We start from the raw sequence: 114,832 nt of genomic DNA, 5'->3' as shown, positions 1-114,832 counted from the left end.
AACACACTAAAACTGTGGGAGCTGGCAAGCCAGCTCCCACAGTTTTAGATCTTCAGTGCGTCTGAATCAGCGGTAGATATCTTCCCGCGTCCACGGCAATTCATGGCTGCCGTCGGCATGGGGTTTCACCGCCAATATCTGGTGCAAATTGATCCAGCCCCGCGCAAACGCATACGCGCAACCGGCCAGGTATAACCGCCAGATCCGCAGTGCCTGCTCCGGCACCATCTTCGCCGCCGCTTCGAGGTTGTCTTCCAGGCGCTCGCTCCAATGATCCAAGGTGCGCGCGTAGTGCAGGCGCAGGCTTTCGACGTCGACCACTTCCAGCCCGACTTCACTGATTTCGGCGGTCATCATCGCCAGGTGCGGCAGCTCGCCGTTGGGGAAGACATAACGCTCGATAAACTCTCCGGCGCCACGGCCCACGGGTCTGCCATCGGTGTGCTTGGCGGTAATGCCATGGTTCATCACCAGGCCGCCTTCGCGCACCGCGCCAAACAGCGTCTTGCAATACTCCGCCAGGTTGGCGTGGCCGACGTGCTCGAACATCCCCACGCTGACGACTTTGTCGAAACGACCGTCTTGCGGCAGGTCGCGATAGTCGAGCAGTTGCAGGTCGACCTGATCTTGCAGCCCTTCAGCTTTAACCCGCTCCCGAGCCAGCGCCAGCTGTTCCTTGCTCAGGGTAATGCCAAACACTTTGACCCCAAACTCACGCGCCGCAAACCGCGCCAGCCCGCCCCAACCACAGCCAACGTCGAGCAAATACTCACCCGGCTGCAGCCGCAATTTGCGGCACAGATGGCGAAATTTGTCTTGTTGGGCCTGGTCGATGGATTCGCTGCCGGTTTCAAAGTAACCGCAGGAATACGCCATGTCCTGGTCCAGCCATAGCTGGTAGAACTCGTTGGACAGGTCGTAATGGTAGGAAATAGCCGCTGCGTCAGTGGCTTTGTCGTGGATCGAGCGCACCGGACGATTCCCCTCGTCGTCGTCGATCAGGGCATGACTCAACTCGTCACATACCCGGATAACCTCGGAGATGGAGCCTTCCAGCTCCAACTTGCCCTCGACGAAGGCTTCGCCCAAAGCATCGAGCGTTGGATGGGTCAGCCTGGACACGACCGTGGGGTCCTTCACCACGATGGTCACACTGGGCTCGGGGCCCAAGTTGAATTCATGGCCGTCCCAGAGTCGAAGACGCAGCGGTAGCTGAAGATTCTGTAAGGCCGGTGGAAGTTGCGCGAGCATGAGTAGTCCCCCCCTTGTTTCAGACGTCTGGAGTGAGGGTAGACCATCCGAAGACAAAGTAGGAGGCTATCGATTTAATAGCCTTCTTCTATGGGGCTCGGCGCTCGAGCAACCCATCCTGGATCCACTGTTTCAGCCATGTCACTGCTTGCAGTGGTGCACCCTCTGCATAAGTGACTACCAGCGCTTCGCACAGTTCTGAAAAATTCCAGCCGGTGGTCACCATTCCCGCCAAGGCACAGGCTTCAGCGGGCTCCAGGCTGCGGTAATGGCACACGTTGTGGTGGCGCCATACCAGGCAAATCTGCGCCAGCTCCAGCGCATGACTGTCGGGAAACTCCGACTCATCCTTGCTCGCCCGCCAGATTGCCACGGTATTGAAGTGACAAAGCACCTGCTGCACCGACGACGCCAGGGTGACCTGCAACGCCGGCCACTCTTCGGGCGCCAGTTGCGCCATATCATCAAGGGCCAGCGGCTCACCCTGCGGCGCATCAAACGCCAGGGTAAACGCCCATTCCAACCGCGCCAGCTCAGCCAGCGGCACGCTCTGCTCAGCCACCAGATGCTCGACGATAAACGCCGGGAACCGCTCACCCAGCCAGCGCAGGCTGTAATGGGCGGACGGATAACGGCGCAAATAGGCTTGTGTGAGTGAGGCGAACTCATCATCGCCGAGCCAATACCAAACGGCACCGAAGTCATGGCGCAGCACCTCCTGCAAGCGCGACAGGTAGGCGTTGTGATAAATCGCCAGGCCCGTGTCCACATCCAGGGTCGGCCCGCCCAGCAAGGTAGCGGCGAAACCACTGTTGGCGGCTGAGTTTTCAGATAACAGGTGTTGCTCAAAGGCCAGCTGCCAATCGGTCAGGCGCATAACGATCTCCGGGCCAAGGCGGTCGCGCCCAATTCACGGGCCTTGCTCAACTCGGTGAGCAGTTCTTCGAACGGCGGGAAATGGTCATCGCGTTCCAGCAAGGTCGACACCGGCCCCAAGCGCTCAAGTGTCTGCTGATAAAGCGCCCAAACCGGGTCGCACACCGGATGGTCATGGGTATCGACCACATAGTCGCCGTAGTCCATATGCCCGGCCAGATGCAGCTGGCGGATACTGTCGGGCGGCAAACTACGGATAAAGGTCCAGGCATCAAAGCCGTGGTTGCGCGAGCTGACATACACGTTGTTCACGTCCAGCAGCAGCTGGCACCCGGTCAGATGAGCCAAGGCATTGAGGAATTCCCACTCGGTAAACTCATCGGCCTTGGAGCGCACATAGCTGGAGACGTTTTCCAGCACCAGTGGGCGTTGCAACACATCCTGCACTTGGCGCACGCGGCCGGCCACGTGGTAAAGGCTTTCTTCGGTGTAAGGCAGCGGCAGCAAGTCGTGCAACTGATGGGCACTGCCACGGCTCCAGCACAGGTGATCGGAGATCCACGCAGGCTGAATGCGCTCGGCAAGCTGTTTGATTTGTTTCAGGTAATCGGTATCGAGGGCATGCGGCCCGCCGATGGACAAGGACACACCGTGCATCACCAGGGGATAACGCTCGGCTATCGCGTCCAGGTAATACAAGGCTTTACCGCCCTGGACCAGATAATTCTCGGAGATCACTTCGAACCAATCCACGGCCGGCGATTGTTCAAGGATCTGCTGGTAGTACTCACTGCGTAAACCCAGGCCGTAACCCAGACTTGTAAGGGAAGCGGACATCACACACTCCTGGGCAAAGTGTCCGCAGCGGTGGGGGGCATCCGCTGCGGGAGCACTGAGTTGCCGGTTATTCGCCGACTTTGCCGCCAGCCTTGGTGCAAGCATCTGCACTGGCCATAGCCTTAAAGCCCTGACCTTTGCACGAACCTTGACCTTTGCAGGCGTGGTCCTTGGTTTTGCAATCGTTCTGGCCTTTGCACGCGTTGATGCCGTAGCAGTGCACAGCGGTGTCAGCGGCTTGAGCCTGAGTGACAACACCAGCAAACATGGTAGCGGCGGCCATTGCGAGGGCGGCACCAGCAGCAGCGGATTTGAAGTTCATTTTTGTATTCCTCATGATCGGTAGTGGAATCGGTCTGAACGGATTGTTCAGTCTCGACATACCACTAGAGTGAGGTCCCTCACCGGCGTTACAGCCGTGTGCAAATATTTCTGAAATTTATTCATCCAGCTTCAAAAGCGGCTCCTGGAAGCGCAGCAAACGCCCGGCATTGCCCAATACCAGCAGGGTGCTGAGGTTATGCAACACCGCCGCAATCATTGCCCCGGCAGCACCCAGCCAGCCAAACGCGGCGAACACCACGATGGCCAGCGTCCAGCCCAGGCCGATGATCACGTTGACCTGCAACGTGCGCCGGCACTGGCGGCTCAAGCGCACGCAGGTGCCGAGGCGGCGCAAATCGCTGCCGATCAGCACCACGTCCGCCGACGCCAGGGCGATGTCCGCACCGCCTGCGCCCATGGCCACACCCACCACGCCCGCCTTGAGTGCCAGGGAATCGTTGATCCCGTCACCCACGACCATAGGGCGGAAGCCACTGCTGATTTCTCCCAGCACGCGGTTGAGCTTATCTTCCGGCAAGGCCTGCGCCTCGACGTCACTGATGCCTACGTCGAGCGCCAGGCTGTCGGCCACGCTCTGGCGGTCGCCGGTCAGCAGCAGTTGGCGGCCCAGGCCGAGGTCGCGCAGCTCTTGCAGCGCCTGGCGTGCTTCCGGCTTCACGCTGTCCGCCAGCAACAGCCAGGCCAGGAATTGCCCATTCAACGCCAGCCCGGCAATCGGGCCGTCATGGTTCGGGACTGTCGTCGTGACAATACCCAACTGCTCGAACAACTCCGGTCGCCCCAGCGCCGCCTCGCCCTGCCCGGTTTGCGCCACGACGCCAAGCCCCTGGCGTTCGTGAATATCGGTCAGCACCAGCATCTGCTCTTGCGTGGCCAAACCGGCAAGCGCACGGCTGACCGGGTGACTGCTGGCCGAACCGAGGCTGGCGGCGAGATTCAACAACACCTGCCGATCCGGCGCCGTGGTTTCGATGGACTGCAAACGCAGCGTGCCGAAGGTCAGCGTGCCGGTCTTGTCGACCACCAACGAGGTCAAGTCCGCCAACTCCTCCAGAAACGCCGAGCTGCGAATCAAAATCCCATGGCGCGCGGCCACGGCAATCCCGGCAATCGCTGTGGCCGGCGCCGACAGCACCAAGGCACACGGGCACGCCGCCACCAGCACCGCCAACATCGCCTGGGCGTCATTGGTGACAAACCAGGTCACCGCCGCCAGCAGCAACACCAGCACCATATAGCTGCCGGCATAACGCTCCAGCAGCCGCGTGATGGGTGGCTTGGAGCGTTCAGCGTTCTGCATCAGCGCGATCACCTTGCCCAAGGTCGATTCATCGCCGGTGCGGGTCACTTGCAAGCGCAGTAACCCATCCAGGTTGATCGCACCGCCAAACACCTGCACACCGACGCTGGCTTCCAACGGCACCGACTCACCCGTGATGGGCGCCGTGTCCAGGCTCGCCTGGCCCGACAGCACCACACCGTCGGCAGGCACGCGATCACCGGCGCGCACTTCAACAATATCGCCGGTGTTCAGCGTGCCGTTATCCACTTCAATAATGCTGCCATCGGCCTGCACCAACCGCGCATGGCTGCGGGTCAGTTTGCCCAGGGCGTGAATCGCTTCCTGGGAGCCGATCACGCTGCGCTCTTCCAACACATGGCCGAAGATCATGATGATCGGCAACAGCGCGGCGGTCAGCAGATCACCCGTCGCCCAGGCACCCAGCATCGCCAGCGCGATCAACTGATCGGTGATGCCATGCAGGCTGGGGTAACGCAGGCTGTACCAGGCCGAGCGCATCACCGGCACGGCCACCAGCAAGGATGCAACGCCGAGCAGTAATTGGCTGACACCGGTCTGGTCCGGCGCAAGCCAGCGCCAGACCAGGCCAAGCACCAGTAATCCCAGGGCCAACATGGCCAGGGTCAATTGCCGGGCAGCACTGCGCTGCTCGGCAGAGGTCAACATGGGCGCGCTCATTGCTCGGCTCCCTGAATGATCAAGCGGGAGTCGTCTTTAGGGTCGACGGTGGTCACGGAACCTGCCTGGCCTAGAATCTTCGGCAAGCGCTCGCGATAAAGACGCAGCAACAAGCCCGGGTCTTTAACCTGCGCCAGGCTGGTAACAGTCGCGGTTTGCGCCTGGGCGTTGGCCAAGCGTTCGCTGGCCTGGGCGTGGGCAACCTGCACCAGCCGGTCGGCTTGCTGGTTGGCGGTCTGGGTGAGTTTTTCCGCGTCGGTGCGGGCATTGGCCACGGCTTTGTCAGCTTGCTGGCTGGCCGTCAGCACGGCGTTGAAGGCATTGACGGCCGGACCTGGCAGGCTCGATTGCACATCTACGCGGGTGACTTCGATCCCCAAGCCCAATCCCGTCGAGGCCAACTCGGCCAGACGTTTATTAATGCCCTGCACCAGATCACCGCGCAGCCGCTCACGGCGTTCGGCGGCGCCGTTGTCGGTGCCGATCAGTTCAGGGCGCGCCACCAGAATCGTGTCCAGGTCGCGCGCGGCGGTCAGTGCCACCGCGCTGCGCGTCACCAGCCGATCCAGGGCCGGCAGCACATGCTCGCCCTGCAACACAAAGGCGTAAGGTTCGGTGACCTTATAGAACACCCGCACATCCAGCTGCACCACACCGGCATCGCCCGTCAGCAGGTAACCGGAACCGGCCAGCGCGTCGCTCAGAGGCGTGGCAAAACTGGCCACGCGATCGGCCTGGGTCGCCGCCTCGGAGCGCAACAAGTTCTCCACTCGCCGCTCGATCACACGGTCCGCCGCCGGCAACAGCACCACTTGCTCGAAGGGCTGCGGCCACGCCAGTAACAGCCCGGCGTTCTGGATGCGGTCAAGCGCGCCGAAGTGCAACACCACAGCGCGGTTTTGCGGGTCGATCTGGCGCACATTCGAAAACGCCCAGGCCAATGCGGCCAGAACCGTCACCGCGTACAGCGCCAGGAAGGTCAGACGCCCGGCCTGGATCCACGGGCTGTCCGGGCCGTCACGCTCGGTCATGGCTGAACGTCCTTGGGCCCGTCTACCAGTGCACGGAACGGCGCAGCGTCGGTACGCAGGATGATCTTGGTGCCCGGCGTAACCACCGTGCCCAAGGTATCGAGCGAGCGCAGCAGGTTGTACAACTGCGGGTTGCCGGCGTAGGCACGCCCATAAATCTGCGCCGCCTCAACCCGCGACTGGGCTTCGATATCAGCAGCTTTCACCGTGGCATCGGCCTGCACGATGCGCGCATCCCGCTCGGCAGCGGAGCGAATCTGCGCCGCTTCACGCTTGCCCACGGCGGTGCGTTCAGTGGCGATGGTTTCGCGCTCGGCACGCATGCGGTCGACGGTGGCGGTCAAGGTGACGGAAGGCAACGTCAGGCGTTCGACACCCACTTGCGCCACGCGCACGCCATAGGTGGTGAGCAATTGTTGATCAATCTGCTGGCGCAGCTGGGCTTCAAAATCAGCGATGCGCACCTGGCTGGCGTCGGTGTTGATCAGGCTCGACAGGTCGAAGCTGGCCGCCGTGGTTTCCAGCGCCGAGCCGACGAAGGTGCGAATCTGCCGCGCCGCCTCATCCGGCTGGTTCTGCACCGCCCGCATAAAGCGCTGCACATTGTCGGCATCGCCCTGCACCTGCCACGCCACGTAGGCCTGCACGATGATGCGCAGGCCATCGCGGGTGCCCACATCCTGCAAACCGCTGGAAGTGGTGCGCAGGCGCAGGTCCACCGGGATCGCCGCTTCGAACGGCGCCGGCCAGCGCCAGCCCAGGCCCGGCTCCAGCAATACCCGCGCCGGGTTGCCGAAGCGGGTAATCACCGTGGCTTCACCGGAACGCACCTGCACCAGGCTCGCCGCCGCGACGGCAAACAGCACCAGCAACACCGCCCAGGCCATACGCCGCCAAGGGAATGGGCCAGAGGCCTGCTCATCACCATGGTGGTGATGATGGTGGCCGTGATGATGGTGATGACCGTGATCGTGAGAATGTGCGCTCAACAGACAGACTCCTTATTGAACGGCTTTACGCGGCGCCATCGGGTCGGCCGGCAAAGTAAAAGAACGCAGATCGATCGTCGGCGCGCCATCGGCGCCCAGGCGGTGATCCAGAATAAGCAGCTTGGCGTGGGCCAGGCCTTGGCTGAGTTGGCCCAGGTACTGTTCCAGCACAAAGGCACGACCCGCAGTGGCGTAGGCTTTTTGTTCGGCGGTAAAACGCAGGTCGGCCGCTTGGGCGCCCGCGTTTACTTCACGGGCAGTGGCCACCGCCTGATCGCGGGCAGTGCTGGCTTGCAACAACGCCTGGTTGGTTTGCTCGCTGGCAGCCCCGCGTTCGCGGGAGATCAGCGCCTGGGCGCCAATTTGTGCCGCCTGCACACCGTGATAAGCATTGGCAGCACCGGCCGGTGGATGGATTGCTTCCACCACCGTGGCGAGAATTTCCACGCCGCTGTCGAGTTTCTGCAGGTCGGCCTGCACGGCGCGGCCCACTTCATCGGCGAGGCTGGTGCGTTGCTCGCCGAGCAATTCGTCGAGGGTGCGCGACGCAAAATCATGCACAAGGATGCGGCTGGCGGTGCTGCGAATCAGCGTCGGTACATCCGCGCTGTTATAGGTGGCGGCCAGCGCAGCCTTGTCCGTCAGGCCGATGCGGTAGACGAAACGCACATCCATATTGACGATCTGGAAGCTCTGCTTGTCGCCGCTGCTGCTGGCGATCACTTGGGACTTGTCATTTACATGGCTGGCGTCCCACAAGCGGTTGGCGATTAGCGGCGCCGGGCCTTCCGCCGAGGCCAACTCCGGCGCGGCGGCCTCGCTGACGCTGGTTGCCAGCTCATGCACCACGCCGTTTTCCACGCTCAGCACGCGACCCAATGGCCACGGCAACCCGGCGTGCAAGCCAGGCCCGAAGACTTGCACGGGTTCGCCGAACCGCTCATAAATCCCACGGCCTTGCAGGGGCACTTCGTGCACGCCGGTCAACGCCCAGCCTACCGCCAGCACCACCAACAGCACCGGCAAAAATGCCCGGCGCATGTAGGTAAACGCCCAGATCTGGCGCAAGTCGATGCCGAAGCGGTTGTGCAATTCGTGCTGCAACGCCAGCAAGGGTTGGGGTGGCCAACGCAGCAGGCCCGCGATAAAGCTCTGCGCCATCAAGCGTGGTTCGAGGCGCGGCTGGCGCGGGCTGAACAGTGACAGCACGCCTCTTAGCAGAAACTCCAGCGCCACCAACGCGGGCAACAGCCCCGTCAACACCGCCAGGCGCAGCGGCCACACGGATTCGGCACCGGCAAACAGCAGGCAGATCGCACTGACCACCAGGCTGACAATCGCCACGCGGCTCAACTGCGCCAGCTGTGACGCTTCCGGCCATTGCGCAGCGGTTTCCTGGGCCAAGCGTCGCTCGAACACCAACAAGCCAAAGGCCAACGCCAGGGCCAGCGCCGCGCCGATGCTCGCCGATTGCCCCAGCGCGGCGGCGGGCAAGGCCAGGTTCCAGAATTCGATGATGCTGATCAGCGCCAGCAACGACCAACCGCACAGCCACAGCACCGGCGCGCCAACCTGTGACAGCACGCCGCTGCCAAACCGATTGAGCGCCCGTGCGAACGCGCCAACCTCTTCGCCGGACGCTTCGATCAGTTCAGCCGTGGGCGTTTCCAGCGCCTGGGCGCGCCAATCCGCCACCCACCACGCCGACTGCAACCCGGCCACCAGCACCAGCAAGGCCGACGCGCAGTTGATCAGCACCACCGGCCAGATCGACAGCGGCGCAAACAGCGCGACAAACAGCGCCAGCACCCAACCGGCCACGGCCAGGGCCGTCAGGCTGATGCCCGCCTGGCGCAATCGGCGGGCATGAAACAGCCCTTGTTGAAAACGCGGAAGGCCTTCAACCGAAGCGCCGTCAGCTTCCAGATCCACTTGCATCCACTTAACGTCCGCTTACATACAATTGGTTACGATATAACACGCAGCGTGAAATTTTTGTCCGAAAACAGCGTAAATCCCTTGCGGGAGCGGGCTTGCCCGAGATAGCGGTCTGCCAGTTTTTGAGGGCAGCCAATTTCTCCTGTGGCAAGCCTGCTCGCCACAACGGCTCACCTGCCACAGATTTCGTGTCAACCGGCTGTGTAGATACCTATGCCCATCGCAGGCAAGCCAGCTCCCACATTTATTCTGTGGTGCGCTCTGAATAGTGATTAAACCCCCAGAAACACAAGCCATCACTGGTGCAGGCACGGATTAATCGGCACACTCCAAACAGTTTTTCGCGGGCCCATGGACAAGGAAGCGTCATGATTTCGATCTACCAGCTCAAACCGCGTTTTCAGAACCTGCTGCGCCCTCTTGTGCAGCGCCTTTACGACAACGGCACCACCGCCAACCAGATCACCGTGCTGGCCGGCGTCGTTTCCTTGCTGGTCGGCCTGTTGATCGCCAGCTTTGCCCAACACCTCTGGCTGTTTGCACTGATCCCGCTGTGGATGATCCTGCGCATGGCCCTCAATGCCATCGACGGCATGCTCGCACGCGAATTCGGCCAGCAATCACGCCTGGGTGCGTACCTTAATGAACTGTGCGACGTGATCGCCGACAGCGCGTTGATCCTGCCCTTTGCGCTGATTCCCGGCGTGAGCCTGGCGCCGGTGCTGCTGGTGGCGTTGCTTGCCGTGTTCAGCGAATACGCCGGTGTACTGGGGCCGATGGTGGGGGCCTCACGCCGCTATGACGGGCCGATGGGCAAAAGTGATCGGGCGTTCGTACTCGGCGTGCTCGCCACTGGCGTGGCGCTGGGCTGGCTCGGCGCCGGTGGGGTCGACGCGGTGATGTGGCTGGTCGCTGCCCTGCTCGCCTACACCTTGGTCAACCGGGTGCGTCAGGGCCTCAAAGAACAACAAGAAACCTCACCGATTGCATAAGGATTTTTGCGATGCGCGAACAGCAAGAGCACACCTTCGGTACCCATGATGGCGTCGAGCTTTTTTATCGGCACTGGCCGGCCACTGCGCCTGAGGGCGACGCGCCGCGCAAGGCGATCCTGCTGTTCCATCGCGGCCATGAGCACTCGGGCCGTATTGCCCACCTGGTCGACGAGCTCGACCTGCCGCAATTCGATTTCTTCGCCTGGGACGCCCGTGGCCACGGCCAATCGCCGGGCGCGCGCGGTGACAGCCCAAGCTTCGCCACCAGCGCCCGCGACGTGCAGACCTTCTGCGAACACATCGGCGCCACTTACGGCATAGAAGAACAAAACGTCGCCGTCATCGCCCAAAGCGTCGGCGCGGTGATCGCGGCCACTTGGGTGCACGACTACGCGCCAAAAATCCGCGCGCTGGTGCTCGCCTCCCCGGCATTCAAGGTCAAGCTGTACGTGCCCTTCGCCCGGCCTGGGCTGGCGTTGATGCGCAAGTTTCGCGGCAACTTTTTCGTCAACAGCTACGTCAAGGCCAAGTTCCTCAGCCACGACCCGGAGCGCGTCGCGACCTACGACAGCGACCCGCTGATCACCAAGGCGATTTCGGTGAATGTGCTGCTGGGTTTGTACGAAGCCGCCGACCGGGTGGTCGCCGATGCCCAGGCGATCCAGGTGCCGACGCAATTGCTCATCTCCGGCTCCGACTTTGTGGTGCACCGCAAACCCCAGCAGCAATTTTTCGACCACCTGGGCAGCCTGAAAAAAGAGCTGCACATTTTGCCCGGCTTTTTCCACGACACCCTTGGCGAGCGCGACCGTGCCGTGGCCGTGAGCAGCGCCCGGCGCTTTATCCTGCAGAACTTCCAACACCCGCTGGACCGCGCCGCCCTGCTGGATGCCGACAAAATGGGCGCCACCTGCGCCGAGTCCGAAGCCCTCGCCGCGCCGCTGCCGCGTAACTCCCTGCGCGACCTGTACTGGCGCATGACCCGCGCCAGCATGGGCCTGGGCAAGAACCTGTCGGACGGGGTGAAACTGGGTTTCGACACCGGCTTCGACTCCGGCAGCACCCTGGACTACGTGTACCGCAACACGCCCACCGGCAAGGGCGGGCTGGGGCGGATGATCGACACCAATTACCTCAACTCCATCGGCTGGCGCGGCATTCGCCAGCGCAAGTTGAACGTCGAGGAACTGCTACGGCTGGCCATGGCCAGGTTGCGTGCCGATGATCGCGAAGTGCGCATTGTCGATATCGCCGCCGGCCACGGGCGCTACATTCTCGAAGCCTTGCAGGGCGTTTCACCGTTGCCGGAATCAATCCTGCTGCGCGACTATAGCGACATCAACGTGCGTGACGGCGGAGCGCTGATTCGCGAGAAAGGCCTGGGGGACATCGCGCAGTTCGTCAAAGGCGATGCGTTTGATCGTGCGGACCTGGCGGCGCTTGAGCCCAAGCCAACCTTGGCGGTGGTGTCCGGGCTGTATGAGCTGTTTGCCGATAACGGCATGGTCGGCAGGTCGCTGGCAGGTCTTGCCGAAGCGGTGGAGCCCGGCGGGTATCTGGTCTACACCGGCCAGCCATGGCACCCGCAACTGGAACTGATCGCCCGCGCGTTGACCAGCCATCGCCAGGGCCAGGCCTGGGTAATGCGCCGTCGCAGCCAGGCCGAAATGGATCAATTGGTCGAGGCGGCGGGCTTTCGCAAAATCACCCAACGTGTGGATGAGTGGGGCATTTTCACCGTGTCCCTGGCGCAGAAGATCTGAGCATGCGCGAACCCGGTTTATTGAAACCCGCCGTCCTGTGGCTGCTGTTGTTGGCGCCGCTGTTTTTCAGCACCTACGGCTTTGCCACCTGGGTCACCAGCCAGCGCAGCGATGTGGGCACGCTGGTGTTCGGCTGGGAAACCCATATGCCGTTCTGGGCCTGGACCATCGTGCCCTATTGGTCCATCGACCTGCTCTACGGGTTTTCGCTGCTACTGCCCACTACTCGCCATGAGCTCAAACAACACGCGTTGCGCCTGCTCAGTGCGCAAGTCATTGCCGTGAGCTGCTTTTTGATCTGGCCGCTGCGTTTCACCTTTGAACGGCCGGAGCTGGATGGTGTATTCGGCTGGCTGTTTGCGGTGCTGGCAGGCTTTGATAAACCCTTCAACCAGGCGCCGTCGCTGCATATCGCGTTGCTGGTGATTTTGTGGGTCATGTACCAGCGCCACACCCAAGGGTTCTGGCGTTGGCTGGTGCATGGCTGGTTCGCGTTAATCGGTATTTCGGTGTTGACCACTTATCAACATCACTTTATCGACTTACCCACAGGCGCCCTGGCGGGTTGGTTGTGTGTGTGGCTGTGGCCGGTGGAACATCCGAGCCCGCTGTTGAATGCACGGCTGACGCGGGACACAAAACGATGGCGACTGGGCATGCGCTACGGCCTTGGCGCTTTAGTGCTGGTGATCCTGGCCTGGGTGCTGCGTGGCGGGTGGTTGTGGCTGCTTTGGCCAGCGGTTTCCTTGGGTTTGATCAAGGCTAACTACTTTGTGCTCGGCGCGGCGGGCTTCCAGAAGCGCAAAGACGGTCGGCTCACGCCAGCGGCGCGCTGGCTGTATGCACCCTATCTGGCGGCAGCCTGGATAAATTCCAGGCTGTGGACACGTAAACATCCACAGCCCGACCAGATTGTGGATAACGTCTGGCTTGGTCGAATCCCTGCCACCGGCGAGCAAGGTTCCTTCACGGCCATCGTCGATCTATGCGCCGAATTGCCGATTAATCCACAGGGCCGCGCCTATGAATGCGTGCCTGTGCTCGACCTGATCGCGCCAACGCCCGCGCAATGCCAGCAAGCCGCTGAGGCCATTGAACGCCTGCGTTCAAACGGCCCGCTGTTGGTGTGCTGCGCCCTTGGCTACTCGCGCAGCGCCACCGCCGTCGCCGCGTGGTTGCTGCACAGTGGGCGCGCCGCAACAGTCGACGAGGCAGTGGCTATTATTCGTACAGCACGGGCCGAAGTGGTCCTGCATCCTGCTCACCGTAAAGCGTTGGAGGGTTTGCCCCATGCCCGCTGATATGGAACTCCAGGTCGTTGCCAGCCTGCTGCGACGTGGCCGTTCGCTGGATCAGTTATCCACAGGCCTGACCGTGGCGGGTGTGTTGTTCGGCCTTGCTCAGTTGCTGTTGGCCAGCGTTTCGACCCTGTGCCTGCTGCTCAGCCTGTGGATGATTATTCTCGGCCTGCTGCAAAAGTACTGGGCCTTGCGCGTGGCCTTCGACGCCGACCTGTTCGCCCTGCTGGCCCGCGACACCGAGCGCACGGCCGATCTCGACCAAGCCTTGCAGAGCCTCGGCCTGCAATCGCCCAAACGCGCGGGCCGGCCCTGGACCGAACGCCGTCGCGGCGCGCTCAAACTGCTGCGCAAACAAGCCTGGTTGCTGGCCGCGCAAGCGCTGCTGACCCTGGCCGTCATCCTCGCCAGCCCTTGGCTACCTTTCGCCGGATAAGGAATCCCCATGTTCGAACCCGTGGTCGCCACCCTGATTACCTCGATGGCCCGCACCGTTACCGGTGCCCGTAGCCTGTGGCTGGGGTGCGCGCCGGTGCCGGTGCAACGCATCTACTTCGCCAACCACAGCAGCCACGGTGATTTCGTCTTGCTATGGGCGTCGTTGCCGCAAAACCTGCGTAAATTCACGCGGCCGGTGGCCGGCAGTGATTACTGGAACCAAAGCGCACTGCGCCGCTACATCATCAACCGCGTGTTCAACGGCGTGTTGATCGACCGCGAGCGCAAAGACCCTGTGGATAACCCCTTGCAGCCGATGCTGGCCGCGTTGGAAGGCGGCGATTCGTTGATCATCTTTCCCGAAGGTACGCGCAACCTGGAGGACGGTTTGCTGCCGTTCAAAAGCGGCCTGTATCACCTGGCCAAAAGTTACCCACAGGCCGAATTGATTCCGGTGTGGATCGCCAACCTCAACCGGGTCATGCCCAAGGGCCGTGTACTGCCGCTGCCGTTGCTGTGTACCACCAGCTTCGGCGCGCCGCTGCAATTGGAAGAAGGCGAAGACAAAAACGCCTTCCTTGCCCGCACCCGCGACGCCCTGCTTGCCCTCGCTCCGGAGCATGTCTGACATGGATAGCCAAACCCTGATGTTGTTCGGCGGAATAGGCGCGATCCTGGTGCTCGCCTCGCTGATCGGCCTGATCCTCAAACTGCGCACCCGTGGCACACCGAATGCAGTGGTCGACAACCTCAACGCCCGCATCAATGCCTGGTGGGTAATGGTGGTGGTGATCGGTATCGCCTTCTGGCTCGGCACCGGCGCGGTGATCCTGCTGTTTTATGCAGTGTCGTTCTACGCCCTGCGCGAGTTTCTCCCCCTCCCGCCCCCCCGCCGCAGCGATTACCCGGCGCTGGTGGCGGCGTTCTACCTGGCGCTGCCGTTGCAATACCTGCTGATTTATGCGGACTGGTACGGGCTGTTCTCGATCTTTATCCCGGTGTACGTGTTCCTGCTGCTGCCGATCCTCGCCTCACTGGGTGGCGACAGCACGCACTTTCTGGAGCGTGCGTCGAAGGTGCAATGGGGCCTGATGATCGCGGTGTTCTGCGTGTCGTTCGTGCCCGCCTTACTGACGCTCGACATTCCCGGCTACGAAGGCCGCAACCTGTTGCTGATCGCTTACCTGGTGATCGTGGTGCAACTGTCGGACGTGCTGCAGTACGTGTGCGGCAAGCTGTTCGGCAAACACAAGATCGCGCCCAACCTGTCGCCGTCCAAAACCGTGGAAGGCTTTGTCGGCGGGATTCTGCTGTCGTCCCTGATCGGCGCGGCGCTGTGGTGGACCACGCCGTTCAACCCATGGCAATCATTCCTGATCGCGCTGCTGATCAACCTGCTGGGCTTCGCCGGCGGCATCGTGATGTCGGCGATCAAGCGCGACCGGGGCGTGAAGGATTGGGGGCACATGATCGAAGGCCACGGCGGGATGCTGGACCGCCTGGATTCGGTGTGCTTTGCCGCGCCGATTTTCTTCCACCTTGTGCGCTACTGGTGGACTTGAGACACGCACTCTCTCAAGCCCAACACAGATCAATTGTGGGAGCTGGCTTGCCTGCGATAGCGGAGTGTCAGCCAGCATCACTTTTGGGTGTGCCACCGCCATCGCAGCATAGGTATCTACACAACCGGTTAACACGAAGTCTGTGGCAGGTGGGCTGTTGTGGCGAGCAGGGCAAGCCTGCTCGCCACATGAGAAATTGGCGGCCTTCAAAAGTTGTGTAGATACCTATGGCCATCGCAGGCAAGCCAGCTCCTACAGGTGCTTTGTGGTGTATTGGAAGACCAAGCTAAGCCCGAAACCTTACTTCACGGGCAACCTTTCGATCGGTTTTGCGGTACGCCTCACCTTTGTGCAACACGCCTGAGCATGCTGACCACTTCACGTCATCTTTTGTATCAAAGACGCGTGTAAGATAGGCCGCACTTTGCCAGGGATGCTCACCATGTTCGATTCGTTGAAAGCGATCAGCCGCCGGATTATCGGCGCTTTACTGACTGTGGTGAGTGCCATCTTTGGCCAATGGCAGCCGCCAAACTGGCTGCGAGCCACGGGCCGTGGCGTGGGGAACCTGGGCCAGAAGGCCCGCGCCTATCCGCGTCAGGCGGGTGCCGGGATTTTGGGCCTGGTGCTGCTGGCCGCTGCTGGTTTTTACGGCTGGCACTGGTATTCGAATTTGCCGCAGCCCCACACCGTGGGCTATTCGCTGCATAAGCCGAACCTGACCGATTACACCCAGCAGCCTGCGGTTGTGGATAACTTGCAGGTGCGTTTTGCCGAGTCCGTGGCTCCGCTGGCGGCCATTGGCAAGCCGGTCACAGAAGGCATTACCCTTAAACCCGCTGTAGCCGGTGCCTGGCGTTGGTCCGACGACCGCACGTTAGTGTTCGTGCCGGAAAAAGACTGGCCTGTGGATGCCCATTACACGCTCGATCTGGCCAAGAAAAAGCTGCTGGCCGACGGCGTGCTGCTGAGCCAATACAGCAGCCAGTTCTCGACCCAACCGTTCCGCGCCACCCTGGCGCAAAACGAGCTGTACCAGGACCCGTCCAACCCGACGCTGAAACAGCTGGTGGCGACCTTCCACTTTTCCCACCCGGTGGATGAAGACAACCTGCGCAAGCGCGTCTCGGTGACGCTCGGTAAAGGCCTGGCCTACCGCGATGCCCAGTTGCCCAACCGCCCGGAAATCACCTTCGACGAGCTCAAGCTCAATGCTTACGTGCGCTCCGCCGCCCTGGCCACGCCACTGGAAAGCACGCCGGTCAGCGCCAAGCTCGATGAAGGCATCAAGGCCCGTGACGGCGGCAATGCCAGCGCCGCGCCACTGGTGGCGGAAGTCACCGTGCCCGGCCGTTATCGCCTGACGTTTACCGCTGCCGAAGTCAGCTTTGTCGACAACGAGCGCGGCGAACCGGAGCCGGTATTGATGTTCAGCAGCTCCAGCGCCGTGGCCGATGACACCATCGCCGGCAAGGTCCAGGCCTGGTTGCTGCCGGCCAAGGCCGAAGACGACACGCGCCCTTACACCAGCAACGATATCGATGACGCGATGCTGGCGCGCAGTACCAAGGTCAGCCTGACCCACGTGCCCAGCGTCGAGCCGCTGAACACCCTGCACGCCTTCAAGTTCAAGGCCCCGGCCGGTCGCGCGTTGTACGTGCGCGTGCCTGCCAACCTGGAAGCCATTGGTGGCTACCTGGCAAAAAACCCTACCGCCTCGCTGATCAGCATGCCGGCGTATCCGCGCACCTTGCAGTTCCTGTCGGACGGTGCGCTGCTGAGCCTCAACGGCGAAAAACGCCTGGGTTTCATGGCCCGTGGCGTGCCCGGCGCCCATGTGGAAATCGCCCGCCTGCTGCCCAACCAGTTGCAGCATTTGGTCGACCAAAGCAGCGGCAGCTTCGCCCGGCCGAATTTCGGCAATGAATACTTCGACCGCATGGTCGAGCGTCAGTCGCTGGATATTGCGCTGTCGTCCAATGACCCGGCGAAAACCGTCTACGACAACGTGGACCTGAGCCACTACCTCACCGCCAATGGCGGCCGTCGCGGCATTTTCGTGCTCAAGCTGAGCCCGCAGGATGACCCGGCCGAGCGCACGTTCGAGTACGAGCGCAACAGCACCAGCGACCTGCGTTTTATCGTGGTCACCGACCTTGGCATCATCGCCAAACGCTCCAGCGACGGCAGCCACGATGTGTTTGTGCAGTCCATCGGCAACGGCTCGCCGGTGGCTGATGCACAAGTCGACATCATGGGTCGCAACGGTTTGCCGGTCGCCAGCGGCCGCACCGACGCTGAAGGCCACGCGCATTTCGCCAAGCTGGATGAACTGCGCCGTGAGAAAACACCACTGATGTATGTAGTCACCCGCGGCAATGACCAGTCGTTCCTGCCGATTGCCCGTCAGTCCCAGCAGTTGGACTTTTCACGCTTCGATGTAGGTGGTTTGGAAGAAGACGGCGCGATTAATCGCCTCAGCGCGTATATGTTCACCGACCGTGGCCTGTACCGCCCGGGCGAGACCGCGCACCTGGGCATGATCGTGCGTAGCGGCGACTGGAAAGGCGCCTTGCAAGGCCTGCCGGTTGAACTGCAAATCACCGACCCACGCGGTCTGGAAGTGATTCGCCAGCCGCTGAAGCTGTCCACCAGCGGCTTTGAAACCTTTGATTTCCCCAGCAGTGAAGTCGCCCCCGCCGGGGATTACACCGCGACCTTGCAGCTGATCGGCCAGAAAAACACCCGCACCGACCTGGGCAGTGTCAGCTTCAAGGTTCGCGACTTTGAGCCAGACCGCATGAAGGTCAGCCTGAGCTTGCACGACACGCCGGTATTGGGCTGGATTCCGCCCGACCAAGTGGTGGCCAAAGTCACCGCGATGCACTTGTTCGGCGCGCCGGCAGCCGGCCGGCGTGTCACGGCGAAAATGTCCCTGAGCCCGACGCTCGCGGCCTTTGACCGTTACCCCGATTACCGCTTCCGCCTCAACGATTCCCTGGAAGAAGCCAGCACCGAAGACCTGGCCGAAACCACCGTCGACGACAACGGCCAGGCCGTGCTCGACCTCAACCTGCAACGCTTCGCCAGCAGCACCTATCGCCTGCAGGTGATGACCCAGGTATTCGAGGCCGAAGGTGGCCGCAACGTGGCGGCGCAAAGTGCGCTGCTGGTGTCGTCCGCGCCTTATCTGGTTGGTGTGAAAAGTCAGGATTCGCTGTCGTACGTCGCCAAGGACGCCCCGCGCCAGGTGCAATGGCTGGCCGTCGCGCCGGACCTCACGCCGATGGCCGTGGATGGCCTGACCAGTGAGGTGGTGGAACACCGTTACGTGTCGGTACTGGTGAAACAGTCCAACGGCACCTACAAATACGAGTCGCGCATCAAGAACATCAGCCAGCCGGCCTCACCGCTGACGATGACCAAGGACGGCGCCAAGCAGACCCTCAACACCGGCACGCCGGGTGATTTCACCCTGCAAGTCAAAGACGCCAATGGCCGTCTGCTCAACCAGATCGACTACAGCGTGGCCGGGCGCGGCAACACCTCGCGCTCGCTGGAGCGCAACGCCGAACTGCAATTGCGCCTGGATAAACGCAGCTATGCCACCGGCGATGAGATTGCGATCAGCATCCGCGCGCCGTACACCGGTGCCGGCTTGATCACCATTGAGCGTGACAAGGTTTACACCCAACAGTGGTTCAAGGCCGACAGCACCAACAGCGTGCAACATATCCGCGTGCCTGCAGGCCTTGAGGGCAATGCCTACGTCAACGTGCAGTTTGTGCGCGACATGGGTTCGCCAGAGGTTTATATGAGCCCGCTGTCCTACGGCGTGGTGCCGTTCAGCATCAACCTGGATGCGCGGCGCATGGCGCTCAAGGTTGAAGGCCCGGAGAAGATCGAGCCGGGGCAGACCCTGGATATCAAGGTCACTGCCGACCGCCCAGGCCGCGCAGTGGTTTACGCGGTGGACGAAGGCATCCTGCAAGTGGCGCGTTACCAGACGCCCGACCCGTTGGGCTTCTTCTTCCAGAAACGCGCACTGGAGGTTGGCACCAGTCAGATTCTTGACCTGATCCTGCCGGAATTCAGCCGCCTGCTCAGTGGGGCAGCGCCGGGTGGTGACACCGAAGGCGCGCTGGCCAACCACCTCAACCCGTTCAAGCGTAAACACCAGCCGCCCGTGGCCTGGTGGTCCGGGTTGGTTGACTTGCCCGCCGGTGAAACCGTGCTGCATTACCAGGTGCCGGACAGCTTCAACGGCAAGCTGCACCTGTTTGCGGTGGCAGTGGACAGTGACAGCGTGGGTGTCAGCGAGGCCAATACCGAAGTGCGCGGGCCGATTGTGATCACGCCGAACGTGCCGGCCTTTGTGGCGCCGGGGGATGTGTTCAATGTGAGCGCCGGGGTGTTCAGTAACCTCGACGCAGCAGCGGACGTGAAGTTTGAAGTGCAGACCAGCGACGGCCTCAACGTGCAGGGCGACAAAGGCAGCACCCTGTCGCTGCAACCGCGCAAGGAAGGCACTGCCGAGTTCAAGATCAAGGTCGGCGAAACTCTCGGCTCGGCGGATCTGCGGTTTGTCGCGGTACTGCCGAACGGCAAACGTATCCAGGTCGCAGAAACCACCTCGATCCGCCCACTGAGCGAGCATCGCGTGGCCTTGAGCCTGGGCCGTTTCGACAGCGCCAGCAAAGAGCTGAAACCGACCCGCGAACTGTTCAGCCAATTGCGCGATGTGCAACTGGGTGTGGCCGCGTCGCCGCTGGTGTGGGCCAACGGCCTCAAGCATTACCTGGATGACTACGGTTACGCCTGCACCGAGCAATTGGTGTCCAAGGCCATGCCGGCGTTGATCTGGGGCGGTACGGCGCCAGAAGCCGAGCAAGCCTTCAGCGGCGCGGTGCGCATGCTGCGCCAGCGCCAGAACTCGGCCGGTGGCTTTGGTTTGTGGGCCGCCAACCCGGATGTGGCGCCATATGCCAGCCTGTATGCCACCGACTTCCTGATCGAAGCCAAGGAACGCGGGCTGCCGGTGCCGGAAGACCTGCTGGCGCGTTCCAACGCCTACCTGACGGACTTGGCCAATGGCCCGAGCGAAGGTCTGTCGGAATTGCGCAACCGTGCCTACGCCAGTTACCTCTTGAGCCGTCAGGGAATTCTGGTGAGCGGCGCCTTGAGCGACATTCGCGAGCGCTACGAGAGCTACTTCAAAGACACCTGGCAGAACGACCTGGGCGCCGCTTACCTGGCGGCCAGTTACAAGCTGCTCAAGCAGGATCGTCAGGCCGATACCCTGTTCCGCAAAATCCCGTGGCGTTCGCTGGTGGATAAGTGGGAGAGCGATGGCCTGTATTACGACCCGCTGGTACACGACGCCGAGCACTTGCACCTGCTGGCACGCCACTTCCCCGAGTTGCTTGACGATGTACCGACGGCGCTTCTGGATAAACTCGGCAAGCGCCTGAACGAGCAGCGTTACAACTCGCTGTCGGCCGCCCTGCTGCTGCGCGCCCTGGACAATTATGGCCAGCGCGCCCAGAGCGACATGACCCTCAAGGCCACCGCCTGGCTGGGCGACAAGCAACAGCAACTGCTGGAGATGGCCGGCCAGCCACCGCGCGCTGCGGTGCCGGGTAAAACCCAGAAACTGGTGATGGAAAAAACCGACGGCCCGGCCGCTTTCTACATGCTTAGCGAAGCCGGTTTCGACAAGGGTGCCAAGCTCAAGCCGATCAACAATGGGCTGGAAATCATCCACGAATACCTCGACCTCAAAGGCGAGCCGGTGAGCAAAGTCGCGGTGGGCGACGAGTTCCTGGTGCGCCTGCGCCTGCGCGCCACCGACCGCGACCAAGTGCAGCAAGTGGCCGTGGTCGACTTGCTGCCAGGCGGCGTCGAGCCTGTGTATAACTTGCCGCCGGAGCCGGAAGCGGCCGCCAGCAACGAAGAAAGTGAAAGTGAAGGCGACGATTCCGAGTATGTGGAAACCGCCGACGGTGATGAAGCCGAAACCTGGCAAGCGCCGATCGGCGAGACCGAGCTGAGCAACTGGCAGCCGGACTACGTGGATGTGCGCGATGACCGGGTGGTGTTGTACGGCACCGCGCTGCGTGATGTCGGCACTTTCGTGTACCGCGTGCGCGCCACCAACGCAGGGACGTTCAATACGCCACCGGCCTACGCCGAAGGCATGTACGAAACCACCCTGCAAGGGCGCGGCAAAGTAGGCCAGCTTGAAATTACCAAGCCTTAAACGCCTGACGCCGCTGCTTGCAGCGGCGGTACTCTTTACAGGCACGCTGGCGGGGCTGCGATGGTGGCCCCATGCCCCGCTGGAACAGGCCGTCACCTCGTCCCGCGTGGTGTTGGCCGATGACGGCGCGTTGCTGCGCATGACCCTGGCAGAGGATGGGCAATATCGCCTGTGGCTGCCGCTTGCGCGCATGTCGCCGTCACTGGTCGAAGCCTTGTTGCTCAAGGAAGACCGCAATTTCTACTGGCACCCGGGCATCAACCCCCCGGCGTTGCTGCGCGCGGCCATGGCCACCTACAGCGGCGGCCAGCGCCAGGGCGGCTCAACCTTGAGCATGCAGCTGGCGCGGCGGCTGTGGGACCTCAACACCCGCCAAGTGCCGGGCAAATTGCAGCAGATGGCCCTGGCGCTGTGGCTGGAAGCGCGCTACAGCAAGCACGATATCCTTGAGGCTTACCTGAACCTGGCGCCCATGGGCGGCAATATCGAAGGCGCCGAAGCGGCCAGCCGGATTTACTTTGGCAAGTCGGCGGCGCAGTTGTCGTTGTCCGAAGCGCTGGCGCTGGCGGTGATCCCGCAGCAACCGGGGCGGCGCGCACGCTTCGGGCCGTCGCTGCAACATGCGCGGCTGCGCTTGATGGCCGACTGGCGCGAAACTTATCCACAGGACGCTCGTAACGACAGTTTGCTCGACTTGCCCCTGGAGGCGCGCAACCGCCAGCAGATCCCGTTTCTGGCGCCGCACTTGAGCGAACAGTTGCTGGCATCCCAGCCCGGCAACGAACTCAACACCACCCTCAACCTGCCTTTGCAGCAACTGCTCGAACGCCTGATCACCGGTTTTATTGCCGAGCGGCGCAGTACCGGTGTGGAAAACGCCACGGCGATCCTTGTGGACAGCCGCGACCAGAGCGTCAAGGCGCTGGTAGGTTCGGCGGATTACTTATCCACAAGCATCCACGGCCAGGTCAACGGCGTGTTGTCGCGGCGCTCGCCAGGGTCGACGCTCAAGCCGTTTTTGTATGGGCTGGCGCTGGATCAGGGGGTTATCCACCCCATGAGCATCCTCAAGGATTTGCCCAGTAACTTCGGCTACTTCCAGCCGGAAAATTTCGACGGCAGTTTTGTCGGGCCACTGACGGCGCGGGATGCGTTGATCCGTAGTCGCAATATTCCGGCGGTGTGGCTCGCCAGCCAGGTGCAGTCGCCCTCGCTGTATGGCTTGCTGCAACGCGCCGGTATCAAAGGCTTGCGTGGGGAAAGTCACTACGGCTTGGCCCTGGCTTTGGGCGGCGGCGAGATGACGCCGGAGGAACTGGCGCGCCTGTATGTGATGCTGGCGGGTGACGGGCATTTGCGGCCTTTGCGCTATGTGCAGGAACAGCCGCAAACCACTGGCGCGCAACTGCTCACGCCCCAAGCGGCGTTTATGGTGCGCGACATGCTGCGCCGCAACCCGCGCCCGGATGGCCTGCCCGGCCGCCACTGGCGCACCGCGTGGAAAACCGGCACATCGTGGGGCTTTCACGATGCCTGGAGCGCGGGCCTGGTGGGGCCGTATGTGCTGGTGGTGTGGGTGGGCAACTTTGATGGGCGGCCGAACCCGACGTTTATCGGCGCCAAAACCGCTGCGCCGCTGTTCTTCCGCATCGCCGACGCCCTGCCCCTGGCCTTGCCCAACGTGGTGATCAAGCCCGACAAGGCGCCCGCCGGGCTGGTGCGCATCGACGTGTGCGCGGCCTCCGGCGAGTTGCCCAACCGCTGGTGCCCGCAAACCCGCAAGACCTGGTACATCCCCGGCGTGTCGCCAATTCGCGTGTCCAATCTGCACCGCCCGGTGCTGATCGATACCCGCACCGGCAAGGCCGCGTGCCCGCCGTTTGACCCGCAATACACCCGCGAAGAAGTCTTCGAATTCTGGCCCAGCGACGTGCAGCGCCTGTACCGCGCCGCCGGCCTGCCCCGGCGCACGCCGCCCAACGTGATGAAAAATTGCCAGCCCAACCGCATCAGCGACCAAAGCGAAGCGCCGCAGATTCGCTCGCCGCTGACCCAGGTGAGCTACCAACTGCGCCTGTCCCAGCCGCAGGAAAGTATCCCGCTCAATGCCAACGCGGCCAGTGATGCGACCACGCTGTACTGGTTTGCCGACCAGACGCTGATCGGCCAGGGCCCGCCGCAAACCACGTTGAATTGGCGGCCGGGCAAGTCGGGCGAGTATCGGTTGCGGGTCAGCGATGATCAGGGCCGCAGTGCTAGCCGCGGGCTGAAAGTGGAGTTTGTGCCCTGATCACAGATCCCCTGTGGGAGCGGGCTTGCCCGCGATAGCGGTGGGTCAGCCAGTATTACTGTTGGCTGGGCTGACGTCTTCGCGGGCAAGCCCGCTCCCACAGGGATCTTTGCTGCTTTGAGGGTTGTGGTCTTGCCTCTTCAATCGCCCTGATCAGGCGTCTTCGTCGCCGAAGCTGGCTTTGCCCACGCGTTTGGCGTAATGGTTGTACGCCGCGCCGAGCTTTCTCTGCTCGAAGATCGAGAACACCAGGGTGCCCAGCAGGATCAGCATCCACACCAGAAACAGCTTCATCGTATCCACATGGGCAACGAACAGCAGCAGGGTCACAACGCCGCCAATCACCATGCCCAAGCCCATCCATGCTCCCAATACGCGCCCCACGGCCAGGCGAATACCTTTGGGCAGGACCAACCGCGTGGCCATCATGACGACGATAAGGGCCAGAAAGAAACCAAACGCGGCCATGAACGGAATCTGAAAGCCGTCCTCGCGGTATAGCCAGGCGAGTAGTTGATAGAACGGACCCCGTTCGGCCATCTGTGGATAAGTCTCGGGGCTGGGCAGATGCAGTTGAGCGAAATGCGCAGGGGTCATGGCCATGACGCCGACCCCGAGCAGCGCTATCACCGCGCCATAAAAACCACCGGCGCGCCATAAAGGCGCCAGCACTCGGCGGTTTTCCACATCCTCGGTCAATGCCACGCCAAACACCGCCTTCGGGTGTTTGCCCTGTGAGATTACCGTCAGGCCTTCACGCTCACCGGCGTCGCCAATCAGCATCACGTCCAGGTCCTGGACCAACAGGATTTCACCCTGGCGGCGGGAACTGCCCAGCAGTTCGTACTCGTCTGGCGATTTATTGCCAAACAGGTCGATCCCTTCGGCAATCACGCGGACCTCACCGCCGGCGTCCTGCAGCCGGAAGTCATGACAGCGCGCCTCGCCCAACACTCGGCTCCAACTCCAATCACCGTCCTTGTCTTTGGTCCCCTCTTCGACAATCAACACGTAACCCACGCACGGCTTGCCGTAGACCGGTGACAGCATGGTCTGGTCGGCAACCACCTTACCGCGCACTTCCACCAGGCCCATGGCCAGCGAACGAATCTGACTGGTGGCCAGGCGCTGCTCGGTTTTGTAGAAGCTGGGGCCAAAGCTGACCAGCAAACCGACCAGAATGCCCACGGGAAAAAACAGCGCGATCAGGATGTTTGGCGCGTAAACCATCAAGGCGATAAAGCCGGCGAGGAACACCAGCGCCAGCGCGGTTTTCCACTTCGGCTTTTTCACCACAACGCCTGCCTGGGTGGTTTTCATGCCCCCGGCACCTCAAGCTTCACGCCTTCGTAGCGGGTTTCTTCGGCGCTGATGGCCAACAACGGAATGCGCTGATAGCTGAGCATCCGCGCAAAAAACAGGTCGGGGAACACCGCAATGGCGATGTTGTAGAGGTTCACCGACTCATTGAAGAACTCACGCCGGTCAGCAATGCGCTCCTCCACGGCCGAGATAGCCTGTTGCAACTCGACCATGTTCGGCCCCGAAATCAGCGCCGGGTAACTCTCCGCCACCGCAATCACCGACTTGAGCGCCGCGTTGAGCTGGTTGGACGCATCGACCTTGGCGTTGAGGCTGCTGGCGTTCAGGTATTGAGTGCGCGCATCGCTCAGACGAGTGAACAGCGCGTTCTCATGGTTCATGGCAGTCTGCACCACGCGCATCAGGTCGGGGATCTGATCGGCCCGTTGCTTGAGCAGCACGTCGATGTTGGCGAAAGACTTATCCACATCGTTGCGCCGCATCACCAGGCCGTTGTAGACACCAACCATCCAGCCGACCAGGCCGACGACAATGATCAGCACGACGATACCGGCGATAAGCAGTTCTATGTTCATGGTGAAGGCGTTCCCTGGCTGAGTTATCCACAGGGAGGCATTCTAGGGGCAACTTGAGAGCGGCATACGGTATTGGTGCACAAAAACCACAAACGCCGATGATCGGTTATTCATGGGGCTTCCCCCTGTTCAAGGCGCATAAAAAACCCTCGATATCCGAGGGTTTTTTAGGTGACCACCAATCGAATCGTATTACTCCACCGTCACCGATTTCGCCAGGTTACGCGGCTGGTCAACGTCGGTGCCCTTGAGCACAGCCACGTAATACGACAGCAGCTGCAACGGGATGGTGTAGAGGATCGGCGACAGGGTGTCGTGGATGTGCGGCATGTTGATGACGTGGGTGCCTTCGGCGTTGGTCATGCCGGCTTTTTCATCGGCAAACACGATTAGCTGACCGCCACGCGCGCGTACTTCCTGCAGGTTGGATTTGAGCTTTTCCAGCAGTTCGTTGTTCGGCGCGACGGTGACCACTGGCATGTCGTCATCCACCAGGGCCAATGGGCCGTGTTTGAGCTCGCCGGCCGGGTAGGCTTCGGCGTGGATGTACGAGATTTCCTTGAGTTTGAGCGAGCCTTCCATCGCCACCGGGTATTGCGCGCCACGGCCGAGGAACAGGGTGTGGTTCTTGTCGGCGAACAGTTCGGCGACTTTTTCCACGGTGCTGTCCATGGCCAGGGCTTCGCCCAGACGGGTCGGCAGGCGGCGCAGTTCTTCGACCAATGTGGCTTCGACGCCTTCGGCGAGGGTGCCGCGCACCTGGCCCAGGCACAGGGTCAGCAGCAACAGGCCAACGAGTTGGGTGGTAAAGGCTTTGGTGGACGCCACGCCGATTTCGCGACCGGCCTGGGTCAGCAGGGTCAGGTCGGACTCGCGCACCAGTGAACTGATGCTGACGTTGCAGATCGCCAGGCTGCCAAGGAAGCCGAGTTCTTTGGCATTACGCAGCGCGGCCAGGGTGTCGGCCGTTTCTCCGGACTGGGAGATGGTCACGAACAGGGTGTCGGGCTGCACCACCACCTTGCGGTAGCGGAACTCGCTGGCGACTTCGACCTGGCACGGGATGCCGGCCAGTTCTTCGAGCCAGTAACGGGCAACCATACCGGCGTGGTAGCTGGTGCCGCAGGCGACGATCTGCACATTGCGCACTTTGGCGAACAGCTCGGCGGCTTGTGGGCCGAAGGCGTTGACCAGCACTTGGTTCTGGCTCAGGCGGCCTTCCAGGGTGCGCTGCACCACGGATGGTTGCTCGTGGATTTCCTTGAGCATGAAGTGGCGGAATTCGCCCTTGTCGGCAGCTTCGGCGCCGTCGCGGTATTGCACGGCTTCGCGCTCGACCGGCACGCCGTTGACGTCCCAGATCTGCACGCTTTCACGGCGAATGTCGGCAATATCGCCTTCTTCCAGGTACATGAAGCGGTCGGTGACCTGGCGCAGGGCCAGTTGGTCGGAGGCGAGGAAGTTTTCGCCCAGGCCCAGGCCAATCACCAACGGGCTGCCACTGCGCGCAGCCACCACGCGGTCGGGTTGGCTGGCGCAGACCACGGCCAGGCCGTAGGCGCCGTGCAGTTCCTTGACCGTAGCCTTGAGCGCGACGGTCAGGTCACCGAGGTCCTTGAGCTTGTGGTTGAGCAGGTGGGCGATGACTTCGGTGTCGGTGTCTGAGGTGAACTCGTAGCCCAAGCCCTTGAGCTGTTCGCGCAGCACTTCGTGGTTTTCGATGATGCCGTTGTGCACCACGGCCAGGTCGCCGGAAAAATGCGGGTGAGCGTTACGTTCGCACGGCGCACCGTGGGTGGCCCAACGGGTGTGGGCGATGCCAAGACGACCCACCAGCGGCTCGCCGAGCAAAGCTTGTTCCAGCTCGCTGACTTTGCCTGGGCGGCGCATGCGCTCGAGCTTGCCGGCGTTGGTAAATACGGCTACGCCAGCGCTGTCATAGCCGCGGTATTCCAGACGTTTGAGGCCCTCAAGCAGGATGGCGGTGACGTTGCGTTCAGCGACTGCGCCTACAATTCCACACATGGTGTATCTCCTAGATGATTGCCGCGCATATCAGCGTAATGCCGCGGGCTTGGATCTGGTCGCGGGCCTCAAGCGGCAGGCGATCATCGGTAATAAGGGTATGGATGCTGCTCCAAGGCAGTTCCAGGTTGGGAATCTTGCGGCCGATCTTGTCGGATTCCACCATCACCACCACTTCACGGGCGACCTCGGCCATGACACGGCTCAGGCCCAGCAGTTCGTTGAAGGTGGTGGTGCCACGTTCCAGGTCGATGCCGTCGGCGCCGATAAACAACTGATCAAAGTCGTAGGAGCGCAGCACTTGTTCGGCGACCTGGCCCTGGAACGAATCCGAATGCGGGTCCCAGGTGCCGCCGGTCATCAACAGCACCGGCTCATGTTCCAGCTCGCTCAGGGCACGGGCCACATGCAGGGAGTTGGTCATCACCACCAGGCCGGGCTGATGGCCCAACTCCGGGATCATGGCGGCGGTGGTGCTGCCGCTGTCGATAATGATGCGTGCATGTTCACGCAAGCGCATGACGGCTGCACGGGCGATGGCGCGCTTGTAAGCCGAGATGGGCTGCGCGGCGTCGCCGACCAGTTCCTGGGGCATGGTAATAGCGCCACCGTAGCGGCGCAGCAGCAGGCCATTGCTTTCGAGGGCGGCGAGGTCCTTGCGGATGGTCACTTCCGAGGTTTCGAAACGCTTGGCCAAGTCGTCCACGCTGACTTCGCCCAGTTCATTGAGCAGCGTCAGAATGTTATGGCGTCGTTGGGGTGTATTTCGTTTCGACATGGTAGTGATAAGTTTCGTTTCGAAAGATAACGAAGGCAATCAAAACCTATTGGCGAAAGATCGTCAAGCGGCAAGCTGTAATTTTTACGCTGATTTTTGTTAACACCACTCAACCAATATGGGAGCTGGCTTGCCTGCGATGGCAGAGTGTCAGGCGACATTCATGTTGAATGTAGGACCGCTATCGCAGGCAAGCCAGCTCCCACAGGAGATAGCATTAGCTGATGAGGTTGTGGATAACTCAGGTCTTTTTGATTTTGACCGGGCGTTTCCAGCCGTCGATATTGCGCTGGCGGGCCCGGGCCACAGCCAGTTGGGACTTATCCACATCCTGGTTGATGGTCGAACCCGCCGCTGTGTTGGAACCATCACCGATGGTGACCGGCGCAATCAGCGAGTTGTTGGAGCCGATAAACACGTCTTCACCAATGGTGGTCTGGTACTTGTTGGCGCCATCGTAGTTGCAGGTGATCGCACCGGCGCCGATGTTGCTGCGCGCGCCGATCACTGCATCACCGAGGTAGGCCAAGTGACCGGCCTTGGCGTCGTCGCCCATTTTCGCGTTCTTGAGTTCGACGAAGTTGCCGACGTGCGCACGGGCCCCCAACACACTGCCCGGACGAAGGCGCGCAAACGGACCGGCATCACTGCCCTCGCCCATCACGGCACCGTCCAGATGGCTGTTAGCCTTGACCACCACGCCTTTGCGCAACGTGCTGTCCTTGATCACGCAGTTCGGGCCAATCACCACGTCATCTTCAATGATTACGCGGCCTTCAAGGATTACGTTGATGTCGATCAGCACATCGCGGCCGACAGTGACCTCACCACGCACATCGAAGCGCGCCGGATCGCGCAGGGTTACGCCCTGGGCCATCAGGCGGCGACCTTCACGCAGTTGGTAGTGACGCTCCAGCTCGGCAAGCTGCTTGCGGTCGTTGGCGCCCTGCACTTCCATCGGGTCATGGGGCTGCTCGGTGGCGACCAGCAAGCCGTCATTGACGGCCATTTCGATGACGTCGGTGAGGTAGTACTCGCCCTGGGCGTTGTTGTTGGACAAACGGCTCATCCAGACCGCCAGCCTGTTGGCCGGTACGGCGAGAATGCCGGTGTTGCCTTCAGTTATCGCGCGTTGGGCTTCGCTGGCGTCTTTGTGTTCGACGATGGCGGCGACCTTGCCGCTCGCATCGCGCACGATGCGGCCGTAGCCGGTAGGGTCGTCGAGCTCAACGGTGAGCAGGCCCATCTGGCCAGGTACGACGTGCTTGAGCAGGCGTTGCAGGGTTTCGACTTCGATAAGCGGTACGTCGCCATAGAGGATCAGTACGGTGTCGGCGCTGATGAACGGCACAGCTTGCGCTGTCGCGTGGCCGGTGCCCAGTTGCTTGTCCTGCAACACGAAATTCAGGTCATCCGCGGCCAGGCGTTCACGTACCACGTCAGCGCCGTGGCCAATCACCACGTGAATGCGCTGTGGGTCCAGTTGCCGGGCGCTGTGGATAACATGACCAAGCATGGAATTACCCGCGACCGGGTGCAACACCTTGGGCAGGGCCGAACGCATGCGGGTGCCCTGGCCTGCGGCGAGAATGACGATTTCAAGAGACATGAATGGCTACCAATCCTGGGCGGTCCGGCTTCAGACCAGAGAAGTGTTTTGCTGAAAAAGAAAAAGGGTAGCCGAGGCTACCCTTTTTAATCAATCGCGCTTGAAGCATTGCGGCCAGGCCACTTACTTCTTGCGGATCTGCTGGAGCGTGCGCAGCTGAGCTGCAGCCTCGGCCAGACGTACAGCAGCAGCGCTGTAGTCGAAGTCCGCACCCTTTTCGTTCAGGGCCTTCTCGGCAGCCTTTACGGCTTCCTGAGCGGAGGCTTCATCCAGGTCGCCAGCACGTTGCACGGTGTCGGCAAGTACCTTGACCATGTTCGGCTGAACCTCGAGGAAACCGCCGGAGATGTAAAACACCTCACGTTCCCCGCCTTGCTTGGTCAGAGTGATCGGACCTGGCTTCAAGCTGGTGATCAACGGCGCGTGGCCCATGGCAATACCCAGGTCACCGAGTTCGCCGTGTGCAATCACCATTTCTACCAGACCGGAGAAGATTTCCCCTTCCGCGCTGACGATATCGCAATGGACTGTCATAGCCATCTGATTGCCTCAACCTGATGAGCGCCCGTTACCGGGCGCCGAGATTACAGTTTCTTGGCTTTCTCGATCGCTTCTTCGATGCCGCCGACCATGTAGAACGCTTGTTCTGGCAGGTGGTCGTAGTCACCGTTGAGGATGCCTTTGAAGCCAGCAATGGTGTCTTTCAGGGAAACGTATTTACCCGAAGCACCGGTGAAGACTTCAGCCACGAAGAACGGCTGCGACAAGAAACGCTGGATCTTACGAGCACGGTTTACCAACTGCTTGTCGGCTTCCGACAGCTCGTCCATACCCAGGATCGCAATGATGTCCTTCAGTTCTTTGTAACGCTGCAGCACGTACTGAACGCCGCGAGCGGTGTCGTAGTGCTCCTGGCCGATCACGTTCGGGTCCAGCTGGCGCGAAGTCGAGTCGAGTGGATCGACCGCCGGGTAGATACCCAGGGAAGCGATGTCACGGGACAGAACGACGGTGGCGTCCAAGTGGGCGAAGGTGGTCGCAGGCGACGGGTCAGTCAAGTCATCCGCAGGTACGTATACCGCTTGGATCGAGGTGATCGAACCTTCTTTGGTCGAAGTGATACGTTCTTGCAGAACGCCCATCTCTTCGGCCAGGGTCGGCTGGTAACCTACTGCGGAAGGCATACGGCCCAGCAGTGCGGATACTTCAGTACCGGCCAAGGTGTAACGGTAGATGTTGTCGACGAACAGCAGAACGTCGTTACCTTCGTCACGGAACTTCTCGGCCATGGTCAGGCCAGTCAGTGCTACGCGCAGACGGTTACCCGGCGGCTCGTTCATCTGACCGTAAACCAGTGCCACTTTGTCCAGAACGTTGGAGTCCTTCATCTCGTGGTAGAAGTCGTTACCCTCACGAGTACGCTCACCCACACCGGCGAACACGGAATAACCGCTGTGCTCGATGGCGATGTTACGGATCAGTTCCATCATGTTTACGGTTTTGCCTACACCGGCACCACCGAACAGACCGACTTTACCGCCTTTGGCGAACGGGCAAACCAGGTCGATAACCTTGATACCGGTTTCGAGCAGATCGTTGCCGCCAGCTTGTTCGGCGAACGAAGGTGCTGGACGGTGAATGCCCCAGCGCTCTTCGGTGTCGATCGGGCCAGCTTCGTCAATCGGGTTGCCCAGTACGTCCATGATCCGGCCCAGGGTCGCTTTACCGACCGGTACGGAGATGGCAGCGCCAGTGTCAAGCACACCCAGACCACGTTTCAGGCCTTCGGTGGAACCCATTGCAATGGTCCGTACCACGCCGTCGCCCAGCTGCTGCTGAACTTCCAGAGTGGTGCCGGCATCGCTTTGTACTTTCAAAGCGTTGTAGATGCTCGGTACGCTGTCGCGTGGGAATTCCACGTCGATAACGGCGCCGATGATTTGAACGATACGTCCGCTACTCATAGCTGGATCCTCTGAATATTTGAACCGTTAAACCGCGGCAGCGCCGCCGACGATTTCCGAGATCTCTTGGGTGATCGCAGCCTGACGCGCCTTGTTGTAGATCAGCTGCAAATCGCTGATCAGATCACCGGCGTTATCGGTAGCGTTTTTCATCGCGATCATCCGCGCCGCTTGTTCAGCTGCGTTGTTCTCGACCACCGCCTGGTACACCTGCGACTCCACGTAGCGCACCATCAAGCCGTCAAGCAGCTCTTTGGCGTCTGGTTCGTAGAGGTAGTCCCAGTGGTGCTTGAGTTCCTGATCCGGAGTCGCCACCAGTGGGATCAATTGCTCCACGGTTGGCTGCTGGGTCATGGTGTTGATGAACTTGTTGGATACCACGGACAGGCGGTCAATCCGGCCTTCCAGGTACGCATCCAGCATCACCTTCACACTGCCGATCAAATCATTGATCGACGGCTCTTCACCCAGGTGGCTGATAGCTGCAACGACGTTACCGCCGAAGTTGCGGAAAAAGGCCGCACCCTTGCTACCAACTACACACAGATCGATCTCGACGCCCTTTTCGCGGTTTACCGCCATGTCCTTGACCAGGGCCTTGAACAGGTTGGTATTCAGACCACCGCACAAACCACGGTCACTGCTCACTACCACATAACCCACACGCTTAACTTCGCGGTCGATCATGAACGGGTGGCGGTATTCCGGGTTGGCGTTAGCCAAATGCCCAATTACCTGGCGGATACGCTCCGCATAAGGACGGCTAGCAGCCATGCGCATTTGTGCCTTGCGCATTTTGCTGACCGCCACTTTTTCCATGGCGCTGGTAATCTTTTGCGTGCTTTTGATGCTCGCAATCTTACTGCGAATCTCTTTTGCGCCTGCCATGTAACACCTATCAGGTTAGCAAGCGGGAGCCTTGCGGCTCCCGCTGCGGCTTACCAGGTTTGGGTGGCCTTGAACTTCTCGATACCGGCTTTCATGCCAGCGTCGATTTCGTCATTGAAGTCACCCTTCACGTTGATCTTGGCCAACAAGTCGGCGTGATCGCGGTTGAAGTAAGCAATCAGCGCTTGTTCGAAGCTGCCGACCTTGGTGATTTCGACGTCAGTCAGGAACCCACGCTCAGCGGCATACAGCGACAACGCCATGTCAGCGATCGACATTGGGGCGTATTGCTTCTGCTTCATCAGCTCGGTAACGCGCTGACCATGCTCAAGTTGCTTACGGGTCGCTTCGTCCAGGTCAGAAGCGAACTGGGCGAATGCCGCCAGTTCACGGTACTGAGCCAGAGCGGTACGGATACCACCGGAGAGCTTCTTGATGATCTTGGTCTGAGCGGCACCACCCACACGGGATACCGAAACACCGGCGTTCACAGCAGGACGGATCCCGGAGTTGAACATGGCCGATTCCAGGAAGATCTGACCGTCGGTGATGGAAATCACGTTGGTCGGAACGAACGCGGAAACGTCGCCAGCCTGGGTTTCGATGATCGGCAGTGCGGTCAGGGAACCGGTTTTGCCGGTCACTGCGCCGTTGGTGAACTTCTCTACGTATTCTTCCGAAACGCGGGATGCGCGCTCCAGCAGACGGGAGTGGAGATAGAACACGTCGCCTGGGTAAGCTTCACGGCCTGGTGGACGGCGCAGCAGCAGGGAAATCTGGCGGTAAGCCACTGCTTGCTTGGACAGATCGTCATAAACGATCAGCGCGTCTTCACCGCGGTCGCGGAAGAATTCACCCATGGTGCAACCGGAGTACGGTGCCAGGAATTGCAGCGCAGGAGATTCCGAAGCACTGGCAGCCACGATGATCGTGTTGGCCAGAGCGCCGTTTTCTTCCAGCTTGCGAACCACGTTGGCGATGGTCGATTGCTTCTGACCAATGGCTACGTAGACGCAGAAAATGCCGCTGTCTTTCTGGTTGATGATCGCGTCGATCGCCAGAGCGGTTTTACCGATCTGACGGTCACCGATGATCAGCTCACGCTGGCCACGGCCGACCGGGATCATGGCATCGACAGCCTTGTAGCCAGTCTGTACAGGCTGGTCTACCGACTTACGCCAGATCACGCCTGGAGCAACTTTCTCGACCGCGTCGGTCTCGGTGTTGCCCAGTGGACCTTTACCGTCAACAGGGTTACCCAGTGCGTCGACTACGCGACCCAGCAGTTCCTTACCAACCGGAACTTCCAGGATGCGGCCTGTGCACTTGGCGCTCATGCCTTCAGCCAGACTGGTGTACGCGCCCAACACAACGGCACCTACGGAGTCTTGCTCCAGGTTGAGGGCCATACCGTAGACGCCGCCCGGAAACTCGATCATCTCGCCGTACATTACGTCGGCCAGACCGTGAATCCGCACGATGCCGTCAGATACGCTGACGACAGTGCCTTCGTTACGGGCTTGGGAGGTCACATCGAGCTTGTCGATGCGGCCCTTGATAATTTCACTTATTTCGGAAGGATTGAGTTGCTGCATTGCTCTGCTGCCCCTTCAAACTCAAGATTTCAATGCTTCGGCAAGTTTCGCGATTTTGCCGCGAATCGAGCCATCGATAACCAGGTCGCCGGCACGGATAACAACACCACCAATCAGGGATGCGTCCTCCGAAGCTTGCAGGCGCACTTCCCGATTGAGTCGTGCACTGAGAACCTTGGCGAGTTTGTCTTGCTGTTCTTGGTTCAATGCAAAAGCACTGGTCACTTCAACGTCTACCGATTTCTCTTCTTCGGCCTTGTACAGGTCGAAAAGAGCGGCGATCTCCGGCAAAAGCGGGAGACGGTCGTTTTCGGCAACGACGTGGATGAAGTTCTGTACCTTCACATCAAACTTGTCGCCGCACACTTCAATAAAAGTGGCGGCCTTGTCTGCGCTCGTCAGTCGCGGGGCCTTGAGCACGCGCTGCATGGTGTCGTCTTGCGACACTGCTGCAGCCAGGCCGAGCATGGCTGACCAAGAGGCCAGCTGCTGGTGGGCCTGGGCGTGCTCGAAGGCTGCCTTAGCGTAAGGTCGGGCCAACGTGGTCAATTCTGCCATGATCGCCCTCGCTTAGATTTCAGCAGCCAGTTTGTTAACCAGCTCCGCGTGCGCGTTTTGATCGATTGTGGCACCCAGGATCTTCTCAGCACCGCCGACGGCCAGAGCACCCAATTGGGCACGCAGCGCATCTTTGACACCGTTCAATTCCTGCTCGATCTCGGCCTGAGCCTGAACCTTCACACGGTCAGCGTCGATACGGGCTTTTTCAACAGCCTCTTCAACAATCTGATTACCGCGTTTCTTGGCTTGCTCAATGATTTCAGCTGCCTGTGCCTTAGCATCGCGCAGTTGATGGCCCGCTTTCTCTTGGGCCAACTCCAGGTCGCGAGCTGCACGGCTGGCAGCGTCCAGTCCATCCGCGATCTTCTTTTGACGTTCGTGCAAAGCTGCGATGACCGGAGGCCATACGAACTTCATGCAGAAAACGACAAAAATCAAGAACGCTAAGGACTGACCAATAATGGTTGCATTAATGTTCACGCCAATACCTCGCTCGTTCGTTGCACAACACACCAATCACTCGAAAAAACGAGTGATTAACCGGCGAGTTGACCAACGAAGGGGTTCGCGAAGGTGAAGAACAGAGCGATACCAACACCGATCATGGTCACGGCGTCGAGCAGACCGGCAACGATGAACATTTTAACTTGCAGCATTGGAACCATTTCTGGCTGACGCGCTGCGCCTTCCAGGAACTTGCCGCCCAGCAGGCCGAAACCAATGGCAGTACCCAGGGCGCCCAGGCCGATCAACAGTGCAACAGCGATAGCGGTTAGACCAACTACAGTTTCCATCTTTCCTCCCGACTTTTACGTCGTATGGTTTAGGTTTTTTAGATTTTAAAGCGGTAAAACAAATCGTTTCATAGCCCTGGTGGGCCACCTTCCCGTTTCACCGGGAAGGACATCAGACTAGTCGAGACTGGCCTTAATGGTTCTCTTCGTGCGCCATCGACAGGTAGACGATGGTCAGCATCATGAAGATGAAGGCCTGCAGGGTGATGATCAGGATGTGGAACACAGCCCACGCCCACTGCAGAACAATGCCCAGGCCGCTAAGCCAGAGCAGACCACTGCCGAACATCACAGCGATCAGAATGAACACCAGCTCGCCGGCATACATGTTGCCGAACAGTCGCAGAGCCAGGGAAATCGGCTTGGCGATCAGGGTGACGAATTCCAGCAGGAAGTTCACCGGGATCAGCAGGGCTTGAACAAAAATGTTCTTGCTGCCGAACGGGTGCAGGGTCAGTTCGCCGATGAAGCCGCCGATGCCCTTGATCTTGATGCTGTAGAAAATGATCAACGCGAATACCGACAAGGCCATGCCCAGGGTAGCGTTAGGGTCAGTGGTCGATACGGCACGGAATGGAATATGCGGATCGCCGCTGATCGCCATGGCGAGCTGAGGAATCCAGTCGACCGGGATCAGGTCGACGGCGTTCATCAGGAACACCCAGACGAAGATGGTCAGTGCCAGCGGTGCAATCACCGGGCTACGGCCATGGAAGCTGTCTTTCACGCTGCCATCGACGAATTCGACCAATACTTCAACGAAGTTCTGCAAAGCACCTGGCTGACCGGAAGTCGCCTTTTTTGCCGCCATGCGGAAAATCAGGACGAAGATCAGACCCAATGCGACCGACCAGCCCAGAGTATCCAGGTGGAAAGCCCAGAAACCCATTTCTTTGGCTTCTGCTGCGGTGTGGGCGAAGCCCCAGCCGCCGTTGGGAAGCTGACCGAAGGTCAGGTTCTGCAAGTGGTGCTGGATATAGCCCGAAGCGGTTGTTTCTGCCATGGTTGCCTCAAACGCCCTAAGGTTTCGAAAGTCTTGTTTTCATTAGCAGGGGAGCGAACCAGCTGACCAGTTGGGTCAACACGAAGACGCCGAATACAGCCAGCGGCGCCAATGGCTTCACACCTGCAAAGGTCAGTGCAAACAGCACTGCCGTCAAAATCAGTTTCCCCGCCTCGCCGGCATAAAATGACCGGACGATAGCCTGGGCTGCTCGGGCGCCGGAAAACCGAAAGGCCCTGTGAGCAAAATACATATTGGGCAGCAAGGCTATCAGGCCTCCGCAGAGTCCTGAATATCCGGCTACGACTCCATGCCAATACCAAAGCGCCAACGCGGCGATTAATAAAATGACAAATTGAGCCAATAAAACCGGGAAAACGGCCAAGCGATGGAACGGCAACGTGTTTGGCGTGCGGGTTTCCATCACTTTTGCTCCTCAATGGTCGGCTGCCGAGAATCAATAACTTGGCATAATTTGTGCCGACAAAATGCGCGCAGAGTATAGGGGCGGTTCAGCCCCTATTCAACTGTCGGGTAGTGTTTTCCGATCGCGCGCTACATAAGCAAATGTTTCAGCGGATGTGGGCAAGGACGCCCTGAAGCTCGTCAAGCGAGTTATATCCGATGACCAATTGCCCTTTGCCCTTCTTGCCGTGACGAATTTGTACCGCAGAGCCCAGCCGCTCGGCCAGGCGCTGTTCGAGACGTGCGATATCCGGATCAGGTTTGGCTGTTTCGACCGGTGCAGGTTTGCCGCTCAGCCACTGGCGAACCAGCGCCTCAGTCTGACGCACCGTGAGCCCCCGTGCGACAACGTGTCGCGCCCCTTCAACCTGTTGATTTTCCGGCAAACCGAGCAAAGCTCGGGCATGACCCATTTCCAGGTCGCCGTGGGACAACATGGTCTTGATGACTTCCGGCAATGCGATCAGACGCAGCAAGTTGGACACGGTAACGCGGGATTTACCCACCGCGTCGGCCACTTGTTGCTGGGTCAGTTGGAATTCCTGCTGCAAACGCTGCAATGCGATCGCTTCTTCGACCGGGTTGAGGTCTTCACGCTGGATGTTCTCGATCAATGCCATGGCGATGGCGGTTTCATCCGGCACATCGCGCACCATCGCCGGGATGGTTTCCTTGCCGGCCTGCTGGCTGGCGCGCCAGCGACGTTCACCGGCGATGATTTCAAAACGACCGCCGCCGATCGGGCGCACCACAATCGGCTGCATCACGCCCTGGGCCTTGATCGAGTTGGCCAGTTCTTCCAGCGCCTGGGGGTCCATGTCCCGGCGTGGCTGGTACTTGCCGCGCTGGATCAGGTCCAGCGGCAGGTGTTGCAGCTCGCGCTCGTCGGCCTGCACCGCTTGTTCTTCAAGCGAAGTGACAGTCGGACCACTCAGCAGTGCATCCAGTCCACGTCCGAGACCTCGTTTCTTGACGGCCATGGGGATTCCTTAAGTTGGCTGGGCTGCAGCGGTGCGTGGGTTGCGGCGTTGACGGCGAACCATCTCGCCGGCCAGTGCCAGGTAGGCTATGGCACCACGCGATGATTTGTCGTACGCCAGCGCGGGCATGCCGTAGCTTGGCGCTTCGGCCAGGCGGATGTTGCGTGGGATCACAGTGTCGTACAACTGATCGCCAAAGTGTTCCTTGAGCTGCGCCGACACATCGTTCATCAGGCTCAGGCGCGGATCGAACATCGTGCGCAGCAAGCCTTCGATCTGCAGGTTGGGGTTCAGCAGTTCGGCGATACGCTTGATGTTATCCACAAGGTCGCTCAACCCTTCGAGTGCGTAGTACTCGCACTGCATGGGGATAATCACCCCATCGGCGGCAACCAGCGCGTTGAGCGTCAGCATCGACAGCGACGGAGGGCAGTCGATTAAAATGTAATCGTAGTTCTCGCGGATCGGCGCCAAGGCGCTGCGCAGACGGCTTTCTTTCATCTGCATTTCGAGCAGCACCACTTCCGCCGCGGTCAAATCGCGGTTCGCCGGCAGCAGTTGATAACCACCGTGCTCGGAGTAGTGCATGGCCTGGGCCAGGTCACACTCGCCGATCAGCAAGTCGTAGACCGAATTTTCCAGGCCGTGTTTATCCACACCGCTACCCATGGTGGCGTTGCCCTGTGGATCGAGATCGATCAACAGCACCCGGCGCTTGGTGGCGACCAGGGATGCTGCGAGGTTGATGCAGGTGGTGGTTTTGCCCACGCCACCTTTCTGGTTCGCTATCGCGAATACCTTAGCCATTCTTGCTTGTGTTCCCAATCATGCCGTGCGGCGCAGTATCAGCAGATGGCGTTGGCCTTGGCAACCGGGTACGGCCAAGGCGTGTTCGCTATCGAGGTGGAAGTCTGTCGGCAATGCTAACAGCTCGTCGCTTGGATGAACGCCCTTCATTGCCAGCCAGCGGGTGTCGAGGTCGCCCAGATGGCGCGTCCAGTTACTGAAGTTCTCCATGCTGCTGAAGGCCCGGGAAACAATTCCGTTGAAGGGCAGTTCAGGCGTGAATTCTTCGACCCGACTGTGGATAACTTGCAGGTTATCCAGCTTGAGCTCGAGTTTGACCTGGGTCAGGAAGCGGGTTTTCTTGCCGTTGCTGTCCAGGCACGTCACTTGCGACTCGGGAAACAGGATGGCCAGTGGAATGCCAGGCATGCCGCCGCCACTGCCCACGTCCAGCCAGCGGCCGTTTTCGATAAACGGCATCACACTCAAGCTGTCGAGCAAATGCCGCGAAACCATTTCGTCGGGATTGCGCACTGCGGTCAGGTTGTAGGCCTTGTTCCATTTGATCAACAGGGCCAGGTAGCCCAACAGCAACTCGTGCTGGGCTGAGGTCAGGTGCACGCCCAACTGGCGTGCACCTGTGGATAACTCTTCGGAGTGTTGCGAGGTGACCAACGAACTCAAGCGCTTTGCTCCAACTGACGGCCCGCGCCGCGTTTTTTCAAATGAATCATCAACAGCGAAATGGCTGCTGGAGTGACGCCGGGAATACGCGAAGCCTGGCCCAGCGTTTCCGGGCGAGTTATCCCCAGCTTGCTTTGGATTTCTTTCGACAAGCCGGAAATCCCGGTGTAATCGATATCCACAGGCAGCTTAGTGTTTTCACTGGCGCGCAGGCGAGCGATCTCGTCCTGTTGGCGGTCAATGTAACCAGCGTATTTGGTCTTGATCTCGACCTGCTCGGCAACCTGTGGGTCTTCTGCGCCCTGGCCGGTCACTTCGACCAGACCAGCGTAGTCGATTTCCGGACGGGACAGCAGGTTGAGCAAGTTGTACTCGTGGGTCAGCGGCGTGCCGAATTTTTCCGCAATCGCATCGCCCTGCTCGGTGCCCGGGCGAACCCAGGTACTTTTCAGGCGTTGCTCTTCGAGCGTGATGCTTTCGCGTTTTTTGCAGAAGGCTGCCCAACGCGCGTCATCGACCAGGCCCAGCTCGCGACCTTTTTCGGTCAGGCGCAGGTCGGCGTTGTCTTCGCGCAGGATCAAACGGTATTCCGCCCGGGAAGTGAACATCCGGTACGGTTCCTGGGTGCCCAGGGTAATCAGGTCATCAACCAATACACCGATGTACGCTTCATCGCGACGCGGGCACCAGCTGTCTTTGCCCTGCGCGCGCAATGCTGCGTTGGTCCCGGCGAGCAAACCTTGGGCGCCGGCTTCTTCGTAACCGGTGGTGCCATTGATTTGGCCGGCGAAAAACAGACCGGCGATAACTTTGGTTTCGAGGCTGTACTTCAGGTCACGCGGGTCGAAGTAGTCGTACTCGATGGCGTAGCCCGGACGCACGATGTGCGCGTTTTCCATACCGCGAATCGACTGCACGATCTGAATTTGCACGTCGAACGGCAAGGATGTGGAAATCCCGTTCGGGTACAGCTCATGGGTGGTCAGGCCTTCCGGTTCGATGAAAACCTGGTGGCTTTCCTTGTCGGCAAAACGATGAATCTTGTCTTCGATCGATGGGCAATAACGCGGGCCGATACCCTCGATCACCCCGGAATACATCGGCGAACGGTCGAGGTTCGCGGCAATGATTTCGTGGGTGCGGGCGTTGGTGTGGGTGATCCAGCAGCTCACCTGTTTGGGGTGCTGTTCTTTGTTGCCCATGAACGACATGACCGGGATCGGTGTATCACCGGCTTGTTCGGTCATCACCGAGAAATCCACAGAACGCCCATCGATACGCGGCGGGGTACCTGTTTTCAAGCGGCCGACTCGCAGCGGCAACTCGCGCAGGCGTTTTGCCAGGGCAATCGACGGCGGATCACCGGCGCGACCGCCGGAATAGTTCTGCATGCCGATGTGGATAAGTCCGCCGAGGAATGTACCGGTGGTCAACACCACGGATTCTGCGAAGAAACGCAGGCCCATCTGGGTGACAACACCCTTCACCACATCCTGTTCGACGATCAGGTCATCGGCAGCTTGCTGAAATATCCACAGGTTCGGTTGGTTTTCCAGGGTTTCACGTACCGCAGCCTTGTAGAGGATGCGGTCGGCCTGTGCCCGAGTAGCGCGTACGGCCGGGCCTTTGCGGCTGTTGAGCACGCGAAATTGAATACCACCTTTGTCGGTAGCCATGGCCATGACGCCGCCAAGGGCATCAATTTCTTTAACCAGATGGCTTTTACCGATCCCGCCGATGGCGGGGTTGCAACTCATGGCACCGAGGGTTTCCACGTTGTGCGTCAACAACAGGGTTTTAACGCCCATGCGTGCTGACGCCAGTGCTGCCTCGGTACCGGCATGACCGCCGCCGATGACGATCACTTCAAAACGGGAAGGGAAATCCACCACGCACCTCGTGCCTGCTTATGTAGGTAATCAGGAATTGTTTGTTGAAAGAGTTTTCAAGCTTTGGCGGCAAGTATAGGGACTTAGCCCTTCCTAAAGAACCCTTTGCACAAAATTTAACCAGCTGTGGATGAATCACAGACAATAGAAATTAAAAAAGAAGAAATTTATAAGATCTTTGTTTTTATGTTTATTTCTACTGAGACTGTTTTCTGTGGATAGATCTCTACAAGCCTCTGTTTATGGTGTGTACAGGGATTCAAAAGTCTGTGGTCATGTGCCAATGAGGCCCTTGGATAAGTGCTTTAAGCCTGTGGATTAAAGGGGCAGTTATCCACAGAGGGGTTTTTGCTCAGGTTTCAGGCCCTGTTATCAACTGGGCACAGGTGCGGTTATTCACAGGGCTTAATCCACAGAAATCCCGATTTGAGGGCATGGCAAGGCTGCCAAAGCTTTCGATTCGGTGTCTGGATCTAAAAAAAGGAGAGCTATTGTGAGAACTCGGCGGTGCAGTTAATAATAGCGATTATCATTAACCCGTCATGTCGCGCCCTATGCCCTTTCCTTCACACACGGCTGTCGTCCAGCACATCTATGAGCAGCACCATTCATGGCTGCACGGGTGGCTTAAAGGCAAGTTGCACAACGCTTGCGATGCAGCCGATGTGGCACATGACACCTTCGTGCGTATCCTGGGCGGCCGCCATGCAGGGCAAATTCTCGAACCGCGTGATTACTTGGCCACAATCGCCAGGGGTTTGGTGATTGACCGCTATCGTCGATCCGCCATTGAACAGGCTTATAAACAGTCGTTGGCCGAGCGTCCTGAAGCCACTGCCATCAGTGAAGAAGACAAGGCGATCATCATCGAAACCCTGGTGGCTGTGGATAAAGCCTTGTCGGAATTGGGGCGGCGGACACGCCATATTTTCATGCTGTCGCAGATTGAAGGTCTGACTTATCAACAGATCGCCGAGCAGTTGCAGGTATCGCTGACGACGGTCAAGAAACACATGATCCGCGCGCTCACCGAATGCTCATTGATCATGGCGAGCCTGTAATGCCTGCGCCGGATCGTAAGGTTTTCGAGGCGGCTGCCAGCTGGTACGTGCAGTTTCAAGCGCAGGTGCCTACCCCGGCCGAACGGCATGCCTGGCAGCAATGGCTCAACGGCGATCCCTCTCACCAAGCGGCATGGAACCAGTTGGAGCAATTACAGCGCAGCCTCGGCACCCTGCCCCAGGATTTCAAACGTCGCGCTTTGTCAGCCACGCAACAACGGCGCCAGGTGCTCAAGTGGATGTTGGTATTGGGCGCCACCGGTTATCTGGGCTTCAATGTTCAACAACACACGCCCTTGGGCAATTTCTGGGCGGATTATCGAACACGCGTCGGTGAACGCCGGCGCATCGAGCTGGCCGACGGCACTCAAATCGATCTGAACACCAGCACCGCCATTGATGTGGTGTTTGATCAACGCCAGCGTCTGGTCCGCCTGCGCGACGGCGAAATACTTATCCACACCGGCAAATTGGGCGGGCAAACGCCTTTTTACGTCGAAACCCGCGAAGGCCGGGTCCAGGCATTGGGGACTCGGTTTACCGTGCGTCAATTAGCGGGCTCAACTCGCGTGGGTGTGCTGGAAGACCAAGTGAGCCTCTCGCCTGCCGACCTACCGGATCACGAGCGAATACTCAGTGCCGGCGAAAGTGCTGACTTCGACCGAAAAAATGTGGGGCCCGATCATTTCTATCGACGGACCCAGGCGGCTTGGGTCGATGGCCAGGTCATCGTTCTCGACGCTCGCCTTGGGGATCTGCTCGCCGACCTTGCGCGCTATCGCCCCGGCGTTCTGCGATGCGATTCGGCTTCGGCAAGTTTGCGAGTCTCCGGGACGTTCCGCCTGGACTCCACCGACGCGGTACTGGCTAACCTGCAAGCCACGCTGCCGATACAGGTGAAATATTTCAGCCGCTATTGGGTCGCGGTCACGCGCCTGGGCTGAAAGCAAAAAATAATCCACAGGGGGTTATCTTTTTTTTACCTGGCCCGGCCCTACAGGTAATCACGACGCTACCTACAGGGCTTCACCACCTATGCGCCTTCCTACCAAACTACGCAAACGCCTTTCTCACCATGGCATGACCTACGGTTTATTACTGTGCTCGGCCTCCGCCGCAGGTTTATGGCTGCCAGCTTGTGCCATGGGCGCCAGCACCGAGCAGCACTTCACCATCGCTGCCGGCCCGCTGGACGCCGCCCTCAGCCAGTTTGCTGCCAGAGCCAATGTGATCCTGTCGTTTTCCCCAGAGCAAACCGCACGTTTAAACACGCCAGGGCTGGAAGGTGATTACTCGGTTGATCAGGGCTTTGCACTGCTGCTGCAAAACTCGGGGCTGCAGGCCGTGGCGCAGGCGCCTGGTAGCTATGTGTTACAAGCCGCGCCTACCGGGCAACTGACGTTGGCAGCCACGACCGTCAGCACTTATCAACCACTGGGTTTCAACCAGGATAGTGCCGGTGATGTTGGCTACAAGGCACAAAACAGCCGTATCGGCACCAAGACCAGTACGCCGCTGTCGGAAACGCCCCGGTCGGTATCGGTGGTCACAGGTCAGCGCATCAAGGACCAGAAGTCGCAGACGCTGACTGAAGTCTTGGGTTATGTACCGGGAATTTTCGCTCCACCCTTTGCCGCCGGCGATGGCCTGGCCGGTGATCTGTTCTTCATTCGCGGCTTCAACGCTACGGATTATGGCTACGGCTTGTTGCGCGACGGCCTACGGGTGCAAGGTAACCGGTATGACACCACCAGTGAGCCCTATGGCCTGGAGCGCGTGGAAATTTTCCGTGGTCCTTCATCCCTGCTCTATGGCGAAAACGCACCCGGCGGCTTGGTTAACCTGGTCAGCAAACACCCGACCGCCACGCCGCAAGGCGAGGTGCAATTGGGCTATGGCTCCAACAATCGGCGCCAATTGGGTGTTGATATCTCCGGGCCGCTCAATGACAACGCCGATGTGCTGGGCCGCGTGGTCATGCTGGGCCGCAAGTCCGACACCCAGACCGACCATGTACCCGATGATCGCCTATATATCGCGCCATCCCTGACCTTGAACTTCGACGACTACAACACCCTGACGCTGCTGGCCAACTACCAGAAGGACCATACCAACCTGGAACTCGGCCTGCCTGCCGCCGGTACTTTGCTCAGTAACCCCAACGGCAAGCTGTCCAAACACACCCTGCTTGGCGATCCGGATTGGAACACCTTTGAACGCGAAGCCTGGAGCACCGGTTACGAGTTCAGCCACAGCTTCAATGACGACTGGCAGTTCCGTCAGAACTCGCGCTACATGCAGTCGCGCATCAACCGCCATGAAACCTGGCCCAGTGCCTTGAATAATCGTGGCTTTGGTACCCAACTGAACATGACCGCGTACGACCGTTACAACAAGTCGATGGTGTACTCCCTGGATAACCAGCTCGAAGGTAAATTCCAACTGGGTGACCTGCAAAACACTGTGCTGTTCGGCGCCAGCTACGACCGCACCTCGTTCAATCAGGACTGGGACGCTGGGTTTGCCGGCACTATCAATGTGTATAACCCGGTGTATCTGCGCGACCCACTCACGCCGATCGCGGTACAGAACACCTTGCTTGAGCAGCAGATGAAAGGGGTTTACGCACAGGTGCAGAGCAAGTACGACCATTGGCTGTTCCTGCTGGGCGGGCGCCAGGACTGGGTCAACAGTGATTTTCGCGACAAGGTAAACAAGGCCAGTAACACCGGCTCTGAGGACAAGAAATTCACCTATCAGGGCGGGGTGATGTACCAGTTCGACAGCGGGCTGACCCCGTATGTCAGCTACTCCACCGCATTTGTCCCGGTGCAGCAGATTTCCAACGCCGGCTCACCGTTAAAGCCGATTACCAGCCGCCAATACGAAGTGGGTGTGAAATACGAGCCGGTCGGCTGGGAGACCGCGATGACGTTGTCGGTGTATGACCTGCGCAAGCAAGACGACACCTACCTGGACGCCACCACCAACAGCTATCGCCAAGTGGGTGAAAGTCGCGCCAAAGGTGCAGAAGTCGAGATCAACAGCAATCTCACGCCTAACCTGAATATCACCGCGGCCTACACCTATACCGACGCAAGGATTACCAAGGATTCTGCAACGTCACTGGTCGAGGGACGCCAGATGACAGGGGTTCCACGCAACCAGGCGTCGGTATGGAGCAAGTATCGCTTCCTCGATGGCCAGCTCAAGGGTTTGTCCCTGGGCGGCGGTGTGCGTTACTTCGACAGTACCTTTTCCTACACCGCCCCTACGCTATACGGCAAGTTGGATGCGGGAAGCGTGACGTTGGTGGATGCGGCGGTGGGTTATCAGATCAACCCACACTGGTCGGTGGATCTGAACGCCAAGAACCTCTTCGACAAGGAATATGTATCCGGTTGCAACGATGCCGGGCGTTGCTACTGGGGTGACAGCCGTACCTTGCTTGGCACGGTGTCCTACAACTGGTAAGGCCTTGTGGATAACTTGGCTACTTACCAATACAGAAGCTGGAAAAGATCCTTCCCAACAAATCATCGGAGCTGAACGCACCGGTGATTTCCCCTAGCAGCTGCTGTGCCTGTCGTAAATCCTCAGCCAGCAGCTCGCCAGCCCCCGCCAAGGTCAGCTGCGCCCGACCGTGCTCCAGCGCCGCACTGGCGTGACGCAGTGCCTCCAGGTGCCTGCGGCGCGCGCTGAAGCTGCTTTCGGAGGTCTGCTCATAGCCCATGCAGGCCTTGAGGTGGTCGCGCAGCAATTCCAACCCATCGCCGGCTGACTTTGCGCTCAGGCTGATGGTGACGTGGCCATCGTCACTGGTCTGCATGGCAATGGCTTCGCCGGTTAAATCCGCCTTGTTGCGGATCAGGGTGACTTTGGCCGGGTCTGGCCGTTGCTCGAGAAATTCCGGCCACAGGGCAAAAGGATCCATAGCCTCCGGCGCAGTGGCATCCACCACCAGCAATACGCGGTCCGCTTCACTGATCGCCTTGAGCGCCCGTTCCACGCCGATCTTTTCCACCTGGTCGTCGGTATCGCGCAAGCCGGCGGTGTCGACCACGTGCAGCGGCATGCCATCGATGTGGATATGTTCGCGCAAGATATCCCGGGTGGTGCCGGCAATCTCGGTAACGATCGCGGCCTCCCGACCCGCCAGCGCATTGAGCAGGCTGGACTTGCCGGCATTCGGCCGCCCGGCGATCACCACTGTCATGCCGTCGCGCAGCAAAGCACCCTGCCCGGCTTCGCGCAGGACGGTGGATAACTCGTCGCGCACTTTATCCAGCATCGCCAGGACGTGACCATCAGCGAGGAAGTCGATTTCTTCTTCCGGGAAATCAATCGCAGCCTCGACGTAAATGCGCAGGCTGATCAACTGCTCGGTCAAGTTATGCACACGCAGGGAAAAAGCTCCCTGCAGCGAGCGCAACGCATTGCGCGCTGCCTGTGCAGAACTGGCTTCGATTAAATCGGCAATTGCCTCGGCCTGGGCCAGGTCGAGTTTGTCATTGAGGAATGCCCGCTCGCTGAATTCCCCTGGTCGCGCCAGACGGCAGCCCAATTGCAGGCAACGCTGCAGCAACATATCCAGCACCACCGGGCCGCCGTGGCCCTGCAGTTCCAGGACGTCTTCACCGGTGAACGAGTTAGGGCCGGGGAAATACAGCGCCAACCCCTCATCCAATACCGTTTCATCCGCATCCAGGAACGGCCCGTAATGGGCATATCGGGGTTTCAACTCACGGCCGCTGATGGCCTGGGCTGCCACGCTGGCCAGCGGCCCGGAAATTCGAACGATACCGACGCCGCCGCGACCTTGAGCGGTAGCGACGGCAGCGATGGTTTCACGAGGAGCGCTCATCAGCAGGTTCCAGAACAAAAGTGACGGAAAGCAAAACGCCCCACTAGGGGGCGTCTTGAGTGGTTATCCACAGAGTAAATTACGCCGCAGCTTTTTTGGTAGCCGCTTCGATTTTACGTGTGATGTACCACTGTTGAGAGATCGACAACACGTTGTTGACCACCCAGTACAGCACCAGACCCGCTGGGAACCACAGGAAGAAGAAGGTGAAGATGATTGGCATCATTTTCATTACCTTGGCCTGCATCGGATCCGGCGGAGTGGGGTTCAGACGCTGCTGGATAAACATGGTCGCGCCCATGATGATCGGCAGAATAAAGAACGGGTCTTTAATCGACAGGTCAGTTATCCACAGAATGAACGGTGCCTGGCGCATTTCGACGCTTTCCAGGAGAACCCAGTACAGCGACAGGAATACCGGCATCTGCACCAGAATCGGCAAGCAACCACCCAGCGGGTTGATCTTCTCTTTCTTGTACAGCTCCATCATGGCCTGCGACATTTTCTGCCGGTCGTCACCATGTTGCTCTTTCAGAGCGGCCAGTTTTGGCGCAACGGCACGCATACGCGCCATCGACTTGTAGCTGGCTGCCGACAGAGGGAAGAAAAGCCCTTTGATCAGCATGGTCAGGAAGATGATCGAGAAGCCCCAGTTACCCACAATGCTGTGGATATGTTGCAGCAGCCAGAAAATCGGCTGGGCAATGAACCACAGAATGCCGTAATCCACAGTCAGTTCCAGACCTGGGGACAACTCTTTGAGCACAGCCTGGCTTTTCGGGCCGGCGTACAGGGTAGTGCTGGTTTCAGCTTTGGCACCTGGAGCGACGGTCAACGCCGGGCCAGTAAAACCAATGATGTAGTTGCCCTGGCTGTCTTTGCGGGTTTGAACCAGGTTGGCTTCACCCTTGTTCGGGATCCATGCGGTCACGAAGTAGTGTTGCAACCACGCAACCCAGCCACCTTGGACGGTTTCTTTCAGCGAGCCCTTGTCGATATCTTTCATCGACACTTTTTTGTACGGCTCGCTACTTGTCCACAGGGCGGCGCCCAGGTAAGTCGCGGTGCCGGTGGCGGTGCTGGAAGAAGGATCGGCGCTGTTGTCACGCTTGAGCTGGGCAAACAGGTTGCCCGTCCATGGCTTGGCGCTTTCGTTGTCGATCAGGTAAGTGACCTTCAAGTCGTACAGACCACGGGTGAAGCTGAAACGCTTGATGTAGTTGACGCCGTCGAGGCTGAATTTCAGGTCGACATTCAACTGGTTCTGGCCGTCGGCCAGTTGATAACTCTTCTGTTCGGTCGAATAAACCGGACGACCGGTAGCACGAGCATCCGGACCGTCAGTGCCGGTCAGGCCGCTTTGCGCCAGATAAGTACGTTCACCACCGTTATCGAACAGTTGGAACGGAACATCCGGATGGTCTTGGCGACGTGGATACAGCGGCAGTTTCAACTGCGCAATATCACCACCTTGTGGGTCGATAGCCAGGTCGAGCACATCCGTTTTTACGTGGATGAGGTCTTTATTGGTGACCACTGGCGTTTCTAGAGGGGCGCTTGTCTCGCCATTCGCGCTGGGAACATCGGCACTCGCGGACGCATTGTTACCCAGCGGGGTGTCCGGAATAGCCGGCGCAGCCTGATTGGTAGCAACATTCTGAGTCGGCAGGGCAGCCTGGCCGTAGTCCTGGTTCCACTTAAGAACCATGACGTAGGACACGATTGCCAGGGCGACGATCAGGATCGTGCGTTTAATATCCATGATTACTCGGCCATCGAAGAAGAACGGGAGGTAGGGATAGGTGGAACCGGGTCGAAACCACCGGGATTCCACGGATGACAGCGGCCTAAACGACGAAAGGCCAGCCAGCCACCGCGCAGAAGACCATGATTTTCTATGGCCTCTAACGCGTAGCAGGAACAACTGGGGTAGAAACGACAGTGGTCGGCCATCAGAGGACTAATGGCATAACGGTAAAACTGGATCGGAACGAGTGCCAGTTTACGCATTGGTGCTGTCTACCCCTACAGTTTCGGTGCTGACTGCTGGTGCTGGCTTGTTGGTACGCGCCAAACGTTTCCAGAGCTTGCCGAAATGCTGAATCAATTCGGGGTTTTCTACATCCCCCAAGCCTTTGCGCGCGACGATAACAATATCCCAACCAACCAGAGTGTCCTGGTGGAGGCGAAACGATTCGCGCATCAGACGCTTGAGGCGATTGCGCTCAACGGAGAGCTTTACGCTCTTCTTGCCGATCACCAACCCGAGACGGGGGTGATCCAGATCGTTGTTACGCGCAAGGAGCAGGAGATTTTTCCCCGGAACCTTGCCGGTGGGGGAGTCAAAGACTGCCTTGAAATGCCGGGGGGTTAGCAGACGCTTTTCCCGACTGAAGTCCTGACTCACCACCAGTACCGGATTATCAAACTGCCAGACGCGCACGACCTTTGGCGCGGCGACGCGACAGGACAGCACGGCCGTTCTTGGTAGCCATGCGAGCACGGAAGCCGTGAGTACGGGCGCGTTTGATGGTGCTTGGTTGGAAAGTACGTTTCATGGCGTTGTTACCTGGTTCGTCCACAACGGGCCGGAATGGCCCCCGTTTTAAGAGACCGGCGATTCTAGAGAAAGCAAGCCTCTAGGTCAATTTCCAACCAGCTTTTCCTTCAATTAGATCTTCCATAGGCAATCGGCCCTTTTCTATCCGCCTGGCCTTCACGAGCAATGCCATAGATATAAAAATAAAGAAGGAAGTTATTTAAAGCTTTTCTGTAAAGCTTATAAAAGCTAGGCAGGCGATCATCTGTGGATAACTGCCTTGAGGCCATATTCCACCTGCTGTACAGAGAATGACAAGTACGGGGGAAAACAGTGCTCTGCCTGTGCTGCGCTGTCGGATAAGCTGTGGGTGGAATGGGTTGTTATCCACAGGCCAGTTACCCACAGACTTTCGACCCCACTTGTACAACGAGCTTAGGTACGCTTATCCACAGAGCTTATGCACAGACCATTGGTCGGCTTTTTTGCACTTAACACATTGATTTTGGCTGCTCTGTGAGCAACCTACATGTGGATAAGTGGGCGTCTGGCCGCTACAATGGCGGCTGTTTTTGCCTCACCGGCTTTCAACTTAGGGGATATCCGTGTCAGTGGAACTTTGGCAGCAGTGCGTGGAGCTTTTGCGCGAAGAGCTGCCTGCCCAGCAATTCAACACCTGGATCCGTCCGCTACAGGTCGAAGCCGAAGGCGACGAGTTGCGTGTCTACGCGCCGAATCGTTTTGTTCTCGATTGGGTCAACGAGAAATACCTGAGCCGCGTTCTCGAATTGCTCGATGAACACGGCAACGGCATCGCGCCCGTGCTTTCCTTATTAATAGGCAGCAAACGCAGTTCTGCACCGCGTGCTGCGCCGAATGCGCCGCTGGCGGCGGCTGCGTCTCAAGCCCAAGCGGCACCTGTTAATAACTCGCCGGCGCCCGTTGCCCAGGCGCCGTCGAAATCGTCGTCGCAGAAAAACGCGCCTATAAATGAAGAGCCATCGCGTGACAGCTTTGATCCGATGGCTGGCGCCAGCTCGCAGCAAGCACCGGTTCGCGCCGAGCAGCGCACCGTGCAGGTGGAAGGTGCGCTCAAGCACACCAGTTACCTGAACCGTACCTTTACCTTTGAGAACTTCGTCGAAGGTAAATCCAACCAGCTGGCCCGCGCGGCCGCCTGGCAGGTAGCCGATAACCCCAAGCATGGTTACAACCCGCTCTTCCTTTATGGTGGCGTTGGCTTGGGTAAGACTCACTTGATGCACGCTGTGGGTAACCATCTATTAAAGAAGAACCCGAATGCCAAGGTTGTGTACCTGCACTCGGAGCGCTTCGTGGCTGACATGGTCAAGGCCTTGCAGCTCAACGCAATCAACGAATTCAAGCGTTTCTACCGTTCGGTGGACGCCTTGCTGATCGATGACATTCAATTCTTCGCTCGCAAGGAGCGTTCCCAGGAAGAGTTTTTCCACACCTTTAACGCCCTGCTTGAAGGCGGCCAACAGGTCATCTTGACCAGTGACCGTTACCCGAAGGAAATCGAAGGCCTGGAAGAACGCTTGAAGTCACGCTTTGGCTGGGGCCTGACCGTTGCGGTAGAACCGCCGGAGCTGGAAACCCGCGTGGCGATCCTGATGAAAAAGGCCGACCAGGCGAAAGTCGACCTGCCCCACGATGCAGCCTTCTTTATCGCCCAACGCATTCGTTCCAACGTGCGTGAGCTCGAAGGCGCGCTCAAGCGGGTTATCGCACACTCGCACTTCATGGGGCGCGACATCACCATCGAGTTGATCCGCGAATCCCTGAAAGACTTGCTGGCTCTGCAAGACAAGCTGGTGAGTGTGGATAACATTCAGCGCACCGTGGCTGAGTACTACAAGATCAAGATTTCCGACCTGCTGTCCAAGCGCCGTTCGCGCTCGGTGGCACGTCCACGTCAGGTGGCGATGGCGCTCTCCAAAGAGCTGACCAACCACAGCCTGCCGGAAATCGGTGATGTGTTTGGCGGTCGAGACCACACCACGGTCTTGCATGCGTGCCGCAAGATCAATGAACTTAAGGAATCCGACGCGGATATTCGCGAGGACTACAAGAACCTGCTGCGTACACTGACTACCTGATGACACCAGCGCAGCTTATTAAGGCAAGGGACTAGACCATGCATTTCACCATTCAACGCGAAGCCCTGTTGAAACCCCTGCAACTGGTCGCAGGCGTCGTTGAGCGCCGACAGACCTTGCCGGTGCTTTCCAACGTATTGCTGGTGGTCGAAGGCCAGCAATTGTCTTTGACCGGTACCGACTTGGAAGTCGAACTGGTGGGTCGCGTGCAGCTCGAAGAGCCGGCTGAGCCCGGCGAAATCACTGTGCCGGCACGTAAGCTGATGGACATCTGCAAAAGCCTGCCCAACGATGCGCTGATCGACATCAAGGTCGATGAGCAGAAATTGGTGGTCAAGGCCGGTCGCAGCCGTTTCACGCTGTCGACCTTGCCGGCCAATGACTTCCCTACCGTCGAAGAAGGCCCAGGCTCGCTCACCTGCAGCCTGGACCAGAGCAAGCTACGCCGTTTGATCGAACGCACCAGCTTCGCCATGGCCCAGCAGGACGTGCGTTACTACCTCAATGGCATGCTGCTGGAGGTCGCTGAAGGCGTTATCCGTGCAGTGGCTACCGACGGTCACCGCCTGGCCATGTGCTCGATGCGTGCCGATATCGGCCAGCCGGACCGTCACCAGGTCATCGTGCCGCGTAAAGGTATCCTGGAACTGGCGCGTCTGCTCACCGAGCCGGATGGCAATGTCAGCATCGTCCTGGGTCAGCACCACATCCGCGCTACCACTGGCGAATTCACCTTTACGTCCAAGCTGGTTGACGGCAAATTCCCGGATTACGAGCGTGTGCTGCCAAAAGGTGGCGACAAGCTGGTGATCGGCGATCGTCAGGCGCTGCGTGAAGCGTTCAGCCGTACCGCGATTCTGTCCAACGAGAAGTACCGTGGTATTCGTCTGCAACTGGCCAACGGTCAGCTGAAAATCCAGGCCAATAACCCGGAGCAGGAAGAAGCGGAAGAAGAAGTCGGCGTTGACTACAATGGCGGCTCGCTGGAAATCGGCTTTAACGTGAGTTACCTGCTGGACGTACTGGGTGTGATGACCACCGAACAGGTTCGCCTGATTCTGTCGGACTCCAACAGCAGTGCCCTGGTGCAAGAATCCGATAACGACGACTCGGCTTACGTTGTTATGCCGATGCGCCTGTAATCATGCTCAGCAGAAGCTAGATGTCCCTCAGTCGCGTCTCGGTCACCGCGGTGCGCAATCTGCACCCGGTGACCTTCTCCCCCTCCCCCCGCATCAATATCCTTTACGGCGCCAACGGCAGCGGCAAAACCAGTGTGCTGGAAGCCGTTCATTTGCTTGGGCTTGCCCGTTCCTTCCGTAGTGCTCGCTTGCTGCCGGTGATTCAATATGAACAGCTGGCTTGCACGGTGTTTGGCCAGGTTGAACTGGCAGAAGGGGGGCACAGTGCCCTGGGGATATCCCGCGATCGCGGCGGTGACTTCCAGATTCGCATTGACGGGCAAAACGCCCGCAGTGCAGCACAACTGGCAGAAATCCTGCCGTTGCAACTGATTAACCCAGACAGTTTCCGCCTGTTGGAAGGTGCGCCGAAAATCCGCAGACAGTTCCTCGATTGGGGAGTGTTCCACGTGGAACCGCGCTTCATGGCCACTTGGCAGCGCCTGCAGAAGGCCCTGCGGCAGCGGAACTCATGGCTGCGGCATGGTACACTTGACGCCGCTTCGCAAGCGGCCTGGGACCGGGAACTGTGCCTGGCCAGCGACGAAATAGATGAATACCGCCGCGCCTATATCAAAGCCTTGAAACCAGTCTTTGAGCAGACCTTGAGTGAGTTGTTGGATCTCGAGGGGCTGACGCTGAGCTACTACCGTGGTTGGGATAAAGAACGTGAGCTGAGCGCAGTGCTCGCCACGTCCTTGCAGCGGGATCAGCAAATTGGCCATACCCAGGCAGGCCCACAACGTGCTGACTTGCGCCTTAGATTAGGCGCACACAATGCCGCGGATATCTTGTCCCGCGGTCAGCAAAAGTTGGTGGTGTGTGCACTGCGTATTGCCCAAGGGCATTTGGTAAGCCAAGCCCGGCGCGGTCAGTGTATTTATCTGGTGGATGACTTGCCGTCCGAACTCGACGAGCAGCACCGCCGCGCGTTATGCCGCTTGTTGGAAGACTTACGCTGCCAGGTGTTTATCACCTGTGTAGACCACGAATTATTGAGGGAAGGCTGGCAGACGGAAACGCCAGTCGCTTTGTTCCACGTGGAACAGGGCCGTATCACCCAGACCCACGACCATCGGGAGTGAAGGCATGAGCGAAGAAAACACGTACGACTCGACCAGCATTAAAGTGCTGAAAGGTTTGGATGCCGTACGCAAACGTCCTGGTATGTACATCGGCGACACCGATGATGGTAGCGGTCTGCACCACATGGTGTTCGAGGTGGTCGACAACTCCATCGACGAAGCTTTGGCCGGTCACTGCGACGACATCAGCATTATCATCCACCCGGATGAGTCCATCACCGTGCGCGACAACGGTCGCGGCATTCCGGTCGATGTGCACAAAGAAGAAGGCGTATCGGCGGCAGAGGTCATCATGACCGTGCTTCACGCCGGCGGTAAGTTCGATGACAACTCCTATAAAGTCTCCGGCGGTTTGCACGGTGTAGGTGTGTCGGTGGTGAACGCTCTGTCCGAAGAGCTGATCCTGACCGTTCGCCGTAGCGGCAAGATCTGGGAACAGACCTACGTCCACGGTGTTCCACAAGAGCCGATGAAAATCGTTGGCGACAGTGAATCCACCGGTACCCAGATTCACTTCAAGCCTTCGGCAGAAACCTTCAAGAATATTCACTTCAGCTGGGACATCCTGGCCAAGCGTATTCGTGAACTGTCGTTCCTTAACTCCGGTGTGGGTATCGTCCTCAAGGACGAGCGCAGCGGCAAGGAAGAATTGTTCAAGTACGAAGGCGGCCTGCGTGCGTTCGTTGAATACCTGAACACCAACAAGACTGCGGTCAACCAGGTGTTCCACTTCAACATCCAGCGTGAAGACGGCATTGGCGTTGAAATCGCCCTGCAGTGGAACGACAGCTTCAACGAGAACCTGTTGTGCTTCACCAACAACATTCCACAGCGCGATGGCGGTACTCACTTGGTGGGTTTCCGTTCCGCACTGACGCGTAACCTGAACACCTACATCGAAGCGGAAGGCTTGGCCAAGAAGCACAAAGTGGCCACCACCGGTGACGATGCGCGTGAAGGCCTGACAGCGATCATCTCGGTAAAAGTGCCGGATCCAAAGTTCAGCTCGCAGACCAAAGACAAGCTGGTGTCTTCCGAAGTGAAGACCGCAGTGGAACAGGAGATGGGCAAATACTTCTCCGACTTCCTGCTGGAAAACCCGAACGAAGCCAAGCTGGTTGTCGGCAAGATGATCGACGCGGCACGTGCCCGTGAAGCGGCGCGTAAAGCCCGTGAGATGACCCGCCGCAAGGGCGCGCTGGATATCGCCGGCCTGCCGGGCAAACTGGCTGACTGCCAGGAGAAGGACCCTGCCCTCTCCGAACTGTATCTGGTGGAAGGTGACTCTGCTGGCGGTTCCGCCAAGCAGGGTCGTAACCGTCGCACCCAGGCTATCCTGCCGTTGAAAGGCAAGATCCTCAACGTCGAGAAGGCCCGCTTCGACAAGATGATTTCCTCCCAGGAAGTCGGCACCTTGATCACGGCGCTGGGCTGCGGTATCGGCCGCGACGAGTACAACATCGACAAGCTGCGTTACCACAACATCATCATCATGACCGATGCTGACGTCGACGGTTCGCACATCCGTACCCTGCTGCTGACCTTCTTCTTCCGTCAGTTGCCGGAGCTGATCGAGCGAGGCTACATCTACATCGCTCAGCCGCCGTTGTATAAAGTGAAAAAGGGCAAGCAAGAGCAATACATCAAAGACGACGACGCCATGGAAGAGTACATGACGCAGTCGGCCCTGGAAGATGCCAGCCTGCACTTGAACGACGAAGCCCCGGGTATTTCCGGTGAGGCGCTGGAGCGTTTGGTTAACGACTTCCGCATGGTAATGAAGACCCTCAAGCGTCTGTCGCGCCTGTACCCTCAGGAGCTGACCGAGCACTTCATCTACCTGCCTTCCGTGAGCCTGGAGCAGTTGGGCGATCACGCCCACATGCAGAATTGGCTGGCTCAGTACGAAGTGCGTCTGCGCACCGTCGAGAAGTCTGGCCTGGTGTATAAAGCCAGCCTGCGTGAAGACCGTGAACGTAACGTGTGGCTGCCAGAGGTCGAACTGATCTCCCACGGCCTGTCGAACTACGTCACCTTCAACCGCGACTTCTTCGGCAGCAACGACTACAAAACCGTGGTCACTCTCGGCGCGCAATTGAGCACCCTGTTGGACGACGGTGCTTACATCCAGCGTGGCGAGCGTAAAAAAGCGGTCAAGGAGTTCAAGGAAGCCCTGGACTGGTTGATGGCCGAAAGCACCAAGCGCCACACCATCCAGCGATACAAAGGTCTGGGCGAGATGAACCCGGATCAACTATGGGAAACCACCATGGATCCCGCTCAGCGTCGCATGCTGCGCGTGACCATCGAAGACGCCATTGGCGCAGACCAGATCTTCAACACCCTGATGGGTGATGCGGTCGAGCCTCGCCGTGACTTCATCGAGAGCAACGCCTTGGCGGTGTCTAACCTGGATTTCTGATCAAGCTACCCGCTAAAACAAAAAGGCCAACGCTCAGCGTTGGCCTTTTTTATTGGGTGAAATTTAAGCGTTTTGGAATTGCTCCACGTGGAACATCACTGTTTTTAGCCTTGGGCAGCCGCCGCTACACTCTCCAACCGATAGCCGTACCCGTAGATGGTCAGCAGCTGCCAACCCCGGTCGGCGGTCAACCCCAGCTTGTTACGCAGCCGATAAATATGCGTATCCAGTGGCCGTGAGGAGACCATTTCTTCATGGCTCCAAAACCGCTCATATAAATATTCCCGAGACAGTGGCCGAGCCAGGTTGGCGAACAAGCAACTGGCCAGGCGGTACTCACGCTCAGTGAGATTGATCGGCTTACCCGCACGCGTCACCGTCAGCTCGGCATCATCAAAGGTCAGGTCGTTGAAGCTCTGCACTTCATTAGTCGCAGGCTTTTGCAGCCCATGGCGGCGTAGCACGGCGTTGACCCGAGCCTTGAGCTCGTTTGGCCGAAACGGTTTGCTGACGTAGTCATCCGCCCCGCTGTTGAGCGCGGTGACGATATCGCTCTCGGCATCGCGGCTGGTCAACATGATTACCGCGGGGGGCGAGTCCATGTGCTCGCGGGTCCAGCGCAGCAATGCGATGCCTGTGATATCGGGCAGTTGCCAGTCGAGTATCAACAGGTCAAAGGTTTCGCGGCGCAGTTGGCGCAGCAGGTCTTCACCGCGCTCGAAAAAATGCAGGGACCAGGGTTGCTCTGCGGTGCTGGGGATCTGTCGCAGCGTCTGTTCAACCCGACGCAATTCAGCGGGTTCGTCGTCCAGTATTGCGACACGCATGGGTGGGTCCTTTCTACAAAAAAATACGACAGCCGACGGTCTGTTCAATCGCGTAGGTAGTGCGCAGATGCCTGTGGTTGAATCTGAAGAATTGTGGGCAGACTCACTGTTCACAGGATCTATCGGTACGCTGATATCAAAGGGCCGTAAACCCGTTTAAAGTCTTTCGTACCTACTAGTCGAAAGATACCGGCTCCTACCCCTGAGGAAAAGGATCAGCCGACACATGCGCTGCCGTAAACCTGTACGTGCTGAGGTCAGATGCCGTCTGAAACTACCCGGGTGATGAGCACCATGACCTGTTCTGCCTATCGATTATGTTGTGCCCTGCCCGCGTTGCTGGCCTGGGCCATCGATACTGCGCAGGCTGCCCCGTCCTATCGCCCTGCTTATATTGACGAGCCGTTCCAGTGCCGTGCTCAACCGTTGCCGGCTGTTGTGCAGCATTTGACGGGTGAAGCCTGGAAGCTCGACGCTAAAGGCCGGGCTCAGCCCCTGCTGGAAGGGATGAGCATTGATGAGCAAGAAGGCGTGAAGACGTCGACATCGGCTTTTGTCAGTCTGCGCCTGGGTGATGGTTCCCGCGTGGTGCTGCCTTCCAGTTCACAGGTGCGCCTGCACTGGTTGCAAAAGCAGGCGATTCCCCAGGTCATTCTGGAACAGGGCCAAGTCGAGACCTACGTGATCAAGCGGGCCAGCGACTACGACCGTTTTCAGATCGTGACGCCCGTCGGCGTTCTCGGTGTGCGCGGTACGCACTTTCGTGTGCGCAATGACGGCGAGCAATCTGTGCTGGAGGTGCTCAACGGCCAGGTTGCGGTTAGCCGTGCGCAAGGCAGCGCCGCAGCCAAAGTAAAGGTGGGCGCACGCCAAGGTCTGCTGATCAAACAACAAGGTGAACTCAAGGCCGTGGAGCTTTTGCCCGCGCCGGTATTGATTGGGCAGGACGGCCAGAAAGGTCAGTCGCCGGTCTGGAGCCTGTACCTGCGGCCATTGCCTGGCGCACAGCGCTATCGTGCCCAAGTGGCTACCGACTCAGCCTTTATGAACATTAAGCAGGAATACTTTTCCAGTGAGCCGAAAATGCGCTTCACTGGGCTCAAGGCATCGTTTTACCACGTGCGTTTGTCCGCCTATGACGCGCGGGGCCTGGAGGGAGAAACCGGGGTTTATGACATCTTCTATTACCCACCCGCCACCCAGGCACAGGCCAGCGGTGGTTGACCAATGATGCTGTGGCGCAAGGCCGAAAAACGCCAGCCCACCCATGCCCAGCGCTTGTTCCACGGCCTGGTGCGCGAGTGGTTGTGGATAGGTTTGCTGTTGTTGCCGATGACGGCTTACCTCTCGTTGAGCCCGGGCCTGGCGCTGAATAACCCGCTGTATGACAGCCTCAGGCGCCTGGCGCCCTTGCCGGTAGACCCGCGAATCTTGCTGGTGACCATCGACGACCCCAGTCTGAAAGAGCTGGGCCGCTGGCCCTGGCCGCGCAGTTTGCATGCCGACCTGATCAACCGCCTGAGCGCCGCACAACCGGCGGCCATCCTCTTCGATGTGATCTTCAGTGAGCCCGGTATCCCCGCCAATGATCAACGCCTCACAGCGGCTGTGTGCAACGCCGGCAACGTGGTATTGCCGTTGCTGCGTGAGGAAGCGGCCAGCTACAGCGCGCCCGACGCGCAAATGCTGCCGCTGCTCAAATGCGCTAAAGGTCTCGGGCATATCAATGTTGAAGCAGACAGTGATGGCGTGGTGCGCAGCCTGTTTATGCGTGAAGGCCCGCCCGGTGACACCGCGCCGCAGTTGGCATGGATGGCCTATGCGGTGAGCGGCCAGGCCTCTGAGATGCCAGGCGAACCCCAGGAGCCGATCAACCCGTCCTGGCATCGGGAGCACGCCATTCGAATCCCGTTCATCGCTGCCAACACCCGTTTTCCTACGGTCTCTTACGCCAGCGTTCTGCGCGGTGAGGTCGCCCCGGAACAGCTGCGTGGCCGGCTGGTTCTGGTGGGCGCCACCGCGTCCGGCATGGGCGATCGTTTCGTCACCCCGCTCTCCTCGACGGTCGGCACCACGGCGGGTGTGGAGATTCAGGCCAACGTCCTTAATGGTCTGCTACAAGGGCGTAGCATTGTTGATCTACCCGGCGCGGTGTCGGCCTTGATGGCGACTACTTGGGTAGCATTGTTATTAGGCCTGTTGTTGTATCGCCCACGCTACGCGTTGTGGATGACCCTGGGCTGCATGGCGAGCGCATTGTTCGTTTCGTGGGTGTTGCTGAGCCTGGGCCACTGGTGGTCGCCCGCTGCGTGCCTGATTGGTTTGCTGCTCAGTTATTTGATCTGGAATTGGCGGCGCCTCAGCGTGATCCTTGCCTACTTCGGCTGGGAGCTGGCGCGGCTGGATAACGAACCCAAGGTGCTTCCAGAGCGTCGTCGTGCGCCTGCGAGCAAGGGCGATGTGCTGCAAGCGCGGATCTTTGCCCTGGAACAAGCGGTAAGCCGTACACGCGACACCCGGCGGTTTATGGCTGACGGGCTGGAGTGCCTGCCAGTGGCCACGCTGATTACCGACCCCAGAGGCAGCATCCTGCTGGCCAACCGGATTGCGCGTGAAGTGTTCAGTAATGAGTTGGTCAACCAAAACCTGCTCGATCAACTCGCCGATCTGGGTTATCCGCCGCTGCACAATGGTGTGCGCCCTGCTCTCTCAGCATTGGAACTCGTTGAGTTTCGCGACATCCACCAGCGTAGCCTGCGCATGGAGCTTGCCCCTTTGCTGCCGGCCGAAGGTGACGTCGCCCTCGGTTGGCTACTGAGTCTCACTGACCTGAGCAAGGAGCGCGAAGCCCAGCAGCACCGTGAAACCATGCTGCGTTTTTTGTCCCATGACTTGCGTGCGCCCCACTCGGCCATCCTGGCGCTGCTGGACGTGCATAACGGTGAGTCGCCGGTGTTTGTTCAGATCGAACAACAGGTCCGGCGCGCGCTGAGCCTGACTGAATCCTTCGTGCAACTGGCCAAAGCCGAGGCCGATGGCTACCAGTTTCAACCCACGCTGTTCGCGATGCTGGTTATGGATGCTTTCGATCAAGTGGCGGTCATCGCCCAACTTAAAGGCATCCACCTGGTTCATGATCTGGACGAGGCCGATGAAGGCATGGTCTGCGCGGATCAATCGCTGCTGACCCGAGCGTTGTTCAACGTGCTGGAAAATGCGATCAAGTATTCCCCTTCCGGCACCACCGTCACGTTGAGCCACGGCAGCGCGCAAGGGTGGCTGGAATGCCGCATCAGCGATCAAGGACCTGGCATTGCGCCAGAGGACTTACCGGAGTTGTTCAGCCAATACCGGCGCTTTGACTCGGCTCAGGGCAGTGAAGGCCTGGGGTTGGGGTTGACCATGGTCAAAGCCGTGGTGGAGCGCCATGGCGGTCGCATTCTGTGTGAAAGCGAGCTGGGTAAAGGTTCGACGTTCAGCCTGCAATTGCCGCTGCTCGACGAATGAAAAACGTACTTTTTTACTGTGCATAAAAAACCGGTCACAAGGACCGGTTTTTTTATGCTGAAAAAACTTATGCACGTTTTTCGCGATTTTATGAGCTTGAGAAATATGTAAGTAAATCAGCTTGTTATGAAGCAAAAACGTCAATTCGCCAACAAACCGTACACAGGTTATCCACAGATCCTCAAATCGCTGGTGTCTCGACTACAACCGGCTCCGGAGGCAGCGAACCCATGGCGCGTTGCTGCGCTTCATTCCACGCTTGGGCGCGGTCATTAAGTGCGGCAATGGCACGTGGCCCCTCACCTTCGGCGTACATGGGCTCGCCAATAATCACGGTGATCGTACCTTCGCGTTTGGCCCAACCGGTCTTCGGCCAGAACTTGCCGGCGTTATGCGCAATCGGCAGCACCGGCAGGTGGGCGTTGACCGCCAATGCAGTACCACCGCGTGAGAACTTGCCCACAGTGCCATACGGCACACGCGTACCTTCCGGGAAGATGAGCACCCAAACACCATCCTTGAGCAGCTCGTCACCCTTCTTGGCCACGTGCTTGAGCGCCGCCTTGGGGTTGTCACGGTCGATGGCGATCGGCCGCAGCATGGCCATTGCCCAGCCGAAGAACGGCACGTACAGCAGCTCACGCTTAAGCACCTGGCTCAGGGGCGAGAAGTACGCCGAAAGGAAGAATGTTTCCCATGTGCTCTGATGATTCGACAGAATCACGCAGGGCTGGTCCGGGACGTTTTCAGCGCCCTTGATCTCGAAGCGAATGCCCAGGAATACCTTGGTCAGCCACAACGCACAACGGCACCAATAGACGTTGATAAAACGATAGCGCGCCTTGAACGGCAGGAACGGCGCGATAAAAAAGCTCAGGGTGCACCACAGAAACGAACTGGTGCCCAGCAGCAGGTAAAAGAAGAAGGTTCTGATGGCCTGCAAAATCGACATGGCAGCATTTACCGTTGCGGGACATGGCCCGCCTGCTAAAAGCGCACTCCCGAGCAATCCTTGTTCAGGAAGCCGAGGGTGGCTAGTTGTTAATAAGTTCTGCGGCAACCGCCGCCAGATCGTCAAAAATCAAAGTGCCTACCGGCAGGTTTTTCGCCTGGGTCTTTTCGCCTTTACCGGTTTTAACCAAAACTGGCTGAGAGTCGACGGCTTTGGCCGCCTCCAGGTCACCGAGGCTGTCCCCGACGAACCATAGCCCAGCAAGCGGCACCTTGTAATGTTCTGAAATGGTTTTCAACATGCCGGGTTTGGGTTTGCGGCAATCGCAGCCCTCATCCGGCCCGTGGGGGCAGTACACCACCAGCCCCACCTCACCGCCCTGCTCGGCCACCAGCGTGCGCAAGCGCGCATGCATGGCGTCCAGGGTGGCGATGTCGTAATAACCGCGGGCGATGCCGGACTGGTTGGTGGCGATGGCCACCGTCCAGCCGGCTTTGCTCAACTGCGCGATGGCCTCGATCGAGCCGGGCAGTGGAATCCACTCCGCCACCGACTTGATGTAAGCGTCGGAGTCGTAATTGATCACTCCGTCCCGATCGAGAATCAGCAGTTTCAACATGATCAGCCCAGTACGGAAATATCAGCGATGTTGATGAACAGGCCGCGCAAACGCGCCAGCATGGCGTAGCGGTTTTTCCGCACGCCCGCATCCTCGGCATTGATCATCACCGCTTCAAAGAACGCATCCACCGGCTCACGCAAGGTGGCCAGGCGCGCCAGTGCTTCGGCGTAGTTGCGTTCGGCGAGCAGCGGCTTCACGGCGTTTTCCGCTTTGGCGATGGCCGAGTTCAGCGAGAACTCCTTGGCATCGGCAAACAGACCAGGGTCGACTTCGACATTGCCGAGGTTGTCGGCCTTGCTCAGCAGGTTCGACACACGCTTGTTCACGGCGGCCAGGGCATCGGCCTCCGGCAGCTTGCGGAAGGCTTGTACGGCCTGGACGCGCTGGTCAAAGTCCAGTGCCGAACCCGGTTGCAGGGCACGTACCGACAGGTAGACGGACACGTCCACGCCTTCGTCTTCGTAACGCGCACGCAGGCGGTCGAATACAAACTCCAGCACTTGCTCGGCCAGGCCGGCTTGCTTGACCTTGGTGCCAAACTGGCCGACAGCGAACACCACGGCCTGGGTCAGGTCGAGGTCGAGCTTTTTGTCGATCAGGATACGCAGCACGCCCAAGGCCGCACGGCGCAGGGCATACGGGTCTTTGCTGCCGGTAGGCAACATGCCGATACCGAAGATACCGACGAGGGTGTCCAGCTTGTCGGCGATGGCCACGGCCGCACCGGTCAGGGTGCTTGGCAGCTCAGCGCCAGCACCGCGCGGCATGTACTGCTCGTTCAGTGCCAGGGCCACATCGTCCGGCTCGCCGTCGTTGAGGGCGTAGTAGTAACCGGCGACGCCTTGCATCTCCGGGAACTCGCCGACCATTTCGGTGGCCAGGTCGCACTTGGACAGCAAGCCGGCGCGGGCTGCCCAGGCAGCATCACCGCCAATGCGTGGGGCAATGTAGGCAGCCAGCTTGGAAACGCGCACGGCCTTGTCGTAGACGCTGCCGAGCTTTTCCTGGAACACCACGTTTTGCAGGCGCAGGTTGAAGTCTTCGAGCTTCTGCTTCTTGTCTTGCTTGAAGAAGAACTCGGCGTCAGTCAGACGCGGGCGCACGACTTTCTCGTTACCGGCGATGATCTGCTGCGGGTCTTTGCTTTCGATGTTGGCCACGGTGATAAAACGCGGCAGCAACTTACCGTCCACATCCAGCAGGCAGAAATACTTCTGGTTGTCCTGCATGGTGGTGATCAGGGCTTCTTGCGGCACGTCGAGGAAACGCTCTTCGAACGAGCACACCAGCGGCACCGGCCATTCAACCAGCGCGGTCACTTCGTCGAGCAGGCTTGGCGGCACGATGGCAGTGCCTTCCTGCAGGCGGGCCAGCTCTTCGGTGCGCTTGCTGATCAGCTCGCGACGCTCGTTGGCATCGGCCAGCACGTAAGCACCACGCAGGTCGGCGGCGTAGTTGGCCGGCGAGGTGATGCGCACGGCTTCTGGGTGATGAAAGCGGTGACCACGGGAATCACGGCCAGCCTTCTGGGCGAGGATGCTGCAATCGATGACGTGGTCACCGAGCAACATCACCAGCCACTGAGTTGGGCGCACGAACTCTTCCTTGCGCGCACCCCAGCGCATGCGCTTGGGGATCGGCAGGTCGTTCAGCGAGTCTTCAACGATAGTCGGCAACAGGCTCGCCGTTGGCTTGCCGGTAATGACCTGGCTGAAACGCAGTTTCGGGCCGCTCTGGTCGATCTCGCTCAGCTCGACGCCACACTTCTTGGCGAAACCAAGGGCTGCTTGAGTCGGATTGCCTTCAGCGTCGAAAGCTGCCTGGCGCGGTGGGCCGTCGAGGTTGATGCTGCGGTCCGGCTGCTGGGTTTCCAGCGCGGTCAGCAGCACCGCCAGGCGACGTGGCGCGGCGTAGACTTTTTTCGCAGCGAATTTCAGGCCGGCGCTGTGCAGGCCTTTTTCGATACCGGCCAGGAACGCATCGGCCAAGGTGTTGAGTGCCTTGGGTGGCAACTCTTCGGTGCCCAGCTCAACCAGGAAATCTTGAGCACTCATTGTGCAGCCTCCAGCTTAGCCAACACTTCATCACGCAGGTCTGGGGTTGCCATCGGGAAGCCCAGCTTGGCGCGAGCCAACAGGTAGGCTTGGGCGACGGAACGCGCCAGGGTGCGTACACGCAGGATGTATTGCTGGCGCGCAGTTACCGAGATGGCACGGCGGGCGTCCAGCAGGTTGAAGGTATGGGACGCCTTCAACACCATTTCATAGCTCGGCAACGGCAGCGGCTGGTCGAGTTCGATCAGGCGCTTGGCTTCGCTTTCATAGAAGTCGAACAGTTCGAACAGTTTGTCGACGTTGGCGTGTTCGAAGTTGTAAGTGGACTGCTCCACTTCGTTCTGGTGGAACACGTCGCCGTAGGTGACTTTGCCGAACGGGCCGTCAGCCCACACCAGGTCGTAAACCGAATCCACGCCTTGCAGGTACATGGCCAGGCGCTCGAGACCGTAGGTGATCTCGCCGGTCACCGGGTAGCACTCGATGCCGCCGGCTTGCTGGAAGTAGGTGAACTGCGTCACTTCCATGCCATTGAGCCAGACTTCCCAGCCCAGGCCCCAGGCGCCCAAAGTTGGCGATTCCCAGTTGTCTTCGACGAAACGGATGTCGTGCACCAGAGGGTCCAGGCCGACATGTTTCAGCGAGCCCAGGTACAGCTCCTGGAAGTTATCCGGGTTCGGCTTCAATACCACCTGGAACTGGTAGTAGTGCTGCAGACGGTTCGGGTTTTCGCCGTAGCGGCCGTCAGTCGGGCGACGACTGGGCTGCACATAAGCGGCGTTCCAGGTTTCCGGGCCGATGGCCCGCAGAAATGTTGCGGTGTGGAAAGTGCCGGCGCCTACTTCCATATCGTAGGGCTGAAGTACCACACAACCTTGCTCGGCCCAGTATTGCTGGAGGGCGAGGATCAAGTCTTGGAAGGTACGCACGGCTGGCGTAGGCTGGCTCACGAAATTCACCTGTTACTTGGGCTGCGATTTAAAGAGCGGGAGTATACCCGATTCGGCCCCGCCACCACTCCCTGGAGCCTTATGCCACGCTGCTTTTGGTGTTCTGAAGATCCGCTGTACATGGCTTATCACGATCAGGAGTGGGGAACGCCGCTGCGCGATGCGCAGGGCTTGTTCGAGTTACTTTTGCTCGAAGGGTTCCAGGCGGGCCTGTCCTGGATCACCGTTTTACGCAAACGCGAGCATTATCGAAAGGTCTTGTTCGGCTTTGATGCGCAGCGTTTGGCCAGGCTGACCGAGGCTGAAATCGAAGCGCTGATGCTCGACCCCGGCATCGTGCGCAATCGCCTCAAGCTCAACGCCACTCGCCGCAACGCCGCCGCCTGGCTGGCGCTGGAGGACCCGGTGGGCTTGCTCTGGTCGTTTGTCGGCGGCGTGCCCAAGGTCAATCACTTTACCGATCGCAGCCAAGTCCCGGCGATTACCCCCGAAGCTGAAGCCATGAGTAAAGCGTTGAAAAAAGCCGGTTTCACCTTCGTCGGCCCGACCATCTGCTACGCGTTCATGCAGGCCTCCGGGATGGTCATGGACCACACTCAGGACTGCGACCGTTACGCGGACTTGGCCAACGCCGGTTAGAATGCCCGCTTTGCGCACCACACACGATCAGGAGTGACCTGTGGAAAAGTTTAAAGGCGCCTTGCTGGTAGGCGCTCTTCGGTTGTTTGCCCTGCTGCCCTGGCGCGCTGTTCAGGCCGTCGGCACGGCGATTGGCTGGATCATGTGGAAAACCCCCAACCGCTCCCGCGACACGGTGCGGATCAACCTCTCCAAATGCTTCCCGGACATGGACCCGGCCGCCCGCGAGCGTCTGGTGGGCCAGAGCCTGATGGACATCGGCAAGTCGCTGACCGAAAGCGCCTGCGCCTGGATCTGGCCGGCGCAGCGTTCCATCGACCTGGTGCGCGAAGTCGAAGGCCTCCAAGTGCTGCATGAGGCATTGGCCTCAGGCAAAGGCGTGGTCGGCATCACCAGCCACCTGGGCAACTGGGAGGTGTTGAACCACTTCTATTGCAACCAGTGCAAACCGATCATTTTCTACCGCCCGCCCAAGCTCAAGGCGGTGGATGAGTTGCTGCAAAAGCAGCGCGTGCAACTGGGTAACCGCGTGGCGGCGTCTACCAAGGAAGGCATCCTCAGCGTGATCAAGGAAGTGCGCAAAGGCGGCCAGGTGGGCATTCCCGCGGACCCTGAGCCGGCGGAATCTGCGGGCATCTTTGTGCCGTTTTTCGCCACCCAGGCGCTGACCAGCAAGTTTGTGCCGAATATGCTGGCTGGCCACAAGGCTGTCGGCGTGTTCCTGCATGCGCTGCGGCTGCCGGACGGTTCGGGTTACAAAGTGATTCTGGAAGCGGCGCCGGAAGATATGTACAGCACCGACACCGCCACGTCCTGCGCGGCGATGAGCAAGGTGGTGGAGCGTTATGTCGGCGCCTACCCGAGCCAGTACATGTGGAGCATGAAGCGCTTCAAGAAACGCCCGCCGGGTGAAGATCGCTGGTACTGACCACGTGATCGTTCCCACGCTCCGCGTGGGAACGCCGCCTGTGACGCTCCGCGTCACGGTTTTAAGGGCAGGCGCAGAGCGCCCAGGGCTGCATTCCCACGCAGAGCGTGGGAACGATCATCGATCATAAAACTCGGTTTTTCAGCCTTACCGAGGTGATGCTATCGCAGGCAAGCCAGCTCCCACAGGGATCAATTCAGGCCAGGCGGTCGAGTTTCTTCAGGAACACCGCCATCTCTTTTTCGGCCTGTTTGTCGCCATGTGCCAGGGCTGCTTCTATGCCCTTTTCCCAAGCTAACCGTGCTGCAGCGTTATCACCCTGCCCTTGCTGAGCCTTGCCCAACAGCTTCCACGCCGCCGAATACTTCGGGTCGAACTCGACGCATTTCTGCAAATGCTCGGCCGCCTTGGCGTTGTCTTTCACGTCCAGATAACCCTTGCCCAAGCCAAAGCGCAGCAATGAATTATCCACACCCTTGGCGAGCATTTTTTCCAGGGATTCGAGCATTTATTGTCACCTTGAGTGAAAGAAGGCTGTTGTGGCTGCCTAGAAAAAGCTCAGCCCCACGTGAAACAGTTTCTCCACATCGCGAATATGCTTTTTATCCACAAGGAACAAAATCACATGGTCACCCGTGGCGATCACCGTATCGTCATGGGCGATGATCACTTCTTCATCACGAATAATCGCACCAATGGTGGTGCCCGGCGGCAGGCCGATATCGCGGATGGCCTTGCCGATCACCTTGCTCGACTTTGAATCACCATGGGCAATCGCCTCGATGGCTTCCGCCGCGCCCCGGCGCAGGGAGTGCACGCTGACGATATCGCCACGGCGCACGTGGGCCAGCAAGGTGCCGATGGTGGCCAGTTGCGGGCTGATGGCGATGTCGATATCGCCGCCCTGGATCAGGTCGACATAGGCCGGGTTGTTGATGATGGTCATCACCTTCTTCGCCCCCAGCCGTTTGGCCAGCAACGAGGACATGATGTTGGCCTCGTCATCGTTGGTCAGGGCCAGGAAGATATCGGCGTCGGCGATGTTTTCTTCCATCAGCAGGTCGCGGTCCGAGGCGCTGCCTTGCAGGACCACGGTGCTGTCGAGGGTGTCGGATAAATGCCGGCAACGTGCCGGGTTCATCTCGATGATCTTCACCTGGTAACGGCTTTCGATGGCCTCGGCCAGGCGCTCGCCGATCTGCCCGCCGCCAGCGATGACGATGCGTTTGTAGCTCTCATCGAGCCGACGCATTTCGCTCATCACCGCACGAATATTCGCTTTGGCTGCGATGAAAAACACTTCGTCGTCGGCTTCGATCACTGTATCGCCCTGGGGCAGGATCGGCCGGTCGCGACGGAAAATCGCCGCCACGCGGGTTTCCACATTCGGCATGTGTTCGCGCAGTTGACGCAGTTGTTGGCCCACCAGCGGCCCGCCGTAATACGCCTTCACCGCCACCAGTTGCGCCTTGCCTTCGGCAAAGTCGATGACCTGCAAGGCGCCGGGAATTTCGATCAGGCGCTTGATGTAATGGGTCACCACCTGTTCGGGGCTGATCAGCACGTCCACCGGAATCGCATCGTTGTCGAACAGGCCGGCACGGGTCAGGTAGGCGGCTTCGCGCACGCGGGCGATCTTGGTGGGTGTATGGAACAGGGTATGGGCGACCTGGCAGGCGACCATGTTGGTCTCGTCACTGTTGGTCACCGCCACCAGCATATCGGCATCGTCGGCACCGGCCTGGCGCAGCACGGTCGGGAATGACGCACGGCCTTGCACGGTGCGGATGTCCAGGCGGTCGCCCAGGTTGCGCAGGCGCTCGCTGTCGGTGTCGACCACGGTGATGTCATTGGCTTCGCTGGCCAAATGTTCGGCCAGCGTGCCGCCGACCTGCCCTGCACCAAGGATGATGATCTTCATCCGGTCACTCCCTTAAACCCATTAGCTGCGCGCGGCAGCAATCTTGATCAGTTTGGCGTAGTAGAAGCCATCGTGTCCGCCTTCCTGCGCGAGCAACTGGCGGCCATGGGGCTGCTTGATCCCGGCCGTCGTGGCGAGGTCCAGTTCCCGCGCGCCACTGGTACGGGCGAGGAAGGCTTGGATCACCTCGGTGTTTTCTGTCGGCAGCGTGGAGCACGTGGCGTAGAGCAGGATGCCGCCGACTTCCAGGGTTGGCCACAGGGCATCGAGCAGTTCGCCTTGCAGCACGGCCAGGGCGGCGATGTCGTCGGGTTGGCGGGTGAGCTTGATATCCGGATGACGGCGGATCACGCCCGTGGCGGAACATGGCGCGTCGAGCAGGATGCGCTGGAACGGTTTGCCGTCCCACCAGGTGGCGGTGTCGCGGCCGTCGGCGGCGATCAGCTCGGCGCTCAAGCCCAGGCGCGCGAGGTTTTCACGCACGCGCACAAGGCGCTTGGCTTCCAGGTCGACGGCGACTATACCGGCAAGGTCTTTTTCGACTTCCAGAATGTGACACGTCTTACCGCCCGGCGCGCAGCAGGCGTCCAGCACGCGTTGGCCGGGGGCCAGGTCGAGCAGGTCGGCGGCCAGTTGTGCGGCTTCGTCCTGCACGCTGATCCAGCCCTCGGCAAAGCCTGGCAGGCTGCGCACGTCGGTGGCGGTTTCCAGCACAATGCCGTCGACGCTGTACACACACGGCGTGGCGCTGATGCCGGCATCGGCCAGCAATTGCAGGTAGGCATCACGGCTGTGATGGCGACGGTTGACCCGCAAAATCATCGGCGGGTGCGCATTGTTGGCGGCGCAAATGGCTTCCCATTGCTCAGGCCAGAAGGCTTTCAGGGATTTTTGCAGCCAGCGCGGGTGAGCCGTGCGCACCACCGGGTCGTGTTCCAGCTCGGCCAGCAGCGCTTCGCTTTCACGCTGGGCACGGCGCAGTACGGCATTGAGCAAGGCCTTGGCCCACGGTTTTTTCAGCTTGTCGGCGCAACCGACGGTTTCCCCGATGGCGGCATGCGCGGGCACGCGGGTGTAGAGCAACTGATAGAGGCCCACCAGCAGCAGCGCTTCTACATCGGCATCAGCCGCTTTGAATGGCTTTTGCAGCAGCTTGGCCGCCAGCGCCGACAAGCGCGGCTGCCAGCGGGCGGTGCCAAAGGCCAGGTCCTGGGTGAAACCGCGATCACGGTCTTCAACCTTGTCCATTTGCGTAGGCAGCGAACTGTTCAGCGAAGCCTTGCCGTTGAGTACAGCAGCAAGCGCCTTGGCGGCGGCCAGACGCGGGTTCATTGAGCGACCGCCCCGAGAACCGTGCCCAAGGCAAATTTCTCACGACGGCTATTGAACAGGTCGCCGAAGTTCAGTGCCTTGCCGCCGGGCAATTGCAGGCGGGTCAGGCACAGCGCCTGTTCACCGCAGGCGACCAACAGGCCGTCCTTGCTGGCGCCGATGATTTCACCCGGAGCACCTTTGCCATCCGCCAAGGTGGCGGCCAACACTTTCAAGGCTTCGCCATTGAGGGTGCTGTGGCAGATCGGCCAAGGGTTGAAGGCGCGCACCAGGCGCTCCAGCTCCACGGCCGGGCGGCTCCAGTCGATGCGGGCTTCGTCTTTGTTCAATTTGTGCGCGTAGGTGGCGAGGCTGTCGTCCTGCACTTCGCCTTCCAGCGTACCGGCCGCCAGGCCAGCGATGGCCTGGATAACGGCAGGTGGGCCAAGCTCGGCCAAGCGGTCGTGCAGGCTGCCGCCGGTGTCTTCGCCCGTGATCGGCGTGGCAACCTTGAGCAGCATCGGGCCGGTATCCAGACCCGCCTCCATGCGCATCACGGTCACGCCGCTTTCAAGGTCACCGGCTTGCACGGCGCGCTGGATCGGCGCCGCACCGCGCCAGCGTGGCAGCAACGACGCGTGGCTGTTGATGCAGCCCAGGCGTGGAATATCCAGCACGGCCTGGGGCAGGATCAAACCGTAAGCCACCACCACCAGCAAATCCGGCTTCAACGCCGCCAGTTCCGCCTGGGCATCGGCGTTGCGCAGGGTTGGCGGTTGCAGCACGCAGATGTTGTGCTCAAGCGCCAGCTGCTTGACCGGGCTTGGCATCAGTTTTTGCCCGCGACCAGCCGGGCGATCCGGCTGGGTGTACACCGCCACGATGTCATAAGGGCTGGCAAGCAGCGCCTTGAGGTGTTCGGCAGCAAATTCGGGAGTGCCGGCAAAAACAATGCGCAGTGGCTCGGTCATGGGAGTTCTCGGTAAAAAACAGTCACAAAAGAAAAAGGCTTGCCGCAGCAAGCCTTTGGAAGAAGGGCATCAAGCTTGCTGGCGATGCTTTTTTTCCAGCTTCTTCTTGATCCGGTCGCGTTTAAGCGTGGACAGGTAATCAACAAACAGCTTGCCGTTGAGGTGGTCGCATTCATGCTGGATGCACACTGCCAGCAGGCCTTCGGCGATCAGTTCGTAGGGCTTGCCGTCACGGTCCAGGGCCTTGATCTTCACGCGCAGCGGGCGTTCGACGTTCTCGTAGAACTCCGGCACCGACAGGCAGCCTTCCTGGTATTCGCCCATCTCTTCGGTCAGCGGTTCGAACTCGGGGTTGATAAACACCCGCGGCTCGCTGCGATCTTCCGACAGGTCCATGACCACGACACGCTGATGCACGTTGACCTGGGTGGCGGCGAGGCCAATGCCCGGGGCTTCATACATTGTTTCAAACATGTCATCGACCAACTGACGAACCTTGTCGTCCACTACGGCCACCGGTTTGGCGATCGTGCGCAGGCGCGAGTCGGGAAATTCGAGGATGTTCAAAATAGCCATAAGCGTAATTGCTGCACATGTGAGGTAGAGGCAAATCGGCGTTGGGATGGACCCAGACCGCCGGTGTGAAAGGCTCGAAAGCCGCGAAGGCTGTGGCATTTCACGCGAACGCACATAATAAAGGAGATTGACCCCATGAGGAAATCGCTACTCGTCTTGCTGTTGTGGGCGCCGCTCGCCATGGCCCTGGTTCCCCAGCCCGGCCCGCGCCTGGAACAGGCCACGCAACAGGCTATCCGCCACTTTTTGTCGCACAACCGCATTTTCGATACGCCCCAGGACCTGGACAACGCGCCTTACATTGTTGCCGCCGACGCAGGAAGAGTCCTGGGCGCCAACGGTGAGCGCGTGTATGCCCGCGGTGACCTCGACCCGACCCAGCCGGACTATGGGATCTTTCGTCGCGGCAAAACCTACACCGACCCGCAAACCCAGGAGTTGCTGGGCATCAATGCCGACGCCATCGGCAGCGCACGCTTTGTATTGGCGGGCGACCTCAGCACCCTGGCCGTGCAACGGGTCACCCAGGAAGTGCGCCCGGGCGACCGCTTGCTGCGTGCCGAACCGCCCGTCGAATGGGCCAATCGGCAGCCTGCGCCTTTCATCGAGGGGCACATTATCGATATTCCCAAGGGTGTCTCCCAGATCGGCGTAATGGATGCCGTGACTTTGAACAAGGGCCGCCGTGACGGTCTGGCTGAAGGCCACCTGCTCACGGTGATCAAGACCGGCGTGAGCGTTCGCGACAGCCTCTCTGGCGCCCCGGCCCAACTTCCCGATGAGTACGCTGGCACGCTGCTGGTGTTTCGCACCTACGAAAAACTCAGTTATGGCCTGGTGCTCAGAGCCTCACGTTCGCTGGCGGTAATGGATCGATTCGAGACTGCCCGACAAACGCAATAAATAGCCTGCTAAATAAGTTACCAACAGAGTTATCCACAGCTTGTTCAGATCAAGGACGATCAAATGTATCCGACAAACAGCCCTGAAATTTCCCCTGCTGAACTGGAAGCCCGACTACGCTTGCACAGGCTGCCGGAACTGGGTCCCAAGCGTTTTCGTGTATTGATCGAGGCATTTGGTTCTGCCTCCAGGGCCATCAGTGCACCGGCGAGTGCCTGGCGTTCCCTTGGGTTGCCAGCCGTTAGCGCCGATGCCAGGCGCAGCCCTGAAATCCGCGATGGCGCCAGTGCTGCGCTCGCATGGTTGGAGCGCCCGGCCCAGCATTTGCTGATGTGGGACCAGCCTGAGTACCCTGCGTTGCTGGCGCAGATCGACGATGCACCGCCGTTGTTATTCGTCGCCGGCGAGCCGAAAATCCTCGAAAAACCGCAGTTGGCCATGGTTGGCAGTCGCCGTGCATCACGCCCTGGGATGGACACTGCCGCCGCCTTTTCGCGCAGCCTGGCGAGCGCCGGTTTTGTCATCACCAGTGGCTTGGCCTTGGGCATCGACGGTGCTGCGCACCAAGCGGCATTAGATGTCGGGGGGCAGACAATCGGCGTGCTCGGCACCGGCCTCGAAAATTTTTATCCACAACGCCACCGTCAGCTCGCAGCGGCGATGATTGCCCAGGGCAGCGCGGTGGTTTCCGAGTTCCCGCTGGACGCCGCGCCCCAGGCCGCCAACTTCCCACGGCGCAACCGGATCATCAGCGGCCTGTCGTTGGGGGTGCTGGTGGTGGAAGCCAGCATGGCCAGCGGTTCGCTGATCACTGCCAAGCTTGCGGCCGAGCAAGGGCGTGAGGTGTATGCGATTCCGGGCTCCATTCATCATCCGGGCGCCAAGGGCTGCCATCAGTTGATTCGCGATGGCGCGACCCTGGTGGAGTCCATCGAGCACATCCTGGACGGCTTGCGCGGCTGGCAGGCGTTGTCCTGCCCGGCGCCGATGCCTGTTACCCATCCGTTGGTGGCGCTGTTGCACGCGGCGCCCCTCACCAGCGAGGCTTTGGCGGTTGCCAGCGGGCGGCCTTTGGCCCACACACTGGCGGCGCTTACCGAGCTTGAACTTGAGGGCCTGGTGATCTGCGAAAGCGGGCGCTGGCTTGCGCGCGGCCCGCTTATGTAATTAGTTTTTGCAAAGAACATCGGTAAACTGCGCAGAGCTTTAGTCCGGAGAGTGAGCAATGGTCAACAGGTGGCGTGTGCTGGAAGCCGCACGAGAAATTCGCGCAGGCGCGGTGATTGCCTATCCGACCGAAGCGGTCTGGGGCCTGGGCTGCGACCCGTGGAATGAAGACGCGGTAGACCGGCTGCTGGCGATCAAGAATCGCTCGGTCGACAAGGGGCTGATTCTGGTGGCGGACAATATCCGTCAGTTCGATTTTCTATTCGAAGACTTCCCGGACACCTGGATCGACCGCATGGCCAGCACCTGGCCCGGGCCGAATACCTGGCTGGTGCCGCATCAGGGCATGCTGCCGGAATGGGTGACCGGTGTGCATGACACCGTGGCGCTGCGGGTCAGCGATCATCCGTTGGTGAGGGATTTATGCGCGCAGGTGGGGCCGTTGATCTCTACCTCAGCCAACCCGCAAGGTCGCCCGGCGGCGCGCACGCGGCTTCGTGTGGAGCAGTATTTCCGTGGCCAAGTGGATTTGGTGCTGGGTGGTGCCCTGGGTGGGCGCAAGAACCCGAGCCTGATTCGTGATTTGGCGACGGGTGAGGTAGTGCGGCCTTCTTGAGACCGAGGCGCGGCCATCGCGGGCAAGCCCGGCTCCCACAGGGGAATGCATTCCAAATGTGGGAGCGGGCTTGCCCGCGATGGGGCCCTTGCAAACGCGGAAGATCTTAGAGACTTATGGCAGCAAAATGGTCGACCCGGTCGTCCTGCGCCCCGACAACTCCGTCTGCGCCTTCGCCGCATCCGCCAGCGCAAACCGCTGGTTGATATCAATACGCACCTTGCCGCTCTTGATCATCGCGAACAGATCATCAGCCATCGCCTGCAAGTCTTTCGGGTTACTGGCGTAGGTCGCCAAGGTGGGCCGAGTGACATACAGCGAGCCCTTCGCCGCCAGAATCCCCAGGTTCACGCCATCCACCGCGCCTGACGCATTGCCGAAACTCACCACCAAACCACGCGGCGCCACGCTGTCCAGTGAGGTCAGCCAGGTGTCTTTGCCGACGCCGTCGTACACCACCGGCACTTTTTTGCCGTCGGTCAATTCCAGTACGCGCTGTGCGACGTTTTCCTTGCTGTAGTCGATGGTTTCCCAGGCGCCAAGGGACTTGGCCAGGGCGGCTTTTTCCGGCGAACTCACGGTGCCGATCAGCTTCACACCCAGGGCCTTGGCCCATTGGCAGGCTAGGGAGCCCACACCACCGGCAGCGGCGTGGAACAAGATGGTTTCGCCGCCCTTCAACTCGTAGGTCTGGCGCAACAGGTACTGCACGGTCAGGCCCTTGAGCATCGCGCCGGCAGCCTGTTCGAAGCTGATAGCGTCCGGCAAATGCACCAGGTTGGCGGCAGGCAGCACGTGCAGCTCGCTGTACGCGCCCAGTGGGCCACTGCCGTAGGCCACGCGGTCGCCGACCTTGAACTGCGTGACCTCGCTGCCAACCGCATCCACCACGCCAGCACCTTCTGCGCCAAGGCCCGATGGCAGCGCGGGCGGCGCATACAGGCCACTGCGGAAATAGGTGTCGATGAAGTTCAGGCCGATGGCCTCGTTACGCACACGCACCTGCTGGGGTCCAGGTTCTGCCGGGGTGTAGTCCACATACTCAAGCACTTCGGGGCCGCCATGGGCGCTGAACTGGATACGTTTGGCCATCTGCACTTCTCCTGAGGTCGAATCGCGTAGCCCCCTATCCCACTCCTAACCTTGATCTTCGTCAACTGCGGCGCACTCAAGTGCAGAGGGATGGCAGAGGGAAGTAAGCGCAGTGGTATCCTGTGCGCCCATTTGCCGCCGACGCCCGATGGCCTCGCGTAGCTTTGCCCGATTCAAGGTGATGCCATGACTACCCGCACCGAGGCTGTAAAGGCCTACCTGCTCGACCTGCAAGACCGCATTTGCAGCGCCCTGGAAACCTTCGAGACGGACACTCGCTTTATCGAAGACGCCTGGACCCGGCCTGCCGGCGGCGGCGGTCGTACCCGTGTGATCGAAAACGGTTCGGTGATCGAAAAGGGCGGCGTCAACTTTTCCCACGTATTCGGCAGCGGCCTGCCGCCGTCAGCCAGTGCGCATCGCCCGGAGCTGGCTGGCCGTGGCTTTGAAGCCCTCGGCGTGTCGCTGGTCATCCACCCGCACAACCCGCACGTGCCAACGTCCCACGCCAACGTGCGTTTTTTCATCGCCGAAAAAGACGGCGAAGAGCCGGTGTGGTGGTTCGGTGGCGGCTTCGACCTCACGCCCTACTACGGCAATGAAGAAGACTGCGTCCACTGGCACCGCGTGGCCGAGCAGGCCTGTGCGCCGTTTGGCGCGGACGTGTACTCGCGCTACAAGGCCTGGTGCGACACCTACTTCCATATCAAGCACCGCAATGAACCGCGCGGCATCGGCGGCTTGTTCTTCGATGATTTGAACGAGTGGGGCTTCGACACCTGCTTCGCCTTCATCCGCGCCATCGGCGATGCCTACATCGACGCCTACCTGCCGATCGTGCAGCGCCGCAAGGCCATGGCTTACTCCGAGCAGCAGCGCCAGTTCCAGGAGTTTCGTCGCGGCCGCTACGTCGAATTCAACCTGGTCTACGACCGTGGCACCCTGTTCGGCCTGCAATCAGGCGGGCGTACCGAGTCGATCCTGATGTCGCTGCCGCCGCAAGTACGCTGGAGCTACGACTGGAAAGCCGAAGCCGGCAGCGAAGAAGCGCGCCTCACCGATTACTACCTGCAAGACCGCGACTGGCTGGGCCTTGCTGCGCCCAAGGCGGCTGTTTGATGGACCGTTATGTGGTGTTCGGCAACCCCATCGGCCACAGCAAATCGCCGTTGATTCACCGTATGTTCGCCGAGCAGACCGGCGAGCAACTGGACTACAGCACCTTGCTCGCGCCGCTGGAGGATTTCACCGGCTGTGCCCGTGAGTTCTTTGCACAAGGTCGTGGCGCCAACGTCACCGTGCCGTTCAAGGAAGACGCCTACCGCCTGGCCAACAGCTTGACCGAACGCGCCCAGCGCGCAGGCGCTGTGAACACCTTGAGCAAGTTGGGCGACGGCACCTTGCTGGGCGACAACACCGACGGCGCCGGCCTGGTGCGCGACCTCACGGTGAATGCCGGGCTGAGCCTGCAAGGCAAGCGCATCCTGCTGCTGGGCGCCGGTGGTGCGGTACGCGGGGCGTTGGAGCCATTGCTGGCTGAGCAGCCTGCGTCGCTGATCATCGCCAACCGCACCGTGGAAAAAGCCGAACTGCTTGCCGAGTTGTTCGACGATTTGGGACCGGTGTCGGCCAGCGGTTTCGATTGGCTGCGTGAGCCGGTGGACGTGATCATCAATGCCACGTCCGCCAGCCTGTCAGGCGATGTACCGCCAATAGCGGGCAGCCTGATCGAACCGGGCAAGACCTTTTGCTACGACATGATGTACGCCAAGGAGCCGACCGCGTTCTGTCGCTGGGCTACCGAGCAAGGCGCGGCGGTGGCGATGGACGGTTTGGGCATGTTGGTGGAGCAGGCCGCAGAAGCCTTCTTCCTGTGGCGCGGCGTGCGGCCGGAGTCGGCACCTGTGTTGGCTGAGTTGCGGCGGCAACTGGCGGCCAACTGATTCCAGCCTTGTGAAGATCTAATGTGGGAGCAGGCAAGCCAGCTCCCACAGTTTTAACCGCATTCAGTCTTCGAAATGGATGGGGCAGTTGTCGGCCCCTTCCAATTTCTTTAATTCTTCCACGACCTGCGGCCTGGCCTGGCGCAACGTCAGGCTGCGCCCCACACCCACCAACCGCCGTGCCTCCTGGTGCAGCATCTCCACCCCGGAATAGTCGATAAAATTAATCTGCTGCGCCTCGATCACCACCCGCTCGCCCTGCAAGCTTTGCAGGCGCACTTGCAGGTAATGGCTGGCGCCGAAAAAGATTGAGCCGCCCACCCGCAACACGTCCTCATCACCGTCACGCCATTGCTGAACCCGCGGCTGCGAAGTGCGCTTGAGGTAGAAAAACAACGACGCCAACACCCCCGCGTAAATCGCCGTTTGCAGCTCCAGCAGCAAGGTCGCGACGCACGTCAGGCTCATCACCACAAACTCGGCGCGGCTGACGCGGAACAGCGCGCGAATGCCACGATGATCCACCAGGCCCCAGCAAATCAGCAGGATGCTTGCGGCCATGCTCGGGATCGGGATGTGCGCGATCAACGCCGCGCCAAATAACGCAAACACTGCCACCCAGAGCGCGGAAAACACGCCCGCCAGCGGCGAGCAGGCGCCCGCTTCATAGCTCAGGCCGGAGCGGGTAAAGGAGCCGGCCGACAAGTACCCGGAGAAAAAGCCACCGACGATGTTGGATAAACCCTGCGCACGAACTTCCTGATTAGCGTCGAGCAATTGCTGCGAACGCGCCGACAACGAGCGCGCAATCGACAGGCTGGTGACCAGCCCGAGCATGCCCACCGCCACGGCGCTGGGCAGCAGGCGCAGCAGCATGTCCAGGTCCATCGGCAGCGGGCTGAACGGCGGCAGTTTGCCGATAAACGAACTCACCCGCGTCACATGCCCGAACATCGCCGGCCACAGCCACGCCACCAGGCTGCCCAGCGCCAGGGCGATCAACAGCGTCGGCCAACGCGGGGCCCGGTATTTGAGCAGCGCGCCCACCAGCAAGGTGCCCAGGCCCAGCGCCAGTGAGGCGTGGTCCCATTCCCCGGCATGGTCCACCAGTGCCAGCAAGCTATTAATCGCCGTGGCCTGACTGGGTAAATCCAGCCCCAGCACGTTGGGCAACTGCCCCAAGGCAATCACCACGGCGGCGCCCAGAGTGAAACCCAGCACGACCGAATGCGAGACGAAATTCACCAGCGCGCCGAAGCGCAGCATGCCCAGCAACCACTGGAAAACACCGGCCAGGAATGTAAGCAACAGGATCAACGTGATGTAGTCCTGCGAGCCAGGCACGGCCAGCGGACTGACGCTGGCGTACAGAACGATGGAGATCGCCGCTGTCGGCCCGCAGATCAGGTGCCAGGAGGAACCCCACAGGCAGGCTATCAACACTGGGATGATGGCGGCATACAGGCCGTATTCGGGTGGGAGCCCGGCGATCAGCGCGTAGGCAATCGACTGCGGCAAGGCGAGCACAGCGCCGCTGAGCCCGACGATCGCATCCCGGCCGACGCTGGCGCGGGTTTGGCGCGGCAGCCAGGCGAGGAAGGGGAAGAGAGTGTGGCGGTTGGGCCGGGGCATCGTGAGCTCGGGTTGGAAGGTTTGAGCCAGAATATCAGTACACATTGGTCCCTGTGGGAGCGGGCTTGCTCGCGAATGCGGTGGTTCAGCCAATGAATCTATCAACTGACATACCGCATTCGCGAGCAAGCCCGCTCCCACATTCGGATTGCATCAGACCTTAGAGTTTGGCTTTTACTGCGGCCAGCGCATCCTTGCCATCCACGGTTTTTACCCCGTCGAGCCACTTGTCCAACACCGCCGGGTTAGCCTTGATCCACGCCTTCGCCGCCTCGGCATTGCTGACCTTGTTGTTCACCACCTGGGCCATGATGCTGTTCTCCATCTCCTGGGTAAAATTCAGGTTGGTCAGCAACTTTCCTACGTTCGGACAGGCCTGTGCATAACCCTTGCGGGTCAAGGTATACACGCTGCCGGTGTCACCAAAATACTTCTCGCCGCCTTTGAGGTAGTGCATCTTCAACTGCACGTTCATCGGGTGCGGCGTCCAGCCGAGGAAGGTCACGAACTTCTGCTTCTTCACCGCCCGCGACACTTCGGCCAGCATCGCCTGCTCGCTCGACTCGATCAGCTTCCACTGGCCCAGGTCGAAGTCGTTCTTCTTGATGATCTCCTGCAGCGAAATGTTCGCCGGTGCGCCGGAGCCGATGCCGTAGATCTTCTTGTCGAACTTGTCGGCAAATTTGTTCAGGTCGGCAAAATCATGCACACCGGCATCCCACACATAGTCCGGCACGGCAAGGGTGAACTCGGTGCCGTCGAGGTTTTTCGCCAGTTGCACCACATCGCCATTGGCCACGAACTTGTCGTAGAAACCCTGCTGCGCCGGCATCCAGTTGCCCAGGAACACATCCACCTGGCCATCCTTGAGCCCGCCAAACGTGATCGGCACTGCCAGGGTGTCGACCTTGGCCTTGTAGCCCATGCCGTTCAACAGAAAACCGGTGATGGCATTGGTGGCGGCGATATCGCTCCAGCCTGGATCGGCCATCTTCACCGTGTCACAGCTGGTGTCTGCGTAAACATTGGCGCTGCTCAACGCCAAGACTCCGAGTATCACCGTTAACTTTTGCATGGCCTTCCCTCTGTTTATTTATTGGTTTTGGCAGGGTTGTGGATAACGTGCCTTGCGCTCCAGGTCGTCGAGGTCGATATGGTTGCGCATGTACTGCTGACTGGCGTCTACCAGTGGCTGGTGATCCCAGCTCTTGAGCTTGCCTTGGGTCAGCGCCTCGAACACCAGGCGGCGACGGCGTTGGCTGGCGAGCACCTGCTGGTGGATCGCCGGGATGTCCCATTTGGCCCGCGCTTCAGTCAAAAACGCCTCGAACAGTGGCCGGTGTTCCGGCGACTGGCTGAGGTCTTCCCGCTCGTGCGGGTCGTTGTGTACATCGAACAGTAGACAAGGGTCGTCTTCGCTGTAGATGAATTTGCAGGCGCCGCGCCGAATCATCATCAGCGGGCTGATGGTGCCTTCGGCCATGTATTCGCCAAACACTTCGTCGTGCCCGCCCTTCCCGTGCAAGTGCGGGACCAGCGAGCGGCCGTCCAGCGCCAGGCGTGGGTCCAATTCGCCACCGGCCAGTTCCACCAGGGTGGGCAGCAGGTCGGCGGTGGACACGGCTTTACCTACGCGGCCCGCCGCAAACTGGCCTGGCGCACTCACCAGCAGGGGTACGCGGGCGGCCATTTCGAACCAGTGCATTTTGTACCAGAGGCCACGCTCGCCGAGCATGTCGCCGTGGTCGCCGGAAAAGATGATGATCGTGTCCTCGGCCAGGCCGGTGTCCTCAAGGGTTTGCAGGAGTTTGCCGACGTTGCTGTCGATATAGCTGCACGCACCGAAATACGCGCGGCGCGCATCGCGGATCTTGTCCACAGGCAGCGGCTTGCCCCACAGGTCGTACACCTTGAGCAGGCGCTGGGAGTGCGGGTCGAGATCGCCTTGCGCGGGGGTTGCCGGCATTGGGATGTCGTTGTCGTCATACAGGTCCCAGAACGGCTTGGGAATGGTGTACGGGTCGTGCGGGTGCGTCATCGACACGGTGAGGCAGAACGGCTGGTTGCCGTCTTCACGGATATGGTCGAACAGGTATTGCTGGGCCTTGAACACCACCTCTTCGTCGAAATCCAGCTGATTGGTGCGCACGCACGGCCCGGCTTGCAGCACCGAGGACATGTTGTGGTACCAGGTGGGGCGCACATCCGGCTCATCCCAGTTCACCGCCCAGCCATAGTCGGCGGGGTAGATGTCGCTGGTCAGGCGTTCTTCATAACCGTGCAACTGATCCGGCCCGCAGAAATGCATCTTGCCCGACAGCGCCGTGCGGTAGCCGAGGCGGCGCAGGTAGTGGGCATAAGTCGGTACATCGGCGGGGAAGTCGGCGGCGTTGTCGTAGGCGCCAATCTTGCTCGGCAACTGGCCGCTGACCAGGGTGAAACGCGAAGGCGCGCACAACGGGCTGTTGCAGTAGGCGGCGTCAAACACCACGCCCTGTGCAGCCAGGCGGCTCAGGTTCGGCAATTTGATCGGGGAAGGTCCGTAGAACGGCAGCATCGGCGCGGCCATTTGATCGGCCATGATGAAAAGAATGTTCTTGCGCTTCATGATCTGTCGGCATTCCATAGGCGGTGTTTATGCCAATGAGCATGCGGCCCATGGAAAATGGGGTAAAGCCCATGAAAAGCAATGTCTAGGATAAGCACAGATTATGTATGAATCTCTCGGTGATCTGTCCCTCGACCTGCTGCGTGCCTTTGAAGCAGCGGCGCGCCATCGCAGCTTTACCGCCGCTGCTATGGAGTTGGGCACTACGCAGCCGGCCATCAGCCAGCAGATCAAGCGCCTTGAAGAACAACTGGCGATCCGCCTGTTCGATCGCATCTACCGAGGCATCGAACTGACGGATGCGGGCGCGCTGTTGTTTGAACAGGTGCAAGGCGGTTTGCAGGCCATCAACCAAGGCCTCAGCACGATCACCCAGCAGGACCAGCACGAAGTGCTGCAAGTGGCCACCGACTTCGCTTTCGCCGCCTACTGGCTGATGCCGCGTCTGCATCGCTTTCACCAGGCCAACCCGCAGGTGGATGTGAGCCTGGTGACCAGCGAACGCAACCACGCGACTTTGCGCAGCGATATCGACGTGGCGGTGTTGTTTGGCGATGGGCGTTTCAAGCAGGGCGAGAGCTTGTGGCTGTTCAACGAGGAAGTGTTTCCGGTGTGCAGCCCGCAGTGGCTCAAGGCTCAATCCACGCCATTGACGGTGCAAAATTTGCACGATTACCCACTGCTGCACTTGCGCCAGGAAAATAACAGCCAGTGGTTCGACTGGAGCGGCGTGTTTCGTGAGTTGGGCATCACCACGGCGCCTACGCCTGGGCAATTGCGCTTCGACAATTACACCCTGCTGATCCAGGCGGCGATTGCTGGCCAGGGCGTGGCTATCGGTTGGCGGCATTTGGTGGATAACCTGCTGGAGCAGAACTGGCTGTGCCGGCCGATCAGCGACACAGTGATCTCGCGCTTCGGTTATTACGTGGTGCAGCCCCAGCGCAAACGCCGGGGGCAATTGGTCGAGCGCTTTGTCGACTGGCTGGTGGCCGAGCAAGCCAGCAGCGCGCAGTCGTTGACCGGGCTGGCCCTGCCGTCGATTGCGGTCTAGGATCGGCGCATATTGGATCCGGATTTCGCCATGCAACGTATCAAGGGCTACCACGCCCATATCTACTTTGACGCCAGCACCATCGACCAGGCGCGCAAGCTCTGCGAGGACGCTGCCAAGCTGTTCCCGTTGAGCATGGGCCGTGTACACGAAAAGCCGGTCGGCCCGCACCCGGACTGGAGCTGCCAGCTGGCATTCGAGCCGGAATACATCGGCGTGGTGTTGCCCTGGCTGGCGCTGCATCGTGATGGGCTGGTGGTGTTCCTGCACCCGGACACCGGCGATGACCTCAAGGATCACACCGATTACGCGATCTGGATGGGCGCGATGCGCGAGCTGAACCTGTCTGGTTTTTAACCACGGTTAATACCAATCCCATCACCTTGCGCAAAGGCGATGGGATTTTTTATTATCTCCTCCCAATATATGGGACAGTTATTTATATATTGAGATATTGCCAGCCGTAGGTTTATATTCGCCCATCAGCTTTTTCAGCACCCACTCATTTCAGGTGAAGCGATGCAGGCGCAATTGATCGCGCTCGACTGGGGGACCAGCTCCCTTCGTGCTTACAAACTCGGCCCGGCTGGCAGCGTGCTCGAACAGCGCGCGTTGGCGTTCGGCATCATGCACCTGCCCAGTGAACCCCGGGTCATTGCCGGCGTGCTGTGCAGTGACGGCTTTGAGTTGGCGTTCGATGCGGCCTGCGGCGACTGGCTCGACGCGCAGCCCGGCCTGGCGGTGATTGCCTGCGGCATGGTCGGCAGCGCCCAAGGCTGGAGCGAAGCGGCTTACCGCCAAACGCCCGTCGACGTCGCCAGCCTCGGCCAGGCCCTGCACCCTGTGCGCAGCCTGCGCGGGGTGCAGGTGCATATTGTGCCGGGTGTGATCGAGCGGGTCGGCTTGCCCAATGTGATGCGCGGCGAAGAAACCCAAGTGCTGGGTGTGCTGCAAGGCCTGGGCGCCGACGTGCTGATCGGCCTGCCGGGCAGCCATTCCAAATGGGTCGAGGTGGTTGAAGGCTGCATCACCCACTTCGACACCTTCATGACCGGCGAGGTGTTTGCGGTACTCAGCAAGCACAGCATTCTCGGGCGTACCCAGCAACCGTCCGAACAATTTGAGGTCGAGGCGTTTGATCGTGGCGTGCGCGTGGCACTCTCGGAGGATGGCCGGCGCGGCGTGCTGTCGACCTTGTTCAGCGCCCGTACCCTGGGCTTGACCGGCGAACTGGCACCCGACGAACAGCCCGATTATCTGTCCGGCCTGCTGATCGGCCACGAACTCGCCGGTTTGCCGCAGCAGGCCAAACACATGCCTATCGTTCTGGTCGGCGCTGCAAAACTCTGCGCCTGCTACCAACGCGCCCTCGCCCTCAGCGGCTTTACCCACGTCAGCCTCGCCCAGGAAGCCACCGCGCGCGGTCTGTGGCAGTTGGCCGTCGCCGCTGGGCTCACTCAACCTGTACAGGAGGCCTGACATGCTCAAGCAAGCACTCGCACACAACGGTTTGATCGCAATTTTGCGCGGCATGCGACCGGATGAAGCGCAGGCGATTGGCCAGGTGCTTTATAAGGCCGGTTTTCGCGTGATCGAAGTGCCACTGAATTCGCCGGACCCTTACACCAGCATCCGCACCCTGCGCGACACCTTGCCCGCCGATTGCCTGATCGGCGCGGGCACCGTGTTGACCCCGGAACAGGTTGAGCAGGTCAAAGCCGCCGGCGGCCAAGTGATTGTCATGCCCCACAGCGATGCCAAGGTATTGCGTGCCGCCAAGGCGGCGGGCCTGTTCCTGTCGCCGGGTGTGGCAACGCCGACCGAAGCCTTCGCCGCCTTGGCCGAAGGCGCCGACGTATTGAAGCTGTTCCCGGCCGAGCAAATGGGCCCGGCGGTAATCAAGGCGTGGCTGGCGGTATTGCCCACCGGCACCTTGCTGCTGCCGGTGGGCGGCGTAACCCCAGGCAACATGCAGGTGTATTTCGACGCGGGCGCGAAGGGTTTCGGCCTGGGTTCCGGGTTGTTCAAACCGGGCATGTCGGTTGACCAAGTGGCGAGCAATGCCCAGGCCTATGTCGCGGCCTGGAACGCGCTTAACTGAACTCAAGGTTTGCGCCCCTGGCGCTGCATCGATAAGAGAGATAAGAAGATGAAAATCACCAAACTGACCACCTTTATCGTCCCGCCGCGCTGGTGCTTCCTCAAGGTCGAGACCGACCAGGGCGTGACCGGCTGGGGCGAACCTGTGGTGGAGGGCCGCGCCCACACCGTGGCCGCCGCCGTCGAGGAACTCTCCGACTACCTGATCGGCAAAGACCCGCGCAATATCGAAGATATCTGGACCGTGCTCTACCGTGGCGGCTTCTACCGGGGCGGCGCGGTGCACATGAGCGCCCTCGCCGGTATCGACCAGGCACTGTGGGACATCAAGGGCAAGGCGCTCGGTGTGTCGGTCAGCGACCTGCTGGGTGGCCAGGTGCGGGACAAGATCCGCGTGTATTCCTGGATCGGCGGCGACCGCCCCGCCGACACCGCCCGCGCCGCCAAAGAGGCCGTGGCCCGTGGCTTTACCGCTGTGAAGATGAATGGCACCGAAGAGTTGCAGTTCGTCGACAGTTTCGAAAAAGTCGACCTCGCGCTGGCCAACGTGGCCGCTGTGCGCGATGCCGTCGGGCCTAACGTCGGCATCGGCGTCGACTTCCATGGCCGCGTGCACAAGCCCATGGCCAAGGTGCTGATGAAAGAGCTGGACCCGTACAAACTGATGTTTATCGAAGAACCGGTGCTCAGCGAAAACTACGAAGCGCTCAAAGAGCTGGCGCCGCTGACCAGCACGCCGATTGCCCTGGGCGAGCGGCTGTTTTCCCGTTGGGACTTCAAGCGTGTGCTCAGCGAAGGCTACGTCGACATCATCCAGCCGGACGCGTCCCATGCCGGCGGCATCACCGAAACCCGCAAGATCGCCAACATGGCCGAAGCCTATGACGTGGCCCTGGCCCTGCACTGCCCGCTGGGCCCGATTGCCCTGGCGGCGTGCCTGCAATTGGACGCGGTTTGTTACAACGCGTTTATTCAGGAGCAAAGCCTGGGTATCCACTACAACGAGAGCAATGACCTGCTCGATTACGTGCGCGACCCAGGCGTGTTCGACTATGACAAAGGCTTTGTGAAGATCCCCAACGGGCCGGGCCTGGGCATTGAGATCAACGAGGAATATGTGATCGAACGCGCCGCCATCGGCCACCGCTGGCGCAACCCGATCTGGCGGCATGCCGACGGCAGCTTCGCCGAGTGGTGATTGCTCACTGAAGGAACCGGATCAACTGTGGGAGCTGGCTTGCCTGCGATAGCGGTCCGCCTGTGCCAGATCAGTTAGCTGATGCACCGCCATCGCAGGCAAGCCAGCTCCCACATTGACCGCGCCCCGTCCTCAATAAACATAAGAAGAGGCTCCCCCATGCACCCTGAATCCTTCACCGGGCAGGCTTCTCTCGTCACGCCCAGCAGAAAGCGTTTCTTCATCATGGTGCTGCTGTTTATCACCGTGGTGATCAACTACCTCGACCGCAGCAACCTGTCGATTGCCGCCCCGGCGCTCACCAGCGAACTGGGGATCGACCCGGTGCATGTCGGGCTGATCTTCTCCGCGTTCGGCTGGACCTACGCCGCCATGCAGATTCCCGGCGGCTGGCTGGTGGACCGCGTGCCGCCGCGCATTCTCTATACCGCTGCCCTGCTGTTGTGGTCCATTGCCACGGTGATGCTGGGGTTTGCGGCCAGCTTTATCGCGCTGTTTGTGCTGCGCATGGCCGTCGGTGCCCTGGAAGCACCCGCTTACCCAATCAACAGCCGCGTGGTCACCACCTGGTTTCCCGAGCGCGAGCGTGCCACCGCGATTGGCGTTTACACCTCCGGGCAATTTGTCGGGCTGGCGTTTCTGACGCCGGTGCTGGCTTGGCTGCAGCACGCGTTCGGTTGGCACATGGTGTTTGTCGCCACCGGTGGCGTCGGCATCCTGTGGGCGTTGATCTGGTACGCGGTGTACCGCGAGCCGAAAGACTTCAAAGGCGCCAATGCGGCAGAAATCGAGCTGATCCGCGAGGGCGGCGGCCTGGTGGATATGCAGGCGAAAGCGGTCAAGGCGCCGTTCAGTTGGGTCGACCTCGGGACAGTGTTGAGCAAGCGCAAGCTGTGGGGCATCTACCTGGGGCAGTTCTGCCTGAACTCGACGCTGTGGTTTTTCCTGACGTGGTTCCCGACCTACCTGGTGAAATACCGCGGCATGGACTTCATCAAGTCCGGCCTGCTGGCCTCGCTGCCGTTTCTCGCTGCATTTATCGGTGTGCTGTGTTCGGGGATTTTTTCTGATTGGCTGATTCGCCGGGGCACGTCGGTAGGGTTTGCGCGCAAGCTGCCGATCATTGGGGGCTTGCTGATTTCCACGGCGATTATCGGCGCCAACTATGTGGATTCGACGGCCTGGGTGATCGCGTTTCTGGCGGTGGCGTTCTTTGGCAATGGCTTGGCATCGATCACCTGGTCATTGGTGTCGACCCTGGCGCCCGCGCGGTTGCTGGGGCTGACGGGCGGGGTGTTTAACTTCATCGGCAACTTGTCGGCGATTACCACGCCGATTGTGATTGGCTTTCTGGCCAGTGGGGATTCGTTTGCGCCGGCGATCACCTATATCGCGGTGCTGGCATTGCTGGGGGCGCTTTCCTACGTGTTGCTGGTGGGCAAGGTCGAGCGCATAGAACTGTAAATCCATTGGTTGAGTGGACCGAAACCCTGTGGCGAGCGGGCTTGTTGTGGCGAGCGGGCTTGCCCCGCGTTGGGCTGCGCAGCAGCCCCAATAAGGCCACTGCGGTTTTTCCAGATGAAACCGGATTGTCAGGTTTTGGGGCGCTTCGCAGCCCAACGCGGGGCAAGCCCGCTCGCCACAACAGCTTTCCTGGGCTAGTAGAGCGCGCCATCCAGGATCTGGTAGACGATGCTGGTGCCAATGGCGATCAATACGATATCGCCGCCGGACCGGCGCCATTCATACCCTGGGTATTGCGGCAGATGGGCCAGGGCGCGGTTGTCGAGGCGTTCGCCGTAGTAGTTGCGCGGCAGCGGTTGGCCCCGCACCAGGCGCACGCCTGGAGGCGGTGGCGCGCCACGACGGAAGTCGTTGTGGTGGTCACGGATCATCTGGCGCACCGGGCCGAAATCCTGCGGCGGGCCACGACGGTTATCCTGCGGGCCGCGATGGTCGTCGCCGTGTTGCTCGTACTGGCCTTGCGGGCCGCCACGGCCAGGGCCATCACCGCGTTGATCGGGCGGCGCGGCTTGCGCCAAAGCACTTGCGCCGAGCATCAACACGCCGAGACCTGCGATCAAGCGTTTAGGCATTTTCATGGGGCTTTCCTCAGTACTGCACGAACAAAAAAGGGATTTCGAACGAGGCTCGAAATCCCTTGGTCATGTCAGTTTAGGTACTGGATTGCCCAGATGATTCCTCTGTATCAGGAACTTTACCCATTGCTACACGCCGCTTACTTACGGGCGTTACGGACACCTTCCGACAGCGCCGCGCAGAGGCTCAACACACCATCGATTGCTTGCTGATCATTTTTCGCAGTGGCGATGTGATCGATCAGCGCCGAACCGACCACCACACCGTCTGCCAGACGGGCGATAGCGGCGGCTTGTTCCGGCGTACGAATACCAAAGCCGATGCTGATCGGCAGGTCGGTATGCCGACGCAGGCGGGTCACGGCTTCTTCGACGTGTTCCAGGGTGGCGGCACCGGCACCGGTCACACCGGCCACCGACACGTAATACACAAAGCCGGAACTGCCGTTGAGCACGGTTGGCAGGCGCACGTCGTCGGTGGTCGGCGTGGTCAGGCGGATAAAGTCGATGCCTGCGGCCTGGGCCGGGTCGCACAGCTCGCCGTTATGCTCAGGCGGCATGTCGACCACGATCAGGCCGTCGACACCGGCTTCTTTGGCGTCGGCGATAAACGTGGGCACGCCGTATTTGTGGATCGGGTTGAAGTAACCCATCAACACCAGCGGGGTGTCCTGGTTGTCTTTGCGGAACTCGCGGACCATCTGCAGGGTTTTCAGCAGGTTCTGTTTGGCTTCCAGCGCACGGATGTTGGCCAGTTGAATCGCCGGGCCGTCGGCCATCGGGTCGGTGAAGGGCATGCCCAGCTCGATCACGTCGGCACCGGCGGCGGGCAAGCCCTTGAGGATCGCCAGCGAAGTGTCATAACCCGGGTCGCCGGCGGTGACGAAGGTCACCAGGGCGGCGCGGTTTTGTTCTTTCAGTTGCGCAAAACGGGTTTGCAGGCGGCTCATCAGTGTTTCTCCTGCTTTGACTGCTCTTGTTGAGAGTGTTCCATATGGTGCATCACGGTCTGCATGTCTTTGTCGCCACGGCCCGACAGGTTGACCACCATCAGGTGATCTTTCGGCAAGGTCGGTGCACGTTTGAACACTTCAGCCAGGGCATGGGCGCTTTCCAGTGCAGGAATAATCCCTTCCAGGCGGCAGCATTTGTGGAAGGCTTCGAGGGCTTCGTCGTCGGTCACCGAGGTGTATTGGACGCGGCCGATATCATGCAACCACGCGTGTTCAGGGCCGATACCTGGGTAGTCGAGGCCGGCGGAAATCGAGTGGGCGTCGATGATCTGGCCATCGTCGTCCTGCAGCAGGAAGGTGCGGTTGCCGTGCAGCACGCCGGGTACGCCGCCGTTGAGGCTGGCGGCGTGCTTGCCGGTTTCGATGCCGTGGCCGGCGGCTTCAACGCCGATGATTTCGACGCTGGTGTCATCCAGGAACGGGTGAAACAGGCCCATGGCATTGGAGCCACCGCCGATGCACGCCACCAGGCTGTCCGGCAGGCGGCCTTCCTGGGCTTGCAGTTGGTCGCGGGTTTCCTTGCCGATCACGGCCTGGAAGTCGCGCACCATCGCAGGATACGGGTGTGGGCCGGCCACGGTGCCGATCAGGTAGAAAGTGCTGTCGACGTTGGTCACCCAGTCACGCAAGGCTTCGTTCATCGCGTCTTTGAGGGTGCCGGTGCCGGCCACGACCGGGATCACTTCGGCGCCCAGCAGCTTCATGCGGAACACGTTGGCCTGCTGGCGCTCGATGTCGGTGGTGCCCATGTAAATCACGCAATCGAGGCCAAAGCGCGCCGCCACGGTGGCGGTGGCCACGCCGTGCATGCCCGCGCCGGTTTCGGCAATGATGCGTTTTTTGCCCATGCGCCGTGCCAGCAGGATCTGGCCGATGCAGTTGTTGATCTTGTGCGCGCCGGTGTGGTTGAGCTCTTCACGCTTGAGGTAGATCTTGGCGCCGCCACAGAACTCGGTCAGGCGCTCGGCGAAGTACAGCGGGCTTGGACGCCCGACATAGTCGCGTTGGAAGTAGGCCAGTTCTTCGTTGAACGCAGGATCAATCTTGGCCGCTTCGTATTCGCGGGCCAGGTCGAGGATCAACGGCATCAGGGTTTCAGCGACGTAGCGGCCGCCGAACGCGCCAAACAGGCCGTTGGCGTCGGGGCCGTTGCGAAGGTCGGTCTGGGACTGAGTCATGGGGCGCTCCGGGAAATAAGGTAAGGAGAGGCAATGACGGCCACTCTACCCCTGACGCTCGACGCTGAAAACCGATAAGATCGCGGCAACCTGTCAGGAAAACTCACAGATGAGCCGAGACCTACCGCCCCTCAATGCCCTGCGTGCGTTTGAAGCTACCGCCCGCCTGAACAGCGTCAGCCAGGCGGCTGAGCAACTGCATGTGACCCATGGTGCAGTCAGCCGCCAGTTGAAGGTGTTGGAAGAACACTTGGGCGTCAGCCTGTTCGCCAAGGAAGGGCGCGGCATTAAACTCACAGATGCAGGCGTTCGGCTCAGGGATGCCAGCGCCGAAGCGTTCGAGCGTTTAAGGGATGTTTGCGCCGAGCTGACCCAGGCCAGCGCCGACGCGCCATTTGTGCTCGGCTGCTCGGGCAGTTTGCTGGCGCGCTGGTTGATTCCGCGCCTGGGCCGCTTGAACGCAGACCTGCCCGACCTGCGCTTGCATCTATCGGCGGGTGATGGCGACCTCGACCCAAGGCGCCCTGGCCTGGATGCCCTGCTGGTTTTTGCTGAGGCGCCGTGGCCAGCGGACATGCAAGTGTATGAGCTGGCCAGCGAGCGCATTGGCCCGGTCATGAGCCCGCGTTTTGCCGGTTATGAACGCCTGCGCCAGGCGCCGCCTCAAGCCCTGTGCGGTGAAGCCTTGTTACACACCACCTCGCGCCCGCAGGCCTGGCCCAGTTGGGCGCAGCAACACGGCATTGAGCCCGGTGCGTTGAAGCACGGCCAGGGGTTTGAGCATTTGTATTATTTGCTGGAGGCGGCGGTGGCGGGTTTGGGTGTGGCGATTGCGCCGCAACCGCTGGTAGCAGAGGACCTGCGAGCGGGTCGCCTGGTGGCGCCGTGGGGTTTCAGCGAAACCCCGGCGCACCTGGCGTTGTGGCTACCCAAGCGCGCCGCAGATGGGCGCGCGGGTCAGCTGGCGCAGTGGCTCAAGGCTGAGCTGTTGCGCCAACCCGTTTAGTCACCGCGTTTGCACAGCAGGTAAGCCGCCAACAGGCCCAGCGCGCCAACGGCAACGCCGGCGGTAGTCCATGGGTGCTCTTGTGCGTAGTCACGGGTTGCCGCGCTGGTTTCGCGGATTTTGACTTTGCTTTCTTCGTAGGCATCGCTGATCAGGTGGCGGGAATGCTTGAGGGCATTCTCGGCATTGCTTTTCAGGGCCTTCAGCGTTTTGCGCGACTCATCGGACGCATCGTCCTTGAGGCTCTCAAGGGACTTGAGCAGGCTCGAAATCTCGGCTTCCATGCTTTCCAGCGACGCTTTGCGTAAAGAAGTGTTGGCCATGTGGAACTCTCCTGAAGTGATTGAGTGGCATGTGTAGATACCGACTCCTGGGTTTTCAGAAAGTGCAGTAATTCTGAACTTTCGAGTGGGAATGGTCGCCAGAAGCAGTACGAACATTCACTGCTACGCTGACTAGAGACCTCAGGAGAAACGTTATGTCTGATCATCACACCTACAAGAAAGTCGAACTGGTCGGTTCCTCGACCACCAGCATCGAAGAGGCCATCAACAATGCCCTCGCCGAAGCGCACAAGAGCATCAAGCACCTGGAGTGGTTTGAAGTGACCGAAACCCGTGGTCACATCAAGGACGGCAAGGCCGCGCACTTCCAGGTCACGCTCAAGGTGGGATTCCGAATTGCCAGTAGTTGATCCCGTGAGTTGAACTTGCTGACTGGCCGATTGCCATAACCTGCGCTACAACCATTGGGTGCCGACGCCACAAGCGTCGGCACGCTCTTTTCGATCAGCGCAAGGAAAGTAACGGATGAAGAAGTTCCTGTTAGCGGTAGGTTTGTTGAGCATTGCGGGCACTGCCCTGGCGGCGGGCAAGCCATGTGAAGAGCTGAAAGGTGAGCTCGCGGCGAAGCTCGACGCTAAAGGTGTTCAGCATTATTCGCTGGATGTTGTCGACAAAGGCGCGGCAGCCGATGGCAAAGTGATTGGCAGCTGCGAAGGCGGCACCAAGGAAATCGTCTACAAGCGCGGTTAATCCCGTGTTGCAGACATAAAAAACCGACGCGAGTGCGTCGGTTTTTTTTCGCCTGCGGGTTATCAGCCCTTCATCACCTGCGCCAGCAGCTCGTAGGAATGAATCCGGTCGGCATGCTCATACAGGTCGCTGGTAAAGATCAGCTCATCGGCGCCGGTCTGCTCGATCAACACGTCCAACTTCGCGCGAATCTTCGCCGGGCTACCGACCATGGCCAGGCCCAAAAAGCTGCCCACCGCGTCTTTTTCATGGGGCAGCCACAGGCCGTCCATGGTCTTAACCGGCGGGCGCTGCACCAGGCTTTGCCCGCGCATCAGCGCCAGAATACGTTGGTACACCGAAGTGGCCAGGTAGTCGGCCTGCTCGTCGGTATCGGCGGCCACCAGCGGAATGCCGAGCATCACGTAGGGCTTGTCCAGCACGGCTGAAGGCTTGAAGTGATTGCGGTACACGCGAATCGCCTCGTGCATCAAACGGGGTGCGAAATGTGAGGCGAAGGCGTAGGGCAAACCGCGTTCACCGGCCAATTGCGCGCTGAACAGGCTCGAACCAAGCAGCCAAACGGGCACGTTGGTGCCGGTACCGGGTACGGCGATGATCCGTTGGTCGGGCGTGCGCGGGCCTAGGTAGGCCATCAGTTCGGCCACATCTTCCGGAAACTCGTCAGCACTGCCGGAGCGTTCACGGCGCAGGGCGCGGGCGGTCATCTGGTCGGAACCAGGCGCGCGGCCCAGGCCCAGGTCGATACGCCCGGGGTACAGGCTTTCCAGGGTGCCGAACTGTTCGGCAATCACCAACGGCGCGTGGTTGGGCAGCATCACGCCGCCGGAGCCGACACGAATCGTCGAGGTGCCACCGGCCAAATAACCCAGCAACACCGAAGTGGCCGAGCTGGCGATGCCGTCCATATTGTGGTGTTCAGCCACCCAGAAACGGTTGTAGCCGAACTTTTCCACGTGCTGGGCCAGGTCCAGCGAGTTGCGCAGCGACTGCGCAATGCTGCCGTTGGCGCGCACAGGCACGAGGTCGAGGGTCGAGAACTTCACGTCGGACAGCGATTTCATAAGCCTGCTTCTCCATTAGGTGCGCAGGCTTATAGACGAACCAAAACCTGCCGCTTCATGTGCATGCTCTATGCAATGAGGGCATATACCCGAGATTCAATAGCAGTCTGCGAAATTTCCTACTGAATCGCTAGGTTTCTCCGACAAGATGAACTTTGCCGGGCCGTCTATCCTCAGAACCCTTACTGACGCAAAACCACCGTTCGAGGAGAGAGCTATGAGTATCGTTAAAAAAGCATCCGCGCATTGGGAAGGTGATCTGAAAACTGGCCTGGGGTCCATCTCCACGGAAACCGGCGTGCTGCGCGAAGCACCCTACGGCTTCAAGGCCCGTTTCGAAGGCGGCAAGGGCACCAACCCTGAAGAATTGATCGGCGCGGCGCACGCGGGCTGTTTCTCCATGGCGTTTTCCATGATTCTGGGCGATGCCGGCCTTAAGGCTGACAGCATCGACACCCAGGCTGAGGTGACTCTGGATCAGGTGGAGGGCGGCTTTGCGATTACCGCCGTGCATTTGGTGCTGAAAGCCAAGATTCCGGGCGCGAGCCAGGCGCAGTTCGAGGAGCTGAGCAAAAAGGCGAAGGAAGGCTGCCCGGTGTCGAAAGTGCTGAACGCAAAAATCAGCCTGGATGCCACGCTGGTCTAACTGACGCAGCAAGATCCCCTGTGGGAGCGGGCTTGTATGGGAGCCGGGCTTGCCCGCGATAGGTTCACCTCGGTTAGCCAGTTGTATCGAGGCGTTGCCATCGCAGGCAAGCCAGCTCCCACACGGGCCCGCTCCCACAGTTTGTTGTGCGTTAAATCAGAACTCGCGTTTCCAAAATGTGGTCGAATAGCCTAGGCGCACACCCGTGCGCAGTGCATTCACGGAGCTTCACACATGAAACGTTTTGCCTTGGCGATCATTTGCGGTGTATTGGCCACTTCGGCTGTGGCCGCGCCAAAAGATTGTGAAGAGCTTAGGAAAGAGATCGAGGTAAACATCCAGGCCAAGGCGATTCCGTCTTACACCCTGGAAATCATCACCGAGGAAGAAGCCAAAAACCACGATAGCGCCATGATCGTCGGCTCCTGCGAAAACGGCACCAAGCGCATCATCTATCAGAAGAACAGCGACTGATCAGATGCAGTTAACACTGCGCTCTTCAGCCAATAGCTGACGCGCCGCGTTGTACAGCCGGATGTTGGGCGTAAAGGCCAGCGAGCGCCCCTCCAGCACATAGCGCTGGCCTGCCTGGAAGTTGTCGTATTGCAGGGTCATGAAGCAGGTTCGGTCATGGGTCTGGTCCATGCCGCCAAAGCCCGTCCCGGTGTTCACCTCGAAATCAAAGCGCACCATCAGCTCATGGCTGCCCGGTGGCACCTGAAAGAAACGCCCGTCATTGAGGTTCTTGCCGTCCAGGCGCTGGGCCATCACCAGTTTGGCGCCGGGTGTCGGCGTGGCGAAATCGATCCAGGCCTGGTGCGGGTCGACCGGCGGGATAGGGGTCGAAGCGCAGGCGCTGAGCAACAAGGCGGTGACGGGTAGCAAGAGCTGGCGCATGGCGGGCACTCAACGGTGGGTAAGAATTGAACCTGGCAGCCTGTGGCAACAGACGCTGTATCAGTATAAACACGCCACGGCATGGAAAAATTCTGTGCAGGCAGGATAGTCTGGCGGGCAAATAACCCAGGGGCGGTCGGTGCATGGTCAGGCGTTTTCTTCCAGGGTTGATGGTGCTGCTGCTCAGCGGCTGCTCCAGCGTGAGTTACTACAGCCAGTTGGCCAGCGGCCAGTGGCAGTTGCTGCGGGCTCGTGAGCCGGTTGCCGAGGTCATCGCCGACCCTGCTCGCCCACAGGCGTTGCGCGATCATCTGGTGCAATCGCAAAAGGCCCGCACCTTTGCCAGTGAGCACCTGCACCTGCCTGACAACCAGAGTTACCGACTGTACGCCGACATCGGCCGGCCTTATGTGGTCTGGAATGTGTTCGCCACGCAGGAGTTTTCCCTGTCGCCTGAGACCCACTGCTTCCCCATCGCTGGGTGTGTGGCCTATCGCGGCTATTACAACCAGGGCGCAGCGCGCGGCGAAGCGGCGTTATTGCAGCAACAAGGCATGGATGTGTCGATTGGCGGCGTCGAAGCCTATTCCACCCTGGGCTGGTTCAACGACCCGATCATGAGTTCGATGATGAGTTGGGGTGACGAGCGCCTGGCCACGCTGATCTTCCACGAGCTGGCGCACCAGCGTTTTTATGTAAAGGACGACACTGAGTTCAACGAGTCCTACGCCAACTTCGTCGAGCAGGAAGGCACCCGTCAGTGGCGTGCGGCGCGGGGCCTGGCGCCGCTGAGCAATGCGGCGTTGCAGCAGCGCGACCAATTTATCCGGCTGGTGCTCGATACCCGCAAACGCCTGGAGGCGTTGTACGCACAGCCCTTGGCGGTGGATGTGATGCGCCAGGCCAAGGCGGCAGAGTTCGAGCGTTTGCGCAGTGAGTACCGGCACATGCGCGACAGCCAATGGGGCGGTGACAAGCGGTATGACGTGTGGATCAACCAGCCGATGAACAATGCGCGGTTGTTGCCGTTCGGGCTGTATGACCAGTGGGTGCCGGCGTTTACGGCGTTGTTCGCGCAGCAAGGCGGGGATTGGGTGAAGTTCTTTGCGGCGGTGGAGAAGCTGGGTGGGTTGCCGGTGGAGCAGCGTAAGGCGGCGTTGCGGCAGTTGGAAGGTGGTGGCCGTTAGGGCCTCATCGCAGGCAAGCCAGCTCCCACAGTTTGAATTGTGAACACGGTCAAATGTGGGAGCTGGCTTGCCTGCGATAGCGGTCTCAAGGGCGCTGCAAAAACGCCTGATGCATCTGCTCAAGCGTCTCAAAATGCCAAGTCGGCGCCTCGGCATTCAACTCCTCAAAACTGCCAAACCCGTACCCCACTGCTGCCGAATCCAGCCCATTGCTGCGCGCGCCGATCAAGTCATGTTTGCGATCACCAATCATCAAGGTAGTCGCCGGGTCCAAACCCTCTTCGCTCATCAGGTGCGCAATCAGCTCAACCTTGTGGGTGCGCGTGCCATCCAGTTCGCTGCCGTAGATCACCTTGAAGTGCTTGGCAAAATCAAAATGCCGGGCGATCTCACGGGCAAACACCCACGGCTTGGACGTGGCCACATACAGCTGGCGGCCTTGGCCATTCAGCTCCTCAAGCAACGGCATCACGCCGTCGAATACGCGGTTTTCATACAGCCCGGTGACCTTGAAGCGCTCGCGATAGAAATTCACCGCTTCCCAGGCTCTGGCCTCATCGAAGCCATAGAACTGCATGAAGGCTTGCAGCAACGGCGGGCCGATAAAGTGTTCCAGCTTGGTCAGGTCCGGCTCGTCGATGCCGAGTTTGCCAAGGGCGTACTGGATCGAGCGGGTGATGCCCTCGCGCGGGTCGGTCAGGGTGCCGTCCAGGTCGAACAGCACGGTGGAGTAGTTCAGGCTCATCGGTCGAATCCTTCCGCCAGGTGCAAATCTTTGAGCTTCACGTAGTTCGCGGCGCTGTAGGTGAAGAACGCACGTTCTTTGTCAGTCAGTGGGCGGATTTGTTTAACCGGGCTGCCCACGTACAAAAAACCGCTCTCCAGTTTCTTGCCGGGCGGCACCAGGCTGCCGGCGCCGATGATCACGTCATCTTCCACCACCGCGCCGTCCATCGCGATGCTGCCCATGCCGATCAGGATGCGATTGCCGACGGTGCAGCCGTGCAGCATGACTTTGTGGGCGATGGTCACGTCATCGCCGATCAGCAGCGGGAAGCCGTCCGGGTTGAACGGCCCGGCGTGGGTGATGTGCAGCACACAGCCGTCCTGCACGCTGGTGCGCGCCCCGATGCGGATGCGGTGCATGTCGCCGCGAATCACGGTCAATGGCCAAACCGAGCTGTCGGTGCCGATTTCGACATCGCCGATCACCACCGCCGAAATATCGACAAAAGCCCCGGCGCCCAGGGTTGGCGTGTGGTTCTGATAGGTGCGAAGGGTCACGATAGCCTCTCTCTTATAGGTTGATAGCTGCGGTGGGTGTTGATTGTAATTAAGATGGCCCCATCTTTGTCTTATCAGTTTCTTCAGCCAAGGTACCCACCGTGAGCGCGAACAACCCACTTTTGCAGTCCTACGACCTGCCGCCGTTCTCGGCGATCCGTGCCGAGCACGTGCAGCCGGCCATCGAACAAATCCTCGCTGACAACCGCGTTGCCATCGAAGGCATCCTGCAAAGCCAGGGCAAAAACCCTACGTGGGCCGGTCTGGTACTGGCCATGGACGAACTGAATGACCGCCTGGGCGCCGCCTGGAGCCCGGTCAGCCACCTTAACGCCGTGTGCAACAGCGCTGAACTGCGCGAAGCCTACGAGGCTTGCCTGCCGGCCTTGAGCGCCTATTCCACCGAGATGGGCCAGAACCGCGAACTGTTCCAGGCCTTCGAAGCCCTGGCCAACAGCCCGGAAGCCGCCGGTTTCGATGTGGCGCAAAAAACCATTCTGGAACATTCGCTGCGCGACTTCCGCCTGTCGGGTATCGATTTGCCGCCTGAGCAGCAAAAACGCTACGCCCAAGTGCAGAGCAAGCTGTCGGAATTGGGCAGCAAATTCTCCAACCAACTGCTGGACGCCACCCAGGCGTGGACCAGGCACGTTACCGACGAAGCCACCCTCGTCGGCCTGACTGATTCGGCCAAGGCGCAAATGGCCGCCGCCGCCCAGGCCAAAGGCCTTGATGGCTGGTTGATCACCCTCGAATTCCCTAGCTACTACGCGGTAATGACCTACGCCCAGGACCGCGCCCTGCGTGAAGAAGTCTATGCGGCTTACTGCACCCGTGCGTCGGACCAAGGCCCGAATGCCGGTAAGAACGATAACGGCCCGGTGATGGAACAGATCCTCGACCTGCGTCAGGAACTGGCCAAACTGTTGGGTTACGCGTCGTTCTCCGAGCTGAGCCTGGCCACCAAAATGGCCGAGTCCAGCGACCAGGTGCTGAGCTTCCTGCGCGACCTGGCCAAGCGCAGCAAGCCGTTTGCCGCCCAGGACCTGCAACAGCTCAAGGCTTACGCCGCTGAACAAGGCTGCGCCGACCTGCAAAGCTGGGACAGCGGTTTCTACGGCGAGAAACTCCGCGAGCAACGTTACAGCGTGTCCCAGGAAGCCCTGCGCGCCTACTTCCCGATCGACAAAGTGCTGAGCGGCCTGTTTGCCATCGTGCAGCGCCTCTACGGCATCGAAATCGCCGAGCAAAAAGGCTTCGACACCTGGCACCCGGATGTTCGCCTGTTTGAAATCAAGGAGAACGGCCAGCACGTCGGCCGCTTCTTCTTCGACCTGTACGCCCGCGCCAACAAGCGGGGCGGCGCGTGGATGGACGGCGCGCGCGATCGCCGCCGCACTGTCGACGGCGTGCTGCAAAGCCCGGTGGCGAACCTGGTGTGCAACTTCACCCCGGCCGACAGCGGCAAGCCTGCCCTGCTGACCCACGATGAGGTGACCACGCTGTTCCACGAATTCGGCCACGGCCTGCACCACCTGCTGACCCGCGTTGAACACGCGGGCGTGTCCGGCATCAACGGCGTGGCCTGGGATGCGGTGGAATTGCCGAGCCAATTCATGGAGAACTGGTGCTGGGAGCCGGAAGGCCTGGCGCTGATCTCCGGCCACTATGAAAGCGGCGAGCCGCTGCCCCAGGACCTGCTGGAAAAAATGCTCGCGGCGAAGAACTTCCAGTCCGGCCTGATGATGGTGCGCCAGCTGGAATTCTCGCTGTTCGACTTCGAACTGCACGCCACCCACGGCGATGGCCGCACGGTAGCGCAGGTGCTTGAAGGCGTGCGCGATGAGGTCTCGGTGATGCGTCCGCCAGCCTACAATCGCTTCCCCAACAGCTTTGCGCACATCTTCGCCGGCGGTTACGCGGCGGGTTACTACAGCTACAAGTGGGCCGAAGTGCTGTCTGCCGACGCTTTCTCCAAGTTTGAAGAAGACGGCGTGCTCAATGCCGAAACCGGTCGGGCATTCCGTGAAGCGATCCTGGCGCGCGGTGGCTCCCAGGCGCCGATGGTGCTGTTCGTCGACTTCCGCGGACGTGCGCCGTCGATTGACGCACTCTTGCGCCACAGCGGCCTGAGTGAGGACGCAGCAGCATGAGTGATGGGCCTGTGGTGACCAAAAAGCAATTTATCGCCGGGGCGGTCTGCCCGGCGTGCGAAGAGTTGGACAAGTTGAAAATGTGGACCGAAGACGATGTGCCGCACCGCGAATGTGTGGCCTGCGGCTATTCGGACACGCTGAATGAACAAGGCAATTCTGTGCCCAAGGAATTGGGCACGCGGGTCAATACGTCGGCGTTGAAGGCGCCCGCGGACCCGAAGGTGCAGGCGGTGCAGTTTTTCCCTAATCCCAAGCTGAAAAAGGACTGATACCTGCTTAAGGTGTGAGTACTAATTCGGTGTCTTTCTTGGGGTCGACACGGCCGCTACCGGCCGTGTTGATCCAGCTTTTCATCGAGCACAACGCAAACTCACTGGTGCTGCAGTCGCCATTGGCCAACGCGGTACGCAACTTGTCGATATCCGCCTTCATCATGTAGCGAACACCGTCTTTAAAGCCGTTACTTGAACCAAAGCCGCCCAGCGTCATTTCGTTCAGCGCATCCTCTTTGCTCCACCCCTGAATCACCACCCGATACATCGCCGCCATCAGGCCGGTGCGATCGGAGCCGTGCTTGCAGTGCATCAGCACCGGGCCCTGGGTTTCGGCTTCCTGGATGGCCCTGAGCGCAGCCAGCACGTCAGCATCGTCGACATGGTTGGTGCGATACGTCAGCTGCACCTGTTTGATATCAGACGTCTTCAGCCAGGGCGCATCAGATTCCGGCAGGAAGTTGATCACCGTGCCGATCTTCAGATTTTGCAGCACAGGCAGCGCAGTGCTGTCCGGCAACGCACTGCGATACAGCGTGGGCGTCATCTGGTGCAGGTTGAATTGGTCGCCCACAGGCTGTGCCCACTCAGGCGAGCGGATAGACGCAGCCTCGTCGGCCTGGGCCTGCAGTGTGGTGAACAGTGCCATGAACGCCAGGCCAAGGGCGGGCAGTAATCGAATCGTGAACATGCGCATTGAGACCGAATGGGATAGGGCTGATGGGTCACAGAGTCGCCTGCGAGGGGTCAATGCTGTGTGAGGCAGCTGTCAAAGAATCGTGAATCCGCCCATCTGATCCGCTGTTTTTCGCGCTGAATCGATTTCTCTTAATGCTTAGGCTGCTATCATTTGTAACTATTGATTGCCAGTGTGTGCTATCCCTTTGGATCCAATGCTCTGGCAAACCATCACGCTGCTCCCAGAAGCGGTGGATAAACCCGTGACCACATGATGAGGTGTACCTATGTCTGATCAAGATCAGGACAACCCGCGGCGTGACTTTTTACGCAAATCCTTGACCTTGATCCCGGTGGTCACGGTTGCCAGCACCGGCCTTGGCGGCTCGATGCTGATGGCCACACCGGAGCCGGTGCAGGCCGCGTCCGCCAAAACGCCCGCCAGCGACAAAGCCTACGAGCCGAGTTACTTCACCGCCGAAGAGTGGGCGTTTATCAACGCTGCCGTCGCCCGCCTGATTCCCGCGGATGCCCAAGGCCCAGGCGCCCTGGAAGCCGGCGCGCCGGAATACATCGACCGCCAGATGAACACGCCGTATGCCGCTGGCGCGCTGTGGTTCATGCAAGGCCCGTTCAACGCCGATGCGGCGCCAGAGATGGGCTGGCAGAGCAAATTGGTGCCCAAAGACATCTATCGCCTGGGTATTGCCGCCACGGACGCGTGGTCGAAGGCGTTCAACGGTAAAGCTTTTGCTGCGCAAGACAGCGCTACCCAGGATGACATGCTGCGCCGTATGGAGGCGGGCGGCGGCGAGATGACCGCGCATTTCGAGGCCGTACCGGCCAAGATGTTCTTCAACCTGTTGCTGCAAAACACCAAGGAAGGCTTCTTCTGCGACCCGATCCACGGTGGCAACAAAGGCATGGTCGGTTGGACCATGATCGGCTTCCCCGGCGCCCGCGCCGATTTCATGGACTGGGTTGAACGCAACGAGCAATACCCCTTCCCGGCTGTTTCCATTCGCGGCGAGAGGGCATAAACGTGGCGACCATCATGAAGAAAGTGGACGCGGTGATCGTCGGTTTCGGCTGGACCGGCGCGATCATGGCCAAGGAGCTGACGGAAGCTGGCCTCAACGTGGTAGCGCTGGAGCGCGGCCCGATGCAGGACACCTACCCGGATGGCAACTATCCCCAGGTCATCGACGAACTGACCTACAGCGTGCGTAAAAAACTCTTTCAGGACATCTCCAAGGAGACGGTGACCATTCGCCACAGCGTGAATGACGTCGCCCTGCCCAACCGTCAGTTGGGTGCGTTCTTGCCGGGTAATGGCGTGGGCGGTGCGGGTTTGCACTGGTCAGGCGTGCATTTTCGCGTCGACCCGATCGAATTGCGCATGCGCAGCCACTATGAAGAGCGCTACGGCAAAAATTTCATCCCCAAAGACATGACCATCCAGGACTTCGGCGTGAGCTATGAAGAGCTGGAGCCGTTTTTCGACTACGCCGAGAAAGTCTTCGGCACCTCCGGCCAGGCCTGGACCGTCAAAGGCCAACGGGTCGGCGAAGGTCGTGGCGGCAACCCCTATGCGCCGGACCGCTCCAACCCGTTCCCGCTGGAATCGCAGAAAAACACCGTGTCTGCGCAGTTGTTTCAGAAAGCGGCTACCGACGTCGGCTACAAACCCTACAACCTGCCGTCCGCCAATACTTCGGGGCCCTACACCAACCCTTACGGCGCGCAGATGGGGCCGTGCAACTTCTGCGGTTTCTGCAGTGGTTACGTGTGCTACATGTACTCCAAGGCTTCGCCGAACGTAAACATCCTGCCGGCGCTGCGTCAGGTGCCGAACTTTGAGCTGCGGGCCAATTCCCACGTGCTCAAGGTCAACCTCGACAGCACCAAGAGCAAGGCCACCGGCGTGACCTATATCGACGCCCAGGGCCGCGAATGCGAGCAGCCTGCGGACCTGGTGATCATCGCCTCCTTCCAGTTCAACAACGTGCGCCTCATGTTGCTCTCGGGCATCGGCAAACCTTACGACCCTATTACCAATGAGGGCGTGGTGGGCCGCAACTTTGCCTATCAGAACATGGGCACCATCAAGGCCTTTTTCGACAAGGACACCCACACCAACAACTTCATCGGTGCGGGTGGCAATGGCGTGGCCATCGATGACTTCAACGCGGACAACTTCGACCACGGCCCGCACGGCTTCGTGGGCGGCTCGCCGATGTGGGTCAACCAGGCCGGCAGCCGGCCGATTGCCGGTACGTCCAACCCGCCGGGCACGCCGGCGTGGGGCAGCGCCTGGAAGCGCGCCACCGCCGATTACTACACCCACCAAGTGTCGATGGACTCCCATGGCGCGCATCAATCCTACCGGAGCAACTACCTGGATCTGGACCCGGTTTACCGCGACTCCTACGGCCTGCCGCTGCTGCGGATGACGTTCGACTGGCAGGAAAACGACATCAAGATGAACCGCTTCATGATGGAGAAAATGGGCAAGGTCGCCGCGGCGATGAACCCCAAGGCCATTGCTGTGCTGGGCAAAAAAGTCGGTGAACAATTCAACACCGCGTCCTACCAGACCACCCACCTCAATGGTGGCGCGATCATGGGCACCGACCCGAAAACCAGTGCGCTGAACCGTTACCTGCAAAGCTGGGATGTACACAACGTGTTTGTCCCAGGCGCATCCGCTTTCCCACAAGGCCTGGGCTACAACCCTACCGGCCTGGTGGCAGCGCTGGCCTACTGGTCGGCGCGGGCGATCCGCGAGCAGTACTTGAAAAACCCCGGCCCACTGGTTCAGGCTTAAGGAGCGATGACCATGAAAGCACTTGTTATCGCGAGTTTTGCCCTGTTCAGCAGTTGCTCAGTGAGCGCGGCTGAAAACGATTTGATCAAGCAGGGCGAATACCTGGCCCGCGCCGGTGACTGCGTGGCCTGCCACACCGCCAAGGGTGGCAAACCCTTCGCCGGTGGGCTGCCGATGGAAACCCCGATCGGCGTGATCTATTCCACCAACATCACCCCGGACAAAACCGGCCTGGGCGACTACAGCTTCGAAGACTTCGACAAGGCCGTGCGCCATGGCGTCGCCAAGAACGGTAGTACGCTTTACCCGGCGATGCCGTACCCGTCCTACGCGCGTGTCAGCGACAGCGACATGCAGGCGTTGTATGCATACTTCATGAAGGGCGTGGAGCCCGTCGCCCAGGAGAACAAGGACAGCGATATTCCCTGGCCCTTGAGCATGCGTTGGCCGTTGGCGGCCTGGCGCTGGATGTTCGCGCCGGCGGTCGAGGAGCATCAGGTGCAAGCCGCAGCCGACCCGGTGGTCGCTCGCGGTGCCTATCTGGTTGAAGGCCTCGGCCATTGCGGCGCCTGCCACACCCCGCGTGCCCTGACCATGCAGGAAAAAGCCCTCAGCGCGACTGACGGCGACGCGTTCCTGTCCGGCAGTGCGCCGCTGGAAGGCTGGATCGCGAAAAGCCTGCGCGGCGACCACAAGGACGGCCTTGGCAGCTGGAGCGAGGAGCAGTTGGTGCAGTTCCTCAAGACCGGCCGCAGTGACCGCAGTGCAGTGTTTGGTGGCATGAGTGATGTGGTGGTGCACAGCATGCAGTACATGTCCCAGGACGACCTCACCGCGATTGCGCGATACCTCAAGAGCCTGCCGGCGGTGGACCCGAAGGACCAGCCGCATCAATACGACAAGCAGGTGGCCGAGGCGCTGTGGAAAGGCGACGACAGCAAGCCGGGCGCGTCGGTGTATATCGACAACTGCGCGGCGTGCCACCGTACCGACGGCCATGGCTACACGCGGGTGTTCCCGGCGCTGGCGGGTAACCCGGTGTTGCAGACGGCGGACGCCACCTCGTTGATCAACATCGTGTTGAACGGCGGCACCTTGCCGGCCACCCACACAGCGCCGTCGACCTTCACCATGCCGGCGTTCGCGTGGCGGCTGTCGGACCAGGAAGTCGCGGATGTGGTCAGTTTCGTCCGTGGCAGCTGGGGCAATCAAGGCGCACCGGTCAAAGCCAGTGAGGTGGCAGACCTGCGCAAGAGCGATATGCGCACCACGTCGGATGACGACTTGGGGCAGGTGACGCAAAAGCACTGATCCTGCCCTGGCCGCCAAACGGCACTGGTCAGAAACCTCGCGCCTCGATACTGTATATAAAAACAGTATCGAGGCGTTTTCATGACTACTGCGCTGCCGCCCCGTGGCCGGGGCACGGCCACTAACCTGCACAACCGCTTTGCGCCGACCGTCAGCGTGGCCGAAGACGACGGCTGGTTCCAGGAAGTGCCGCCGACCCAGGGCACCGAAGTGCGTATCGAAACGGCCAAGAGCATCATCACCCGCAACAACTCGCCGGATTTGCCGTTCGACCGCTCCATCAACCCCTATCGCGGCTGCGAGCATGGCTGCATCTACTGCTATGCGCGGCCCAGCCATGCCTATTGGGACCTGTCGCCAGGGCTGGATTTCGAAACCAAACTGATTGCCAAGACCAACGCCGCGGAGGTGCTGGAGCAACAGCTGTCCAAGCCAGGTTATGTGTGTGCGCCGATCAACCTGGGCTCCAATACCGACCCGTACCAGCCTATCGAGCGCGACTACACAATCACCCGGCAAACCCTCGAAGTGCTGCTGCGCTATCGGCACCCGGTGACCATCATCACCAAGGGCTCGCTGATCTTGCGCGACCTCGACCTGCTCACCGAATTGGCGCGCCAGCGGCTGGTGGCGGTGATGATCAGCCTCACCAGCCTGGACGATGAGCTCAAGCGCATCCTGGAGCCGCGCACGGCGGCGCCCAAGGCGCGTTTACGGGCGATTCGGGTGATGCGCGAGGCGGGTATCCCGGTGGGTGTGCTGTGCTCGCCGATGATCCCGATGATCAACGACAGCGAGCTGGAAAGCCTGCTGACCGAAGCCCACGCTGCCGGTGCGCAGAGCGCCGCCTACATGATGCTGCGGCTGCCGCTGGAAGTGGCGCCGCTGTTCGAGGAATGGCTGGCGGCGCATTACCCGCAACGCGCGGCCCATGTGATGAGCTTGGTGCGTCAGGTGCGCGGCGGCGAGGTGTATGACAGCCGTTTCGGCGTGCGCATGCGTGGTGAGGGGCCGTTTGCCGATTTGCTGGCACAGCGTTTCAACAAGGCGATCAAGCGGCTGGGGCTCAATCGACGGGAAGGGTTTAATCTGGATTGTACGGCGTTTTGCCCGCCGGGCAGGCAGATGGCATTGTTGTAAACTGAAGAGAACGATGGCGTCATTCTGTAGGAATAGTCGCGTTTTGACATCACTGCAACCCGCGTTCTAGAGCGGTTCATTCAGTTTGAGTTAAGTTTCGGCGGTTACCTTGTTCAGCGAGTGACTGATGAGTCGGCGCCTTGGGTTGTTTAGTTTTTCAACTTTTCCGATGGCCAGACGTCGAACTGACCTGAACACTCCCCTGCATTAATCAAGAGGATGAATCATGAGTGACAAGGATAAACAGCCGTTGGCTGCGTCGGCTTCAGCCCCTCAGGTGGCGGAGTCTGCCGATGCAGCGTTAAAGCACATCGTTGACGGCTTTTTGCATTTCCATCACGACGTCTTCCCGCAGCAGGAAGAACTCTTCAAGAAACTCGCCACGGCCCAGAGCCCACGGGCGATGTTTATTACCTGTGCCGACTCGCGCATCGTGCCGGAGCTGATCACCCAAAGCTCCCCCGGCGATTTGTTCGTGACGCGTAATGTCGGCAACGTGGTGCCGCCCTACGGTCAGATGAACGGCGGGGTTTCCACCGCCATCGAGTACGCGGTACTCGCCCTGGGCGTACAGCACATCATCGTGTGCGGGCACTCCGATTGCGGCGCCATGCGCGCGGTACTCAACCCTGACAGCCTGGAAAAAATGCCGACGGTACGCGCGTGGTTGCGTCACGCCGAAGTCGCCAAGTCCATGGTCGAAGACAACTGCGATTGCGCCAATGAAGGCGAGAGCATGAAGGTGCTGACCGAAGAAAACGTCATCGCCCAGTTGCAGCATCTGCGTACCCACCCTTCCGTGGCTTCGCGCATGGCCAATGGTCATTTGTTTATCCATGGTTGGATCTACAACATCGAGACCAGCGAAATCCGCGCTTACGATGCAGACCAGGCGGCATTCAGACCGCTGAACGGCACCGAGCCGATTCCTTGCGCGACGCCTAGAGCGCGCTTCTAAAACACTTCCCTGCCGGGTCAAGCGGTGGCTGCCATGGATGCAGCCAGGCTTTGCCGCGCCCGGCGAATCCCTCGGGAGAGCCATCATGCGTGCTGCTCAATTGAAAGCTGTATTGCCACGGGAGCTGCTGGCCTCGGTGGTTGTGTTTCTGGTCGCCCTGCCCTTGTGCATGGGTATTGCGATCGCGTCCGGCATGCCGCCGGCCAAGGGGCTGATCACCGGGATTATCGGTGGCCTGGTGGTGGGTTGGCTGGCGGGCTCGCCGCTGCAGGTCAGTGGCCCTGCGGCGGGTTTGGCGGTGTTGGTGTTCGAGCTGGTGCGCCAGCACGGGATGATGATGCTGGGGCCGATTCTGTTGCTGGCGGGTTTCCTGCAACTGGTGGCCGGGCGCTTGCGCCTGGGCTGCTGGTTCCGGGTCACGGCGCCGGCGGTGGTGTACGGCATGCTGGCAGGCATCGGCGTATTGATTGTGCTGTCGCAGGTGCATGTGATGCTCGACGGCGCGCCCAAGCCCTCGGGGCTGGATAACCTGGCGGGCTTCCCGGCGGCCGTGGCCGAAGCGATCCCGACGCTGGGCGGTGGTCTTGGTTGGCAGGCGGGCTTGCTGGGCCTTTCGACCATGCTGGTGATGTACTGCTGGGATAAATTCCGTCCGCAAACACTGCGTTTCGTACCGGGTGCCTTGCTGGGCGTGGGCCTGGCGACGGTAACCAGCCTGGTGCTGGCGTTGCAGGTCAAGCGCGTAGAGGTGCCGGAAAATCTCGCCGACGCCATCGACTGGCTACGCCCCAGCGACCTGCTGAACCTGGCCGATCCGCAACTGCTGATCGCCGCCTTCGCCGTGGCGTTTATTGCCAGCGCCGAAACCCTGCTGTCTGCGGCAGCGGTCGACCGGATGCACAGCGGCCAGCGTTCGGATTTCGACAAGGAACTGTCTGCCCAAGGTGTGGGCAACATGCTCTGTGGTTTGGTTGGCGCCTTGCCGATGACCGGCGTGATCGTGCGAAGCTCGGCCAACGTGCAGGCCGGCGCCACTACGCGGCTGTCGGCGATGTTCCACGGTGTGTGGCTACTGGGCTTTGTGTTGCTGCTGTCGAGTGTGCTGCAAAGCATTCCGGTAGCAAGTTTGGCGGGCGTGCTGGTGTACACCGGGATCAAGCTGGTGGACGTCAAAGCGTTTCGCGCGCTGGGCCGTTATGGGCGGATGCCGATGTTTACCTACGCCGCCACGGCACTGGCGATCATCTTTACCGACCTGTTGACCGGCGTATTGGTGGGCTTCGGGCTCACATTGCTGAAGCTCGCGTTTAAAGCTTCGCGATTGAAAGTCAGCCTGATCGATTTGCCCCAGGACGGTGAGATGGAGCTGCGATTGACCGGTGCGGCGACCTTCCTGAAAGTGCCGGCGCTGACTCAGGTGCTGTCGACGGTGCCTGCGGGGACCACCTTGCATGTGCCGCTGAGCAACCTGAGCTACATCGACCATTCGTGTCTGGAGTTGCTGGAGGAATGGGGCCGTGCGAATGCGGCCAAGGGCTCGACGCTGGTGATCGAGGCGCGGGGGTTGAAGCGCAGGCTCGAAGGCCGGGTGCGGACGACGGTGGGGATAGGTTCGGCGCCTGTCTGAATTCCACAAAAAATTGTGGGAGCCGGGCAAGCCCGGCTCCCACAGTGGTTCTATGTTCACTCGGAAAATCAGGCTGGCTGATCCAGCGACAACTCAACGCCCAGTTGCCGCGACAGGCACGGCCAGCGCTTCCACGCCGCTTCCGTGTTCGGGCTCTTGAGTGTTTCGCGATACGCCTCAACCGACTCCAGCGCAAAGCTCTCTTCGTTGAGCATCTCATCCACCGCCAAATGCACGGCTTCATCCAGCTGATTGGCGAATTGCTCACCGATCAGTTGATGGGCAATCAAGTTGGCGACGGTGGTATCTGCCGGAATCAACGGCTGGCCGAAATGCTTGATATACAGGTCGTTGACCTCTTCAACCAAGCGGTGAGCCAGGTAGGCCTCATCCAGCAGGCCGTCCAGGCCTTCATGGCCGGCCAGGATTGCAGGCGGCTGCAGGAAGAAATGCTCGGCGATTTTCAGCACCGGTTTGATCTGGCTTTCGATACCGGCTTCGCGGGCCACATCGTTGGCGGCTTCCAGCAAGTCCGGAACCAGTTCGATGTAGGCAGTGACAAAGCGGGACATGACAATGTTGCTATCACCGTCAGCCAGGGAGATGGCCGAATGCAGGTGCGGCAATTGTTTTTCCAGTTGCAGGGCAAGCTGGCCCGTAGTGGCTTCGTGTTGATGGGCACGGGAAATCTGCTCGCGCAATGCGGCGGTGTTCATGAAGGCTCCAGTGAAACAGGCGTAGGAAAAGGAGAGGATAAGGTAGCTCGTTTATACGAGCGCCTAAGATGCATTTGTCATAATTATTTCATGGTTATGCGTGTGCGTTATATCGAAATGCCATCGTTCGTCGGATAAACGTTTGCGCCCCCGGTTTTATTGGGGCCGCCTGTCTGTTTCTGCTCATTTGCCCCTACACATTGCGGGGTTGCCCCGGCTGTCTATACTCGGATTTGTACGCAATTAGCTGATGACGCCCAACTGCATGACGCAGGCAAGGCTTGGCGGTTGTAAGCAGTATGGAAGCCGCTCCCTTCGCCGCAGGTGCAAACCGGCGGGATAACAAGAAACATAAAGGGGAACCCGCAATGACGCGACATCCACACGTTTGGATGGGCCTACTGTTGTGGTCAGTATTCGGCCAGGCGCACGCCGCCTGGACAACGAATATGGCGCCAGGGGCTACTGAAGTCAGTCACGCCGTGTTTGACCTGCACATGACCATTTTCTGGATCTGTGTGGTGATCGGCATCGTCGTGTTTGGCGCGATGTTCTGGTCGATGATCCTGCACCGCCGGTCCACGGGCCAGGTGGCGGCCAAGTTCCACGAGAGCACCACCGTGGAAATCCTCTGGACCGTAGTGCCCTTGCTGATCCTGGTGGCCATGGCCATCCCGGCAACCAAAACCCTGATCAACATCTACGACAGCAGTGAGTCGGATATCGATATCCAGGTCACCGGCTATCAGTGGAAGTGGCACTACAAATACCTGGGCCAGGACGTGGAGTTCTTCAGCAACCTGGCCACGCCCGCCGAGCAGATCCATAACCAGGCCACCAAAGGCGAGCACTATTTACTCGAAGTCGACCAGCCGCTTGTGCTGCCGGTGGGCGCCAAGGTGCGCTTTCTGGTGACGGCCGCCGACGTGATCCACTCCTGGTGGGTGCCGGCCTTTGCGGTCAAGCGCGATGCGATCCCCGGCTTCGTCAACGAGGCCTGGACCCGGGTCGAGAAGCCCGGCATCTACCGTGGCCAGTGCGCCGAGCTGTGCGGTAAGGACCACGGTTTCATGCCGATTGTGGTCGAGGTCAAATCCAAGGCTGACTACGACACCTGGCTGGGCGAGCGCAAAGCAGAGGCCGCCAAACTCAAGGAACTGACCTCCAAAGAGTGGACGCTGGACGAACTGGTGGCGCGTGGCGACAAGGTTTACCACACCACCTGCGTGGCCTGTCACCAGGCCGAAGGCCAGGGCCTGCCGCCGATGTTCCCGGCGCTCAAAGGCTCGCCGATTGCCATCGGGCCCAAGGAAGATCACCTGCACCGCGTGTACTTCGGCAAGCCCGGCACCGCCATGGCGGCGTTCGGCAAACAGCTGTCGGAAGTCGATATCGCCGCCGTGGTCACCTACGAGCGCAACGCCTGGGGCAACAACAAAGGCGACATGGTCACGCCCAAAGACGTGCTGACTCTGAAACAGGCGGAAAGCAAATGACGGCCTCAACTGCGTATGCCCTGAACCGCACAGCCCCTTCCTTTGCAGGAGAACGGCCATGAGCACTGTGATCGACCATGGTCATGCCGACCATGCCCACGGCCCCGCCAAAGGCTTGATGCGCTGGGTGCTGACCACCAACCACAAAGACATCGGCACGATGTACCTGTGGTTCGCCTTCACCATGTTTCTGCTCGGCGGCTCGTTCGCCATGGTGATTCGCGCCGAGTTGTTCCAGCCCGGTCTGCAGATTGTGCAGCCGGCGTTCTTCAACCAGATGACCACCATGCACGGCCTGATCATGGTGTTTGGCGCGGTGATGCCGGCGTTTGTCGGCCTGGCCAACTGGATGATCCCGCTGATGATCGGCGCGCCGGACATGGCCTTGCCGCGCATGAACAACTTCAGTTTCTGGCTGTTGCCTGCGGCTTTCCTGCTGCTGGTCTCGACGTTGTTTACGCCGGGCGGCGGGCCGAACTTCGGCTGGACCTTCTACGCCCCGCTCTCCACCACTTACGCGCCGGAAAGCGTGACGTTTTTCATCTTTGCCATTCACCTGATGGGCATCAGCTCGATCATGGGCGCAATCAACGTGGTCGCCACCATCCTCAACCTGCGCGCGCCGGGCATGACCTTGATGAAAATGCCGCTGTTCGTCTGGACCTGGCTGATCACTGCCTTCCTGCTCATCGCGGTGATGCCGGTGCTGGCCGGTTGCGTGACCATGATGTTGATGGACATTCACTTCGGCACCAGCTTCTTCAGTGCGGCCGGTGGCGGTGACCCGGTGTTGTTCCAGCATGTGTTCTGGTTCTTCGGCCACCCCGAGGTGTACATCATGATCCTGCCGGCGTTTGGCGCCGTGAGCTCGATCATCCCGACCTTTTCGCGCAAGCCGCTGTTCGGCTACACCTCAATGGTCTACGCCACGGCGAGCATCGCGTTCCTGTCGTTCATCGTGTGGGCGCACCACATGTTCGTCGTGGGCATTCCCCTGGTGGGCGAGTTGTTCTTCATGTACGCCACGCTGCTGATCGCAGTGCCCACGGGCGTAAAGGTGTTCAACTGGGTGAGCACCATGTGGCAAGGCTCGCTGACCTTTGAGACACCGATGCTGTTTGCCGTGGCCTTCGTGATTCTGTTCACCATCGGCGGTTTCTCCGGGCTGATGCTGGCGATTGCCCCGGCGGACTTCCAGTACCACGACACCTACTTTGTGGTGGCACACTTCCATTACGTACTGGTGCCCGGCGCGATCTTCGGCATCTTCGCCTCGGCCTACTACTGGCTGCCGAAATGGACCGGCCACATGTACGACGAAACCCTGGGCAAGCTGCACTTCTGGCTGTCTTTTGTGGGCATGAACATGGCGTTCTTCCCGATGCACTTTGTGGGGCTGGCCGGCATGCCGCGCCGGGTGCCGGACTACAACCTGCAGTTCGCCGACTTCAACATGGTGTCCTCGATTGGCGCGTTCATGTTCGGCGCCACGCAGATCTTCTTCCTGTTTATCGTGATCAAGTGCATCCGTGGCGGCCCGCCGGCGCCGGCCAAGCCGTGGGATGGCGCTGAAGGCCTGGAATGGAGCGTCCCCTCGCCTGCGCCGTACCACACGTTTACGACGCCGCCGGAGGTCAAGTGAACGCTTTATCGCGCTGTGAACACCGTCAGTGTGGGAGCGGGCTTGCTCGCGAATGCGGTGTGTCAGTCGCCGCAAAAGTTGTTTGGCCTACCGCATTCGCGAGCAAGCCCGCTCCCACATGGACCGCATTCGCCTTGGGTGAGCGCCATGCTTGAGTCCGTCCCCATCAAGCGCCTGGTCACGCGCCTGCTGATCCTGGTTGTGGCCATGTTCGCCTTCGGCTTTGCCCTGGTGCCGATCTACGACGTGATGTGCAAGGCATTCGGCATCAACGGCAAGACCGCCGGGCAGTACGAAGGTGAGCAGTTGGTGGACCCTACGCGTCAGGTGCGCGTGCAGTTCATGTCCACCAATGCCATCGACATGGTCTGGGAATTCCACTCCAAAGCCGATGAGGTGGTGGTCAACCCCGGCGCTGTCACCGAGATGCTGTTCGTGGCCTACAACCCCACTGACAAACCCATGACTGCCCAGGCTGTACCGAGTATTTCCCCGGCCGAAGCGGCGATGTATTTCCACAAGACCGAATGTTTTTGCTTCACCCAGCAAGTGCTGCAGCCAGGTCAGCGCATTGAAATGCCCGTGCGCTTTATCGTCGATCGCGCCATGCCCAAGGATGTGAAGCATTTGACCCTGGCATACACGCTGTTTGACATCACTGCGCGCCAACCGCCGGTGGCCGTCCGTACCGGCGGCTAGCTACTGTTTGCCCCCTCAATCAGGAGAGCGAATACATGTCGTCTCATGATACGTACTACGTACCAGAGCAAAGCAAATGGCCAATAATTGCTACGTTTGGCATGTTGATCACGGTGTACGGCCTGGCCGTGTGGTTCAACGACCTCAAGGCAGCGCGCCCGGAATCCCACGGCCCGTGGATCTTTTTCGTCGGCGGGCTGTTGCTGGCCTACATGCTGTTCGGCTGGTTCGGCGCGGTGATCAAGGAAAGCCGCGCGGGTTTGTACAGCGCGCAGATGGACCGCTCGTTCCGCTGGGGCATGACCTGGTTCATCTTTTCCGAGGTGATGTTCTTTATCGCGTTCTTCGGCGCACTGTTTTACGTGCGGCATATGTCCGCGCCATGGCTGGCGGGCGAAGGCTCCAAGGGCGTCGCGCACATGCTGTGGCCGAACTTCGAATTTGCCTGGCCGCTGCTCAACAACCCTGACCCGAAACTGTACCCGCCGCCCGAAGGCACCATCAGCCCGTGGGGCCTGCCGCTGGTCAATACGATCTTGCTGGTCAGCTCCAGCGTGACCATCACCATCGCCCACCACGCGTTGCGCAAAGGCCATCGCGGTGCGCTGAAAATCTGGCTGGCGCTGACCGTGCTGCTGGGTTGGGCGTTTTTGGGCTTTCAGGCCGAGGAGTACATGCACGCTTACAAAGAGCTGGGCCTGACCCTCGGCTCGGGCGTGTACGGCGCGACGTTCTTCATGCTCACTGGCTTTCACGGCGCCCACGTGACCATCGGCACCCTCATTCTGTTCGTGATGCTGATGCGCATCCTCAAGGGGCACTTCAACGCCGAGCACCAGTTCGGTTTCGAGGCGGCCAGTTGGTATTGGCACTTTGTGGATGTGGTGTGGATCGGCCTGTTTTTCTTCGTTTATGTGCTGTGAGGCGTTTTACCACGGTGCATGAGAGACCAACTGGCCGCTGAAAAAGCCCCAGGCGATCAAGCCCACGGTGATCGCGGCCAGTACAACACGCACGGTCAAGGCAGTGACGAGGCGGTTGGAGTTGCCCTCGTCCTTGACCAGAAAGAACAAGCCACTGAACAGGCTCACGACAGTCGCGATCAGCATCAGGGCAATGGCTGCTTTGAGCATGGTCAGGTTCCATTCGGATGGGCGGGCAATGAAAAGGCGGGCAATGAAAACAAGTATAGCCAGCGCCATAAAAGACTTTCGCCCAGGGCTCGTTCCCACGCTGGTGGTGCTCGTATTACTGCCGTTGATGGTGGGTTTGGGGTTCTGGCAACTG

General features: G+C 60.2%; 105 protein-coding genes (1 of these 105 cut by a window edge). 49 read left to right on the top strand and 56 right to left on the bottom strand.

Annotated elements, in window-relative coordinates; translation table 11 throughout:
* Positions 1–66 precede the first annotated feature (66 nt).
* The 8 genes from cfaB to hflK (AOA59_RS15520) all read right to left on the bottom strand — a co-directional run bounded on the left by cfaB (position 67) and on the right by hflK (AOA59_RS15520) (position 9,248).
* On the bottom strand, positions 67–1,251 hold the full coding sequence (gene cfaB, locus AOA59_RS15555) for a C17 cyclopropane fatty acid synthase CfaB (RefSeq protein ID WP_065932038.1): 1,185 nt from the start codon (positions 1,249–1,251) through the stop codon (positions 67–69).
* A gap of 88 nt (positions 1,252–1,339) precedes the next feature.
* Positions 1,340–2,128: a DNA-binding domain-containing protein gene (locus AOA59_RS15550; RefSeq protein WP_099488196.1), complete on the bottom strand. Its 789-nt coding sequence runs from the start codon at positions 2,126–2,128 to the stop codon at positions 1,340–1,342.
* Positions 2,119–2,964, bottom strand: a complete 846-nt coding sequence (locus tag AOA59_RS15545) for a DUF692 domain-containing protein (RefSeq protein ID WP_099488194.1) — start codon at positions 2,962–2,964, stop codon at positions 2,119–2,121. The genes AOA59_RS15550 and AOA59_RS15545 overlap by 10 nt, the downstream gene beginning before the upstream one ends.
* A gap of 67 nt (positions 2,965–3,031) precedes the next feature.
* Entirely contained in the window at positions 3,032–3,286 is a 255-nt protein-coding gene (locus AOA59_RS15540) for a membrane protein (RefSeq protein WP_017135097.1), read from the bottom strand.
* 117 nt (positions 3,287–3,403) lie between these two features.
* Positions 3,404–5,290, bottom strand: coding sequence for a cation-translocating P-type ATPase (locus tag AOA59_RS15535; protein WP_099488193.1), 1,887 nt, complete (start codon positions 5,288–5,290; stop codon positions 3,404–3,406).
* Positions 5,287–6,321: a protease modulator HflK gene (hflK, locus tag AOA59_RS15530; RefSeq protein WP_099488191.1), complete on the bottom strand. Its 1,035-nt coding sequence runs from the start codon at positions 6,319–6,321 to the stop codon at positions 5,287–5,289. Before hflK (AOA59_RS15530) ends, AOA59_RS15535 begins: the two co-directional genes overlap by 4 nt.
* Positions 6,318–7,313, bottom strand: coding sequence for a protease modulator HflC (gene hflC / locus AOA59_RS15525; RefSeq protein ID WP_178076267.1), 996 nt, complete (start codon positions 7,311–7,313; stop codon positions 6,318–6,320). The genes hflK (AOA59_RS15530) and hflC overlap by 4 nt, the downstream gene beginning before the upstream one ends.
* A 9-nt stretch (positions 7,314–7,322) precedes the next feature.
* Entirely contained in the window at positions 7,323–9,248 is a 1,926-nt protein-coding gene (gene hflK, locus AOA59_RS15520) for a protease modulator HflK (RefSeq protein ID WP_099488187.1), read from the bottom strand.
* Between the two features lie 368 nt (positions 9,249–9,616).
* On the opposite strand from hflK (AOA59_RS15520), the gene AOA59_RS15515 reads away from it, so the two are divergent.
* The 8 genes from AOA59_RS15515 (at position 9,617) to pbpC (ending at position 23,853) form a co-directional block, all read left to right on the top strand.
* Positions 9,617–10,240, top strand: coding sequence for a CDP-alcohol phosphatidyltransferase family protein (locus AOA59_RS15515; RefSeq protein ID WP_065932032.1), 624 nt, complete (start codon positions 9,617–9,619; stop codon positions 10,238–10,240).
* 11 nt (positions 10,241–10,251) lie between these two features.
* A complete protein-coding gene (locus tag AOA59_RS15510; RefSeq protein WP_099488185.1) occupies positions 10,252–12,006 on the top strand; it encodes a bifunctional alpha/beta hydrolase/class I SAM-dependent methyltransferase in 1,755 nt (584 codons plus the stop codon).
* 2 nt (positions 12,007–12,008) lie between these two features.
* Complete coding sequence (locus AOA59_RS15505; protein ID WP_099488183.1) at positions 12,009–13,307, top strand: phosphatase PAP2/dual specificity phosphatase family protein; 1,299 nt, start codon at positions 12,009–12,011, stop codon at positions 13,305–13,307.
* Positions 13,297–13,740, top strand: a complete 444-nt coding sequence (locus tag AOA59_RS15500; RefSeq protein ID WP_068931426.1) for a hypothetical protein — start codon at positions 13,297–13,299, stop codon at positions 13,738–13,740. Before AOA59_RS15505 ends, AOA59_RS15500 begins: the two co-directional genes overlap by 11 nt.
* A gap of 9 nt (positions 13,741–13,749) precedes the next feature.
* Positions 13,750–14,370 (top strand): 1-acyl-sn-glycerol-3-phosphate acyltransferase, encoded by a 621-nt coding sequence (locus AOA59_RS15495; protein ID WP_099488181.1) that lies wholly within the window; start codon positions 13,750–13,752, stop codon positions 14,368–14,370.
* A 1-nt stretch (position 14,371) separates the two neighbouring features.
* The gene (locus AOA59_RS15490; RefSeq protein ID WP_099488179.1) at positions 14,372–15,304 is read left to right on the top strand and encodes a phosphatidate cytidylyltransferase; all 933 of its coding nucleotides are present in this window, start codon (positions 14,372–14,374) and stop codon (positions 15,302–15,304) included.
* Between the two features lie 442 nt (positions 15,305–15,746).
* On the top strand, positions 15,747–21,563 hold the full coding sequence (locus AOA59_RS15485; protein WP_099488625.1) for an alpha-2-macroglobulin: 5,817 nt from the start codon (positions 15,747–15,749) through the stop codon (positions 21,561–21,563).
* Positions 21,544–23,853: a penicillin-binding protein 1C gene (gene pbpC, locus AOA59_RS15480; RefSeq protein ID WP_069785776.1), complete on the top strand. Its 2,310-nt coding sequence runs from the start codon at positions 21,544–21,546 to the stop codon at positions 23,851–23,853. The genes AOA59_RS15485 and pbpC overlap by 20 nt, the downstream gene beginning before the upstream one ends.
* Positions 23,854–24,006: 153 nt before the next feature.
* Here pbpC and AOA59_RS15475 read toward each other — a convergent pair whose 3' ends face one another.
* The 18 genes from AOA59_RS15475 to mnmG form a co-directional block, all read right to left on the bottom strand.
* The gene (locus AOA59_RS15475; RefSeq protein WP_099488177.1) at positions 24,007–25,173 is read right to left on the bottom strand and encodes a hypothetical protein; all 1,167 of its coding nucleotides are present in this window, start codon (positions 25,171–25,173) and stop codon (positions 24,007–24,009) included.
* Positions 25,170–25,751 carry a LemA family protein gene (locus tag AOA59_RS15470; protein ID WP_099488175.1) on the bottom strand — a complete coding sequence of 194 codons (582 nt, stop codon included), beginning with the start codon at positions 25,749–25,751 and terminating at the stop codon, positions 25,170–25,172. The genes AOA59_RS15475 and AOA59_RS15470 overlap by 4 nt, the downstream gene beginning before the upstream one ends.
* Before the next feature lie 192 nt (positions 25,752–25,943).
* Positions 25,944–27,776: a glutamine--fructose-6-phosphate transaminase (isomerizing) gene (glmS, locus tag AOA59_RS15465; RefSeq protein WP_099488174.1), complete on the bottom strand. Its 1,833-nt coding sequence runs from the start codon at positions 27,774–27,776 to the stop codon at positions 25,944–25,946.
* A 10-nt stretch (positions 27,777–27,786) separates the two neighbouring features.
* A complete protein-coding gene (locus AOA59_RS15460; protein WP_099488172.1) occupies positions 27,787–28,554 on the bottom strand; it encodes a DeoR/GlpR family DNA-binding transcription regulator in 768 nt (255 codons plus the stop codon).
* Positions 28,555–28,795: 241 nt separating this feature from the next.
* On the bottom strand, positions 28,796–30,163 hold the full coding sequence (gene glmU, locus AOA59_RS15455) for a bifunctional UDP-N-acetylglucosamine diphosphorylase/glucosamine-1-phosphate N-acetyltransferase GlmU (RefSeq protein WP_099488170.1): 1,368 nt from the start codon (positions 30,161–30,163) through the stop codon (positions 28,796–28,798).
* A gap of 123 nt (positions 30,164–30,286) precedes the next feature.
* Positions 30,287–30,703: a F0F1 ATP synthase subunit epsilon gene (locus tag AOA59_RS15450; RefSeq protein ID WP_032885166.1), complete on the bottom strand. Its 417-nt coding sequence runs from the start codon at positions 30,701–30,703 to the stop codon at positions 30,287–30,289.
* 44 nt (positions 30,704–30,747) lie between these two features.
* Positions 30,748–32,127, bottom strand: coding sequence for a F0F1 ATP synthase subunit beta (atpD, locus tag AOA59_RS15445; RefSeq protein WP_056860940.1), 1,380 nt, complete (start codon positions 32,125–32,127; stop codon positions 30,748–30,750).
* 27 nt (positions 32,128–32,154) lie between these two features.
* The gene (gene atpG, locus AOA59_RS15440) at positions 32,155–33,015 is read right to left on the bottom strand and encodes a F0F1 ATP synthase subunit gamma (protein ID WP_010207685.1); all 861 of its coding nucleotides are present in this window, start codon (positions 33,013–33,015) and stop codon (positions 32,155–32,157) included.
* A 50-nt stretch (positions 33,016–33,065) separates the two neighbouring features.
* Entirely contained in the window at positions 33,066–34,610 is a 1,545-nt protein-coding gene (gene atpA / locus AOA59_RS15435; RefSeq protein ID WP_017135120.1) for a F0F1 ATP synthase subunit alpha, read from the bottom strand.
* A gap of 21 nt (positions 34,611–34,631) precedes the next feature.
* Positions 34,632–35,168 carry a F0F1 ATP synthase subunit delta gene (locus tag AOA59_RS15430; RefSeq protein ID WP_017135121.1) on the bottom strand — a complete coding sequence of 179 codons (537 nt, stop codon included), beginning with the start codon at positions 35,166–35,168 and terminating at the stop codon, positions 34,632–34,634.
* A gap of 12 nt (positions 35,169–35,180) precedes the next feature.
* On the bottom strand, positions 35,181–35,651 hold the full coding sequence (locus AOA59_RS15425; protein ID WP_056860942.1) for a F0F1 ATP synthase subunit B: 471 nt from the start codon (positions 35,649–35,651) through the stop codon (positions 35,181–35,183).
* Positions 35,652–35,707: 56 nt separating this feature from the next.
* Entirely contained in the window at positions 35,708–35,965 is a 258-nt protein-coding gene (atpE, locus tag AOA59_RS15420; RefSeq protein WP_002555987.1) for a F0F1 ATP synthase subunit C, read from the bottom strand.
* A gap of 133 nt (positions 35,966–36,098) precedes the next feature.
* The gene (gene atpB, locus AOA59_RS15415) at positions 36,099–36,968 is read right to left on the bottom strand and encodes a F0F1 ATP synthase subunit A (protein ID WP_017135123.1); all 870 of its coding nucleotides are present in this window, start codon (positions 36,966–36,968) and stop codon (positions 36,099–36,101) included.
* Between the two features lie 16 nt (positions 36,969–36,984).
* Positions 36,985–37,392, bottom strand: a complete 408-nt coding sequence (locus tag AOA59_RS15410) for a F0F1 ATP synthase subunit I (protein WP_010565865.1) — start codon at positions 37,390–37,392, stop codon at positions 36,985–36,987.
* Between the two features lie 148 nt (positions 37,393–37,540).
* Entirely contained in the window at positions 37,541–38,413 is an 873-nt protein-coding gene (locus AOA59_RS15405; RefSeq protein WP_017135124.1) for a ParB/RepB/Spo0J family partition protein, read from the bottom strand.
* Between the two features lie 9 nt (positions 38,414–38,422).
* Entirely contained in the window at positions 38,423–39,220 is a 798-nt protein-coding gene (locus tag AOA59_RS15400; RefSeq protein ID WP_056860944.1) for a ParA family protein, read from the bottom strand.
* Between the two features lie 18 nt (positions 39,221–39,238).
* On the bottom strand, positions 39,239–39,883 hold the full coding sequence (rsmG, locus tag AOA59_RS15395) for a 16S rRNA (guanine(527)-N(7))-methyltransferase RsmG (protein WP_099488168.1): 645 nt from the start codon (positions 39,881–39,883) through the stop codon (positions 39,239–39,241).
* The gene (gene mnmG / locus AOA59_RS15390) at positions 39,880–41,772 is read right to left on the bottom strand and encodes a tRNA uridine-5-carboxymethylaminomethyl(34) synthesis enzyme MnmG (RefSeq protein ID WP_058420583.1); all 1,893 of its coding nucleotides are present in this window, start codon (positions 41,770–41,772) and stop codon (positions 39,880–39,882) included. The genes rsmG and mnmG overlap by 4 nt, the downstream gene beginning before the upstream one ends.
* Before the next feature lie 554 nt (positions 41,773–42,326).
* On the opposite strand from mnmG, the gene AOA59_RS15385 reads away from it, so the two are divergent.
* The 3 genes from AOA59_RS15385 (at position 42,327) to AOA59_RS15375 (ending at position 46,307) form a co-directional block, all read left to right on the top strand.
* The gene (locus AOA59_RS15385) at positions 42,327–42,833 is read left to right on the top strand and encodes a sigma-70 family RNA polymerase sigma factor (RefSeq protein WP_065932021.1); all 507 of its coding nucleotides are present in this window, start codon (positions 42,327–42,329) and stop codon (positions 42,831–42,833) included.
* Positions 42,833–43,777 carry a FecR domain-containing protein gene (locus AOA59_RS15380; RefSeq protein WP_099488166.1) on the top strand — a complete coding sequence of 315 codons (945 nt, stop codon included), beginning with the start codon at positions 42,833–42,835 and terminating at the stop codon, positions 43,775–43,777. The genes AOA59_RS15385 and AOA59_RS15380 overlap by 1 nt, the downstream gene beginning before the upstream one ends.
* A 91-nt stretch (positions 43,778–43,868) precedes the next feature.
* Entirely contained in the window at positions 43,869–46,307 is a 2,439-nt protein-coding gene (locus AOA59_RS15375; protein ID WP_099488164.1) for a TonB-dependent siderophore receptor, read from the top strand.
* 19 nt (positions 46,308–46,326) lie between these two features.
* Here the strand turns inward: AOA59_RS15375 and mnmE are convergent, their stop codons facing one another.
* The 5 genes from mnmE to rpmH all read right to left on the bottom strand — a co-directional run bounded on the left by mnmE (position 46,327) and on the right by rpmH (position 50,255).
* Positions 46,327–47,697, bottom strand: a complete 1,371-nt coding sequence (mnmE, locus tag AOA59_RS15370) for a tRNA uridine-5-carboxymethylaminomethyl(34) synthesis GTPase MnmE (RefSeq protein WP_099488163.1) — start codon at positions 47,695–47,697, stop codon at positions 46,327–46,329.
* A 79-nt stretch (positions 47,698–47,776) separates the two neighbouring features.
* Entirely contained in the window at positions 47,777–49,459 is a 1,683-nt protein-coding gene (gene yidC / locus AOA59_RS15365) for a membrane protein insertase YidC (RefSeq protein ID WP_099488161.1), read from the bottom strand.
* A 2-nt stretch (positions 49,460–49,461) separates the two neighbouring features.
* Positions 49,462–49,707 (bottom strand): membrane protein insertion efficiency factor YidD, encoded by a 246-nt coding sequence (gene yidD / locus AOA59_RS15360; protein ID WP_073636650.1) that lies wholly within the window; start codon positions 49,705–49,707, stop codon positions 49,462–49,464.
* The gene (rnpA, locus tag AOA59_RS15355) at positions 49,700–50,104 is read right to left on the bottom strand and encodes a ribonuclease P protein component (RefSeq protein WP_026013533.1); all 405 of its coding nucleotides are present in this window, start codon (positions 50,102–50,104) and stop codon (positions 49,700–49,702) included. Before rnpA ends, yidD begins: the two co-directional genes overlap by 8 nt.
* Before the next feature lie 16 nt (positions 50,105–50,120).
* Positions 50,121–50,255: a 50S ribosomal protein L34 gene (gene rpmH / locus AOA59_RS15350; protein ID WP_003213577.1), complete on the bottom strand. Its 135-nt coding sequence runs from the start codon at positions 50,253–50,255 to the stop codon at positions 50,121–50,123.
* Positions 50,256–50,841: 586 nt separating this feature from the next.
* On the opposite strand from rpmH, the gene dnaA reads away from it, so the two are divergent.
* Genes dnaA through gyrB form a run of 4 tightly spaced genes read left to right on the top strand, consistent with a single transcriptional unit; the run spans position 50,842 to position 57,044 of the window.
* On the top strand, positions 50,842–52,356 hold the full coding sequence (gene dnaA / locus AOA59_RS15345) for a chromosomal replication initiator protein DnaA (RefSeq protein ID WP_056860951.1): 1,515 nt from the start codon (positions 50,842–50,844) through the stop codon (positions 52,354–52,356).
* Positions 52,357–52,394: 38 nt separating this feature from the next.
* Positions 52,395–53,498 (top strand): DNA polymerase III subunit beta, encoded by a 1,104-nt coding sequence (gene dnaN / locus AOA59_RS15340; RefSeq protein WP_017135131.1) that lies wholly within the window; start codon positions 52,395–52,397, stop codon positions 53,496–53,498.
* A gap of 20 nt (positions 53,499–53,518) precedes the next feature.
* Entirely contained in the window at positions 53,519–54,622 is a 1,104-nt protein-coding gene (recF, locus tag AOA59_RS15335; protein WP_099488159.1) for a DNA replication/repair protein RecF, read from the top strand.
* Between the two features lie 4 nt (positions 54,623–54,626).
* Positions 54,627–57,044: a DNA topoisomerase (ATP-hydrolyzing) subunit B gene (gyrB, locus tag AOA59_RS15330; RefSeq protein WP_017135133.1), complete on the top strand. Its 2,418-nt coding sequence runs from the start codon at positions 54,627–54,629 to the stop codon at positions 57,042–57,044.
* 104 nt (positions 57,045–57,148) lie between these two features.
* Here gyrB and AOA59_RS15325 read toward each other — a convergent pair whose 3' ends face one another.
* Complete coding sequence (locus AOA59_RS15325) at positions 57,149–57,871, bottom strand: response regulator transcription factor (RefSeq protein ID WP_056860953.1); 723 nt, start codon at positions 57,869–57,871, stop codon at positions 57,149–57,151.
* A gap of 294 nt (positions 57,872–58,165) precedes the next feature.
* Here AOA59_RS15325 and AOA59_RS15320 point away from each other — a divergent pair, with 294 nt between their 5' ends.
* Complete coding sequence (locus tag AOA59_RS15320; RefSeq protein WP_256593058.1) at positions 58,166–59,095, top strand: FecR domain-containing protein; 930 nt, start codon at positions 58,166–58,168, stop codon at positions 59,093–59,095.
* Positions 59,096–59,098: 3 nt separating this feature from the next.
* On the top strand, positions 59,099–61,378 hold the full coding sequence (locus tag AOA59_RS15315; RefSeq protein ID WP_099488157.1) for a CHASE2 domain-containing protein: 2,280 nt from the start codon (positions 59,099–59,101) through the stop codon (positions 61,376–61,378).
* A 181-nt stretch (positions 61,379–61,559) separates the two neighbouring features.
* Here the strand turns inward: AOA59_RS15315 and AOA59_RS15310 are convergent, their stop codons facing one another.
* The 4 genes from AOA59_RS15310 to glyQ all read right to left on the bottom strand — a co-directional run bounded on the left by AOA59_RS15310 (position 61,560) and on the right by glyQ (position 65,956).
* The gene (locus AOA59_RS15310) at positions 61,560–62,330 is read right to left on the bottom strand and encodes a 1-acyl-sn-glycerol-3-phosphate acyltransferase (RefSeq protein WP_056860956.1); all 771 of its coding nucleotides are present in this window, start codon (positions 62,328–62,330) and stop codon (positions 61,560–61,562) included.
* 82 nt (positions 62,331–62,412) lie between these two features.
* Complete coding sequence (gene gmhB, locus AOA59_RS15305) at positions 62,413–62,952, bottom strand: D-glycero-beta-D-manno-heptose 1,7-bisphosphate 7-phosphatase (protein ID WP_170875881.1); 540 nt, start codon at positions 62,950–62,952, stop codon at positions 62,413–62,415.
* Complete coding sequence (gene glyS / locus AOA59_RS15300; RefSeq protein ID WP_099488156.1) at positions 62,952–65,006, bottom strand: glycine--tRNA ligase subunit beta; 2,055 nt, start codon at positions 65,004–65,006, stop codon at positions 62,952–62,954. The genes gmhB and glyS overlap by 1 nt, the downstream gene beginning before the upstream one ends.
* The gene (glyQ, locus tag AOA59_RS15295) at positions 65,003–65,956 is read right to left on the bottom strand and encodes a glycine--tRNA ligase subunit alpha (protein ID WP_003187265.1); all 954 of its coding nucleotides are present in this window, start codon (positions 65,954–65,956) and stop codon (positions 65,003–65,005) included. Before glyQ ends, glyS begins: the two co-directional genes overlap by 4 nt.
* An 81-nt stretch (positions 65,957–66,037) precedes the next feature.
* Here glyQ and AOA59_RS15290 point away from each other — a divergent pair, with 81 nt between their 5' ends.
* Complete coding sequence (locus tag AOA59_RS15290) at positions 66,038–66,595, top strand: DNA-3-methyladenine glycosylase I (RefSeq protein ID WP_065932013.1); 558 nt, start codon at positions 66,038–66,040, stop codon at positions 66,593–66,595.
* 40 nt (positions 66,596–66,635) lie between these two features.
* A complete protein-coding gene (locus tag AOA59_RS15285) occupies positions 66,636–67,523 on the top strand; it encodes a lysophospholipid acyltransferase (RefSeq protein WP_065932012.1) in 888 nt (295 codons plus the stop codon).
* Positions 67,524–67,719: 196 nt separating this feature from the next.
* On the opposite strand, the gene AOA59_RS15280 is transcribed toward AOA59_RS15285, so the two are convergent.
* The 5 genes from AOA59_RS15280 to def all read right to left on the bottom strand — a co-directional run bounded on the left by AOA59_RS15280 (position 67,720) and on the right by def (position 72,302).
* Positions 67,720–68,031: a lipopolysaccharide assembly protein LapB gene (locus AOA59_RS15280; protein WP_099488154.1), complete on the bottom strand. Its 312-nt coding sequence runs from the start codon at positions 68,029–68,031 to the stop codon at positions 67,720–67,722.
* A 39-nt stretch (positions 68,032–68,070) separates the two neighbouring features.
* Entirely contained in the window at positions 68,071–69,444 is a 1,374-nt protein-coding gene (gene trkA, locus AOA59_RS15275; RefSeq protein ID WP_056860960.1) for a Trk system potassium transporter TrkA, read from the bottom strand.
* Positions 69,445–69,465: 21 nt separating this feature from the next.
* Positions 69,466–70,776, bottom strand: a complete 1,311-nt coding sequence (gene rsmB, locus AOA59_RS15270; RefSeq protein WP_099488152.1) for a 16S rRNA (cytosine(967)-C(5))-methyltransferase RsmB — start codon at positions 70,774–70,776, stop codon at positions 69,466–69,468.
* Positions 70,773–71,726 carry a methionyl-tRNA formyltransferase gene (gene fmt, locus AOA59_RS15265; RefSeq protein ID WP_065932009.1) on the bottom strand — a complete coding sequence of 318 codons (954 nt, stop codon included), beginning with the start codon at positions 71,724–71,726 and terminating at the stop codon, positions 70,773–70,775. The genes rsmB and fmt overlap by 4 nt, the downstream gene beginning before the upstream one ends.
* 69 nt (positions 71,727–71,795) lie before the next feature.
* Complete coding sequence (gene def / locus AOA59_RS15260) at positions 71,796–72,302, bottom strand: peptide deformylase (RefSeq protein WP_017135146.1); 507 nt, start codon at positions 72,300–72,302, stop codon at positions 71,796–71,798.
* A gap of 135 nt (positions 72,303–72,437) precedes the next feature.
* Between def and AOA59_RS15255 the strand changes: the two genes are divergently transcribed.
* The 3 genes from AOA59_RS15255 to AOA59_RS15245 all read left to right on the top strand — a co-directional run bounded on the left by AOA59_RS15255 (position 72,438) and on the right by AOA59_RS15245 (position 74,988).
* Positions 72,438–73,205, top strand: coding sequence for a peptidoglycan-binding protein (locus AOA59_RS15255; protein WP_099488151.1), 768 nt, complete (start codon positions 72,438–72,440; stop codon positions 73,203–73,205).
* 63 nt (positions 73,206–73,268) lie between these two features.
* Entirely contained in the window at positions 73,269–74,372 is a 1,104-nt protein-coding gene (gene dprA, locus AOA59_RS15250) for a DNA-processing protein DprA (RefSeq protein ID WP_099488149.1), read from the top strand.
* Between the two features lie 58 nt (positions 74,373–74,430).
* The gene (locus tag AOA59_RS15245; protein ID WP_056860965.1) at positions 74,431–74,988 is read left to right on the top strand and encodes an L-threonylcarbamoyladenylate synthase; all 558 of its coding nucleotides are present in this window, start codon (positions 74,431–74,433) and stop codon (positions 74,986–74,988) included.
* A gap of 114 nt (positions 74,989–75,102) precedes the next feature.
* Here the strand turns inward: AOA59_RS15245 and AOA59_RS15240 are convergent, their stop codons facing one another.
* Positions 75,103–76,080 (bottom strand): NADPH:quinone reductase, encoded by a 978-nt coding sequence (locus AOA59_RS15240; RefSeq protein ID WP_099488148.1) that lies wholly within the window; start codon positions 76,078–76,080, stop codon positions 75,103–75,105.
* 186 nt (positions 76,081–76,266) lie between these two features.
* Here AOA59_RS15240 and hemF point away from each other — a divergent pair, with 186 nt between their 5' ends.
* The gene (gene hemF, locus AOA59_RS15235; protein WP_099488146.1) at positions 76,267–77,199 is read left to right on the top strand and encodes an oxygen-dependent coproporphyrinogen oxidase; all 933 of its coding nucleotides are present in this window, start codon (positions 76,267–76,269) and stop codon (positions 77,197–77,199) included.
* A complete protein-coding gene (gene aroE / locus AOA59_RS15230) occupies positions 77,199–78,023 on the top strand; it encodes a shikimate dehydrogenase (RefSeq protein ID WP_069785792.1) in 825 nt (274 codons plus the stop codon). Before hemF ends, aroE begins: the two co-directional genes overlap by 1 nt.
* Positions 78,024–78,086: 63 nt before the next feature.
* Here the strand turns inward: aroE and AOA59_RS15225 are convergent, their stop codons facing one another.
* The 3 genes from AOA59_RS15225 to betC all read right to left on the bottom strand — a co-directional run bounded on the left by AOA59_RS15225 (position 78,087) and on the right by betC (position 82,263).
* Entirely contained in the window at positions 78,087–79,655 is a 1,569-nt protein-coding gene (locus AOA59_RS15225) for a SulP family inorganic anion transporter (protein ID WP_099488145.1), read from the bottom strand.
* Positions 79,656–79,815: 160 nt separating this feature from the next.
* Positions 79,816–80,730, bottom strand: coding sequence for a choline ABC transporter substrate-binding protein (choX, locus tag AOA59_RS15215; protein ID WP_099488143.1), 915 nt, complete (start codon positions 80,728–80,730; stop codon positions 79,816–79,818).
* An 18-nt stretch (positions 80,731–80,748) separates the two neighbouring features.
* Positions 80,749–82,263 carry a choline-sulfatase gene (gene betC / locus AOA59_RS15210; RefSeq protein WP_099488142.1) on the bottom strand — a complete coding sequence of 505 codons (1,515 nt, stop codon included), beginning with the start codon at positions 82,261–82,263 and terminating at the stop codon, positions 80,749–80,751.
* 103 nt (positions 82,264–82,366) lie between these two features.
* Here betC and AOA59_RS15205 point away from each other — a divergent pair, with 103 nt between their 5' ends.
* From AOA59_RS15205 to AOA59_RS15180, 6 genes are all read left to right on the top strand, one after another.
* Complete coding sequence (locus AOA59_RS15205; protein WP_099488140.1) at positions 82,367–83,317, top strand: LysR family transcriptional regulator; 951 nt, start codon at positions 82,367–82,369, stop codon at positions 83,315–83,317.
* A gap of 30 nt (positions 83,318–83,347) precedes the next feature.
* Positions 83,348–83,674 carry a DOPA 4,5-dioxygenase family protein gene (locus tag AOA59_RS15200; protein WP_056860973.1) on the top strand — a complete coding sequence of 109 codons (327 nt, stop codon included), beginning with the start codon at positions 83,348–83,350 and terminating at the stop codon, positions 83,672–83,674.
* A 162-nt stretch (positions 83,675–83,836) separates the two neighbouring features.
* A complete protein-coding gene (locus tag AOA59_RS15195) occupies positions 83,837–84,796 on the top strand; it encodes a 2-dehydro-3-deoxygalactonokinase (RefSeq protein WP_099488138.1) in 960 nt (319 codons plus the stop codon).
* Between the two features lies 1 nt (position 84,797).
* Entirely contained in the window at positions 84,798–85,418 is a 621-nt protein-coding gene (locus tag AOA59_RS15190; RefSeq protein ID WP_099488136.1) for a 2-dehydro-3-deoxy-6-phosphogalactonate aldolase, read from the top strand.
* 48 nt (positions 85,419–85,466) lie between these two features.
* A complete protein-coding gene (gene dgoD, locus AOA59_RS15185) occupies positions 85,467–86,615 on the top strand; it encodes a galactonate dehydratase (RefSeq protein ID WP_017137927.1) in 1,149 nt (382 codons plus the stop codon).
* 159 nt (positions 86,616–86,774) lie between these two features.
* Positions 86,775–88,079 carry an MFS transporter gene (locus tag AOA59_RS15180; protein WP_069785798.1) on the top strand — a complete coding sequence of 435 codons (1,305 nt, stop codon included), beginning with the start codon at positions 86,775–86,777 and terminating at the stop codon, positions 88,077–88,079.
* 194 nt (positions 88,080–88,273) lie between these two features.
* Here AOA59_RS15180 and AOA59_RS15170 read toward each other — a convergent pair whose 3' ends face one another.
* From AOA59_RS15170 to trpB, 3 genes are all read right to left on the bottom strand, one after another.
* Positions 88,274–88,717, bottom strand: coding sequence for an anti-virulence regulator CigR family protein (locus AOA59_RS15170; RefSeq protein WP_099488134.1), 444 nt, complete (start codon positions 88,715–88,717; stop codon positions 88,274–88,276).
* Between the two features lie 137 nt (positions 88,718–88,854).
* Positions 88,855–89,664: a tryptophan synthase subunit alpha gene (gene trpA, locus AOA59_RS15165; protein ID WP_058420549.1), complete on the bottom strand. Its 810-nt coding sequence runs from the start codon at positions 89,662–89,664 to the stop codon at positions 88,855–88,857.
* Positions 89,664–90,905, bottom strand: coding sequence for a tryptophan synthase subunit beta (gene trpB, locus AOA59_RS15160; protein WP_058420548.1), 1,242 nt, complete (start codon positions 90,903–90,905; stop codon positions 89,664–89,666). The genes trpA and trpB overlap by 1 nt, the downstream gene beginning before the upstream one ends.
* A 109-nt stretch (positions 90,906–91,014) precedes the next feature.
* Here trpB and AOA59_RS15155 point away from each other — a divergent pair, with 109 nt between their 5' ends.
* A complete protein-coding gene (locus AOA59_RS15155; protein WP_099488133.1) occupies positions 91,015–91,911 on the top strand; it encodes a LysR family transcriptional regulator in 897 nt (298 codons plus the stop codon).
* Here the strand turns inward: AOA59_RS15155 and AOA59_RS15150 are convergent.
* Positions 91,908–92,234, bottom strand: a complete 327-nt coding sequence (locus AOA59_RS15150; RefSeq protein ID WP_003187304.1) for a YqjD family protein — start codon at positions 92,232–92,234, stop codon at positions 91,908–91,910. The two genes, AOA59_RS15155 and AOA59_RS15150, sit on opposite strands and share 4 nt — an antisense overlap.
* A 155-nt stretch (positions 92,235–92,389) precedes the next feature.
* Between AOA59_RS15150 and AOA59_RS15145 the strand changes: the two genes are divergently transcribed.
* Both AOA59_RS15145 and AOA59_RS15140 read left to right on the top strand, forming a co-directional pair.
* Positions 92,390–92,605: a dodecin gene (locus tag AOA59_RS15145; RefSeq protein WP_065931992.1), complete on the top strand. Its 216-nt coding sequence runs from the start codon at positions 92,390–92,392 to the stop codon at positions 92,603–92,605.
* A 115-nt stretch (positions 92,606–92,720) separates the two neighbouring features.
* Complete coding sequence (locus AOA59_RS15140; RefSeq protein WP_017137921.1) at positions 92,721–92,945, top strand: DUF1161 domain-containing protein; 225 nt, start codon at positions 92,721–92,723, stop codon at positions 92,943–92,945.
* A 62-nt stretch (positions 92,946–93,007) separates the two neighbouring features.
* Here AOA59_RS15140 and AOA59_RS15135 read toward each other — a convergent pair whose 3' ends face one another.
* Positions 93,008–94,009, bottom strand: coding sequence for an LLM class flavin-dependent oxidoreductase (locus tag AOA59_RS15135; RefSeq protein WP_058420546.1), 1,002 nt, complete (start codon positions 94,007–94,009; stop codon positions 93,008–93,010).
* 217 nt (positions 94,010–94,226) lie between these two features.
* Here AOA59_RS15135 and AOA59_RS15130 point away from each other — a divergent pair, with 217 nt between their 5' ends.
* Together AOA59_RS15130 and AOA59_RS15125 are read left to right on the top strand one after the other, a co-directional pair.
* A complete protein-coding gene (locus AOA59_RS15130; protein ID WP_068934084.1) occupies positions 94,227–94,655 on the top strand; it encodes an OsmC family protein in 429 nt (142 codons plus the stop codon).
* Between the two features lie 234 nt (positions 94,656–94,889).
* Positions 94,890–95,129, top strand: a complete 240-nt coding sequence (locus AOA59_RS15125; RefSeq protein ID WP_099488131.1) for a DUF1161 domain-containing protein — start codon at positions 94,890–94,892, stop codon at positions 95,127–95,129.
* Here the strand turns inward: AOA59_RS15125 and AOA59_RS15120 are convergent, their stop codons facing one another.
* A complete protein-coding gene (locus AOA59_RS15120) occupies positions 95,130–95,552 on the bottom strand; it encodes a hypothetical protein (RefSeq protein ID WP_099488129.1) in 423 nt (140 codons plus the stop codon).
* 143 nt (positions 95,553–95,695) lie between these two features.
* Between AOA59_RS15120 and AOA59_RS15115 the strand changes: the two genes are divergently transcribed.
* On the top strand, positions 95,696–96,739 hold the full coding sequence (locus AOA59_RS15115) for an aminopeptidase (protein WP_099488127.1): 1,044 nt from the start codon (positions 95,696–95,698) through the stop codon (positions 96,737–96,739).
* An 85-nt stretch (positions 96,740–96,824) separates the two neighbouring features.
* On the opposite strand, the gene AOA59_RS15110 is transcribed toward AOA59_RS15115, so the two are convergent.
* The gene (locus AOA59_RS15110) at positions 96,825–97,484 is read right to left on the bottom strand and encodes an HAD family hydrolase (RefSeq protein ID WP_068934081.1); all 660 of its coding nucleotides are present in this window, start codon (positions 97,482–97,484) and stop codon (positions 96,825–96,827) included.
* Positions 97,481–98,023 (bottom strand): gamma carbonic anhydrase family protein, encoded by a 543-nt coding sequence (locus AOA59_RS15105; RefSeq protein WP_099488125.1) that lies wholly within the window; start codon positions 98,021–98,023, stop codon positions 97,481–97,483. Before AOA59_RS15105 ends, AOA59_RS15110 begins: the two co-directional genes overlap by 4 nt.
* Positions 98,024–98,124: 101 nt before the next feature.
* Here AOA59_RS15105 and prlC point away from each other — a divergent pair, with 101 nt between their 5' ends.
* Positions 98,125–100,176, top strand: coding sequence for an oligopeptidase A (gene prlC, locus AOA59_RS15100; protein WP_065931988.1), 2,052 nt, complete (start codon positions 98,125–98,127; stop codon positions 100,174–100,176).
* Positions 100,173–100,448, top strand: coding sequence for a YheV family putative zinc ribbon protein (locus AOA59_RS15095; RefSeq protein ID WP_017137912.1), 276 nt, complete (start codon positions 100,173–100,175; stop codon positions 100,446–100,448). Before prlC ends, AOA59_RS15095 begins: the two co-directional genes overlap by 4 nt.
* 7 nt (positions 100,449–100,455) lie before the next feature.
* Here the strand turns inward: AOA59_RS15095 and AOA59_RS15090 are convergent, their stop codons facing one another.
* Positions 100,456–101,142, bottom strand: coding sequence for a dual specificity protein phosphatase family protein (locus AOA59_RS15090; protein WP_069785803.1), 687 nt, complete (start codon positions 101,140–101,142; stop codon positions 100,456–100,458).
* 274 nt (positions 101,143–101,416) lie between these two features.
* On the opposite strand from AOA59_RS15090, the gene AOA59_RS15085 reads away from it, so the two are divergent.
* The 6 genes from AOA59_RS15085 to AOA59_RS15060 all read left to right on the top strand — a co-directional run bounded on the left by AOA59_RS15085 (position 101,417) and on the right by AOA59_RS15060 (position 108,992).
* Complete coding sequence (locus AOA59_RS15085) at positions 101,417–102,169, top strand: gluconate 2-dehydrogenase subunit 3 family protein (protein WP_099488123.1); 753 nt, start codon at positions 101,417–101,419, stop codon at positions 102,167–102,169.
* A gap of 2 nt (positions 102,170–102,171) precedes the next feature.
* Complete coding sequence (locus tag AOA59_RS15080) at positions 102,172–103,956, top strand: GMC family oxidoreductase (protein WP_099488122.1); 1,785 nt, start codon at positions 102,172–102,174, stop codon at positions 103,954–103,956.
* A 12-nt stretch (positions 103,957–103,968) separates the two neighbouring features.
* The gene (locus tag AOA59_RS15075; RefSeq protein ID WP_099488120.1) at positions 103,969–105,267 is read left to right on the top strand and encodes a cytochrome c; all 1,299 of its coding nucleotides are present in this window, start codon (positions 103,969–103,971) and stop codon (positions 105,265–105,267) included.
* An 81-nt stretch (positions 105,268–105,348) separates the two neighbouring features.
* On the top strand, positions 105,349–106,407 hold the full coding sequence (locus AOA59_RS15070) for a PA0069 family radical SAM protein (protein ID WP_056860991.1): 1,059 nt from the start codon (positions 105,349–105,351) through the stop codon (positions 106,405–106,407).
* 226 nt (positions 106,408–106,633) lie between these two features.
* Positions 106,634–107,365, top strand: a complete 732-nt coding sequence (locus AOA59_RS15065; protein WP_065931983.1) for a carbonic anhydrase — start codon at positions 106,634–106,636, stop codon at positions 107,363–107,365.
* 85 nt (positions 107,366–107,450) lie between these two features.
* Entirely contained in the window at positions 107,451–108,992 is a 1,542-nt protein-coding gene (locus tag AOA59_RS15060; protein WP_099488118.1) for a SulP family inorganic anion transporter, read from the top strand.
* 68 nt (positions 108,993–109,060) lie between these two features.
* Here the strand turns inward: AOA59_RS15060 and AOA59_RS15055 are convergent, their stop codons facing one another.
* Complete coding sequence (locus tag AOA59_RS15055; RefSeq protein ID WP_065931981.1) at positions 109,061–109,708, bottom strand: hypothetical protein; 648 nt, start codon at positions 109,706–109,708, stop codon at positions 109,061–109,063.
* A 368-nt stretch (positions 109,709–110,076) separates the two neighbouring features.
* Between AOA59_RS15055 and coxB the strand changes: the two genes are divergently transcribed.
* The 4 genes from coxB (at position 110,077) to AOA59_RS15035 (ending at position 114,468) form a co-directional block, all read left to right on the top strand.
* Entirely contained in the window at positions 110,077–111,204 is a 1,128-nt protein-coding gene (gene coxB / locus AOA59_RS15050) for a cytochrome c oxidase subunit II (RefSeq protein ID WP_099488116.1), read from the top strand.
* A 58-nt stretch (positions 111,205–111,262) separates the two neighbouring features.
* On the top strand, positions 111,263–112,846 hold the full coding sequence (gene ctaD, locus AOA59_RS15045; RefSeq protein ID WP_003187339.1) for a cytochrome c oxidase subunit I: 1,584 nt from the start codon (positions 111,263–111,265) through the stop codon (positions 112,844–112,846).
* Between the two features lie 147 nt (positions 112,847–112,993).
* Complete coding sequence (locus AOA59_RS15040; protein WP_056860996.1) at positions 112,994–113,545, top strand: cytochrome c oxidase assembly protein; 552 nt, start codon at positions 112,994–112,996, stop codon at positions 113,543–113,545.
* A gap of 35 nt (positions 113,546–113,580) precedes the next feature.
* Positions 113,581–114,468, top strand: coding sequence for a cytochrome c oxidase subunit 3 (locus AOA59_RS15035; protein ID WP_099488114.1), 888 nt, complete (start codon positions 113,581–113,583; stop codon positions 114,466–114,468).
* Between the two features lie 6 nt (positions 114,469–114,474).
* Here the strand turns inward: AOA59_RS15035 and AOA59_RS15030 are convergent, their stop codons facing one another.
* The gene (locus AOA59_RS15030) at positions 114,475–114,678 is read right to left on the bottom strand and encodes a twin transmembrane helix small protein (RefSeq protein ID WP_016969525.1); all 204 of its coding nucleotides are present in this window, start codon (positions 114,676–114,678) and stop codon (positions 114,475–114,477) included.
* A 43-nt stretch (positions 114,679–114,721) separates the two neighbouring features.
* Between AOA59_RS15030 and AOA59_RS15025 the strand changes: the two genes are divergently transcribed.
* Positions 114,722–114,832: the 5' end (the start) of an SURF1 family protein gene (locus AOA59_RS15025; protein ID WP_065931978.1), read on the top strand. Its footprint extends 654 nt past the window's final position; the window shows 111 of its 765 coding nt (coding positions 1–111); its start codon is at positions 114,722–114,724; the stop codon falls past the right edge of the window.

The organism is Pseudomonas sp. 2822-15 (assembly GCF_002742515.1).
In the GTDB taxonomy this organism is placed as follows: domain Bacteria; phylum Pseudomonadota; class Gammaproteobacteria; order Pseudomonadales; family Pseudomonadaceae; genus Aquipseudomonas; species Aquipseudomonas salomonii.
This window is presented reverse-complemented; position numbering and strand designations above follow the sequence as displayed.

Bases quoted from the DNA above. Each gene is read 5' to 3' on its own strand.
- glmS (WP_099488174.1), bottom strand. From the start codon at position 27,776: ATGTGTGGAATTGTAGGCGCAGTCGCTGAACGCAACGTCACCGCCATC.
- AOA59_RS15130 (WP_068934084.1), top strand. From the start codon at position 94,227: ATGAGTATCGTTAAAAAAGCATCCGCGCATTGGGAAGGTGATCTGAAA.
- atpG (WP_010207685.1), bottom strand. From the start codon at position 33,015: ATGGCAGGCGCAAAAGAGATTCGCAGTAAGATTGCGAGCATCAAAAGC.
- dnaN (WP_017135131.1), top strand. From the start codon at position 52,395: ATGCATTTCACCATTCAACGCGAAGCCCTGTTGAAACCCCTGCAACTG.
- AOA59_RS15170 (WP_099488134.1), bottom strand. From the start codon at position 88,717: ATGAAAATGCCTAAACGCTTGATCGCAGGTCTCGGCGTGTTGATGCTC.
- AOA59_RS15375 (WP_099488164.1), top strand. From the start codon at position 43,869: ATGCGCCTTCCTACCAAACTACGCAAACGCCTTTCTCACCATGGCATG.
- AOA59_RS15320 (WP_256593058.1), top strand. From the start codon at position 58,166: ATGACCTGTTCTGCCTATCGATTATGTTGTGCCCTGCCCGCGTTGCTG.
- AOA59_RS15325 (WP_056860953.1), bottom strand. From the start codon at position 57,871: ATGCGTGTCGCAATACTGGACGACGAACCCGCTGAATTGCGTCGGGTT.
- AOA59_RS15035 (WP_099488114.1), top strand. From the start codon at position 113,581: ATGTCGTCTCATGATACGTACTACGTACCAGAGCAAAGCAAATGGCCA.
- AOA59_RS15535 (WP_099488193.1), bottom strand. From the start codon at position 5,290: ATGAGCGCGCCCATGTTGACCTCTGCCGAGCAGCGCAGTGCTGCCCGG.
- coxB (WP_099488116.1), top strand. From the start codon at position 110,077: ATGACGCGACATCCACACGTTTGGATGGGCCTACTGTTGTGGTCAGTA.
- atpE (WP_002555987.1), bottom strand. From the start codon at position 35,965: ATGGAAACTGTAGTTGGTCTAACCGCTATCGCTGTTGCACTGTTGATC.
- mnmE (WP_099488163.1), bottom strand. From the start codon at position 47,697: ATGAGCGCTCCTCGTGAAACCATCGCTGCCGTCGCTACCGCTCAAGGT.
- AOA59_RS15190 (WP_099488136.1), top strand. From the start codon at position 84,798: ATGCTCAAGCAAGCACTCGCACACAACGGTTTGATCGCAATTTTGCGC.
- AOA59_RS15430 (WP_017135121.1), bottom strand. From the start codon at position 35,168: ATGGCAGAATTGACCACGTTGGCCCGACCTTACGCTAAGGCAGCCTTC.
- AOA59_RS15240 (WP_099488148.1), bottom strand. From the start codon at position 76,080: ATGGCCAAACGTATCCAGTTCAGCGCCCATGGCGGCCCCGAAGTGCTT.
- trkA (WP_056860960.1), bottom strand. From the start codon at position 69,444: ATGAAGATCATCATCCTTGGTGCAGGGCAGGTCGGCGGCACGCTGGCC.
- AOA59_RS15150 (WP_003187304.1), bottom strand. From the start codon at position 92,234: ATGGCCAACACTTCTTTACGCAAAGCGTCGCTGGAAAGCATGGAAGCC.
- AOA59_RS15545 (WP_099488194.1), bottom strand. From the start codon at position 2,964: ATGTCCGCTTCCCTTACAAGTCTGGGTTACGGCCTGGGTTTACGCAGT.
- AOA59_RS15405 (WP_017135124.1), bottom strand. From the start codon at position 38,413: ATGGCCGTCAAGAAACGAGGTCTCGGACGTGGACTGGATGCACTGCTG.
- AOA59_RS15485 (WP_099488625.1), top strand. From the start codon at position 15,747: ATGTTCGATTCGTTGAAAGCGATCAGCCGCCGGATTATCGGCGCTTTA.
- AOA59_RS15245 (WP_056860965.1), top strand. From the start codon at position 74,431: ATGGTCAACAGGTGGCGTGTGCTGGAAGCCGCACGAGAAATTCGCGCA.
- AOA59_RS15040 (WP_056860996.1), top strand. From the start codon at position 112,994: ATGCTTGAGTCCGTCCCCATCAAGCGCCTGGTCACGCGCCTGCTGATC.
- AOA59_RS15155 (WP_099488133.1), top strand. From the start codon at position 91,015: ATGAGCCGAGACCTACCGCCCCTCAATGCCCTGCGTGCGTTTGAAGCT.
- hemF (WP_099488146.1), top strand. From the start codon at position 76,267: ATGACTACCCGCACCGAGGCTGTAAAGGCCTACCTGCTCGACCTGCAA.
- AOA59_RS15110 (WP_068934081.1), bottom strand. From the start codon at position 97,484: ATGAGCCTGAACTACTCCACCGTGCTGTTCGACCTGGACGGCACCCTG.
- AOA59_RS15065 (WP_065931983.1), top strand. From the start codon at position 106,634: ATGAGTGACAAGGATAAACAGCCGTTGGCTGCGTCGGCTTCAGCCCCT.
- AOA59_RS15225 (WP_099488145.1), bottom strand. From the start codon at position 79,655: ATGCCCCGGCCCAACCGCCACACTCTCTTCCCCTTCCTCGCCTGGCTG.
- hflK (WP_099488187.1), bottom strand. From the start codon at position 9,248: ATGCAAGTGGATCTGGAAGCTGACGGCGCTTCGGTTGAAGGCCTTCCG.
- AOA59_RS15085 (WP_099488123.1), top strand. From the start codon at position 101,417: ATGTCTGATCAAGATCAGGACAACCCGCGGCGTGACTTTTTACGCAAA.
- cfaB (WP_065932038.1), bottom strand. From the start codon at position 1,251: ATGCTCGCGCAACTTCCACCGGCCTTACAGAATCTTCAGCTACCGCTG.
- AOA59_RS15400 (WP_056860944.1), bottom strand. From the start codon at position 39,220: ATGGCTAAGGTATTCGCGATAGCGAACCAGAAAGGTGGCGTGGGCAAA.
- atpA (WP_017135120.1), bottom strand. From the start codon at position 34,610: ATGCAGCAACTCAATCCTTCCGAAATAAGTGAAATTATCAAGGGCCGC.
- AOA59_RS15145 (WP_065931992.1), top strand. From the start codon at position 92,390: ATGTCTGATCATCACACCTACAAGAAAGTCGAACTGGTCGGTTCCTCG.
- AOA59_RS15090 (WP_069785803.1), bottom strand. From the start codon at position 101,142: ATGTTCACGATTCGATTACTGCCCGCCCTTGGCCTGGCGTTCATGGCA.
- dgoD (WP_017137927.1), top strand. From the start codon at position 85,467: ATGAAAATCACCAAACTGACCACCTTTATCGTCCCGCCGCGCTGGTGC.
- AOA59_RS15180 (WP_069785798.1), top strand. From the start codon at position 86,775: ATGCACCCTGAATCCTTCACCGGGCAGGCTTCTCTCGTCACGCCCAGC.
- AOA59_RS15315 (WP_099488157.1), top strand. From the start codon at position 59,099: ATGATGCTGTGGCGCAAGGCCGAAAAACGCCAGCCCACCCATGCCCAG.
- rpmH (WP_003213577.1), bottom strand. From the start codon at position 50,255: ATGAAACGTACTTTCCAACCAAGCACCATCAAACGCGCCCGTACTCAC.
- AOA59_RS15550 (WP_099488196.1), bottom strand. From the start codon at position 2,128: ATGCGCCTGACCGATTGGCAGCTGGCCTTTGAGCAACACCTGTTATCT.
- AOA59_RS15310 (WP_056860956.1), bottom strand. From the start codon at position 62,330: ATGTCGATTTTGCAGGCCATCAGAACCTTCTTCTTTTACCTGCTGCTG.
- AOA59_RS15475 (WP_099488177.1), bottom strand. From the start codon at position 25,173: ATGAAAACCACCCAGGCAGGCGTTGTGGTGAAAAAGCCGAAGTGGAAA.
- trpA (WP_058420549.1), bottom strand. From the start codon at position 89,664: ATGAGCCGCCTGCAAACCCGTTTTGCGCAACTGAAAGAACAAAACCGC.
- hflK (WP_099488191.1), bottom strand. From the start codon at position 6,321: ATGACCGAGCGTGACGGCCCGGACAGCCCGTGGATCCAGGCCGGGCGT.
- AOA59_RS15135 (WP_058420546.1), bottom strand. From the start codon at position 94,009: ATGAAATCGCTGTCCGACGTGAAGTTCTCGACCCTCGACCTCGTGCCT.
- AOA59_RS15060 (WP_099488118.1), top strand. From the start codon at position 107,451: ATGCGTGCTGCTCAATTGAAAGCTGTATTGCCACGGGAGCTGCTGGCC.
- glmU (WP_099488170.1), bottom strand. From the start codon at position 30,163: ATGTCTCTTGAAATCGTCATTCTCGCCGCAGGCCAGGGCACCCGCATG.
- AOA59_RS15115 (WP_099488127.1), top strand. From the start codon at position 95,696: ATGGTCAGGCGTTTTCTTCCAGGGTTGATGGTGCTGCTGCTCAGCGGC.
- choX (WP_099488143.1), bottom strand. From the start codon at position 80,730: ATGCAAAAGTTAACGGTGATACTCGGAGTCTTGGCGTTGAGCAGCGCC.
- AOA59_RS15450 (WP_032885166.1), bottom strand. From the start codon at position 30,703: ATGGCTATGACAGTCCATTGCGATATCGTCAGCGCGGAAGGGGAAATC.
- gyrB (WP_017135133.1), top strand. From the start codon at position 54,627: ATGAGCGAAGAAAACACGTACGACTCGACCAGCATTAAAGTGCTGAAA.
- fmt (WP_065932009.1), bottom strand. From the start codon at position 71,726: ATGACCGAGCCACTGCGCATTGTTTTTGCCGGCACTCCCGAATTTGCT.
- AOA59_RS15470 (WP_099488175.1), bottom strand. From the start codon at position 25,751: ATGAACATAGAACTGCTTATCGCCGGTATCGTCGTGCTGATCATTGTC.
- AOA59_RS15070 (WP_056860991.1), top strand. From the start codon at position 105,349: ATGACTACTGCGCTGCCGCCCCGTGGCCGGGGCACGGCCACTAACCTG.
- AOA59_RS15280 (WP_099488154.1), bottom strand. From the start codon at position 68,031: ATGCTCGAATCCCTGGAAAAAATGCTCGCCAAGGGTGTGGATAATTCA.
- AOA59_RS15055 (WP_065931981.1), bottom strand. From the start codon at position 109,708: ATGAACACCGCCGCATTGCGCGAGCAGATTTCCCGTGCCCATCAACAC.
- AOA59_RS15380 (WP_099488166.1), top strand. From the start codon at position 42,833: ATGCCTGCGCCGGATCGTAAGGTTTTCGAGGCGGCTGCCAGCTGGTAC.
- atpB (WP_017135123.1), bottom strand. From the start codon at position 36,968: ATGGCAGAAACAACCGCTTCGGGCTATATCCAGCACCACTTGCAGAAC.
- AOA59_RS15125 (WP_099488131.1), top strand. From the start codon at position 94,890: ATGAAACGTTTTGCCTTGGCGATCATTTGCGGTGTATTGGCCACTTCG.
- AOA59_RS15515 (WP_065932032.1), top strand. From the start codon at position 9,617: ATGATTTCGATCTACCAGCTCAAACCGCGTTTTCAGAACCTGCTGCGC.
- AOA59_RS15410 (WP_010565865.1), bottom strand. From the start codon at position 37,392: ATGGAAACCCGCACGCCAAACACGTTGCCGTTCCATCGCTTGGCCGTT.
- AOA59_RS15385 (WP_065932021.1), top strand. From the start codon at position 42,327: ATGCCCTTTCCTTCACACACGGCTGTCGTCCAGCACATCTATGAGCAG.
- AOA59_RS15505 (WP_099488183.1), top strand. From the start codon at position 12,009: ATGCGCGAACCCGGTTTATTGAAACCCGCCGTCCTGTGGCTGCTGTTG.
- AOA59_RS15490 (WP_099488179.1), top strand. From the start codon at position 14,372: ATGGATAGCCAAACCCTGATGTTGTTCGGCGGAATAGGCGCGATCCTG.
- AOA59_RS15540 (WP_017135097.1), bottom strand. From the start codon at position 3,286: ATGAACTTCAAATCCGCTGCTGCTGGTGCCGCCCTCGCAATGGCCGCC.
- AOA59_RS15205 (WP_099488140.1), top strand. From the start codon at position 82,367: ATGTATGAATCTCTCGGTGATCTGTCCCTCGACCTGCTGCGTGCCTTT.
- AOA59_RS15200 (WP_056860973.1), top strand. From the start codon at position 83,348: ATGCAACGTATCAAGGGCTACCACGCCCATATCTACTTTGACGCCAGC.
- AOA59_RS15075 (WP_099488120.1), top strand. From the start codon at position 103,969: ATGAAAGCACTTGTTATCGCGAGTTTTGCCCTGTTCAGCAGTTGCTCA.
- glyS (WP_099488156.1), bottom strand. From the start codon at position 65,006: ATGAGTGCTCAAGATTTCCTGGTTGAGCTGGGCACCGAAGAGTTGCCA.
- AOA59_RS15140 (WP_017137921.1), top strand. From the start codon at position 92,721: ATGAAGAAGTTCCTGTTAGCGGTAGGTTTGTTGAGCATTGCGGGCACT.
- dprA (WP_099488149.1), top strand. From the start codon at position 73,269: ATGTATCCGACAAACAGCCCTGAAATTTCCCCTGCTGAACTGGAAGCC.
- AOA59_RS15255 (WP_099488151.1), top strand. From the start codon at position 72,438: ATGAGGAAATCGCTACTCGTCTTGCTGTTGTGGGCGCCGCTCGCCATG.
- AOA59_RS15510 (WP_099488185.1), top strand. From the start codon at position 10,252: ATGCGCGAACAGCAAGAGCACACCTTCGGTACCCATGATGGCGTCGAG.
- rsmB (WP_099488152.1), bottom strand. From the start codon at position 70,776: ATGAACCCGCGTCTGGCCGCCGCCAAGGCGCTTGCTGCTGTACTCAAC.
- AOA59_RS15120 (WP_099488129.1), bottom strand. From the start codon at position 95,552: ATGCGCCAGCTCTTGCTACCCGTCACCGCCTTGTTGCTCAGCGCCTGC.
- trpB (WP_058420548.1), bottom strand. From the start codon at position 90,905: ATGACTCAGTCCCAGACCGACCTTCGCAACGGCCCCGACGCCAACGGC.
- betC (WP_099488142.1), bottom strand. From the start codon at position 82,263: ATGAAGCGCAAGAACATTCTTTTCATCATGGCCGATCAAATGGCCGCG.
- aroE (WP_069785792.1), top strand. From the start codon at position 77,199: ATGGACCGTTATGTGGTGTTCGGCAACCCCATCGGCCACAGCAAATCG.
- AOA59_RS15290 (WP_065932013.1), top strand. From the start codon at position 66,038: ATGCCACGCTGCTTTTGGTGTTCTGAAGATCCGCTGTACATGGCTTAT.
- yidC (WP_099488161.1), bottom strand. From the start codon at position 49,459: ATGGATATTAAACGCACGATCCTGATCGTCGCCCTGGCAATCGTGTCC.
- AOA59_RS15460 (WP_099488172.1), bottom strand. From the start codon at position 28,554: ATGTCGAAACGAAATACACCCCAACGACGCCATAACATTCTGACGCTG.
- ctaD (WP_003187339.1), top strand. From the start codon at position 111,263: ATGAGCACTGTGATCGACCATGGTCATGCCGACCATGCCCACGGCCCC.
- AOA59_RS15095 (WP_017137912.1), top strand. From the start codon at position 100,173: ATGAGTGATGGGCCTGTGGTGACCAAAAAGCAATTTATCGCCGGGGCG.
- AOA59_RS15500 (WP_068931426.1), top strand. From the start codon at position 13,297: ATGCCCGCTGATATGGAACTCCAGGTCGTTGCCAGCCTGCTGCGACGT.
- AOA59_RS15195 (WP_099488138.1), top strand. From the start codon at position 83,837: ATGCAGGCGCAATTGATCGCGCTCGACTGGGGGACCAGCTCCCTTCGT.
- yidD (WP_073636650.1), bottom strand. From the start codon at position 49,707: ATGCGTAAACTGGCACTCGTTCCGATCCAGTTTTACCGTTATGCCATT.
- atpD (WP_056860940.1), bottom strand. From the start codon at position 32,127: ATGAGTAGCGGACGTATCGTTCAAATCATCGGCGCCGTTATCGACGTG.
- recF (WP_099488159.1), top strand. From the start codon at position 53,519: ATGTCCCTCAGTCGCGTCTCGGTCACCGCGGTGCGCAATCTGCACCCG.
- def (WP_017135146.1), bottom strand. From the start codon at position 72,302: ATGGCTATTTTGAACATCCTCGAATTTCCCGACTCGCGCCTGCGCACG.
- AOA59_RS15030 (WP_016969525.1), bottom strand. From the start codon at position 114,678: ATGCTCAAAGCAGCCATTGCCCTGATGCTGATCGCGACTGTCGTGAGC.
- AOA59_RS15495 (WP_099488181.1), top strand. From the start codon at position 13,750: ATGTTCGAACCCGTGGTCGCCACCCTGATTACCTCGATGGCCCGCACC.